Raw genomic sequence first — 113,574 nt, forward strand, 5'->3', positions numbered from 1 at the left:
ACCCACCGGATCGGTGGACACGAATACGTACTTGTAGCCGAGCTGGCTGGCCAGCCACTGCGCCTGGTTGCGCACGTTGCGGCGCTGGATCACCTCCTGCAGCGCGATGGCATCGGGCTGCAAGCGCTTGAGTTCGGCCAGGATGGTACGGCGGCGGCTTGGCCAGTCTTCGCGGTCATGATGGAGGTTGAAGGTGACCATGCTCATGCCTGGCGCGCTGGCGATGTCCACCGCTGGCGATGCGACCTGCGGCACCGCCGCCAGCGTCAGCCCTGGCAATGCCAATGCAATGGCCAGCCCCAGGGCGCGCACCGTCGCACGCGCTCCCTCCCCTTGGTGCTTCATCGTTACTGCCCCTTGCGCTCGGCGCGGCGCACCGCGCCCGGTACATCGATCTCGACCCGTGCCGGCAGCTGGTGCACGTGCAGTTCCTTGTTGATCCATTCGGCCGCTTCGCCGTTGATGGTCGCCTCGCCCGGATCACCGGCGTACGGCCACGGCAACACCACGCCACCGACCGGTGGCACCAGGCCCGGCTGCACCTCCAGCACCAGCTGCTTGTCGCTGCGCTGCAGGCGGTAATTGAGCTGGCCCTGCGGCGTGCGAAGGCCCTGCACGGCGATGCCCTCGCCCTGCAGCCAGGCCGTCGGGATGCCGGCGGCCAACACCAGCGCATCGTCCATGTCACGACTGTAGGCGAACATGTCCAGGGCCGAGCGCACGAAGTCCGAGGCGACCCAGGCATGCGGCAGGTCACCGACGAAGAACGGCTTGCGCGGCGTGCGCGAGACCACTTCGGCCCACTGGTTCCAGGCCTGCGGCGCACGGTCCTTGAAGAAGAACTCGGTCGCCTGCCAGGCGCGATCGCGCCAGCCCAGGCGAACGAAGGCGGCGACGTTGCGCCATTCGTACGGCGTGTAGTCCTTCCACTCGCGCTTGCCATCGCGGCGGGCCACGAATTCCTTCCAGTAGCGCTCGAAGGTCGCCTCCAACGCCTGCTGCGGCAGCCGGCCCTGCTCGCCGCCCGGCGCCAGCGCGATGGTGGTCGAGGTCGCGTCGAAATCGCCCAGCTCGGCCGAGCCCGGCAGGTAGTCGATGTTGTGCTGCTGCATCGCCGACAGCAGTGACGCCTGCAGGTCATCACGGAACTGGTCACGCGACTCGGCGATCTGCATCGCTTCGACCTTGCCCAGCTGGGCCGCCAGCGATGCTGCGTCCTTGTAGCCGCGCAACGCCCAGAAATTATCCCAGTACGAATGCATCGGCTTGGCCGAATAGCCTTCGTGGCTGATCGAGGCCGGCATCATCCCGTAGAACGCCGGATTGCGCGCACGGTTCTCTTCGGTACGCTCGCTGGCACGCAGCTGCTCCATGTAGCTGTAGGCGCCCTGCACGTGCGGCCACATCAGCTCGGCGAAGGTGCTGTCGCCGGTATAGCGCCCATATTCGGCGATGCTGTAGATCAGCTCACCGTGGCTGTCATTCTCCGGCACCGGGTCGCTGCCGCGCGCATCGACACAGCACGGCACCTTGCCGTTCTCGAACTGGTAAGGCGCATACCAGTTGATGTAGTCACGCACGGCATCGCTGCGCCCCATGCGCAGCAGGCCTTCGGAAATCATCGCGCCGTCGCGGATCCAGCTGCGCGCGTACGAGCGCGTGCCCGGCTGCAGGCGCGGGCCGACCCGCGAGATCAGCATGTGCGCCACGGCGGTGCGCAGGGTGTCGACCAGGGCCTGGCCTGCCGCCGGCACCTGCAGCGAGACCACGCCCAGCGCGTGCCGCCACTGTTCGGCCACCTGCGCCTGCGCCTTGGCCACGTCCAGCGCCTGCGGCGCCCAGCTCCCGGTCTGCGGCAGCACCACTGCCACTTCGCGGCTCTGCCCGGGTTCCAGCTTGATCGTATACAGCAGCGCACCGGACGCCATGCCGGTACTGTCCTTCACTGCCGTAGTGGCCGGATACTTCCCGGACGCAAGATGCATCGCATCGAGCTTGCCATCGAACGTGCTGGCGAAACGGGCATCGGGCACCTGCAGTGGATAGATGCGCGGCTCGCCGTTGATGCGTACCAGCTGTTCGCCCACGTCCAGCGCATCGATGCGGCTGAAGCCGCCGACGGTGTTGAGGAACTGGGTCGGCGGGTTGACCTGCCAAGGGCGGATCGCCAGCGCCAGGGTGTACTCGTGCGCCACCTTGTCCGGATTGCTCAGCCGATAGCGGCCGATCAACTGCGCGCGCTCCGGCGTGCCCTGCACGAAGCTGGTCACCGCCAGGCCGGCCTTCTCGTGCACCCAGTCGACGTTGGCGATCGGAAGATAGTGGTCCTGCAGCGACTGGGTAGTGGCCACCTTCGACCAGTCCAGCAGCTTGCCGTCGAGGCGGATGAACGGCTCGATGCTGAAGCTGCCCTTGGCCGGCTCCAGCGCACCGTCCTCGCTGATCAGCGCCTGTTCCTGGCCGCCATCGAGGCCGAGCAGGGTCCAGTACGGCTGTTCGCCCACATACGCACGCGGCAGCGAACCGCGCGGCAGGTCGGCCGCCACCGAGGACAGGAAGGCGTTCGGCGTGGCGGCGAACGCCAGCGGCTTGAGCGTGATGTCACGGATGCCATAGCGCCAGTTCGGGCCATCGAGCAGGTCGAAACGCACGTAGCGTGCGTCGGTGTCCGGCAGCGCCAGCCAGTCGCGGCCACCCGCACCGCCGGTCACCTCGCGCACAGTGCGCCAGTCCCGGCCATCTTCGGACGTCCGCACGGTGTAACGATTGGCTTCCAGGTTCGGCAGCCAGTCGATCACCGCACCGCCGATCTCGCGGCTCTTGTGCAGGTCCAGGCTGATGGTCTGCTGCTTGACCCCGCCGCTGATCCAGAACGTATCGCCCTTGCCATCGATCATGCGGTCCTGCAGCGCGGTGGCGGTATCGGCGATGACCGATGGCACCAGTGCCGAATCATCCTGCGGTGGCAGGCCCTGCAGGGTCAGCTTGTCGAAGCACACCGTGCCGCGGCCACCGACCTTGCTGTAGATCGTGAACTCGACCGCGGCGCTGCGCGCCATCTCCTTCTCGGGCGACGGCCCCCACGCCTTGTCGATCTGGCGACGCCGGTATTCGACCGGTGTCCACGCCTTGGGGAAGCTGTAGCCCGGGCGGTTGACCCACCAGACGTTGTCGCCGCTGGCATCGATCAGCTTGAACTGCAGGTCGTTGGCCGGCGAATCACCACGCAACTGGAAGCCGAAACGGTAGTTGACCGGGTAGTCGATGTTCAGCGCGCGGCGGATGCCGACGTAGCCGGAGACCTTGTGGAAATCATAGTCCAGGCACAGGGCACGGCCGCCGCCGGCGCCACTGACCGGCCGCAGCGAACCACTGACCTGGTCGGACAGCACCAGTTTCCAGGCGCCGATATCGTCGAAGTCGTCCAGCACCTTCGGCGCCGGCAGTGCCGGTGGTGCGGCGATCGCCAGGGAGGTCCACAACAGTCCCAGTCCAACGGCGATCGCTCGCTTCATCCCTTGACGCTCCCCAGCAACAGACCTTGGATGTAGTACCGCTGCAGCACCAGGAACAGCGCCAGCACCGGAACCACGGTGACCACCGCGCCAGCCATCATCATTTCCACGTCCATGATGTGTTCGCGCGAGAGGGTGGCCAGCGCCACCGGCAAAGTGTAGTGCTCCTGGTCGGTCAACACGATCAGCGGCCACATGAAATCGTTCCATGCGCCCATGAAGGTGAAGATCGCCAGGGTCACCAGTACCGGCTTGAGCATCGGCAGCACGATCTGGAAGAAGATGCGCAGCTCCCCTGCCCCGTCGATGCGCGCCGCTTCCAGCAGTTCGTCCGGGATCGAACGTGCGTACTGGCGTACCAGGAAGATGCCGAACACGCTGGCCAGCGCCGGCACGATCACGCCGCCGAAGCTGTTGACCAGCCCCAGCTGCTTCATCAGCAGGAACAGTGGCAGCATCGCCACCTGCGCCGGAATCACCAGCGCCGCCATCAGTACCTGGAACAGGCGCTCGCGGCCGACGAAGTTGAGCTTGGCGAAAGCGTAACCGGCCATGGTGTTGAGCAGCAGCGAGCCGATCGTGATGCCCAGCGACACCAGCAGGCTGTTGGCAAAGTTGCCGCCCATGCCGGTGCGCGCGAACAGTTCATGGTAGTTGTGCGTGGTGATGCTCGAAGGCAGCAGCGGCGGCGGGAAATGGCTGGCCTCGCCCTGCGGCATGAACGAGACCGAGACCATCCACAGCAGCGGTGCCAGGCTGACCAGGGCCAGCACCAGCAACGCACCATTGATCATCCACGGGTACCAGCGCGACTGGCCGATTTCACGACTCATACCAACTGCCTCTTGCGGCCGAAACGCAGCATCACGGTGGTCACCGCCAGGATGATCAGGAACAGCAGGAACGCCACGGCGGAGGCACGTCCCAGGTTCCACCACTTGAAGCCTTCCTCGAACATGAAATACAGCACGCTGACGGTGCTCTGCAGTGGGTCGCCGCGGGTCATCACGTAGGGTTCGGCGAACAGCTGGAAGTAGCCGGACACGGTAATCACCCCGACCACCAGCAGCACCGGGCCGAGCATCGGCAGGGTGATGTGCAGGAACTGCTTCCAGCGCGAGGCACCATCGATGCGCGCCGCTTCGTACAGGTCATGCGGGATCGCCTGCAGGCCGGCCAGGAAGATCACCATGTTGTAGCCGAAGTTCTTCCACACCGCGAACAGCATGATGGTCGGCATCGCCCAGTTGGGATCACCCAGCCAGTCGATCGGGCTGATGCCCAGATGGCCCAGGCCGTAGTTCACCAGGCCATAGCTGGTATGGAACAGGTAGCGCCAGATCACCGCCACCGCCACCAGCGTGGTCACCACCGGCGCGAACAGGGCCGTGCGGAACAGGGCCTTGAAGCGCGCGGCCGGTGCATTGAGCAGCATCGCCGCGCCCAGCGACACGCCGATCGACAACGGCACGCCGATCAGCACGAAGTAGGTGGTGTTCCACAGCGACTTCCAGAACATCGGCGTCTGCAGCAGGTCGATGTAGTTGCCCAGGCCTACGAAGCGCAGGTTGCTGCTGTCGGCCAGTGCATAGAGGTCGAAGTCGGTCACGCTCAGTGCAAGCGCCGAGGCGACCGGCAGGCCGAAGAACACGCCCAGTACGATCAGCGAGGGGCCGGCGAAGATCCAGCCGGCCAGCGAAGTACGTTTCATTGCGCGCTCCCGGCGGCCACGGCGCTGCTCGATTGCGGCGACGGCGCGCGCTCCTGCAGGCGTTGTTGTTCATGCATCCAGCGGCGCTTGGCCAGCACCTTGTCCACGCGCTGGTCCAGCTCTTCCACGGCCTTGTCCTGCGGCAGGCCACCGCGCACCACCTTCTCGGTGACGATGCGCATTTCCTGCACGATGCGCTCCCATTCGAGCACCTTCGGCGTCGGCCTGACCCGCTCCAGCTGATCGCGGAACGCGGCCGCCAGCGGGTCATTGGCCAGCGACGGCGTGTTCCACGCACTGCGGCGCGGCGGCAGGTCGCCAATGATCGAATGGAAGCGTGCCTGGATTTCCGGCCGCGACAGGAATTCGATCAGCTTCCAGGACGCCTCCTTCTGCTGCGACTTGCGGAAGATCACCAGGCTGGTACCACCGGCGATGCCCGCGCCCGGACCGTCCGGCCCCGGCAGCGCGGCGGTGCCCCACTGCCCTTCCAGTTCCTTCGGCTGCAGCTTCTTGAACTCGCGGATGTTCCAGGGGCCGGAGATGTAGAACACGTTGAAGCCGCGGAAGAATTCGTCCCAGACATTGGAGATCTGCGTCTCGGACATCTTCGGCGCCCAGCCCTGCTCGAACATGTTGGCGTAGAAGCCCAGCGTGCGGCGGAACCCCGGGCTGGAGAAATTGCCCCGGGTGTCGTCGTCACGCAGCAGCGGGTCGGGCTGCTGCAAGGCCAGCGACAGCTGCTGCTCGAACTCGTTGATCGGCATCAGCACCGCGTAGCGGCTCGGGCCCTGCATGCGCTTGATCGCCGCCATCTGCTCTTCCCATTCCTGCCACGTACGCGGCGGGTGGTCGTAGCCGGCCTTGGCCAGCAGGTCCTTGCGGTAGTAGATCAGGCGCGTATCGACGTACCACGGCACGCCGACCAGCCCGCCGTGGATCACGTTGGTATCCCAGATGCCCTGGAAGTAGTCCTTCGGGTCGACCACGGTGGAGCGCTGCACGAACGGCTGCAGCGGGGTCAGCGCGTCGAGTTCGGCGAACTCCGGCACCCAGGTGTTGCCAAGCTGGCACACGTCCGGCAGGCCGTCGGCGGCGAACGCGGTCAGCAGCTTCTCATGTGCAGCGGTCCACGGGATGTTCTGCACATCCACCTTGATGCCGGGGTTTTCGGCCTCGAATTCGTGGATCAGCTCGCTGACCACCTCGGCTTCGCGGCCCATCGCCCAGAAGCGCACGGTGGTGGTGCCCGGTTCGGTACGGGCGCAGCCGGCCACGGCCAACGCGGCCAGGGCAGGCAGCGCCCAGCGGCGCAGGCGGTCGATCCAGTTCGGCATCGGGCTACTTGCCCTGGCCTGTGGTGCGGTTGGCATTGTTCTTCTGTTCCTGCGCGGCAGCCGCGCGTGATTCGGCGATACCCACCGCGCGTGCTGCCGCGGCCTTTTCGTCTTTCTGCAGTTCCAGCGGCTGGAACGAGCCTTCCGGCGCCAGCCAGCCACCGCTGAACCCGGCCCGCTCCAGGCCCTTGCGGATGTACGGGTTCTTCTTCATCACTTCCCAGACGAAGTCATCGCGGTAGTTGGCGATCATGGTCAGGATCGGGCCCTGGTCGATGGCGATGTAGTCGCTGGCGACCCAGCCGCGATCGGGAACCAGACGACCGGTCTTGATCGGGATGTCGTAGTTGAAGCTGGGGTTGAACGAATCCAGGAAGCCGTAGCTGGAATAGATGTAGTCGCCAAAGCGCTTGTGCATCTCCAGCGTGGCCGGGATCACCTGCTCGGGGGCGAACACCACCGAGGCGATCGCAGCGGTCGGGGCGATGGTGCCGTCATCAAAGTTCTCGCGCAGGCCGGCGCCGCGCGAGGAGTAGTGGCGGAACTGGCGCTGCTCGCCGCGGTACTCCTGCGTGGTGTTCTGCGGACCATCGCTGGCGGTCAGGCCCCACACGTTCTCGCCATACTCCTTCCACTGCATCGGGTTGGCGATGGCATATTCGCGCTGGGCCAGCGCGGCCGACCGGCTGTTGAGGAAATAGGTGCTGCCGCGCTCGCGCATGTAAGCGTCCTGGATGTCGCGGAAGTCGATCCAGACGTGGCTGTACTGGTGGCCGAACAGCGGGCCGAAGGACAGGTATTCCTGGCCCTGGTAGACGCCCCAGTCGTTGTCGTAGGTACGCGTCCACACCGTCCACGCGTCCGGGCTGACCGGGTGCGTCGGCGAGCCCAGGGCGAGGATGTACACCATCATCGCCTCGTTGTAGCCCATCCAGTCGTGGTCGATGAAACCGCTCTCCGGGAACCAGCCCATCGAGATCAGCGGTGCACGCTGCTGCAGCCACGGCCAGTCGACCTTCTTGTACAACGTATCGGCGATCTGGCGGATTTCCTTCTCGCGCGGATCATCACCGTCGTAGTACGACTGCGCGAACAGCACGCCCATCATCAGCAGCGCGGTATCCACCGATGACAGCTCGACCCAGCTGTCGTAGCGACGGCCTTCCTGCATGTCCAGGAAGTGGTAGTAGAAGCCCTTGTAACCGGCCTTGCCGGTGCGCTGCGGGCCCATCGGCACGTCGCGGAAGAACTTCAGCGTGGTCAGCGTGCGGTCGATCGCCTGGTTGCGGCTGACCCAGCCGTTCTCGATGCCGATCGGATAGGCGGTCAGCGCGAAGCCGACCGAGGCGATGCTGGCGAACGGCCGCGACGGGTAGCGGTCCGGGGTCAGCCCGTTGACCTCGTTGGTGGTATCCCAGAAGAACTGGAAGGTGCGGCGCTCGATGTCATCGAACAGCGGCGGCAGCTCAGGCTTCATGGGCCGAGGCGGTGCATCGGCCTCGATCAGGATCACCGGCGGGCGCGGTTTGGCAGGTTCCTGCTGGGCCGGCTGGCAGGCGGCCACGGCCAGGCTCAGCGCTGCGGCGGACAACAGATGGCGTGCCTGCATGGCGCGGTTCCTCCGGTGGTCTGATCGATGGGAAAGCATACCGTCCAATGATCTGAAATCGTTTACAAGGTGTGTGCTTAAAAAACCACGAAAAACGTGGCCTGACACCGCGATCATTGCCCACGCCGCTGCCCCCTGGCCGGCAGCGGCGTGGGCAATGGACCGGCACGGGGCCGGCCATTGCCGTCTTCACCGATGCCGCCAGCGAGCCGGCGGCATCGGGTCATGCATCACCGCCCGGGCTTAGAAGCGGAAGCCCACTTCGGCCTTGACCTGGCGCGGCGTACCGACGATGTCGCCGGTCTCGTTGTAGCTCACCAGCAGCTTGCCGTCGCTCTTCACGTAGTTCAGGTTGGAGAAGTTGTCGAAGTTGAGCACGTTGATGATGTCGATACGCGCATACAACTCGGTATCGCCGGCCAGCTTGAAGGTCTTGGTCGCCTGCAGGTCAAGCGACCGGTAGCCGAAGATCTTGCCGCCGAGCAGGAAGCGGCCGTTGCCCCCCGGGTAGCCGGCGGCCGGGGTCGGCAGGCAGTTCGGGTTGCCGGCCTGTGCCACGCAGGACCAGTCGTTGCCCGCCACCGGGGTGGCCAAGGTCAGCTTGCCACCGAAGGTGATGCCCCAGAAGCCATCGTAGGAGCCCGTGACCACCAGACGGTGGCGCGGCGCGCCGTTGGACTTGATGTATGGGTATTCGCCGATGGTGCCGCGATCGAACGAGTAGTGCTCATCGATGTTGCGGTTGTGGCGCGCAGTGGTCCAGGTATAGGCGATCGAGGTACCCCAGCCACTTTCCTTGGTGTACGGCTTCTGCGCCGACAGGAGGATCTGGGTAGCGCGGGTCTTGATGCCCTGCTGGCCAATGATCAGGCTGCCGAAGCCGGGGATGTTGCAACCCCACGGTTGGCCGTAGGTTGGCTTTTCGGCACCACACAGCATCTGGTTGTCGAAGAAGTTGCCGTTGCGGAAGCGATTGCCCAAGGTGTAGGCGAAGCCATCATAGGTCAGCGTGCGCGAGATGGTGGCGTCGGTCAGCCACTCCCCGATCTGGTTGCTCATGCCCAGGCTGAACTGGTCCGCGTAGGGCACCTTCAAGTTGTTGTTGAGCAGGTCCACTTCCAGGCCTTCGTTGCTGGTACTGCCCAGCAGGGCCTGCACGTTGCCGATGCCATTGAGCAGGTTCGGGTTCCAATCGAAGCACGGGTTCTGCCCGTACAGGCAGGCTCCGCTGCGCGGGTCGCGGAAGTACACGGTCGGCTGCGGCAGGGCCAGCTTGGTGGTTTCCAACGCCAGGTAGTCGAAGAGATCACGGTCGTAGGAACGACCGGCGCCACCATGGATCACATGCTGCTCGTCGGCATTGATGTCATACGAGAAGCCCAGCCGCGGCTGCCAGGCATCCTTGAATGCCTTGCGGTTGTGGCCGTTGCTGATGTAGTCGTTGATGTTCAGGCCGCTCAACGCGAGCGTCTGCGCGTAGCTCTGCCCGGCCGGGCCATGCGGATCCTGCGCATTGAGCGCGCTGACCACTTCCGGCGGGGTCACGAAGTCCAGGTAGGTCGGGTTCTTCTCGTAGTCCCAACGCAGGCCAAGGTTCAACTGCAGGTGGTCGTTGACCTGCCAATCGTCCTGAATGAACAAGCCAATCTGCGTGGTCTTCGAGCGTACTTCCGGCAACACGCCACTGACACCAGTAATCGGCTTGGTGAACTGCGCCTTGTACGGCGTATCAATGCCAAATTCCGGGTTGCCCACGGTGTAGTAGAACTGCGGGTTGATCTGCTGCGCGTCGGAGGCGTACAGATTGATCTTCTTGTACTTGGCGCCCATCTTGATGGTGTGGTCGCCAGCCCACTCCAAGCCGTCCAGGGTCAGGTTGTCTTCGATCGACCAGCCCTTCTGGCCCTTCACCTGCGAGGCGAAGGCGCTGGCACCACCGATTTCCACAATGGTGCGTTCCTGCGGGGTGTTGCCGTCGATGTCACGGCCGTCCGGCGCGGTGTACACGTAGCCGTTGCCCAGGGTCAGCGGCAGCGGGTTGTTGAACGACTTCTCGTGGGTGACCATCAGCTCGTTGTAGAAGCGCTCACCGCTGTGATTCCAGCGCAGCGCGAAACGACGGTCTGTGTTGTCAGTGACCTTGCCATGCTCCTTGGAGGTCTGGTCACTGAACTGCTGCTGATTCTCGTCACGATCCTGGACTGTGAACTCGATGCGGTCGTTGTCGGTCGGCTCGACGTCGATCTTGGCGAAGATCAGGTCCTGCTTGAACGGCTGGCTGGCCGGGCCCAGGCCGGCGGCGGCCGCCGCCGGCAGCTGCGAGGCAGCACTGGTGACCGCGCCATTCGGGGCAATGGTCACTGGCAGATCGAAACGCTTGGCTTCGTAGGTCACGAAGAAGTGGGCCTTGTCCTTGATGATCGGGCCGCCCAGCGCGAAGCCGTATTCCTTCTCCGCCGATTCTTCCTTGCTCTTTCCCGGCTGGCGTTCGGCCGGGGTCATCGCACGCATACTGTCGTTGGTGTAACGATAGAAGGTCTCGCCCTTGAACTCGTTTGTACCCGACTTGGTCGCAGCGGTGATCGCGGCGCTGGACACCTGGCCGTACTCGGCCTTGTAGTTGCCGCTGATGACCTTGTATTCGCCGATGGCCAGCTGCGGGAACGGGTTGCCTGCGCTGCCGGACTGGCCGGCCACGCCGCCGCCCTTGACGTAGCTCTTCTGGCCCACACCGTCAATGTACACGTTGGTGCCGTCGGCGTTGGTCGCACCGCCGCGCAGCGAGGTGTTGCCCTTGGCGTCACGGGTGAAGATCATGCCCGGCACCGCGTCGGCGAACTCCAGGAAGTTGCGCGACACCTGCGGGGTGGTCTGGATCTGCTGCAGGCTGACGGTCTTGCCGACTTCGGAGGTGCGCACTTCCTGCAGCAGGGTCGGCGCGACGACGTTGACGGTGTCCAGGTTGGTGGCCGCGGTCGAACCGGGGGTGCTGCTGGCGGCACCGGCAAAGTTCAGCGTCGCGGTCGAGGCCACGGTGACGGTGACCTTCTGGGTCTGGCCGTTGGCGACCACGTCATAGGTACCCGGGTCCAGGCCCATCAGCGAGTAGCTGCCGTCGGCGCGGATGGTGCCACGGCGGACGGTACCGGTAGCCACGTTGGTGGCGGTCACTTCGGTACCTGCCTGGGCGCCGGCAACCTGGCCGCGCAGGCTGGCGTTGGCCGACTGCGCCATGACGTTGGGGGCGGCAGCCAGCATCAGGCAGCTGACCAGTGCGGTGCTCAGCAGCCGGCGCGCCGGCATGCGGAAGGTGGTATGCATCATCAACTCAATCTCCGGGTGGCGGTAACCGCTTGCGCGGTCCCTGCGATCAGTCAAAAAAAAGAAGGAACGCCTCTGGCTTCAATGGCCGGATGGCGGAGTGGTGGAATCGCGAACTATCAAGCGGGGAACCAGGGTCTGCTTGTCCCCTGTCCCATCCGTGGAGGTGCCGTCCATCAACTGCATCAGACGCGTCATGGCCCGGTCGCCGAGCTCGGCGATGCTGACCTGCATGGTGGTCAGCGACGGGTGGACGAAACGCGCCAGTGGAATGTCATCGAAACCTGCCAGGGCAACATCGGCCGGCACACGGACACCAGCCTGCGTGAACGCATACAGGCAGCCCAGGGCCATCATGTCGTTGGCGGCGAACACGGCATCGGGCAGCGCTCCGGCTGCCAGCAACTCCTGACCGGCGCGATGGCCGGAAGCTTCGTCGAAATCACCGGGCAGCTCGATGCCTTCGGCGCCACTGCCAAACGCCACCAGCGCGTCACGGAAGCCGCGCAGGCGCTCGCGCGCGTCGAAGTTGAGGTCCGGGCCAGAAATGAAGGCAATGCGGCGGTGGCCGGCGTCCAGCAGGTGGCGGGTCATCGCCATCGCACCGGCGTGGTCGTCGATGCTCAGCACCGGATGGTCCTGCCCGGGCAGATAGGTGTTGATCAACACCGTCGGCAGCGACTGCGGCAGGTTGTCGGTCAGGAAGCCCGGGCTCTCGGCATAGGGCGAGAGCACCAGCAGGCCGTCGACGCGGCCGCGCATGGCACGCAGGGCGGCGCCCTGCTGTTCCTGGTCGCCGTGGTAGCTGGACACCAGCAGGTGCTGGCGGCGGTTGCGGGCCACGCCGTCGATGCCGCGCATCAGTTCGGAGAAGAATTCGCCGTACAGGTCAGGCAGCACCACGCCCACCGTATTGGTGCGGCGGCTGCTAAGGCTGCGGGCGGCGGCATGCGGGGTGTAACGCAGCCGTGCGGCCACCTCCAGCACAAGCTGGCGGACCGGTTCGGCGACATTTTCATGCCCGTTGAGCGCGCGGGAAACCGTGGCCACGGAGACCCGGGCTTCGCGTGCGACGTCTTTGATTGTGATAGCTGCCTTGTTCACGAAGCCGCCCTCCACGGCTTGGACCTACCAGCATTGGCGCGGAATGTAAGCGTTTCCATCTGGGCTTGTAAACAGTCCGTTAGGCGAATGTCCCGAAATGGACATGAAAACCTGTCCGTGGCCAGGCCCTTGCGGACCCGCCAGGACAGTGCGGGACAAGGGCTCAGCCCTGTTCTGACGGGGTATGTGCGCGGATGGACAGCGCGTGGATATCGGTGTCCATCATCGACCCCAGCGCGGCATAGACCGCGCGATGCCGGGCCAACGGAGCCAGTCCGGCGAAGCGTTCACTCACCACATGGACGTTGAAATGGCCGCGCCCGTCGCGCGCGCCGGCATGGCCGGCATGGCGATGGCTGTCATCCTCGATCTCGAGCACGCTGGGTGCCAGCGCCTGCTGCAGCGCATCACGGATCCGCTCGATCCGTTCCGCGTTCACGGCAGGACCTTGCGGAACGGGCGTACCTGCACGCGGGTGTAGACGCCGGCAGCCACGTACGGGTCGGCATCGGCCCAGGCCTGGGCCTGCGGCAACGACTCGAACTGCGCGATCACCACCGAGCCGCTGAAACCGGCCGGGCCCGGGTCTTCACTGTCCACCGCCGGGCACGGGCCGGCCAGCAGCAGGCGTCCCTCGTCGCGCAGCGCGTGCAGCCGCGCCAGGTGTTCCGGCCGCGCCTGCAGCCGCTGCGCCAGCACATCCTGGCCGTCATACCCTTCGATCACATACCACACCGGCATTTCCTCGCTTGCGTTGTCGGGTCCGCAGATTCTAGCCAATGCAGCCCCCGCCCCGGTCCGGCTGGACACTGGCGCGGCAAAGGCTTACCCTAGACTCCATTGCACGTGGCTGGATGCAGCGGCCCGTCGGTTTTTGCGGCCAACGCAGCCCCCGACGACCGTCCCGCTGCTTCAAACCGGACCACCCGGCCGGGCCACGTAGACGACCTCCCCGTAGTTCTGTCGCTGCCGTTTACCGCGGCGCGTCCCGCTGTTTGATATGTGTGGAATCGCGCCGATCCCGGCGTGTCTGGCGCCTTGGGGCTCCGTGGCGTTGGCCCGGCGAACCCGGTGCCGCGACTGGTCCGTTGCAATCCTGATCTCCATTAGATGACTTCCGAACTCGCGCTCGACGCGAACCCGCCAACCCGGCCGCCCGCCCCCCAGCAGCAGGAAATGCCGCTGGCCGTGGTGCATGGGCAACCGGTCCTGCAGATTCCGCAGGACCTGTACATCCCGCCGGACGCGCTGGAAGTCATCCTGGATGCCTTTGAAGGCCCGCTGGACCTGCTGCTGTACCTGATCCGCCGCCAGAACCTGGATGTACTGGACATTCCCGTTGCCGAGATCACCCGGCAGTACGTGGAGTACATCACCGTGATGCGCGAGCTACGCTTCGAGCTGGCGGCCGAATACCTGGTGATGGCCGCGATCCTGGCCGAGGTGAAGTCGCGGATGCTGCTGCCGCGCCCGGTCAGCGAGGAAGGCGATGAAGCCGACCCGCGCGCCGAACTGGTGCGCCGGCTGCAGGAGTACGAACGCTTCAAGCAGGCCGCCGAGAACATCGACGCCCTGCCCCGCCAGGACCGCGATACCACCGTGGCACATGCCTTCATGCCCGAACGTGCCACGGTGAAGCTGCCGCCGCCGGTGGACCTGAAGGAAATGCTGCTGGCCCTGCACGACGTGCTCAAGCGCGCCGAGCTGTTCAGCGGCCACGCCATCAAGCGTGAGGCACTGAGCGTGCGGCAACGCATGGGCGAAGTGCTGGGACGCCTGGAAGATGGCAAGTTCTATCGTTTTGAAGGGCTGTTCACCGCCGAAGAAGGCAAGCTGGGCGTGCTGGTCACGTTCCTGGCGGTGCTGGAGCTGGCCAAGGAACAGCTGCTGGACATCGTCCAGGAAGAACCGCTGGCGCCGATCTACGTGAAGTCGCTGGCGGCCGGCAACACCAATGCCCCGCTGCAGTTCAGCAGCGAGTTCGACGACAACGACGACGACGCCAATGCAGACGAGTGAGCGCTGACTGCCGATGGATCAATCGCTGATCAACCGCATTGTCGAGGGTGCCCTGCTGGCTTCCAGCCAGCCGCTCACCCTGGCCCAGCTGAAGGACCTGTTCCCGGAAGAGGAACCGGCACCGCCGGGCAGCATCGAACGTGCGCTGGAACGCCTGCGCGAGGCCTGCGAAGGCCGCGGCGTGGAACTGGTCGAGGTCGCCTCCGGCTTCCGCTACCAGGTCACCGGCGAAGTGCATGGCTGGATCAGCCGGCTGTGGACCGAACGCAAGACCCGCTACACCCGTGCCACCCTGGAAACCCTGGCGCTGATCGCCTACCGGCAACCGATCACCCGCGGCGAGATCGAACAGGTGCGCGGCGTGGCGGTCAGCAGCAACATCATCCAGGCGCTGGAAGAACGCGAGTGGATCCGCGTGGTCGGCCACCGCGACGTGCCCGGCAAACCGGCGCTGTTCGGCACCACCAAGGGCTTCCTGGACTACTTCGGGCTGAAGCGGCTGGACGAACTGCCGCCGCTGTCGGAGCTGAAGGACCTGGGCGAGCTGGAACCGCAGCTTGCCCTGGACCGCGATGCGCCGGCCGTCGCCGGTGCCGAGGGTCCGGACATCTCGGCCGGCGCCGATGGCGCTGCCGCGAACGATGATGCCAGCCTAGCCGGCAGTGACACCCCCGATTCCGCCGATGCAGCCCCTGCGTCGGCCACCGATGAGCAAGCACCTTCGCCCCTCGATGATGGGCACCCCGATTCCGCGCCGGGCGAGCGCGCGGTGCCCCTGAACGAACGCGAAGACAACGCCGTCGCGATGACGACCGTGGCTGTTGACCAAGCCGATTCCGAACCAGAGGCCGACCTCGAAACCGTCGGCCGGAGCAAAACTGATGAGTGACACCCCCCGTAACAAGCTCTCGCTGAAGCGCGAAGCCACCTCCGAACAGTTCAAGCTGGAAGAACGCCTGCACAAGGTGCTCGCACAGGCCGGCCTCGGCTCGCGCCGCGCGCTGGAACAGCGCATCGCCGAAGGCCTGGTCAAGGTCAACGGTGAAGTCGCGCAGACCGGCATGTCGGTCAAGAGCGGCGACAAGATCGAACTGGATGGCCGCGGCTTCGTCGCCACCGCCCTGGCCGAGCCGTCGCGCGTGCTGGTCTACAACAAGCCGGAAGGCGAAGTGACCACCCGCGATGATCCGGAAGGCCGCCCGACCGTGTTCGAGTCGCTGCCGCCGCTGAAGGGCGCGCGCTGGATCGCCATCGGCCGCCTGGACATCAACACCACCGGCCTGCTGCTGGCCACCACCGACGGTGAGCTGGCCAACGCCATGATGCACCCGTCGTTCGAGGTCGAGCGCGAGTACGTGGTGCGCGTGCGTGCGCCGGAAGGCGAGGAAAAGGTCTCTGACGCCATCGTCGACCGCCTCACCCGTGGCGTCGCGCTGGAAGACGGCCCAGCCAAGTTCGATGAGATCGAACGCATTGGCGGCACCGATTCGCACGACTGGTTCCGCGTCGTGGTGAAGGAAGGCCGCAACCGCGAAGTGCGCCGGCTGTGGGAGTCGCAGGGCTGCCAGGTCAGCCGCCTGAAGCGCACCCGCTATGGCAAGGTGAGCCTGCCGCGCGAACTGGCCCGTGGCCATTCGGTGGAACTGGGCACCACGCAGGTTGAAGCCCTGCGCGCCCAGCTGAAGCTGGAAGAAGGCGCACCGTCGGCACTGACGCTGCAGCCGGTGATCGGCCAGCGCCGCGCGGCCAAGACCACCGTGCGCGTGCGCGAAGGTGGCCGTGGCAACGCCTACGTCAACGGCCACAACACCGCCGACGAAGGCCGCGAGCTGCGTCGTTTCGACAACGTCCGCGAAGACCGCGGCCGTGGTCGCGGCGGCAAGGGTGGCGGCTTCAAGGGCGGCCTGACGGTCAGCGGTGAAGCGGCAGCCAAGCAGTCGCAGAAGCCGTTCAAGCAGCGCGCCCAGAAGAATGATCGTTCGCTGCCGGAAGGCAATCCGGCCGCGTTCCGCACCTGGTACGTGCCGGATGGCGTGAGCACCGGCCCGAGCGGCCATCGCAACGCCGGCCCGGGCGCACGCGGCCCCGGTGCCCGTGGTCCGGGTGCAGGCGGCCAGGGCCGTCCGTACGGCAAGCCGAAGGGCCCGGGCGCAGGCGCCGGTGGCGGCCAGGGCCGTGGCGGTTTCGGCGGCGAAGGCCGTGGCGGCGCAGGCGGCCAGGGTCGTCCGGCCGGTGGCGGCAACCGCTCGCAGGGCCAGGGCAACAAGCACCCGTACGGCCATCCGGGCAACGCCCCGAGCTTCCCGTCCGACCACGCCACCCCGGGCTTCAACCCGTATGGCAGCCCGAAGCCGGCACACGGCGCCCGTCCGGGCGGTCGCGGTCCGGGCGGTGGCAACCACCGTGGCCCGGGTGGTAACCGTGGTCCCGGTGGTCCGGGTGGCAACCGAGGCCCGGGCGGCCCCGGTGGCAACCGCGGTCCCGGCGGCCCGCGCCGCAGCGGCCCGCGCGGCGGCTGATCGGCAGCCACGTTGAAATGCAGAACCCCGGCTCCGGCCGGGGTTTTTCTTTGAAAAGGGGACGGAGGGGATTAAGTCGTTTTCGCCACGCTGTGCGTCGAAGGGCGAAAGCGACTTAATCCCCTCCGTCCCCTTTTGCGTGGCGCTGGAAAGCGGCGGGCGTGGTGCCGGTCATGCTGCGGAAAAAGGCGATGAACGGACTCTCGGCGGAAAAACCAGTGTCCTGCGCAACGTGCCCGATGCGATGGCCAAGCAGCAGCAGCTCCATGGCACGCATCAGGCGCCATTGCTGGCGCCAGGCCTGGTAGCCCATGCCGGTGTCGCGTTGCATCAACCGGCCGACCGTGCGCACGCTCAGGCCCGCACGCGCAGCGAGCTCACCCAGTTCAGGCGGCAACTGCTCGGCCAGCGGCAGGCAGCGCGCGATGCGTGGATCGCGTGGCAGCGGCAGGTCCATCGGCGCCACCGGTGCGGCGGCGATCTCCAGCACGCACAACGCCAATTGATGGTGCGCGCGTGGCGCCCGCCAGTCATGGTCGAACGGCGCCTGCGCGATCGGTTCCAGCAATGCCTGCAGCAGGGGACCGACGCCGATGATCGCCGGCTGCTGCGGCAGCCGTGCCGACAACGTGGCATCGAAATACAGCGAGCGGTAGTCCACGGCCTGGCGCATCTGTGCGCGATGGCGCAGGCCGCCGGGAATCCATGCCGCGCGCGAGGGCGGCAGCAGGCTGATGCGGTCGCCGAAGGTCAGCCGCGTGCAGCCCCGCCGGGTGTACAGCAACTGCGCGCGCGCGTGCTGGTGCCAACCCGAATCATGATCGGCCAGCGACGACGCGATGCCCAGCACCGGTGCGCTCCAGGCATCCGCATCGAAGTGCGCATCCGGTTGCAGCCACGCCATGTCCGATTTCATCCATTTCCTGGCCGGACCGACAGAGTGCGCCACTCCGCCGGCCACCACAATACGCGGCCCTGTTTGCGGAGCACCCGCATGTCGCGTCGCCTGTTGTTGCTCACCATCGCGCTGCTGATGTTCCCCCAGTTGGCGCAGACCCTGTACAGCCCGGCCCTGGCCGACCTCGCCGGGCGCTTCGCACTGCCCCCCGGCGCCGCCAGCCAGGCCATGAGCCTGTACCTGTTCGGTTTTGCCGCCGGCGTCCTGCTATGGGGACGGCTGGCCGACCATGTCGGTCGTCGCCCTGCCCTGCTCTGCGGCCTGGCCGTGTTCGTACTGGCCGCCTGCGGCGGCCTGCTGGCCAGCACGTTCGGCCAGGTCCTGCTGGCGCAGGCACTGGCCGCACTGGGTGCGGCGGCGGCCTCGGTGGTAACCCAGACCGTACTGCGCGATCACCTGAAGGGTCCGGCGTTGGCGCAGGCGTTCTCGTGGATCGGCATGGCGCTGGCCTTGAGCCCGGCGATCGGGCTGGCACTGGGTGTGCTGCTGGTGGACAGCCATGGCTATGCCGGCGTGCAGGCCGGCCTGCTGCTGATGGTCAGCCTGCTGATGCTCGGATGCGCAACGGGCCTGCGCGAGAGCCGCCCTGCGGAAGTCGCGCACACCCCCATGCTGCCACTGTTGTGGCAACTGCTGCGTGATCGCTGGATGTGGTCACAGGCGCTGCTGGTGATGGCGTTCAACGTGGCGATGTACAGCTGGTACGCGCTGGGCCCGTTCGTATTCGAACGCCTGCACTGGCCGCTGGCCTGGTTCGGTGCCAGCGGCGCGCTGCTGGCGCTCGGCTCGGCGCTGGGTGCATGGGGCAATGCTCGCCTGCTGCGCGCAGGCGTTGCCTCCGCCACGCGCATCCGGCTCGCCGCAGGGCTGGTGCTGGCCGGTGGCCTGTTGGCTGCCTTGCTGCACAATCAGCCGGCACTGGTCGCGGCGATGGTACCGGTGGTGGCCGGGTTCGGCCTGGCCATTCCCAATGTGCTGGGCCAGGCCCTCCGCGGATACCCGCACTGCCTGGGCAGCGCGGGCGCCCTGTTCGGCCTGCTCTACTACCTGTTGATCGGCGTGGCGATGGCCGTGGTCGGTGCACTGCAACTGCTGGCACCGACACTCATCGTGTGCGGCCTGCTTGCATTGTGGCTGCAGCGGCCGGCACGGCTCAGCGCCGGCTGATGGTGAAGGCGGCGCCGTCCACGCCCAGATCCCAGCCCTTGCCGGTGCCGGACAGGGCCAGCGAGATGTCGCCCTTGGTCATCACCTGCGCGTTGCTGGACTTCACGGCACCCGCATGCGCGCCAACCGAGGCGTAGGTGCCCAGCAGCTCGTTGACGCTGACGGCGCCGGTGAAGCTGCCACGGCCATTGGTGATCTTCGACTTGCCCACGGTCAGGCCGCCGCCCTTCACTTCGATACGCACCGGCAGGCTGGTGCCGTTGCTGCAGCTGACCGTGCCGTTGCCGGAAGCGGTCTTGTAGATCAGTGACCAGCCGGACAGGTTGTAGCGCAGCTGGCAATCGAGGTTGCCGGCGGCGTGCGCGGCCGGGGCCAGCGTAGCAGCGGACAGGGCCAGCAGCAGGGCGAAGGGCTTGTTCATGGCAGGACTTCCAGTTCGGTCGGACTGCCGGCGAATCTAGCAGCGCGCGCGTGCACGCTGGATGCAGGCGCGCGCGCTGCGTGGCAGGCATTCAGCCGCCGTCGTGCTGTTTCAGGCCTGCTCGTCCAGGTGGAAGGCATCAGCATCGAGCATCGCCGGGAAACGCGCGCGATGTGCAGCCAGTGCTTCGGCCGAAATGGTGGTGGTCACCACCTGTTCGCGTTCGCGGATCTCCAGCTGCGGCTGGCCGAGGAAGTCGATCACCGCGCTGTCGCCGGCGTAGTGCAGCTGGTTGCCGTCCACGCCGACGCGGTTCACCGCCGCCACGAAGCACAGGTTCTCGATCGCCCGCGCACGCAGCAGGGTCTTCCATGCATAGGCGCGCGCCGACGGCCAGTTGGCGACGAAGATCTGCAGGTCGAAATCCAGCTGCTGCGGGCGTTCGACGTTGTAGCGGTTGCGGCAGAACACCGGGAAGCGCAGGTCGTAGCAGACCTGCGGATTGATCCGCCAGCCCTTCCATTCCACGCTCAGGCGCTCACGGCCAGCGGCATAGCGCTCATGCTCGCCGCCGTAGCGGAACAGGTGCCGCTTGTCGTAGTACTGCAGCCCGCCATCAGGCGTAGCGAACAGCAGGCGGTTGTAGACGCCGTCGCCCGCGCGCAGCTGCACGCTGCCGATCACCGCCGCGTTCAAGACCTTGGCCTGTTCGCGCACCCAGGCCACGGTCGGCCCGTCCATGCCTTCGGCCTGGGCGATGGCGTCGTTGGAGAAGCCACTGGTGAAGGTCTCCGGCAGGATCACCAGGTCGGTGCTGCCCGCCAGTGGTGCCAGCAACGCACCGTAGTAGGCGCGGTTGCCGGCCGGGTCATGCCAGCGGGTGTCGCCCTGGACGAGGGAAATGCGCAGGTCCTGCATGTCCGTGTCTCCGCTCACAGCAGGCGCAGGCGTTCGATCGCCGCGTCCATGGTCGCTTCGTTCTTGGCAAAGCACAGGCGCACCAGGCGCTGGCCGGCCGGCGGAGTCTCATAGAACGGCGACAGCGGAATGGCGGTGACGCCCTTCTCGATGGTCAGCCACTTCACGAACTCATGGTCCGGCAGGTCGCTGATCGCCGAATAGTCGACCAGCTGGAAGTAGCCGCCCGGCACCGGCAGCGCCTTCAGGCGGGTACCGGCCAGCTGCTCGCGGAAGCGGTCGCGCTTGGCCTGGTAGAACGCGCCCAGTTCCAGGTGGTGTTCGGGTTCGTCGCGGATCATCGCGGCGAAGCCATGCTGCGCCGGGCCGAAGCTGGTGAAGGTGTTGTACTGGTGCACCTTGCGGAACTCGGCGGTCAGCGCCGGCGGGGCGATCGCATAGCCGATCTTCCAGCCGGTGCAGTGGTAGGTTTTGCCGAAGCTGGAGATGACGAACGCGCGCTCGCGCAGTTCCGGGTAGCGCAGCGCCGATTCATGGCGACGGCCGTCGTAGATGATGTGTTCGTACACCTCATCGGAGATCAGGTAGATCTGCGTGCCGCGCAGCAGTTCGGCCAGCGCCTGCATGTCCTGCGCCGACAGCATCGCGCCGGACGGATTGTGCGGGGTGTTGACGATCAGCATGCGGGTGCGCGGGGTGATCGCTGCGCGCACGCGGTCCCAATCGACCGCGAACGTCTGCGGATCCAGCGACACATGTACGGCCCTGGCACCGGCCAGGTCGATCGCCGGTTCGTAGCAGTCATACGCCGGGTCCAGCACGATCACTTCCTCGCCGGCACGCACCACGGCGTGGATGGCGTTGAAGATGGCCTCGGTGCCACCGCTGGTGACGGTGATCTCGCTGTCCGCATCGACCTGCGCGCCGTAGCAGTCCAGCACCTTCTGTGCGATGGCCTGGCGCAGCGGCGCCACGCCGGTCATCGGCGGGTACTGGTTCAGCCCGGCGGCCATCGCCCTGGCGGTCTCGTCGATCAGGCGCTGCGGCGCCGAAAAGTCCGGGAAACCCTGGCCCAGGTTGACCGCGCCGTGTTCGGCGGCGAGCTGGGACATCACGGTGAAGATCGTGGTACCGACCTTGGGCAGCTTGGTGGTGGGTTGCATCGGCCTGGGCTGTGGGGGAACAGACCTGCGAGTTTACGCAATCCGCGCGTCGGTAGTGCCGGCCGCCGGCCGGCAACCTCGGCTGGCAGATAGCGAAATTGCCGGCCAGCGGCCGGCACTGCCATCGGCATTCACCGCTACAATTGCCGCCGCACTCCGGCATGAAGACCTTTGCCCCTTGAACACCCCTGCATTGCTGGCTGCCAGCGGCCTGAGCTTCTCCCGCAATGACGAGCCGGTGTTCGGCCCGCTGGACTTCCATGTGGACGCCGGCGAAGCCCTGCTGGTGCAGGGCGGCAATGGCGCCGGCAAGACCACCCTGCTGCGCGTGCTGGCCGGCCTGGCCCGGCCCGGTGCCGGCCAGGTGCGGATCGACGGCAAGCCGGCCAGCAATGCCGAGCGCGCGCGCTATGTCGCCTACCTCAGCCACCTGCCAGCGCTGAAACCGGACCTCGGCACGCTGGAAAACCTGCATTTCCTGTGCGGCCTGCACGGACGGCGTGCGCGGCAGATGCCCGGCAACGCGCTGGCCATCGTCGGCCTGGCCGGTTATGAGGACACCCTGGTACGGCATCTGTCGGCCGGACAGAAGCGGCGGCTGGCACTGGCGCGCATCTGGCTGTCGCCGGCGCCGTTGTGGCTGCTGGACGAACCCTATGCCAACCTCGACCTGGAGGGCATCACCCTGGTCAACCGGATGATCTCGGCGCACCTGCGCGCCGGCGGCGCTGCGCTGGTCACCACCCATGGCGCCTATGCCGCACCGCCGGTGCGTACCCGCCAGCTCGACCTCGGCGGTGCCGCATGATCGCGCCGGGTACCGAACCGGGCCTGTGGCAGACCGCGGGCGCCCTGCTCAAGCGCGACCTGCGCCTGCTCTGGCGCCGCCGCGGCGACGCGCTGCAGCCGCTGCTGTTCGCGGTGCTGGTAGTAGTGCTGTTCGCCCTGGCCCAGGGCCGCGAACCACAGCTGTTGGCCGCCACCGCCGGTGCAGTGCTGTGGCTGGCCGTGCTGCTGGCCGGACAGCTGTCGCTGGATTCGCTGTTCCGTTCCGACGCCGAGGATGGCTCGCTGGAACAATGGCTGCTGGCGCCGGTGCCGCTGGCCTGGCTGGTGCTGGTGCGCGTGCTGCTGCATTGGGCCACCACTGCGCTGCCGCTGATCGTGGTCAGCCCGCTGCTGGCCGAAATGCTGCATCTGCCGCATGACCAGCTGCCGATGTTGCTGGCATCGTTGCTGCTGGGCACGCCGTTGCTGAGCCTGATCGGTGGCGTGGTCGCTGCACTGACCGTTGGCATCCGACGCTCTGGTATTCTCGTGGCGCTGCTGTCGTTGCCGCTGTACGTGCCGGTGCTGGTATTCGGCGCAGGCAGCCTGGCGGCAGCCGGACGCGGACAGGATCCGGTCGGTGCGCTGCTGATGCTGGGCGCCGGCCTGCTGGTCGCGCTGGTGCTGGCGCCGCTGGCCACTGCCGCTGCAATACGTATTTCTCTGAGTTGACCGAGCTGAGAGCCAATCCACCCCTGCTGGATAGCCGCCACGCATGAATCCGATTGTCCGCTGGTTCCACCAACTCGGTTCGCCCCCCACGTTCGACCGTTTCGCTGCCCGCTGGTCGCGGGTGTTCTACCTCGCGGCGGTGCCGGTGCTGCTGGTCGGCATGTGGCAGGCGCTGCTGGTGGTGCCACCGGAAGCCAAGCAGCTGGACAGCTTCCGCATCCTCTACATCCACGTACCCAGTGCCTGGATGAGCCTGTTCGTCTTCGCGCTGATGGCGCTGTATGCGGCCATCGCACTGGTCTGGCGGATCAAGGTCTGCGAGATCCTGGCCATGGCCTGCGCGCCGATGGGCGCCGGCTTCACCCTGATCACCCTGTTGACCGGCAGCATCTGGGGCAAGGGCACCTGGGGCACCTGGTGGGACTGGGACCCGCGCATGACCAGCGAACTGGTACTGCTGTTCCTGTACCTGGGCGTGATCGGCCTGTACCACGCCATCGAGGACCGCCGCAGCGCCGCGCGCGCCGCTGGCCTGCTGGCCATTGTCGGTGTCAGCCTGCTGCCGGTGATCCGCTACTCGGTGGACTGGTGGGGCGGCCTGCACCAGCGCCAGTCGATCAACGTATTCGGTGAATCGGCGATCAGCAGCGCGATGATCGCGCCGCTGTGGTGGATGGTGATCGGCACCAAGTTCTGGTTCGCCGGTTCGGTGCTGGCCAAGGCCCGCGCCGACAATCTCGACCGCGAGGCCGGCAAGGCCTGGGTCGGCGGCCGCGTCGATGCCGGACGCCCGGCCCGGGAGGCCCAGCCATGACCCACCTGCCGTATGTGATCGGTGCCTACGCGGTGTTCGTGCTGGTGCTCGGCGCCGATGCCATCGGTTCGTGGCTGCGCCTGCGCGTGGCGCGCCGGCTGGCACTGGCCCGCCAGCAGCGCCAGCAGACCCGCGCCGGCAGGCAGGACGCAGCGACGCCGTTGTCGACGGAGCTGGAACGATGACCCCGGTACAGCGCCGCCGCCTGGTGTGGGTGCTGCTGGCCCTGCTCGCCTCCGGCCTGGCCACCGCACTGGTGGCGATGGCACTGGAGCGCAACATCGCCTACCTGTACACGCCGTCGGAAGTGCTGCGCGGCGATGTCGATGCACAGTCGCGCTTCCGCCTCGGTGGCATGGTGGTGAAAGGTTCCTTCAACCGACCGGTCGGCTCGCTGGAGGCGCGCTTCGAGGTGACCGACGGCGACGCGCAGCTGGCGGTGACCACGTCGCGGATCCTGCCGGACATGTTCGCCGAAGGCACGGCGGTGGTCGCCAGCGGCCGCCTGCAGGACGGCACCTTCGTCGCCGACGAGGTGCTGGCCAAGCACGATGAGAAGTACGTGCCGAAGGAAGTGGCCGACAAGATGGGCGACGCCCATCGCAAGCACGACGTGCCGGTGACGGCACCCGAGGTGCGCTGAGTGCTGCCCGAACTGGGTCAGATCCTGCTGCTGTGCGCGTTGCTGGCCTCGCTGCTGCAGGCCGGCCTGCCGCTGGTCGGCGCGCAGCGCAACAATACGGCGTGGATGGCGGTGGCACGACCGGCCGCGTTCGCGCAGCTGCTGCTGGTCGCCGGCGCGTTCGTGGTACTGACCGCCGCGTTCGTGCAGCAGGACTTCTCGGTGCGCTACGTGGCCGAGAACTCCAATACGCTGCTGCCGATGGTCTACCGCTACTCGGCGGTCTGGGGCGCGCACGAGGGCTCGCTGCTGATGTGGGCGCTGGTGCTGGCGCTGTGGACCGGCGCGGTGGCGCTGTTCTCGCGGCACTTGCCGGCACCGGTGCAGGCGCGCGTGCTGGCGGTGATGGGCGTGGTCAGCGTCGGCTTCCTCGCCTTCCTGATCTTCACCTCCAACCCGTTCCTGCGCCTGAACCCGGCACCGCTGGAAGGCCGCGACCTCAATCCGCTTCTGCAGGACCCGGGGCTGATCATCCATCCGCCCATGCTGTACCTGGGCTATGTCGGCTTCGCGGTGCCGTTCGCCTTCGCGGTTGCCGCACTGCTGGAAGGCCGCGTGGACGCACGCTGGCTGCGCTGGACGCGGCCATGGACCAACGTCGCCTGGGGCTTTTTGACCCTGGGCATCGCGCTGGGCAGCTGGTGGGCCTATTACGAGCTGGGCTGGGGCGGCTGGTGGTTCTGGGACCCGGTGGAGAACGCCAGCTTCATGCCGTGGCTGGTCGGTGCGGCATTGATCCATTCGCAGGCCGTCACTGAAAAGCGCGGCACCTTCGGCAGCTGGACCCTGCTGCTGGCGATCGCCGCCTTCGCGCTGTCGCTGCTGGGCACGTTCCTGGTGCGCTCCGGCGTGCTGACCAGCGTGCATTCGTTCGCCGCCGATCCCTCGCGCGGCTTGTTCATCCTGGTGTTCCTGTCGGTGCTGGTCGGTGGCAGCCTGCTGCTGTACGCGCTGCGTGCCAGCCAGCTGAGCGTGGACGCCGAGGACCCACGCCGTGGCTTCACCGCCACCTCGCGCGAGACCCTGCTGCTGGCCAACAACCTGCTGCTGGCCACCGCCTGCGCGATGGTACTGCTCGGCACGCTGTACCCGCTGCTGGCCGATGCGCTGTCGCTGGGCAAGATCTCGGTCGGCCCGCCCTACTTCGGCAGCCTGTTCCTGCTGCTGATGGCACCGATGATCCTGCTGCTGCCGTTTGGCCCGCTGGTGAAATGGCAGCGTGACCAGCCCTCGCGCGCCTTCGCGCTGCTGGCACCGTGGCTGGGCCTGGCGCTGCTGCTGGGCGCGCTGGCCTGGTGGCAGGCGCCGCAGAACGGCTGGAAGGCCGGCATCGGCGTGGCCGCTGCGGCCTGGGTCGCGCTCGGCACCGCACGCTTCGTCTGGCAGCGCCTGCGCGGCAATGGCCGCTTAACCGCCGAAATGCTCGGCATGATCGTCGCCCACGCCGGCATTGCCGTGTTCGTGGCCGGCGCGCTGCTGGTGGAGGCGCTGAACGTGCAGCGCGAAGTGGCGCTGGCACCGGGCCAGCAGCTGGTGGTCGGTCGCCACGAAGTGCGCTTCGAAGGCGTGGACCATCGCGAAGGCCCCAACTTCATCGCCGACCGCGGCCACCTGCGCGTGTTCCGCAACGGCCGCGAGCTGGCCCTGCTGCACCCGGAGAAGCGCCAGTACGCCAGCGGCGGCCAGGTGATGACCGAGGCCGGCATCGATGCACGCTTCAATGGTGACGTCTACGTGGCATTGGGCGAGCCGCTGGGCAACAATGCATGGGCGGTCCGGGTGCACATCAAGCCGTACGTGCGCTGGATCTGGCTGGGCGCGCTGTTGATGGCCCTGGGCGGATTCATCACCGCCGCCGATCGCCGTTTCCGTCGTCCGTAGGAGTTCCCATGTCCGAGTCCCCCACCCCGCGTCCCTCCCGCCCGCTGCCGCCGGTAGCCATCGTGATCGGCGTGCTGTTCTTCTTCGGCCTGCTCGGGCTGATGATCTACGGGGTGATGAAATCAGGCGATCCGCAGCGCGACGTACTGCCGTCGGCACTGATCGACAAACCGGCGCCGGCATTCGCGCTGCCGGTGCTGCACGACCCGGAAATGATCGTGCACAGCGACGACCTGCGCGGCGCGCCCTACCTGCTGAACGTGTGGGGCAGCTGGTGCGCGGCCTGCCGCGAAGAACACCCGGTGCTGACCCGGTTCGCGGAAAGCAAGCGTGTGCGCGTGATCGGCTACAACTGGAAGGACGACCCGACCGACGCGCTGCACTGGCTGGAACAGCTGGGCAACCCGTTCATGGTCGTGCTCAGCGATGTCGAGGGCCGCACCGCGATCGACTGGGGCGTGACCGCCGCACCGGAAACCTTCCTGGTCGATGGCAGCGGCATCGTGCGCTGGAAGTACAGCGGTGCGATGACCCAGCGCGTGGTCGACGAGAAGCTGATCCCGGCGCTGCAGAAGATCGAGAAGGCCCAGGGCAGTGCCGGCAACACCCTGCATACGGCGCCCTGAGCCCATGCGCTGGCTGCTGGCGTTGCTGCTCCTGATGCTGCCGCTGGCCGCGCTGGCCCAGCAGCCGCTGCACGATCCGCAGCCGCTGCAGTTCCGCGATGACGCCGAGGAACGCCGCTTCCATGACCTGGCCGCGCAGCTGCGCTGCGTGCAGTGCCAGAACCAGTCGCTGGCCGATTCGAACGCGCAGATCGCCCAGGACCTGCGCCGCGAGGTGCTGCAGCTGATGCAGCAGGGGCACGACGACGCACAGATCAAGCAGTTCCTGGTCGCGCGCTACGGTGAGTTCGTGCTCTATCAACCACCGTTGCAGCCGGGCACCTGGCTGCTGTGGGGTGGCCCCCTGCTGGTGCTCGGCGCCGGTGCACTGGTAGTGCTGGGCATCGTCCGCCGACGTGGACGCACCGTCGGCGCGGCGCCGGCCGGCAAGGCCGATGAAGGAGACGAATGGTGAACCATTGGCTGCCGATGCTGGCCGGGCTGGTCGCCGCGCTGATGGCAGCGCTGGTGCTGTGGCCACTGCGCCAGCGCGGTCGGCGCGGTTTCGTGGTCGGCGTGCTCGCGCTGGGCGTGGCCGGTGCCTGCCTGTATCTGCTGGTCGGTGACCCAAGGGCGGCACAGGTACAACCGACCCCGTCGGCAGCCACCCTGCGCGATGGCGTGCAGGCACTGCAGGACGCACTGGAGCGAGACCCGCAGCGGGCTGATGGCTGGGCGCTGCTGGGCCGGTCGCAGGCCGAACTGGGCAACGCCGCAGCCGCGGCGGATGCCTTCGCGAGGGCCGCCGCATTGGCACCGGATGATCCGGGCGTGCTGGTGGAAGCCGCGCAGGCGCGCGCGCAGGCTGATGCCGGCAAGCAGTTCGATGACACCGCAATGGCCTGGTTGCAGCAGGCGCGCGCACAGGCTCCCGATGCCGAGCGCGCCAGCTGGCTGCTGGGCATCGCCCTGCGCCAGCGCGGAAAGAACGCCGAGGCCGCGGATGTGTGGAGCGGCCTGCTGCCACGACTGGAGCCGGGTGCCGCGCAGGCGCTGCAGGCACAGATCGCCCTCGCGCGCGAGGCCGCTGGCCAGGCGCCCGATGCTGGCGCTGCGGCGCCACCGGCGCTGCTGCAGGTGCGCGTGCAGCTGCCGGCACTGAAGAACGCCGAGTGGCCAGCCAGCACCCAGGTGTTCGTGCTGGCCCGTGCCGTCGGCGGCCCGCCGATGCCGGTGGCCGCTCGCAAGCTGCCGCTGAGCGGATTCCCGGACACGGTCGGGCTGGGCGACGGTGACAGCCCGATGCCGACCGCACCGCTGTCGGCCCATCGCGAAGTGGAAGTGGTGGCACGCATCTCGCGCAGCGGCAGCGCCAACCGCAGCGAGGACGACCTGCAGAGCGTTCCGGTGAAGGTAAGCCTGCCCCACGACGGTGTTGTGGAGCTGCGCTTCCCTTGACCTGTAGAGCCGAGCCGATGCTCGGCTGCCCGGCGCCGGCAACTCAACCGCAGCCGAGCATGGGCTCGGCTCTACAGTAGATCCACGCCATGCGTGGATGCGACGGTCCGGTCCGCGTCCATCCATCCATGGAAACCAGCGTGTCGCCAGCTCCACATGCGGCCCCGCTAGAATGACTGCATGACCGAATTCATCCCGCCCGGCACCCGCTTCCACGCCCTGCCCTCGCCGTTCCCGTTCAAGCGCGGTGGCACCCTGCACGGCGCACGCGTGGCCTACGAGACCTGGGGCACGCTGGCCGCTGACGCCAGCAATGCGATCCTGATCGTGACCGGCCTGTCGCCGGATGCGCATGCGGCGGCCAACGAGGCCAATCCGGCGCCGGGCTGGTGGGAAGCGATGGTTGGCCCCGGCAAACCCATCGATACCCGCCGCTGGTTCGTGGTCTGCGTGAATTCGCTGGGCAGCTGCAAGGGATCGACCGGCCCCGCCTCGATCAACCCGGCCAGCGCTGAGCCCTACCGCCTGGACTTCCCCGAGCTGTCGATCGAAGACGGCGCTCGCGCCGCGATCGAAGTCGTGCGTGCGCTGGGCATCGCGCAGCTGGCCTGCGTGGTCGGCAATTCCATGGGCGGGATGACCGCGCTGGCCGTGCTGATGCTGCACCCGGGCATCGCGCGCAGCCACGTCAACATTTCCGGCAGTGCGCAGGCGCTGCCGTTCTCGATCGCGATCCGCTCGCTGCAGCGCGAGGCGATCCGTCTCGACCCGCGCTGGAATGGCGGCCACTACGACGATGCCGAGTACCCCGAGTCCGGCATGCGCATGGCGCGCAAGCTGGGCGTGATCACCTACCGCTCGGCACTGGAATGGGATGGCCGCTTCGGCCGCGTGCGGCTGGATTCGGACCAGGCCGACGACGATCCGTTCGGGCTGGAATTCCAGGTGGAAAGCTATCTGGAAGGCCACGCACGGCGCTTCGTGCGTTTCTTCGATCCCAACTGCTATCTGTACCTGAGCCGTTCGATGGACTGGTTCGACCTGGCCGAGTACGCCGACGGCGACGTGCTGGCCGGGCTGGCGAAGATCCGGGTGGAGAAGGCACTGGCCATCGGCGCCAACACCGACATCCTGTTCCCGGTGCAGCAGCAGCAACAGGTCGCCGACGGCCTGCGTGCCGGCGGTGCCGATGCGCGCTTCATCGGCCTGGAATCGCCACAGGGCCATGATGCCTTCCTCGTCGATTTCGAGCGTTTCGGTCCGGCCGTGCGCGGCTTCCTCGACGCGCTGTAAGTGGCGTGGCGGCGTAACCTCGCGCTGGCCGCCTTCGGCGCGCTGACCGCCTTGATGATCAGCGGTGTGCTGCCGTTGTGGCTGGGTGGCTGGTGCCTGCTGGCCAGTGCGGTGTCGTTCGGCCTCTATGGCCATGACAAGCGCTCGGCGCAGCGAAAGCGATGGCGCATTCCCGAGCGCACCCTGCAGCTGCTGGCCTTCGCCGGAGGCTGGCCCGGCGCGCTGCTGGGCCAGGCGCTGTTCCGCCACAAGCATCGCAAAGCCGCATTCCAGTGGGTGTTCTGGCTGTGCGTGCTGGCCAACGTGGCCTCGATCGCGGTGATGCTGCGCGAGTTCTCCCATTGACCGGCCTGTAGAGCCGAGCCCATGCTCGGCTGGCTTGCTTCCGGAGCCGAGCATGGGCTCGGCTCTACAGTAGATCCACGCCATGCGTGGATGTGCCGACCAAGGTCGGCATCTACCGAAGCACTTCGCGCTCCAACACCCCATCGCGCAACCGGTACTGCGCATCGACCACGCCTTCGGGCAGGTCGTCGTGGGTGATCATCAGCAGGCTGCGCCCGTCCAGCAACCCGGAAAGGTCCTGCAACAGCGCACGTGCGGTATCCACGTCCAGGCCTTCGGTGGGTTCGTCCAGCAGCAGGATCGGCGCATTGCGCAGCAGCGCGCGCGCCAGTGCCAACCGCCGCGCCTGGCCGGCCGACATCGTCGCGCCGTTCTCGCCCACCCAGGCCTGCAGGCCACCGTTGCGCTCGGCCCAGTCCCCCAGGCGCACGCGACGCAGGACCGCCCACAACGCGGCATCACGGGCGTCGGGATCCCCCAGCCTCAGGTTCTCGGCCACGGTACCGGCAAACACCGGTGCGTTCTGCGGAAGCCAGGCCAGCTGGCGGTGCCACTCGGCCTGGGCGACGTCGCGCAGGTCGCGTCCGCCATAGGTGATTCGCCCCTGTTGCGGATCCCACAACCGCAGCAGCAGGCTGGACAGCGTGGTCTTGCCGCTGCCGCTGTCGCCACGGATCGCGATGCGTTCTCCCGGCGCCAGGGTCAGCTGCAGGCCGGACAACACCGGCCGCGCGGCACCTGGCCACTGGAAGTGCACGTCATCCCAATGCACGCGCGCCGCCTGGGGTACCGGCTGCGGCGTCTGCGGATCCTCCACCGTCGGCGGTTGTTCGACGATGGCCTGCAGGCGGTCGGCAGCAATGCGCCCGGACTGCAGCGACTGCCAGGCCAGGCCCATGCCGGCCCAAAGTTCGATCAGCGCCACGGTCAGGAAGACGAGGCCCGCGGCCATTTCCGGCGCGATGTGCTGCTGTTCGGTGGCGTGCAGGGCCAACGCCAGCATCGCCACCAGGCCCAGCCCCGCCACCAGGCCGTGCAGGGTCGAGGCCGCGATCAGGCGCCAACGCCGACGACGATCACGCGAGGCCAGCTGCTTGGCGGCCACGCGTACCTTCAGCTGCCAAGCCGCATCGGCATGCAGCGCAGCCAGGTCACCGGCCCCCTCCAGCCCTTCGAATGCAGCGGTGCGCAACGCCGCGCGGTGCGCGGCACGATCGGCCTCTTCGTCGTCATGGCCACGCACGCCCAGCCACGGCACGCCGAAGGCGATCAGCAGCGCCAGCACCGCCAGCAGTACCGCCGCCGAGGGCAGGATCAGCGCTGCCGAGGCAACCGCCACCAGCGACAGCGCGCCCAGCGCCACCAGCGGCCCGATCGCACGCACCAGCAGCCCATCCACTTCGCCGATGTCCCCCAGCAGCCGCGCCAGCAGCTCGCCGGTGCGCGTGGCGCCCAATCGTGCCGGCGCCAGTGGCAGCGCGCGGCGGAAGAACCACACGCGCAGGTCGCGGGCGATGCGCAGCGTGGCATCGTGGCCGACCAGCTTTTCGAAGTAGCGCGACACGATGCGCGCCATGGTCAGGCCACGGATGCCGGCCGAGGGTGAGAAGAAGTTGAAGCCCTGGCCGAGGCCGGCCGCACCGGCCAGCGCGGCCGCCGTGAGGAAACCACCGGACAGGCCCAGCAGCGCCGTGCCGGCCAGCATCGTGGTCCACAGCAGCAGCAGGGTCAGCAACAGGCGCGGCCGGTGCCGCAGGAATATCGCGCGCAGCGAATCAGGCGAACGGCTCATGCGCGCACCGCCTGTGCCGGCTCGACCAGGCGGCCTTCCGGCAACAGCAGGCAACGATCGGCCCAGGCGATCACCGCCGGGCTGTGGGTGGCGACCACTACGCTGCGCCCGCGTGCATACGCGGCCAGGCTGCGCAGCAGCGCCGCCTCGGTATCGGCATCGAGGAACGCGGTGGGTTCGTCCAGCAGCAGCACCTGCGGGTCGCGCAGCAGCAGGCGGGCCAGGCCGATGCGGCGCGCTTCGCCACCGGACAGGCCGAAACCACGCTCGCCGATCACCGTATCCAGCCCCTGCGGCAGGCGCTGTGCGAACTGCAGTACCTGCGAGGCCTCGGCCACCGCGCGCAGGCGCGCATCGCTGGCGCCGGGATCGGCCAGGCGCAGGTTGTCGGCGATGCTGCCGTGGAACAGGTACGGTCGCTGGCTGGCATAGGCCACCTGCACGCCGGGGCGCAGCTGCAGCTTGCCGGCACGCGGCGGCAACCAACCGGCCAGCGCCTCCAGCAGCGTGCTTTTGCCGGACCCGCTGGGACCGACCAGGGCCAGGCGCTGGCCCGGCTCCAGCAGCAGGTCCAGATCCCGCAGCACATCCTGCGGCGCCCCCAACGGGCGCAGTACCAGTCCTTGCGCCTGCAGTGGCGGCAAGGCGGCCTCGGCCGGCTCCACCGCCAGCGGCGCAACCTCGTTCTCGATCAGGCCCTGCTCGTCCGGCAGCGACTGCAGCAGGCGTTCCACTTCGGCGGCGGCGGCCAGTGCATTGGCGCGATCGTGGTAGTGCGCAGCCAGCCGTCGCAGCGGCGCATAGAACTCCGGCGCCAGCAGCAGGCAGAACAGGCCCGCACCCAGCGTCGGCACCGCTGCATGCAGCGACATCATGCCCAGATAGCTCAGGCCCAGGTACAGCGCCACCATCGCCACGCTCACCGAGGCGAAGAATTCCAGCACGGTGGACGACAGGAAGGCGATGCGCAGCACCTTCAGGGTGCGCACGCGCACGCCTTCGGCGGCGGCCTCGATGCCGGCCAGTTCGGCTTCGCCGCGGCCATACAGGCGCAGCAGGCCCAGGCCCTTGATGCGGTCGGCGAAATGGCCGCTCATGCGCGCCAGTTCGCCCAGCTGCGCGCGCCCGGCGGCTTCAGCGCCCCAGCCCACCAGCATCATGAAGAACGGCACCAGCGGCGCGGTGAACAGCAGGATCAGCGCCACCACCCAGTCCACCCAGGCGACAGCGGCCAGGATCAGCAGCGGCACCACCACCACTTCGGTGCGCACCGGCAGGAAGCCGCTGTAATAGCTCTCGATCGCATCACCGTGATGCAGCATCAGTTCGCCCAGTTCACCGGTGCGGCGCTGCCGCAGCCAGAGCGGGCCCTGGCCCAGCAGGCGCGCGAACACGCGTTCGCGCATTGCCAGCCGGGCGGCGTCGGCCACGTCACCGGCGGCGGCCTGGGTGGCGCTGCCCAGCAGGGTGCGCAGCACCAGGATCACCGCCAATCCCGCCAGCACCGGCAGGCCAGAGGCCAGCGGCACGCGCTCCACCAGCACCTGCTGCACCAGCCAGGCGATGGCGGCAGCCTGGCCGATCAACAGCGCGCCGGACAGGCTGATGCACAGCGCGGCCAAGCGCTGGCGGCCCCGGGCGGAGCGTGCCAGGTCGGCCAGCCAGGCCGTGCGCACACGCCGCTGGCGGGCGGTTTCAGCTTCCGGGGACAGGCCGTCAGGGGTCGTTTCGGCAGCGCTCAAGAGGTCTTCACGGGCAGCGGGGGAGACACGGCATTGTAGGCGCAGGCAATAGCCCGCCCCTGCGGCCGGCGGTCGCAGTCTTCATCAGGTTGGCATACGATCAACCGGGGCACCTGTTCATACATTGATCTGGATCAAGGCTGTTTGAAGTAGTCGGTCACATCATTCACGTCGTAGACCACCCTTCCCGCCACCTGCAACGGCACTATCCAACGAGGTAGCCAGGCCATGATTGATCAGACAGTCGTAGAACTGTCGCGGCTGCAATTCGCGCTGACCGCGATGTACCACTTCCTATTCGTACCGCTCACCCTCGGCCTGTCCTTCATGGTGGCCATCATGGAGAGCGTGTACGTGATGACCGGCAAGGAGATCTGGCGCAGGATGACCCTGTTCTGGGGCGTCCTGTTCGGCATCAACTTCGCCATGGGCGTTGCCACCGGCATCGTCATGGAATTCCAGTTCGGCATGAACTGGTCCTACTACAGCCACTACGTGGGTGACATCTTCGGTGCGCCACTGGCGATCGAAGGCCTGATGGCGTTCTTCCTGGAAGCGACCTTCGTCGGCCTGTTCTTCTTCGGCTGGAACCGCCTGAGCAAGGTCAAGCACCTGATGGTGACCTGGCTGATGGCGCTGGGGACCAACCTGTCGGCGATCTGGATCCTGGTGGCCAATGGCTGGATGCAGAACCCGACCGGTGCGGTGTTCAACCCGGAAACCATGCGCATGGAAGTGGTCGACTTCATGGCGGTGGTGTTCAACCCGGTGGCGCAGGCCAAGTTCGTGCACACCGTCAGCGCCGGCTACGTGACCGGTGCGGTGTTCGTGATGGCGATCAGCGCCCTGTTCCTGCTGCGCAACAAGCACAAGGACCTGGCCCGTCGTTCGTTTGCGGTGGCCGCGGCGTTCGGCCTGCTGTCATCGCTGTCGGTGGTCGTGCTGGGTGACGAGAGCGGTTACGCCGCCAGCGAACACCAGAAGATGAAGCTGGCCGCGATCGAGGCGATGTGGGAGACCGAGCGTGCGCCGGCCGACTTCACCGCCTTCGGCATCCCCAACCAGGAGACTCACCAGAACGACTACGCGGTGAAGATCCCCTACCTGATGGGCCTGATCGCCACCCGCTCGTTGAACCAGCCGATTCCCGGCATCCTGGAACTGGTCGAGCGCGCCGAACACCGCGTGCGTGGCGGCCAGCTGGCCTACGGTGCATTGGAACGCCTGCGCGCCAACAAGAACGACGTTGAAGCGCGCGAGATGTTCGACCGCCACTGGCAGGACCTGGGCCACGGCCTGCTGCTCAAGCGCTATCGCGATGACATCCTCAACGCCACCCCGCAGGAGATCTCGCAGGCGGCGATGGACACGGTGCCGCGCGTGATGCCGTTGTTCTGGACCTTCCGCGTGATGGCCGGCCTGGGCTTCTACCTGATCGCCTTCTTCGCACTGGCCTTCTACTACTCGTGCCGCAACAACTTCCAGGACAAGCGCTGGTTCCTCAAGCTGGCCCTGTGGACGCTGCCGGCACCGTGGATCGCGATCGAGTGCGGCTGGTTCGTGGCCGAGTATGGTCGCCAGCCGTGGGCGGTCGATGGCGTGCTGCCGACCTTCTATGCGGCGTCGGGCCTGGCCCTGCATGAAATCGTGCTGACCCTGGCCGGCTTCACTGCCATCTACACCGCGCTGATCGTGGTCGAGATCAAGCTGATGCTCAAGGCGATCCGCAAGGGTCCGGACGAGGTGCTGCCGTCGCTGCAGTCGCCCCAGCCGCATGCTTCCCACAATGCCTCGGCGCCGGCCGCCGGCCAGGCCTGAGGCAGGAGAACCAAGATGGATTTCATTCTTCTGGACTACACCACGCTGCGCGTGATCTGGTGGCTGCTGCTCGGCATCCTGCTGATCGGTTTCGCCGTGATGGATGGTTTCGACCTGGGCGTGGGCACCCTGCTGCCCTTCGTCGCCCGCAACGACGCTGAGCGCCGGCTGGTGATCAATACCATTGGTCCGGTCTGGGAAGGCAACCAGGTGTGGCTGATCCTGGGCGGCGGCGCGATCTTCGCCGCCTGGCCGCCGCTCTACGCGGTCAGCTTCTCCGGGTTCTACCTGGCGATGTTCGTGATCCTGTTCGCCCTGATCCTGCGTCCGGTCGGCTTCAAGTTCCGCAGCAAGATGCCCAGCGAGCGCTGGCGCAACACCTGGGACTGGGCGCTGTTCATCGGTGGCTTCATCCCGGCGCTGATCATGGGCGTGGCGGTGGGCAACGTGGTGCTGGGCGTGCCGTTCCACTTCGATGACAGCATGCGCATCTTCTACACCGGCTCGTTCTTCGGCCTGCTGATGCCCTTCGCACTGCTGGCCGGCCTGCTCAGCGTGTCGATGCTGGTCGCCCACGGTGCCGCCATGCTGGTGCTGAAGACCGACGGCCCGGTGGCCGAGCGTGCGGCCCGCTTCGGCAGCATCGCCGCGATCATCGCTTTCGTGCTCTTTGCGGTCGGCGGCGCCTGGGTGGCCTTCGGCCTGCCGGGTTACCAGATCACCTCGCAGGTGGTCACCGACGGCGCCACCAATCCGCTGCTGAAGACCGCCGAACTCGGCGCCGCCGGTGGCTGGATGCGCAACTACAGCACGATGCCGGCCACGATCCTGGCCCCGCTGCTCGGCCTGGCCGGCCTGCTCGCCAGTGCGGTGCTGCTGCGTGCCCGCCGCGGCGGCCTGGCCTTCATTGCCTCCGGTGCGGCCATCGCCGGCATCATCCTGACCGTCGGCTTCGCCATCTTCCCGTTCCTGCTGCCGTCCTCGAGCCAGCCCACCTCCAGCCTGACCGTGTGGGATGCCTCGTCCAGCCACCTGACCCTGTGGATCATGCTGCTGGCCACGGCGGTGTTCCTGCCGATCATCCTCGCCTACACCACCTGGGTGTACCGCGTGCTGAAGGGCAAGACCACCACCGAAGAGATGGGCAACAACCCGAACGCGTATTGATTGCTTGCACGTGTGCCGACCAACGGTCGGCACCTACCCGGAATGAAGGAGACTGATCATGTGGTATTTCGCCTGGATTCTCGGTGCCGGCCTCGCCTCGACGGTGGCCATCCTCAACGGCATGTGGTTCGAAGCCCGCGAGCAGAACCGCATCGAGAAAGAAAATCGTCGCTGAGCTGTAAAAAAACCTTGCCGCCTTGGCCTTCACACGGTATCTTAGGCGGCTCCTTCGGGGTGTAGCTCAGTCTGGTAGAGCGCTACGTTCGGGACGTAGAGGTCGCAGGTTCGAATCCTGTCTCCCCGACCACTTCGGTGGTCGCATTGAAGCCTGGTGAAGTCGTCCAGGCTTTTTTGTTCCCTGAAGTGGCACTGCTTCGGCAGTGTGAAGAAAACAGCATTCACCCCTTGCCGCCATCGGGGTGAATCGCTAGAATAGGCGGCTCCCTTCGGGGTGTAGCTCAGTCTGGTAGAGCGCTACGTTCGGGACGTAGAGGTCGCAGGTTCGAATCCTGTCTCCCCGACCACTTCGGTGGTCACCAAGAAGCCTGGAAGACATCACTGTCCTCCGGGTTTTTTTGTATCAGGCACCTGGCCGCCCGCATGACGGGACCTTGCCGGAGCCCGCACGTACAATGGCCGCGCTGCCGGCCCGCCAGCAGCCCCTCCCCCACCTGCCGCTTCGGCGTAGACCGATGCCGGCGCTGCATGCCATTGCCCCGGCGTGCGACACCTGCAAGGACCACCGATGAGTTCCTCCCCTTCCGATTCGCCGTCGCTGCTGCACGGCCGCGTCCTCGCATTCGCCGCGATCCTGCTGGCAGCGATCAACCTGCGCACCGCGGTCACCTCGATCACTCCGCTGCTGGACGTGCTCGGCCAGCAGTTCGGTTTCGGTACCACCATGACCGGCGTGCTGGGCATGCTGCCGACCGCGTCGTTCGCACTGTTCGGCGTGGCCACGCCGGCACTGGCGCGGCGCCTCGGGCTGGAGCGCACCACGCTGCTGGCGATGGTGATGGCGATGGCCGGCCTGCTGCTGCGTTCCAGCGCCGGCAACGTCGGCACGCTGCTGTTGGGTTCGGTGGTGGCACTGGCCGGCATGGGCATCGGCAACGTGGTGGTGCCGCCGCTGGTGAAGCGCTATTTCGCCAACAAGGTCGGCACCATGAGCACGCTCTACATCAGCGTGCTGCAGCTGGGCACGATGCTGCCGGCACTGCTGGCGGTGCCGGTGGCCAACGCCGCAGGCTGGCGCGTGTCGCTGGGCATGTGGGCGCTGCTGGCGCTGGCTGCCGCACTGCCGTGGCTGGTGCTGGCCACGCGCGCGCCGAAGCCGCAGTCCAACGTGTCCGATCCGACCGCGCAGCCGCATGGCAAGGTCTGGCGCACGTCACTGGGCTGGAGCATGACGCTGATGTTCGGCATGACCTCGCTGATGACCTACTCGATGTTCACCTGGCTGCCGCGCATCGTGGTCGAGGCCGGTGGCACGCCCGCGTTCGGTGGCGTGATGGTCGCCGTGTTCTCGGCGCTGGGCCTGCTGCCATCGCTGGTCATTCCGTCGATGGCGGTGCGCATGCAGAACCCGTTCCCGCTGGTGCTGATCGGCTTTTTCTCGTTCGTGATCGCCTTCACCGGCCTGCTGCTGGCACCGATGAAGGCCCCACTGCTGTGGGCCTGCCTGCTCGGCGTCGGCCCATCCACCTTCCCGCTGGCACTGACCCTGATCAACCTGCGCACCCGCACCCCGACCGGCTCGGCGGCGCTGTCCGGCTTCATGCAGGGCGTGGGCTACAGCTTCAGCTGCCTGGGCCCGTTCCTGGTCGGCTGGCTGCACACGGTCAGCGACGGCTGGACCCTCCCGTTCAGCTTCCTGTTCGGCTGCGCCGCCCTGATGCTGTGCGCCTCGTGGGTGGCCTGCAAGCCGCGCAAGCTGGAAGATCTCTGGTAAGCCACGTGGGGCCCGCAACCGGGCCCACCTACCATTCGTCAGCCCGTCTGCGCATTTTGACGCCGGGCTGACAATTCCGGGCGGATAGTGCCCACGAATGCCCATCCTTGCCGCGTGCCGGCATCGGGCATGGGGGCGGCAGCGCCGCCCGGGCCACCACTCGGTGTGCGGGGGACTTTCGTTTCAGACAAGACATCGCAGGTCGCTGTCCGGGTTGTATCCGTCTTCGCTGGGCGGGAATGCACGAAGGGAGTGACGCGGGCCACGGCCACGCCAAAAGCTGGCATGTGATGTGCGTCACATTTTTCAGGTTGTCTGGTTCGGAAGCCAAGGGGGTCCCCAATGGTTGTCCACCGCCGGCTGGCGCTCTGCGTCGGCCTCGCCTGCACCGCCCTGGCCTGGGCCAGCAGCGCTGCCCCGCCCGACCGCGAAGCAGCGTTGGCCGAGATCGGCCGCTATCGAGACCAGGCGCGTTGGCTGGACGCCCTGGGCGCGATCGAGCGCGCCAGCCAGCAGCAACCCAACGACGACCTGCTGTTCAAGCTGCGCGTATTGACGCTGGGCGACATCGGCAACGCCTGGCGTGCGTGGGAGCTGTACCAGCAGCGCCCGCAACTGTTCGACGCTGCGCAGAAACAGCGCCTGGAAGGCGACTACCTGGCCAAGCTGGTGGTCTGGAGCCTGGCCTACAGCAGCAGCGAGGACAGCCGCCTGGAAGAAGCCGAATCGACCCTGGCCCGCATGCAGCGCTACCTCGGCGGCGAAGGCACCCCGCCCTCGCAGGCACCACTGCGGATCCGCATGGACCGGCTGATCCTGCTCAACCGGCTGGGCCGCCATGCACAGGTCCGCGAGGAAGCGCGGGCACTGCAGGCCGAAGGCCACACCCTGCCCGACTACGTGCTGCCCGCAGTGGGCGATTCGTTGATGGGCACCCTGCACCCTGAAGAAGCCATCCCGGTGCTGCAGGCGGCCGTCGCTGGCGACCCGACGCGCGACGCCTCGCATTCGGAACTGGCTTACGCCTACCTGGAAAGCGAGCAGCAGGAAAAAGCCATCGACCTGCTGCAGGCATGGCGCGACAAGGAGCCGGCGTGGCGCTGGAGCAACGGCAAGTCGCCGTACGCGAACTGGTCGCGCTACGAGGCCGATCTCAACCTGGCGATGGTGCGCGCCTACAGCGGCGACCTGCACACCGCGCAGCACGACCTGGAGTCGATGGTCGAGATCGCACCCGGCAACGGCGGGCTGCAGAGTGCGCTGGGCAGCGTCTACATGATGCGCGGCTGGCCACGCCGGGCGCTGCAGCGCCAGCAGATGGCACACGCGCTCGATCCGCGGGACATCGAACCGCGGCTGGGCATGGAAGAGGCCTATGTCGCCCTGCAGCGCGACGACCTGGCGCGGCCGCTGCACGATGACCTGGTCGCACGCTACCCCACCCAGCCGGCCGTCGAACGCATGGACCAGGCCTGGCGCGCGCATCGCGGCTGGCAGCTGAAGGCATGGACCGACATCGGCCGCAGCTCCGGGGGCGGCGGTACTTCGCCCCTGGGCAACAACGACCGCCACTACGGCGTGGACGTGGAGACGCCGATCCTTGATGACCGCTGGCGGTTGTTCGCCCTCGCCGACCGTCGCGTGACCGACTTCCAGGACCAGCGCATCGATCCCCTGTGGCTGGGTGCGGGCGTGCGTTACCGCTTCGGGCAGCTGGATGCGGAAGCGGCGGTCCTGCGCGCCAACGATCACATCGGCGACACCGGCCTGCGCGTCGGCGTCGGCTGGCAGTTCAACGATTCCTGGCACGCCGGCGTGGTGGTCGCACGCAATGACCCGGAGGCCTCGATGCAGGCGCGCGCGGCCGGCATCACCGCCGACAGCGTGAGCGCACAGGTGGACTACCGGCGCAGCGAGCTCACCCACTGGACGTTCGGCGCGAGCCGCTTCCGCTATGACGACGGCAACCACCGCGAGCTGTTCGGCACCAGCGTCCAACAGCGCCTGCTGACCCGCCCACGCTGGCTGGTCGATGGCCTGGCCAGTGCCTACACCAGTCGCGGCAGCCGCGATGATGCGCCCTACTTCAACCCGAAGCGCGACCGCATGGTCGAGATCGGCCTGCGCATCGACCAGCAGCTGTGGCGGCACTACGAGCGCCACTTCCGGCACCGGCTGACCGTCTCGCTGGGCGACTACTGGCAGGACGGCTTCGGCAGCGCGTTGGTGCCGTCGGTGTCCTACATGCACGAGTGGCAGCTGGGCCCTGGCCGCGTGTTCGAGTATGGCGTGCGGTGGTCACGACCGGTCTACGACGGCCATCGCGAGCGCCATATCGGCTTCGAAGCCGCATTGCGCTGGGGAGACTGACATGGCCCGCTTCCTGCGACTGATCGTGCTCCTGCTGCTGGCCTGCGTGCCACCGGCGTTCGCGCAGCAGCCCCTGCATCTTGATGCGATCGACAACGGCCTGCTGATCCTCAGCTACCACGACATCCGCGACAAGGTGGCCGCCAAGGGTGATGCCGATTCCTATGCGGTGAGCACGCAGAACTTCGCCGCGCACCTGGACTGGCTGGGCGCGCACGGCTACCACCCGGTTTCGCTGTCGCAGCTGATCGAGGCCTCGCAGGGCCGCGCCACGCTGCCTCCCAAGCCGGTGCTGCTGACCTTCGACGATGGCCTGCGCAGCGTCTACGACAAGGCGTTCCCGCTGCTGCAGGCCTACCACTACCCGGCCCTGGTGGCGGTGATCACCGATTACGTGGACATGGCACCGGGCCGCACCATCGACTACGGCTACCGCCCGTTCGGCCATGATGACTTCGTGACCTGGGCGCAGCTGAAGCAGATGCACGACAGTGGCCTGATCGAAGTGGCCAGCCATACCGACGACCTGCACCACGGCGTGCTTGCCAATCCGCAGGGAAACTCCACGCCCGCCGTGGTCACCCGCATCTACACCCCGGCCACGCGCAGCTACGAGAGCGGGACACAGTATGAGCAGCGCCTGCGCACTGATCTTTCGCGCAGCGTGCAGCGCATCCAGCAGCACCTGGGCGTGCGCCCGCGCGCCATCGTCTGGCCATATGCCGCGTACAACCAGTTGAGCAACGACATCGCCGAGCAGCTGGGCATGCCGGTTTCGTTCGACCTGGAAGGCCGTAGCACGCCAGTGGCCAGCGACCTGCACGGGCTGGCACGATTGCTGGTGAGCAACAACCCGACCGTGGAAGGCCTGGCCTACGAACTGCGCCGAGACGTGGCGCTCGATGGCATCCGCGCCCTGCAGATCGATCTGGATGACATGTATGACCCGGATCCAGCGCAGCAGGCACGCAATCTCGATGCATTGATCGAGCGGGTCAAGCGCATCGCGCCGACCCATGTCTATCTGCAGGCCTTTGCCGACCCGGACGGCAACAACACCGCCGATGCGCTGTATTTCCCGAACCGGCACATGCCGATGCGGGCGGACCTGTTCAGCCGCGTCGCCTGGCAGCTGAAATCCCGCGCGGGCGTGAAGGTCTACGCGTGGTTGCCAGTGCTCGGCTTCGAACTGCCCGACCCGGAGCAGCGCAAGGTGCTGGCGATCCGCAATGGGGATGCCGACGGCATGTACCGGTTGGATTTCACCAACCCGAAGGCCAGGCAGATCATGCTCGACATCTACGAGGACCTGGCGGTCAATTCGTACTTCGAAGGCCTGCTGTTCCATGACGACGGCTACCTGCGCGACACCGAGCTGCCCGCCCTGGCGGCCGGCGAAGATGGCAGCGCACGTACCCAGGCACTGATCGACTTCACCCTGGCCCTGCGCAACAGCGCGCAGCGCTGGCGGCCGAAACTGGCAACGGTGCGCAACCTGTATGCCGAGCCGGTACTCCGCCCGCAGAGCGAAGCCTGGTTCGCGCAGCGCCTGGACCTGTTCAACAAGGCCTACGACCAGACGGCGCTGATGGCGATGCCGTGGATGGAAGGCAGCAGGCACCCCGAGCGCTGGCTCGACCAGTTGCTGGCCGCGGTACGCGCGCACGACCCGCAGCTTCAGCACACGCTGTTCGAGCTGCAGACCGTCGATTGGCGCAGCGGGCAGCCGATTCCCGCCGGGCGCCTGCGTGCGCAGATCCGCCAGTTGCAGGCGCAGGGTGTGCACCACTTCGCCTGGTACCCCGATGACTTCATCGCCGACCAGCCCTCCACCCGCGATGCCCGCGCGGCAATGTCCGCCGGCAACTTCCCGTACCCGGAGAAGTGACGTGGACATGCATCCGCTGCTGCAGGTCCTGTTCCAGTTCGCCTTCTACTACCCGATGGTGATGGCGTTCTTCTGGATGTCCGGTGGCCTGTACTACTACTTCCGGCGCGAGCGTCACTCACGTCCGCGCAACGATCCGCCCTTGATGATCGCCCCTCCCTTCGCGACCTTGCTGGTGCCCTGCCACAACGAAGCAGAAAACCTGGACGACACGCTCACTGCGGCGCTGGCCCAGCGCTACCCCGCCGATTACGAAGTGATCGCCATCGACGATGGCAGCAGCGATGACACCGGCGCACGGCTGGATGCGCTGGCGGCAAGGCATCCACGGCTTCGCGTGCTGCACCTGGACCGCAACCTGGGCAAGGCCAATGCGCTGCGCATGGGCGCACTGGCCGCACGCTCGGAGTACCTGGTGTGCATCGATGGCGATGCGATGCTGGAAGAGCATGCACTGCACTGGATGGTCTGGCACCTGGTCAGTGGCAACCGGGTCGGTGCGGTCACCGGCAACCCGCGCATCCGCAACCGCTCCACCCTGCTCGGACGCCTGCAGGTGGCGGAATTCTCCTCGATCATCGGCATGATCAAGCGGGCACAGCGCGTGTATGGCCGCATCTTCACCATCTCCGGCGTGATCGCCGGCTTCCGCCGCACTGCCCTGCACCAGGTCGGCTGGTGGTCGGATGACATGGTGACCGAGGACATCGACATCAGCTGGCGCCTGCAGCGCGCGCACTGGGACATCCGCTACGAACCCAATGCGCTGTGCTTCATCCTGATGCCGGAGACGCTCAAGGGCCTCTGGCGGCAGCGCCTGCGCTGGGCCCAGGGCGGCGTGGAAGTGATGCTGCGCCACGCGCGCTCGCTGCTGCACTGGAAAGAGCGGCGCATGTGGGGCGTGCTGCTGGAGTACGTGTTGAGCGTGGTCTGGGCCTACACGATGCTGTTCATCGTGCTGCTGTGGGCACTGGGCAAGTTCATCGAGCTGCCGCCGCAGCTGCATATCGCCAGCCTGCTGCCGGAGTGGCATGGCGTGATCCTGGCGCTGGTCTGCCTGCTGCAGTTCGCCAGCAGCCTGATCATCGACCGGCGTTACGAAACACAGATTGGACGCAATTACTTCTGGGTCATCTGGTACCCGATGGCGTACTGGCTGATCAGCCTTTCCACCACCCTGGTGGCGCTGCCCAAGACGCTGCTGCGCCGTCGCAGCAAGCGCGCCACCTGGACCAGCCCTGACCGGGGGATCCGATGAACGCGCAACGCCCGTCCAACCGCTTCGACTCGCGGATGATCCGCAAGCCGCATCGCCAGCCACACTTCCAGCGCACGGCCTGGGGCTTCGTCACCCTGGCGTTCTGGGGCTTCTACTTCTATCTGTGGGCCCCCCTGGTGACCCTGCTCTCGTGGTTGATCGGTGGCCAGCTGGCCTGGCGGCAGCTCTACGAACGGCAGAACCAGTTCGACCCGTACGTGCTGGTCGCGCTGCCATTGATGCTGCTGTGCGCCAGCGTGCTGCTGATCGCCTGGGCCGAGTACAACCGCGCCCGCTTCCGTGGCCGCGAACGCCGCCTGCCGCGGCCCCTGGCCAGCCTCAACGAAGTGGCCGCCGATCTGGGCGCCAGCACCGGGCTGGCCGAACGCCTGATGGGCTGCAAGGCCGCCACGCTGCACATGGATGATCACGCACGGCCGGTCGGAATCCGCCGCGAGGTGGTGTAACCCGACGACCTGGTAGCTGCCGACCTTCGCGCGGCGTGGATCCACTTATGTACGCGTCTGCCCTTCGCCGCGCACGACAAATCGTTCAACGGTGAGGGCTTCCAAGCCCATCGGGCCGTAGGCGTGCAGGCGCGTGGTGGAAATACCGATCTCACTGCCCAGGCCCAGCTGGCCACCATCGGAGAAGCGCGACGAAGCGTTGACCATCACCACCGCCGAGCGCAGCGCGTTGACGAAGCGCTCGGCGTGGCCGGTGTCCTCGGTGGCGATCACTTCGGTGTGGTCGGAGGTATAGGTGCGGATGTGCGCGATGGCTGCATCAAGATCATCGACCACGCGCACCGCCAGCACCAGATCGAGGAACTCGGCGGCGTAATCCTCCTCGGTCGCCGCCGTGCTGCCCGGCAGCAACGGCTGCGCCTGCGCATCGGCGCGCAGCTGCACCCCACGCTCACCCAGCGCCTGCGCCACGCGCGGCAGGAACGCGTCAGCCACGGCGCGGTGCACCAGCAGCGTCTCCAGCGAATTGCACGCCGCCGGCCGGCTGCACTTGCCGTCCACCAGCAGGTCGATGGCCTTGCCGAGGTCGGCGCTGGCGTCCACGAACAGGTGGCACACCCCCTTGTAATGCTTGATCACCGGCACGCGCGCGTGCTCGGCCACGAAACGGATCAGGCCTTCGCCGCCACGCGGAATGGCCAGGTCGATCAGCTCATGCAGCTGCAGCAGTTCCAGCATCGCCTCGCGGCGCAGGTCGGTGAGCACGGTCACCGCCGCCGGCGGTACGCCGTTGGCCTTCAATGCACCGGCCAGCGCCTGGGCGATGGCGGTATTGGAGTGGATCGCTTCGGAACCACCGCGCAGGATCACGCCATTGCCGGCCTTCAGGCACAGCGCGGCGGCTTCGGCCGTCACGTTCGGGCGCGCCTCATAGATCATCGCGATCACGCCCAGCGGCACGCGCACCTTCTGCACGCGGATGCCGTTGGGACGTACGTCGTCGCGCGTCACCTGGCCGACCGGGTCAGGCAGCGCGGCCACCTCGCGCACCGCCTCGGCCATCGCGAACAGCCGCGGCGGGTCCAGTGCGAGGCGGTCGAGCATGGCACTGCCAACGCCCTTGTCGCGCGCGGCGGCGAGGTCGCGTGCGTTGCCGGCCAGGATCAGTCCGGCATTTACTTCCAGGGCCTGCGCCATCGCCAGCAGCAGCGTGCGTCGCGCCGCACTGTCCAGGCCGGCAACGATCTGCGCTGCATCACGGCAGGCGCGCGCCTGGGCTTCGATTTCGCTCATCGGGGTGTCCTTCAAACCGGTCATGGCAGCACCAGGTCGTCACGATGGACGACGCTACCACCGTAGTTGTAGCCCAGCACGGCCTGGATGTCGCGCGAATGATGGCCGGCGATCCGGCGCACGTCGTCGGCCGCGTACTGGCTGACGCCGCGGGCGACACAGACACGCCCCTGCGGTGCGATCCAGCACACCTGCACCATGTCGCCGCGGCGGAATGCCCCCTCGGCAGCGGTGATGCCGCCGGGCAGCAGCGAGGCGCCCTTCTCCCGCATCGCCTGTGCCGCACCGGCATCGACGACGATCGCGCCCTCGGCCAGCGGCGCGTGCCGCAGCCAGTGCTTGCGGGCAGCCTCGCGGCTGCGTGCGGCGTGGATGCGGGTGCCGAACAGGCGGTCCTGCGCCAGCGCGCGCACCACATCGCTGCTGCGGCCGTTGAACAGGTAGGTCTCGATGCCGAGGCGGCCCGCCTTGGCCGCCGCCTCCAGCTTGGTACGCATGCCGCCGGTGCCGGCGCGCGAGCCGGCGCCGCCGGCCATCGCCAGCACATCGTCACTCAGTTCCGGCACGTCGTGCAGTGGCCGCGCGTCGGCCACGGTGCGCGGATCTGCGCTGTACAGGCCGTCGATGTCGGTGGCGATGAACAGTGCATCGGCATCGACCAGCGCGGCCACGGTCGCGGCCAGGTTGTCGTTGTCACCGAGCTTGAGCTCGTCCACCGATACGGTGTCGTTCTCGTTGACCACCGGCAGCGCACCCAGCCGCAGCAGTTCGCTCAGCGTGGCGCGTGCATTGAGGTAGCGGCGGCGGTTGCGCAGGTCGTCGTGGGTCAGCAGCACCTGCGCCACCGGGCGCTCGAAGAAGCGCTGCCAGAGCCCGATCAGCTGCGCCTGGCCGAGCGCGGCCAGGGCCTGCCGCGCCGCCATCGCCGCACCGGGTTCATCGGCCCGCGGCAGGATCGCGCGCCCCGCCGCAACCGCGCCGGAGGAGACGATCACCACCTCGCGCCCAGCCAGTACGTTGGCGGATACAAACTGGGCCAGGCCCAGCGCGTGGCGTGGCGACAGGCCGCCACCATCGGCCGCCAGCAGGCTGCTGCCAACCTTCAGCACCGCACGCCGCCATGGCGGCAGCGCCTGTTGCGGGAACGGCGAAGCGACGGTGGCGGCGTGCAGGGTCATCGGTCAGGGCCTCAGCGGGTATTCCATTCGTGCACGGTCAGCTCGGAAGCGTGCATCGTCACCAGCGGATCGGTGGCGACGATGGCCCGCGCCTGTTCCAGGCTCTCGACATTGCACAGCACATAGGCGCCACCGCTGCCATCGGCGAAACCACCGGTCAGCTGCAGCTTTCCCTGTGCCTGCAACGCCTCGAGGAAATCGCGGTGCGGCTGCACCGCCGCATCGTTGAAGTCCGGCCGGCGCATCGCCATCACCAGATAGACAGTGCCCGCCATCAGGACAGCGCCTGCCAGCGTGCGCGCAGTTCGTCCAGGCGCAGATCGGCAGCCGAGCCCGGCGATACACGCGCAGCCAGGCTGCCTTCCGGGGTACGTCCCTGCCCTGCGCTGTCGGCACCGGCTGCAGCGGCCTTGTAGGCCTCGCGGAACGGCACACCGGCCACCGCCGCTTCCACGGCGACGTCGGTGGCATACATGCCCGAATCGATCGCTGCGCGCAGCCTGTCGTCACGCCACTCCAGATTGGCCAGCAGCGCCGGCAGCAGTTCCAGCGCGGCCAGGCCACGGCCGAAGCCGTGGAAGATGGCGCCCTTGGACGACTGCAGGTCACGGTGATAACCCGAAGGCAGCGACAGCAGCTGCTCGATCTCGGTGCGCGCGGCGGCGACGCTGGCGTGGGTCGCACGCATCAGCTCGATCACGTCCGGGTTGCGCTTGTTGGGCATGATCGAACTGCCGGTGGTGTACTGCGCCGGCAGCGCGACGAAGCCGAACTCGGCGCTGGTGAACAGCGACAGGTCCCAGGCGATGCGGCGCAGGTCCAGCGTAGCGCCACCGAGCGCTTCCAGCGCGGCCAGCTCGAACTTGCCGCGCGACAGCTGTGCGTAGATCGGCGAGATCTGCATGCGCGCGAAACCGAGCGCGGCCGTGGTGTGCTCGCGGTCCAGCGGCAGGTTCACCCCGTAGCCGGCGGCGGTGCCGAGCGGATTGGCGTCGACCAGCGCATGGGTGTCACGGGCGCGGATGGCGTTGTCGATGAAGGCCTCGGCCCATCCGGCCCACCACATGCCGGCCGAAGAGACCACGGCGCGCTGGATATGGGTATAGCCGGGAATCGGCAGGTCCTTCTCGGCCTGCGCACGGTCCAGCGCGATCTTGGCCACGTCGGTGCTGAGCCCGGCCACGCGCAGCAGCTTCTCCTTCAGCCACAGGCGGGTGGCGACCAGGATCTGGTCATTGCGGCTGCGGCCGGTGTGGATCTTGCGGCCAGCGTCGCCGAGGCGTTCGGTCAAACGCGCTTCGATTGCTGAGTGACCGTCTTCGTACTGCGTATCCAGCACGAAGCGGCCTTCACGGAAATCCTGCGCCAGCACGTCGAGCTCGCGCAGCAGGCCTGCCAGCTCGTCGGCGCTGAGGATGCCGATGTGCTGCAGGCCCTGCGCATGCGCGGCGCTGGCAGCGATGTCATGCAGGAAGAACTCGCGGTCGAGGATCACGTCGTCGCCGGCGAGGAAGGTCTGGATCTGGGCGTCGACAGCGACGCCGGGCTTCTGCCAAAGAAGGTCTGCCATGGGGGCTCCGGAAGGCGTGTTCAGTGCGGGATCGACGTCAGTTCGTCGATGCCCAGCGCAAGGTTGAGGTTCTGCATGGCCTGGGTGGCCGCGCCCTTGAGCAGGTTGTCCAGGGTCGCCACCACCACCACCCGCTTGCCGCCCGGGGCCAGGGTGAAGCCACCGACCTGGGCACCGTGGCGGCCGGCGATGCGGCTGACCCACGGCGCTTCATCCACCACTTCGATCAGGGGTTCGCCGGCATAGGCCTGCTGGAAGCGCTCGACGATCTGTTCGCGGGTCTGCACGCGGTTCAGCCACAGGTTGGCGGTCAGCGTGATGCCGCGGAAATGCGGCGCGACGTGCGGCATGAACTCGACGGCCACGCCCAGCTGCACCGACACCTCGCGCTCGTGCACGTGGTTGGTCAGCGCATACGGCATCAGGTTGTCGGCCAGCAGTTCGACGTTGTTCTTGTCCGACGGCGTGGTACCGGCACCGGAGTAGCCGGAGACACCGAAGCACTGCGGCGGGCCGGCCAGCAGGTCCAGCAGCGGATGCACCGCCAGCTGCATCGCCGTGGCATAGCAGCCCGGGTTGCTGATGTGCTTCTGGCCGTTGTAGCGGCCGCGGGTCAGCTCCGGCAGGCCGTAATACCAGCTGTTGTCGAAGCGGTAGTCGGCCGAGAGATCGACGATGACGGTGTCCGGCTTGGCGGCTTCAAGCGCGGCCACGAACGGTGCGGCCAGGCCGTTGGGCAGGGCCAGGATCACCGCGTCCACGGCTTTGGCGGCCACCGCGTCGGCATCCAGGTTCTCGTACTGCAGCTCGCCCTGGAACTCCGGGTGGTGGTCGGACAGGCGCTGCCCGGCGCGCTCGCGCGAGGAGACGAAGGCCAGTTCCAGGCGCGGATGGGCGGCCACCAGCTTGATCAGCTCGGCGCCGGTATGGCCGCGGGCCCCGACGATGCCCAGGGTGAAAGTCGAATCGTTCATGCGTGGCTGTCCAGGCGGTACTGCAGGTGGCGCTTCACGCCCTGCCATTCCGCATCGATGATGGAGAAGATGACGGTGTCGCGCGGCGTGCCGTCGGCGTGCCGCTTGTGGTTGCGCAGCACGCCATCCTGCTTGGCGCCGAGGCGTGCGATGGCGGTGCGCGAAGTGAAGTTGAACCAGCTGGTCTCGAACACGACGCTCAGGCACTGCAACCGCTCGAACGCGTGGCTGAGCAGCATCAGCTTGGTCTCGGTGTTGACCCCGGTGCGTTGCGCAGACTCGCCATACCAGGTGTAACCGATACTCAGGCGCGGCACGTCCGCTTGCAGATCGTAGTAGCGGGTGGTGCCGACAATCTGGTCGTTGGCATCGAACACCACGAACGGCAGCACCCTGCCTTCGGCCTGCGCCTGCAGCGCTGCCTGCACGTAGCCGGCCATGGTCTTCGCATCGGGCACCTGGGTGTACCAGAGCCTGGACAACGCGCCATCGCCAAGCGCGCCGCGCAGGCCATCGATATGCCCCATCTGCAGCGGCTCCAGCCGCGCATGGGTGCCCGCCAGCGTAGGGACCTTGGTCCAGTCAGCATGGTTCATGTGTTCAGCCCTGCAGGCTCGGCGCGCGCCGGGCGCAATGGTCGACATAGGTCTTGATCCGGTCGATGCCGTCGGCGCCGAACCAGAACACCTTCCAGTGGTCCTGCTTGTAGCAGCCGTCGGATTCAGCGTAATAGAAGTGGTTGATCGGATTGCCATGGCGCGAACGCCAGAACAGCTGCGGGGTTTCCTCCAGCATCACGTTCCAGACCGCGCGGCCCAGGCCCTCGCCCTGCGCATCGTCGAGCACGGCGAACTTGTCCAGGTACACGCCCTCGGCCTCGTCGGTGAGGATCACCGCGGTGCGGTAGTTCTCGCTGACGTAGGCGCGCAGCAGCTTCGTCTTTTCGAAGTACTCCGGCACCAGGGTGCGGCCGAAGCTGGATTCGATCAGGCCCTTCAGGCGCGGCAGGTCCAGCTCGTTCCAGGCGGTGGCGCGCAGCACCTTCTCGCCCTTGCGCACCAGCGTGCCCGACCCCTTGTGGGTGAACAGTTCCTTGGCCAGATCGGCCGGGCGCGTGATCGACACCGACGATTCCAGCGGCAGGCGATCGAGCAGATCCTTGATCTGTTCGATCTTCACCTTCATGCCGCCGTGGATCCACGGCTGCGCGATCAGGTGGTCGTACTCGGTGGACAGGTTGATCGAATCGATCACGTTGCCCTGCTCGTCCAGCAGGCCGCCAGTGCCGGTCAGGAAGATGATCTTGTATGGCTGCAGTTCCTGCACCAGCTCGTTGGCGGCGAAGTCGGCGTTGACGTTGAGGATCTGGCCGCCAGCGGTCTCGCCCAGGCTGGTGATGACCGGGATCGACCCGGCACGCAGGCTGGCCTCGATCGGTGCCAGGTTGACCTTCTTCACCTCGCCGACCAGGCCGTAGGTGTCCACGTCCAGGTACTCGGCCTCGAACACGCCGCCGGTGATCGAGGTGGCGCGCGCTCCGTTCTGCTGCAGCGCCTCGACCAGGCGCAGGTTGGACTGCTGGAACACCCGGCGCACGATCGCCAGCGCTTCCGGCGACGTCACGCGCAGGCCGTTGACGGTCTGCTTCTCGATGCCGGCGGCCGACAGTTCGGCATCCAGCTGCGGGCCGGCACCGTGCAGCACGATCGGGGTCAGCCCGACTTCCTGCAGGAACGACAGCGAAGAGGTCAGCGCGTCGAGGTCGTCGCGCAGCACCGCGCCGCCGACCTTGACCACGGCGAAGCGCTTGGCGTCCAGCTGCGAGAAGCGCTTGAGGTACTGGCTGATCTCCTTCGCGCTGGCCATGCTGGAAAGCAGGCGCACGATGGTCTGGCGGGTCTGGCGGTGGGGCTGGAGGGCAGGAGACATTTCGGTTTCGTCACAGGCGGCGGTCGCCGCGTTGCAGTTCCACCCGGCCAGGGCCGGGCGGCGTTGTAGGGTCGATCAGGCGTCGGCGGCGATGATGCGATGCACGGCGTCGGTGTAGCGCTGCAGCTGCTCCAGCGTCACGAACTCATCAGCGGTGTGGGCCTGGGCGATGTCGCCCGGGCCGAACACCAGCGTGGTGTAGCCACCGGCGGAGAACAGCGAGGCCTCGGTCCAGAAGTCCACCGCGTTGCCGATCGGCAGCTCCAGCGCATCGGCCACATCGCGCGCCAGCAGGCGGCGGTTCTCGGCCTCGGCGATGTCACCGGCCGGCAGGCTGGGGCCGCGGAACGTTTCGGTGAAAACGGCGGCTTCCGGTTCGGCGAAACCGGCGAAGGTCGCCAGCAGGCCATCGATGTCCATCGACGGCAGCGGGCGGAACCCGAAGCGCACCTCAGCAGCCGGTGCGATCATGTTGGCCTTGATCCCGCCTTCGACGCGACCGATGTTGAAGCGCAGCCCGGTCAGCCCGCCGAAGCGGGCCGAGGCCAGCGATTCCACATGGTCCAGTGCACGGTTGCCCCAGCGCATGGCCTGGTGCAGCGCGCTGGCGGCCGCGTCCTGCTTGCCGGACGCATGGCCGGCGCGGCCGGCGAACTGCATCAGCACCGAGCTGATGCCACGATGCGCCAGCACCGCTTCGCTCATGGTCGGCTCGGCCACCAGCACCGCTTCATACGGCAGGCCACGGGCCAGGAACGCGGCGATACAGCGCGGATCGTTGGCTTCCTCGTCACTGGAGAACAGGAAGGCGGCATCGCCATCGCTGGCATTGGCCGCCGCCACCAGCGCAGCGGCGGCGCCCTTGATGTCACACACGCCCAGGCCGACCACGCGGTCGTCCAGGCGGCGCATCACATGCGGGTCGGCACTCCAGTGCGGCGAGTCCGGCACGGTGTCCAGGTGCACGTTGAACAGGTACTTCGGCGTCCCGCGCACGGCGTACAGGCTGACTGCGCCCGCGCCATGGTCGATCACCTCGACGTTGAAGCCGGGCAGGTTGTCGCGCAGGTAATCGAAGATGCCACCGGTGGTGATCGCACGCGGCGGGTTGCGGGTGTCGAAGGACACCAGGGCCTGCAGGTGATCGAGCGTCTGTTCAAGCATGTGTCTGAATATCCGTAGGGTTCGAAATCGGTAGTGCCGGCCGCTGGCCGGCTCCGCAATGATCCAGCCGTGCCACGAGCCGGCCAGCGGCCGGCACTACCCTCCATCGACGTTGCGAGGCGCCGGCCAGCGGCCGGCACCCCGTCACAGGTCAACCGCGATTGACCTGCGCATAGACAGTGGAGCTCATCCCGAACAGCTTGATGAAGCCTTCAGCCTCCTCCACGCCCCAGTCGGCCGACTGCGCGTAGGTGGCGCCCTTGGTGTTGAGCAGGTGCGGCGACTTCACGGCCACCGCATCGACGCGGCCACCACGGGTTTCCAGCACCACTTCGCCGTTGACCTTGGCCTGCGAGGACTTCAGGAAGGCTTCGATGTCGGTCTTCAGCGGGTCGTGGTAGAAGCCTTCGTACACCAGCTCCACCCACTTGCGTGCCACGTCCGGCTTGAAGCGGTTCTGCTGCTTGGTCAGCACCGCATCTTCCAGCGCACGGTGTGCGGCCAGCAGCGAAACCAGGCCCGGGGCCTCGAACACGATGCGGCCCTTCAGGCCGATCACGGTGTCGCCGGTGTAGACGCCGCGGCCCACGCCGTACGGGGCGAACAGCTTGTTGAGCTGGGCCAGGATCTGGTCGCCCGGCAGCGCCTTGCCGTCCAGTTCGACGGCTTCGCCTTCAACGAACTTCAGGGTCACGGTCAGGGCCTGCTCCGGCCACTCGCTGCGCGGTGCGCACCAGCCACGCGCGCCCTCGCCCGGGGCTTCCCACCGGTCGATCTCGCCGCCGGACATGGTCAGGCCCAGCAGGTTCTCGTTGATGGTGTAGGCCTGCTGCTTGGCGCGCACGCCGAAGCCACGCTCTTCCAGGTACTTCTGCTCGTAGGCGCGGGTCTGGGTGTGTTCCTTCTGGATCTCGCGGATCGGCGCGATGATCTGGTAGTCGCCCAGCGCCTTCACGGCCAGGTCGAAGCGGACCTGGTCGTTGCCCATGCCGGTGCAACCGTGGGCGATGATGTTGGTGCCCAGCTCGGCAGCACGCTTCAGCGCGGCATCGACGATCAGGTAGCGGTCCGAGACCAGCAGCGGGTACTGGCCCTGGTAGCCTTCGCCGGCCCACACGAACGGCTTGACGAAGCCTTCCCAGATGGCCGGGCCACCGTTGACGGTGAGGTGGCTCGCCACGCCCAGTTCGGCGGCGCGCTTCTCGATGAAGTCACGCTCTTCATCATCGACGCCGCCGGTGTCGGCGAACACGGTGTGCACGTTGTAACCGCGCTCCTGCAGGTACGGCACGCAGAAGCTGGTATCCAGGCCGCCGGAGAAGGCGAGAACGACGTCTTTGTTGCTCATGGGGGTCAGGTCCACTTGGGGGATGGGAATTCGGTAGAGCCGACCGTTGGTCGGCTGGAATATTGGATGCGCCGCTGCGGGAGCAGCCGACCAACGGTCGGCTCTACCCCTTGTTCGATCTAGCGCCCGGCAACCGCCGCCATGATCGCCTTCTGCACGTGCAGGCGGTTCTCGGCTTCGTTGATGGCGATGCACTGCGGCGAATCCATCACCGCGTCGGTGGCCTTCACGTTGCGGCGCAGCGGCAGGCAGTGGCTGAACACACCATTGTTGGTCAGCGCCATCTTCCGCTCGTCCACGATGAAGTGCTTGAACTGGTCGCGGATCGGCTTCTCCGGTTCCCAGTTGCCGAAGAACGGCAGCGCGCCCCAGCTCTTGGCGTAGACCACGTCGGCGCCGGCGTAGGCGCTGTCGATGTCATGGCTGATCTTCAGCGAGCCGCCGCTCTCGGCCACGTTCTGCTCGGCCCAGCCCATGTAACGCTCGTCGAGGATGTAGTCGGCGGTCGGGCACAGCAGGGTCACGTCCATGCCCATGCGGGTGGCGATGGTCAGCGCCGAATTGGCAACGGCGGTGTTCAGCGGCTTGGGGTGGTAGGTCCAGGTCAGCACGTACTTCTTGCCACGCAGGTCCTGGGTGCCGAAGTGCTCCTGCAGGGCCATGATGTGGGCCAGCTCCTGGCACGGGTGGGTGATGGTCTCCATGTTGATGACCGGCACCGGCGAGTACCTGGCGAAGCTGTTGAGGACGATGTCCTGGCGGTCGTAGGCCCAGTCGATGAACTTGGGGAACGCACGCACGGCGATGATGTCGCAGTAGCGACCCAGCACCTTGGCCACTTCAGCGATGTGCTCTTCGGTATCGCCGTCCATCACCGTGCCGAGGTTGAACTCGATCGGCCACGCATCCTTGCCCGGCTGCAGCACCACCGCGTGGGCACCGAGCTGGAACGCGCCCAGTTCGAAGCTGGTGCGGGTGCGCATGGACGGGTTGAAGAACACCAGCGCGATCGACTTGCCCTTGAGCTGGTCGCCGAGCTTGTTGCGCTTGAACAGCGCCGCCTGGGTCAACAGCGCGTCGAGATCGCTGCGGCTCCAGTCCTGGGTGTTCAGGAAGTGCTTGGGGGACATCATCTTTCCTTGCGTGGCGGCGCCGGTTTCGACGCGGTGGAAGGGAAAACAGGAATCAAAGGTGGAGCGGGAAGATTGCAGTTGCAGCTTTCAGAAGATGCATTTTCGAAGCGCGGAAACGAAAAAACCCAGCCGGCGGGCTGGGTTTTTTCGGACGAACAGCAAAAAGCTCCGGTTACCCAGCGAGGATGTGGGGTTCCGGTCGACGCGCACGCGAGGTCATGCCCGACGCCTGTCGGGCTGCGCTGCTGTCGTGCTGGAAGTCGGTGAGCTTCATGGTCAACCATCTTTGCATGCGGCCGAGGCCGGCGCAAGGGCCGGGGTCCCAGAATCAGGGATTGCTGGCCGTGCCCTGCTCCGGGCCGACCCAGGGCGTGATCGACACCCGGATCTTGAGCCGGTTGCCGGGGTCTTCCGGCAGCCGCGAACGGTACTTGGTGCCCTTGTAGACGTAATCCACGTCGTAGGCGATGGGCCGGCGGAATTCACGCCCCACCGGCACGATGCGGCAGTCGCGGGTCAGCATCGGGCCAGTGTTGGCCGGTGCCGGGGCCGGCGTCTCGGCTCCGGGCTCCTCAACGGCCTCTTCGTCGCTGCGCTTGAACATCGAGCGCACCGAGTCCCAGAAGCGGCTGATCCGGCCCTTGTCCTCGACCGGTTCCTCGCCGGTCACGTTCACCGGGGCCAGGGTCCGGGTCGACACCGGCTCGCAGTGCTCCTCGGTGCGGGTCGCGCGCAGGGTCTGGAACACCGGCTCCACGTTCAGCACCTGGGCGTAGTCGAACTTCACGTTCTCAACGATCACCACCCGGTTGCGGGGCTCGGCCTCCTGCGCCAGCACCACGGCGGGCAGCGCCGACAGGCAGGCCAGGGTCAGCAACGCGGTGGATTTCATTGGCGACGGGAGCAAGGACACGGCAATAGTGTAGGCAGTGGCGAGCGCAAGGGGCTGAACATTACCCGTCCACGCCGCTCCTGCCCACCCCACCCCGGGTGGCCCCGGCGTCCACCGGTGGCAACGGGTGCCCCCAAAGGGGGCCGACACGTTCTAAAATCACAGGCTTGTCCCCCAGCCACAGCCCCATGACCCTGCGCCTGCACAACAACCTGACTCGCCAGCTCGAACCGTTCACCCCGCTCGATCCGGCCTGTCCGACCCTGTATGTGTGCGGCCCGACGGTCTACAACTACGTGCACATCGGCAACGCCCGTGGCCCGGTGGTGTTCGGGGTGCTGGCCGACCTGCTGCGGCGCCGTTTCGGTGGCCTGCGCTACGCGCGCAACATCACCGACGTGGACGACAAGATCAACACCGCCGCGCGCGAGCAGGGCGTACCGATCAGCACCATCACCGACAGGTTCGCCGCCGCCTACCGTGAGGACATGGCCGCGCTGGGCGTGGTGCCGCCGGACATCGAGCCGGAGGTGACCGCGCACATTCCGCAGATCATCACCATGATCGAGCAGCTGATCGCCAACGGGCATGCCTACGCTGCCGAAGGCCACGTGCTGTTCGCGGTGGCCAGCTTCGATGGCTACGGCAAGCTCTCGCGCCGCGATCCGGACGAAATGCTGGCCGGCGCCCGTGTCGACGTGGCCCCGTACAAGCGTGATCCGGGTGATTTCGTGCTGTGGAAGCCGTCCAGCGACGACCTGCCCGGCTGGGCGTCGCCCTGGGGCCGTGGCCGCCCGGGCTGGCACATCGAGTGCTCGGCAATGGCCGCCGCCCACCTGGGCGAGACCATCGACATCCATGCCGGCGGCGTCGACCTGCAGTTCCCGCACCACGAGAACGAGCTTGCGCAGAGCGAGTGCGCCCACGGCGGCAAGATCTTCGCCCGCTTCTGGCTGCACAACGGCATGCTCAACTTCGGCGGCGCCAAGATGAGCAAGTCGCTGGGTAACATCGAGCGCGTGCACGACCTGGTGCGCCAGCACCCGCCGGAAGCACTGCGCCTGGCCCTGCTGTCGGCCCACTACCGGCAACCGCTGGACTGGTCCGATGGCCTGATCGAACAGTCGGTGCGCACCCTGGACCGCCTGTACGGCACCTTGCGCGAACTGGCGTCAGTCGAGGCGGTCGTTGCGATCCCGGCCACGGTCGAAGCGACTCTGGATGACGATCTGAACACCCCGCAGGCACTGGCCGAAGTGGCCCGCATCGCCGCCGATGCGCGTCGTGCCACCGATCCGGCCGAGCAGGCGCGCCTGAAGGGTGAACTGCTCGGCGCCGGACTGGCACTGGGCCTGCTGCAGGCCGATCCAGCGCAGTGGTTCGGCACTGCGGCCAGCGACGGCGGCGACGATGCCCGCATCCAGGGCCTGATCGATGAGCGTGCCGCTGCCAAGAAGGCGCGCGACTTCGCCCGTTCCGACGCCATCCGCGACCAGCTGGCCGCCGAAGGCATCGTGCTGGAAGACACCCCGCAGGGCGTACGCTGGTCGCGCAAGCGCGGCTGACCCGCCCTGCCCCGTGGCCGGTACGCCGGCCACGCCCCCACCGTAGAGACTGTTGTGACCGACTCCCCGTTCCCGCTTGAACCCACCGCCGCCGAGGCACAGGCCGCCATCGCCGAGGAATTCGGCTTCTTCGGCGACTGGTCCGAGCGCTACCAGTACCTGATCGACCTCGGCCGCAAGCTGCCGGCCTTCCCGGAAGAATGGAAGACCGAAGAGCATCGCCTGCTCGGCTGCCAGTCGATGGTCTGGATCGTGCCCGAAGGCAACGCGCAGTCGCTGCGCTTCCATGCCATCAGTGATTCGGCGATTGTCTCCGGCCTGATCTTCCTGGCCCTGCGTGTGTACTCCGGGCGCTCGGCGCAGGAGATCCTGGCTACCGAGCCGAGCTACATCCAGGACATCGGCCTGGCCCGCCACCTCTCGCCGACCCGCAGCAACGGCGTGGCGGCGATGCTGGCCTTCATCCGCGAGACCGCGCAGGCCCAGCTGCAGCGCGACCCGTCGTGAGCGAGCCTGCCACAGCCGAAGACAGCGCGCTGGGCCTGCTGTCCCGGCCCGGTTTCGCCAGGCTGCTGGCGTACCGCATCTTCGCGATGCTGTCCTACCAGGTGGTCGCGGTCACCGTCGGCTGGCACATCTACGAAGTCACCCGCAATCCGTTCTCGCTGGGCCTGATCGGCTTGGCCGAGGTGCTGCCGTTCTTCTGCGTGGCGCCGTTCGCCGGTTACCTGGTGGATCACCTGCCGCGCCGCCGCCTGGGCATGGTCGCCTGTTGCGGACTGATCGCCACCGCACTGGTATTGACCAGCGTGGCCATGGGCTGGCTGCCGATCGACGGCGTGTGGCCGATCTACGCAGCCATTGCGCTGACCGGCATGGTCCGCGCCTTCCTGTCGCCGATCTACAACGCCCTGTTCGCCCGCGTACTGGCCCGTGACCAGTTCGCGCGTGGCGCCGGCCTGGGCGCGGTGGTATTCCAGGCCGGCATGATCGCCGGCCCGGCACTGGGCGGCGTGCTGGTCGGCTTCGGTGGCAAGGGCCTGTCCTACGCGGTGGCCACCGCCTTCGCGCTGGTGGCGATGGCCTGTCTGGCCACGCTGAAAGTGGAGGAGCCGGTGCACACCGGCCCTGCCGCGCCGATCTTCAAGAGCATCGCCGAAGGCGCGCGCTTCGTGGTCGGCAACCGGATCATGGTCGGCGCGATGGCGCTGGACATGTTCTCGGTGCTGCTGGGCGGCGTGGTGGCGATGCTGCCGGCGTTCCTGCACGAAATCCTGCACCACGGCCCGGAAGGCCTGGGCATCCTGCGCGCGATGCCGGCGCTGGGCTCGGTGTGCGTGGGCCTGTGGCTGGCCCGCCACCCGCTGCACCGCAATGCCGGCCGCGTGCTGCTGTTCGCGGTGGCCGGCTTCGGCCTGTGCGTGATCAGCTTCGGGCTGTCGCAGCACTTCTGGCTGTCGGCGCTGATCCTGCTGTTCTACGGCGCCTTCGATGGCGTCTCGGTGGTGATCCGCTCGACCATCCTGCAGCTGGCCACGCCGGAAGAAATGCGCGGTCGCGTATCGTCGATCAACGGCATCTTCATCAGTTCGTCCAACGAGCTGGGCGCGTTCTATGCCGGCACGATGGCGAAGCTGCTCGGCCTGGTACCGGCCGTGGTGCTGGGCGGGTTCGCGGTGCTGAGCGTGGCCGGGATCACCGCGTGGAAGAACCCGACGCTGCGGAAGTTGAATCTTCGCGACCTGCAGTGAGCCTGTAGAGCCGAGCCCATGCTCGGCTGCGTATTTCCGTGCGCCCACGCGCCGGGCCATGCCCGGCGGGCTCTTTCCGCGACCGCGGTGGGGTGTCACGTTTCTTTTCGCGCGAAAAGAAAAGTAACCAAAGAAACACGCCGCCATCCGCGAGCCGGCGCTGCGCGCCGGTGCCCTGTGCTCCTCGGTGAATCAGGGGACGGCGCGGAGAGCCAGCCGACCAGCAGTCGGCTCTACAGGATAGAGCCGCCTCTTCGCCCCTGATTCCCCTGCGGTGCTCGGCTCGCTACAAGGCGGACCCAACAGCCGCGAGCGCACGCATGACCGCTCCTGATAGAGCCAAGCCATGCTTGGCTGCCTTTGCTTTTGCTTTTGCTCTTCCTTGCCCTCCGGCTTCGGCCTGAGCCGAGCGTGGGCTCGGCTCTACATCGGACCCACCCGCAGGCTCCACCCGATACCCGGAAGGCGCTCTACACAGCCAACTCGAACCCAACAAAAAACCCGGCCGAAGCCGGGTTTTCTGCATGACCAGACAACGATCAGGAATCAGTCGCCCTGCTGCTTCTGCAGATGCTCCCAACGCTCCTGGGCATCGATGGTGCGCTCGGCGGTCAGGCGCGCCTCCAGGCGCTCCAGGCCGATTTCTTCGCCGGTGTCGACGCAGTAACCGTAGTCGCCCGCTTCCAGGCGCTTCAGGGTGCTGTCGATCTTGCCGATCAGCTTGCGGTAGCGGTCGCGGGTACGCAGTTCCAGCGAGTTCTCGGTTTCGCGGGTCGCGCGCTCGGCTTCGTCGCCGATGTCACGCACTTCCTCGCGCAGGTTCTCGATGGTCTGCTTGGACTCTTCCACCAGGTCCGCGCGCCAGTTCTGCAGGCGCTGGCGGAAATACTCCTGCTGCAGCGGGCTCATGTATTCCTCTTCCGAGGACGGCTTGTAGCCAGCCGGCAGGATCGGGCGGCCGGTGGCCTCGTCGGTCTTGTATTCGACCACCTTGTACTTGCTGCGCGGGGCCGGTGCTGCCGAGCGGGCGGCGACGGCCACGGCAACCTTGCCGACAGGGCGCGACACGGTCTTCGGGGCGGAATCGGATTTCACGGCGGTTTTGGCAGGCGATTTCGAAACGGGCACGGGATTCTTGGATTGCGGGGCCTTCGAAGCGGCAGGAGCGGCGGCCGGGGCCGGCTTGGGGGCCGGTTGGGCTGCTGCCACTGCCACGGTCTTGGCCGGGACAGGCTTGGCCGGAGCCGGCTTGGCAGCAGGCTTCGGTGCGGACTTCACTACTGGGGCCGGGGCCGGCTTTACGGCCGGTGCGGCAACATTCTTGGCAACCTTCTTTGCAGCGGCAGGCGTGGCGACCGGCTTGGCCGCAGCGACCTTCTTTGCCGCCGGCTTGGCGACCGGCTTGGCTGCAGCCTTCTTCACCACCGCCTTCGGCGCCGGCTTGGCTGCTGCCTTCTTGACCACCGGCTTGGCGACGGTCTTCTTCACCGGCGCAGCCTTGCTGACGGCCTTTTTCACCGGCGCCTTCTTGCTGGCAGCGGCTGGCTTGGCCTTGGCGGGCGCAGCGGCCTTCTTCGCCACCGGCTTGGTTGCCTTGACCGGCGTTTTCTTTGCGGTGGCCTTCCTGGCCGCCGGTTGCGAGGACGCTGCCTTGGTCGCCGGCTTGCTCGCCGGCTTCTTGGCAACGGGCTTTGCCGCCAACTTCTTCACAACAGGCTTGGCGGTTTTCTTGGCGGCCGTTGCGGCCTTCTTTGCAGTTTTTTTAGCAGCCACGAAACGCTCTTCCTTGGATTCCCCGGGGCCCGGGAAAGCGGGCCTTTATAGCCTACCCGACCCGCAGCAGCAACCTCGGCACCCTGCTCCATTCAGTCCTGGAGCCAAGGCGCCCAATGGGCAGTCCGACGAACACGGACCGCCTTGCGCGGTACGGAACCTGGCCAGCACCCGACGGTGCTGGTACCGGTCGCAGGCCATCGGCGACATGCGACCAACGGCCCATCCTGCACAAATGCGGCCTTCATGCCAACTGGCATAAGATGACTGGGTGATCTCGCGCCTGCTCATCGCCCTGCTGCGCTTCTACAAGCGCTTCATCAGCCCCTTGCTGGGGCCCCGCTGCCGTTTCGTGCCGAGCTGTTCTGAATACGCGATGGACGCGATCTCGCGGCACGGCCCGCTGCGCGGCAGCTGGCTGGCTGCGCGCAGACTGGGCCGCTGCCACCCGTTCCATCCCGGCGGCTTCGACCCCGTGCCCGAGTCCCCCAACGCCCCCTCTTGCCGTTGCACAGGAAAACATTGACATGTCCTCCACCCTCATCACCAATGCCCGCATGGTCAACGAAGGCCGCACCTTCGACGGCGACCTGCGCATCGAGAACGGCCGCATCGCGCAGATCGGCAACGGGCTGGCGCCGCGCGACGGCGAGCAGGTGGTGGACGCGGCCGGGCGCTGGCTGCTCCCGGGCATGATCGATGACCAGGTGCACTTCCGCGAACCGGGCCTGACCCACAAGGGCGACATCGCCAGCGAATCGGCGGCGGCCGTGGCCGGTGGCCTGACCAGCTTCATGGACATGCCCAACACCAACCCGCCGACGCTGGATTCGACCATCCTGGAAGCCAAGTACGAGCTCGCGCGCGGCCGCGCCTGGGCCAACTACGGCTTCTACCACGGCGCCAGCAATGACAACCTGGACGCCATCCGTGCGCTGGACCCGAAGAAGGCGCCGGGCGTGAAGGTGTTCATGGGTGCTTCGACCGGCAACATGCTGGTCGACAACCCCGAAACGCTGGACGCGATCTTCCGCGAATGCCCGACCCCGATCATCACGCACTGCGAAGACACGCCGATGATCGATGCCAACCTGAAGGCCTTCCAGGAAAAGTACGGCGATGCGCTGACCCCGGACATGCACCCGGACATCCGCTCGCGCGAAGCCTGCATCAAGTCGACCCGCCTGGCGATGTCGCTGGCGCGCAAACACGGCACCCGCCTGCACGTGCTGCACATCTCCACCGCCGATGAACTGGCGCTGTTCGAGAAGGGCCCGCTGATCCGCGCCGATGGCAGCCGCAAGCAGATCACCGCTGAAACCTGCGTGCACTTCCTGCACTTCGCGCGCCCGGACTATGCGACCAAGGGCAACCTGATCAAGTGCAACCCGGCCATCAAGGAAGTGTCCGACCGCGAGGCGATCACCGCTGCGCTGGCCGACGACGTGCTGGACGTGCTGGCTACCGACCACGCGCCGCACACCTGGGAAGAGAAGCAGAAGCCCTACGCGCAGGCCCCCTCCGGCCTGCCACTGGTGCAGTACGCGCTGGTGGCCGCGCTGGAGCGCGTGCACGAAGGCAAGCTGACCCGCGAGCAGGTGGTGCAGAAGTTCGCCCACGCCCCGGCGCAGCTGTTCGACGTGGAAAAACGTGGTTTCCTGCGCGAAGGCTACTTCGCCGATCTGGTCCTGGTCGAAGACGTGCCGTTCACGGTCAAGCGCGAGGACGTGCTGTCCAAGTGCGGCTGGTCGCCGTTTGAGGGCACCACCTTCCGTTCGCGCGTCGCCTCCACCTGGGTCAACGGCCAGCTGGTGTGGGACGGCAGCAACCTGGTGGGCGAACCCGCCGGCCAGCGCATGACCTACGACCGCTGATGCGCTCGGCACTTCTGATCGGGGCGCTGCTGGCCGCGCCCCTGTTTTCCGTACCCGCGGCGCAGGCGCAGGATGGCATTGGCAGCCTGATCGACAGCCGCGTGGTGTTCCCGACCAGTGCGTCGCAGGGCGCACTGGTGATCGGCAAGGTTCCCGCCGGCAGCCGCGTGCAGTACGCCGGTCGCCAGCTGCGGGTGAGCGGCTACGGCAGCGTGGTGTTCGGCATCGGCCGTGACGAGAAGGGCCCGCTGCGCGTGCAGGTGCAGCGCCCCGATGGTGGCAGCGAGACCGCGACCATTGCGGTGACGCCGCGCGACTGGCCCACAGAGCGGGTCAATGGCGTGCCGCCGAAGACGGTCAACCCGCCGCCGGCGATTGCCGAGCGGATCAAGCGCGAACAGGCGCAGGTGACCGCCGCACGCGCCCGCGATGACGACCGCACCGACTTCACCCAGACCTTCATCTGGCCGGTGCAGGGCCGCATCAGCGGCCGCTTCGGCAATGCCCGCGTGTACAACGGCCAGCCCGGTGCCGGTCATTCCGGCATGGACATCGCGGTGCCGACCGGCACGCCGGTGAAAGCACCGGCCGCCGGCATCGTCACCTTCGCCGGCCCGGACCTGTACCTGACCGGCGGCACGTTGCTGCTCGACCACGGCTTCGGGGTCAGCTCCAACTTCCTGCACCTCTCGCGCATCGACGTAAAGGTCGGCGACCGGGTTGAACAGGGCCAGGTGATCGCTGCGGTCGGCGCCACCGGCCGTGCCACCGGCCCGCACCTGCACTGGGGCATGAACTGGTTCGAGACCCGTATCGACCCGCTGCTGGTGCTGGAGCGCAAGTAACGGTAGTGCCGGCCGCTGGCCGGCAACCTCATCCTCTTCCGCGCCCTGCTGGATGCCGGCCAGCGGCCGGCACTACCAGGTACGTTGGATCAACCGCGCGCGGCCCACCACACGCGCAGCAGGGTGCGCACCGGGGTGGCCTCGATCGGCTTGCCTGCGGCCTGTGCCGCCACCCGCGCACGCGCCAGGCTGGACCACACACGGCGCGGGCGCGGGCCGGGCACGCGGGTGCCCCACCCCTTCAACAGATGCTGCGCCCAGCGCTGTGCGGCATTGCTGGCGTCCTCGTCCAGCAGGCTGCGCGGCACACCGGCCACGCCAGCGTCCTGCAGGCGCTGCGCCAGGGTCTGCAGCTGCACCGCACGACCGGCGCCGGTGCGCGGCTTGTCAGCGAACAAGGCCGCCTCCACCGCGGCTACGGCCTCGGCGTAGTTCGCCAGCGCGCGCTCGGCGCCGGCCGCATCCAGCGCGACCGTGCGCGCTTCAACCAGATCCGGAAGTGCTTCGGCCAACTGGGCCCACGGTGCACGCACCGGCTCCAGCAGCCTGCCCAGCGGATGGCGCGAGCGATGTCCCGACCAGCTGCGCAGCTCCTCGCCCCACCACGCCAGCTTGGCGTCGGCCGGCAGCGGATCGCCGCTGGTGTTGAGCATGTCGTCGAACTCCTGCAGCAGCGCGAACCACGCCACTGCAAGCTCGCGTTGCGATTCGGCCACGAACGGGGCGGCCACCGACCATTCCGGCCAACGGCTGCGCCACTTGTCGAGGAAACTGTCCAGCGCGGTACTGCTCACTACACCATTCCTTACGGCTGGGCCGGGGCTGCCGGCCGGGTCGGCCAGAGACTGGCCAGTTGCAGAAGTTCAGCGTTCTCGACCAGCACGTCGGCCTGCCAGGCCAGCGGATCGTCGCTGTGCAGGCGGTAGCCCCACAGGGCTGCCACCGACGGCATGGCCGCGGCCCGCGCGGCGATGATGTCGCGCTCGTCGTCACCCACGTACACGCAGTCTTCGGCGGCAACGCCAATGGCCTGCGCAGCGTGCAGCAGCGGCAGCGGGTGAGGTTTGCGCTCGGCCAGGCTGTCACCGCCGACCAGCACTGCGCAGCGCTGCTGCCAGCCGTGCTGCGGCAGGATCAGCCGCGCCAGGTACTCGGGCTTGTTGGTGACGATGCCCCATACGGTGCCGGCGTCATCCAGCGCGGCAAGCATGCCGGCCACGCCATCGAACAGCACCGCGTGTTGGCCGATCAGCGCTTCGTAGCGCTGCAGGAATTCCGGAATCAGTGCATCTCGCGCAGCGGCATCCAGGTCCGGGAAAGCGGCCCCGACCATCGCGCGCGAGCCCTTGGATACCACCGGGCGCAGCACCGCCGGATCGATCGGCGCACGACCACGCTCGGCCAGCATCGCGTTGCAGGTGGCGATGAAGTCCGGCGCGCTGTCCAGCAGGGTGCCGTCCAGGTCGAACAGCACCGCACGCGGGAAGCGGGCGGCGGTCATGCCGGCTTGACCGCGTAGGCCAGGTAGTTGATGTCGGTGCGGCTGCTCAGGCGGGCATGGTTGCGCCACGGCTCGTAGGCCATGCCGCTGACATCCACCAGCTGCAGGTCGGCCTCGCGCAGCCAGCGCGCCAGCTCGGCCGGCTTGATGAATTCCTGGTAGTGGTGCGTGCCCTTGGGCAGCAGGCGCGCCACGTACTCGGCGCCGACGATCGCCACCGCGAACGCGGCGGCGGTGCGGTTGATGGTCGACAGGAACAGGTGGCCGCCCGGCTTCAGCAGGCGCTTGCAGGCCTCGATGATCGCGCCCGGGTCCGGCACGTGCTCCAGCATTTCCATGCAGGTGACCACGTCGAAGCTGGCTGGCTGCTCGGCGGCCAGATCCTCGGCCGCCTGCACCCGGTAATCGACCTGGGCGCCGCTTTCCAGCGCATGCAGGCGCGCGACCTTGACCAGCTCCGGGGCCAGGTCGATGGCGGTGACGTCAGCACCGGCCTGGGCCAGCGCTTCGCTCAACAGGCCGCCACCGCAGCCGATGTCGAGCACGCGGGCGCCGCGCAGCGGCACGCGGTCAGCCACGTACTGCAGGCGCACCGGATTCAGCGCATGCAGCGGCTTCTGCGGGCCGTCAGCGTCCCACCAGCGGTTGGCCAGCGCAGCGAACTTGTCCAGCTCGGCCTGATCGAAATTTGAGGAAGCGTGGGGGGCAGTCATGGGGGATGTCCTTGCGGCGCCAGGGTTCAGGCGCGGATATGGCGGATGCGCTCGCGCCACTGGCGCGCGTTGGCGATGATGCCCGGCAGGTCCATGCCGACCAGCTCGCGCTGCACCAGCTTCGGCTTGCCGGCGATCCAGACATCGCTGACCTGCTGGCGGCCGGTGGCGTACACCAGCTGCGACAGCACGTTGTGCAGCGGCTGTGTTTCCAGCGCGGACAGATCAACGCAGACCAGGTCGGCCTGCTTGCCGACTTCGATCGAGCCGATGCGGTCGCCGAAGCCCAGCGCGCGTGCGCCACCCAGCGTGGACGCGCGCAGCGTGGTTGCCGCGTCCAGTGCAGTGGCGTCGTCGGCCACGGCCTTGGCCAGGATCGCCGCGGTGCGGTTCTCGCTGAACATGTCCAGGTCGTTGTTGCTGGCGCAGCCATCGGTACCGATCGCCAGGTTCACGCCTGCGCGCTGCAGGGCGCAGGCCGGGCAGAAACCGGAGGCCAGCTTCAGGTTGGATTCCGGGCAATGCACCACGCTGACGCCACGTTCGGCGCACAGGTGGATTTCCGCATCGGTCAGCTGGGTCATGTGCACCGCGATCAGGCGGTCGTTGACCAGGCCGAGCCGATCCAGCCGCGCCAGCGGGCGCTGGCCGTGCAGCCTGATCGAATCGTTGATTTCCTGCGCGGTCTCGTGGGTGTGCAGGTGCACCTGCATGTCGAGCTGGTCGGACAGCATCCGTACCCGCTCGAAGTTGGCATCATTGACCGTGTAAGGCGCATGCGGCGCGAACGCGGTGCCGATCAGCGGATCGGTGCGCCACTGGTCGTGCAGTTCACCGGCCTTGGCGAAGTACTCGTCGTCGGTCTTGGCCCAGGCGGTGGGGAAATCGATGATGACCGCGCCCACCAGCGCGCGGAAACCGTGTTTCTTGTAGACCGCGGCCTGCACGTCGCCGAAGAAGTAGTTCTCGTTGGCGCAGGTGGTGCCGCCGCGCAGCATCTCGGCGATGGCCAGGGTGGTACCGTCGGCAACGAATTCGGGGCCGATCACCGCCGCTTCCACCGGCCAGATGTGCTGCTGCAGCCAGGTCATCAGCGGCAGGTCGTCGGCAACGCCGCGCAGCAGGGTCATCGGGTTGTGCGTGTGCGCGTTGACCAGGCCCGGCATCAGCGCAGCCTCGGGTCGGCTCACCACCTGGGTGGCGCGGAAGCGTGCGCGCGCCTCGGCACGCGGCAGGATGGCCACGATCTCGCTGCCACGCACGGCAACGGCATGGTCTTCCAGCACCACCGCATGCGGCTCGATCGGAACGACGTAACCGGCTTCTATGAGCAGGTCGCAGGCTTCGGGGAGGTGCGGGCTATCGCTCATGCGGGCTCACTGGCTGTGGGGGCGGCGAGATACTTCTGGGGACACGCCCCTGAGTAAGGGGCTGCCGCGAAGCGGCGGGGTCTGGAGACCCGTGAAGCGGGGCCCATGATCTGCCGAAGCAGATCATGGGAGCGCCAGCGCGAATGTGCTGGCGCGTACCCGGCCAGCGGCCGGCACTACCGCAAGGTCGGCCTATGGCCGGAACCTTACTTGACGCGTGCGGAGTATTCGCCCGAACGGGTGTCGACGCGGATCACTTCGTCCTGGTTGACGAACAGCGGCACGCGGACCACGGCGCCGGTTTCCAGGGTGGCCGGCTTGCCGCCGCCGCCCGAGGTGTCGCCACGGACGCCCGGATCGGTTTCGGTGATCTTCAGTTCGACGAAGTTCGGCGGCTGCACGAAGATCGGCTCACCGTTCCACAGGGTGACCACGCAGGACTCTTCGCCCTTCAGCCACTTTTCGGCGCCGCCCATGCCGGCCTTGGTGGCCTGGACCTGCTCGAAGGATTCCGGGTCCATGAAGTGCCAGTACTCACCGTCGCTGTACATGAAGTTCATGTCGGTATCGACGACGTCGGCTGCATCCAGCGAGTCGGTCGACTTCATGGTCACTTCCTGGGTACGGCCGTCCTTGATCAGGCGGTACTTCACGCGGGTGAAGGCCTGGCCCTTGCCCGGCTTGACGTATTCGGTGTCGATGATGACGGCCGGTTGGTTGTTGACCAGGATCTTCATCCCGTTCTTGACGTCGTTCATGCCGTAGCTGGCCATGCGTAAACTCCTGAGTGGCAAAAACGCCGCGGGTGCGGCGAGCCGTTAGAATGGAAAGCCCACCGGGTGCCGGTGGGCGACTGTTTTTCTGCCCCCATGATAACCGCAGGCCCCCTCTCCATGCAGCTTTCCGCCGTCCCCCGGCCCCAGTCGCCAGGCGCGCCCGCGCGCTGGCAGCAGCTCTGGCGCCAGGCGCTGCGCGACCCGCACGCCCTGCTGGCCCGGCTGCAGCTGGACCCGGCCGCGCTGGGTGTCTCGGAGGCGGCCATTGCCCAGTTCGCGCTGCGCGTGCCGGAGGGCTTCGTGGCGCGCATGCGCGTGGGCGACGCGGCCGACCCGCTGCTGCGCCAGGTGCTGCCCGTCGACGAGGAAATGCGCCCGGCACCCGGGTTCAGTTTCGATGCGGTGGGTGATGGTGCCGCCAGGAAGGCCACCGGCGTCATCCAGAAGTACCGTGGACGCGCCCTGCTGGTCGCCACCGGCAGTTGCGCGATCAACTGCCGCTACTGCTTCCGCCGCCACTTCGACTATGCCGCGGAAAACGCCGCCAAGGGCGGCTGGCAGGAGGCCGTGGCGGCCATCGCGGCCGACCCGGACATCGACGAGGTCATCCTGTCCGGCGGCGACCCGCTGTCACTGGCCACGCACAAGCTGGCCGAGCTGACCGATGCGCTGCGCGCGCTCCCGCACATCCGCCGCCTGCGCATCCACACCCGGCTGCCGATCGTGCTGCCGGAGCGCGTGGACGAGGAGCTGCTGGCCTGGCTGGGCAGCCTGCCGTGGCCGCTGGCGATCGTGGTCCACGCCAACCATGCCAATGAGTTCGACGCCAGCGTGGACGCTGCGATGAGCCGCCTGCGCGGCGTCGGCGCCCAGCTGCTGAACCAGGCCGTCCTGCTGCGCGGGGTCAACGACAGCGTGCAGGCCCTGCAGGACCTGAGCGAGCGCAGCTTCGCCGCCGGCGTGCTGCCCTATTACCTGCACCAGCTGGACCGGGTCGAGGGCGTGGCCCACTTCGAAGTGGACGACAGCCAGGCCAAGGCGCTGATTGCCGGCCTGACCGCACGCCTGTCCGGCTACCTGATTCCCAAGCTGGTGCGCGAACTGCCCGGCGACCCGAGCAAGCGCCCGGTGTAATTCCGCAGGGGGTCAGATCCCTTTTCCTGCGGAAAAGGGATCTGACCCCGACACAACAACCGTCGGTCAGAGGCCCGATTCGATCATCCGCACCACTTCGGTGGCGGTCACCGGGTGGCTCAGCCAGTAGCCCTGGCCAAGATCGCAGCCGCGCTGCACCAGCAGTTCGAACTGCGCCTGCTGCTCGATGCCTTCGGCCACCACCGTGATGCCCAGCGCGTGGGCCATGGCGATGATGGCCGTGGTCAGTGCCAGATCGTCGGGATCGCGCTGCATGTCGGCCACGAAACTCTTGTCGATCTTCACGCCGTCCACCGGCACCTGGCGCAGGTGGCTGAGACCGGAGAAGCCCGTTCCGAAATCATCCAGCCAGACCTTCACGCCGGTGCGGTGCAGCTTGTCCAGCAGCTGCGCGGCAACCATCTCGTCGCCGATCACTGCGGTTTCGGTCAGCTCCAGGTGCAGGCGCGAGGCCGGTAGCCCGGACTCATGCAGGCACTGTGCAACCAGCGCCGGCAGCTCGCCGCCGCGCAGCTGCCGCGGTGATACGTTCACCGACACGAACAGATCGTCGCCGCCGGCACCCCGTGGCCACTGCGAGGCTTCCATGCAGGCCGCACGCAGCACCTTCGGGCCGATGATCTCGATCAGCCCGCTCTGCTCGGCCACTTCGATGAACACCGACGGCGGAATCGTACCCAGGGTCGGATGCTGCCAGCGCAGCAGCACTTCGACGCCGACCATGCGGCGGTCGCGCATGCGGAAGATCGGCTGGTAGGCCAGGCGCAGCTCGCCGCGCTCCCAGGCCCCGCGCAGTTCCTGCTCCATGTGCACGCGGCGCTCGACCGCATGGTCCATCGCCCGGCTGTAATGGCGGTAGCAGTTCTTGCCGGCCATCTTCGCCTGGTACATGGCGATGTCGCCGTTCTTCAGCAGCGTGGTCGCATCGGCGGCATCGTCCGGGAACAGGGTCACGCCGATCGAGGTCCCCAGGAACAGCTCCCTGCCCTGTACCACCAGCGGCTTGCCCAGTTCGCGCACCAGCACCTCGGCCAGCAGCCGGGCGTTCGCGGCCACGTCGCCATCGCCGACCAGGATCACGAACTCGTCGCCGCCGAAGCGGGCCAGCAGCGCCTCATCGCCTCCCGCTTCGGCAACCGCGCGCCCGATGCGCTGTGCGAACTGCAACAGCGCTTCGTCACCGGCCTCATGGCCAAGGGTATCGTTGACGCGCTTGAAGTCGTCGATATCGGCGAACAGCAGGCCCAGCCGATGATTGGATGCGCGCGCCGCCATCAGGCGATGGTCCAGTGCTTCCCGGAACGCCAGCCGGTTGGTCAACCCGGTCAGCGCATCGGTATAGGCCATGCGCCGCACCTCGCGGTCATGGCGGGCGATGGAATCGCGCATCCGGGCAAAGCCGCGCACCAGCTCGCCGACCTCGTCATTGCGGGTGTTCTCGGCCAGCGGCGCCTGGTAGTCGCCAGCCTCGATGCGGCGTGCCGCAGCGGCCAGGTCCCGGATCGGCGCCACCAGGGTGCGCTGCACGTACAGGATCACCGCCACGCCGATCACCACCAGCAGGCCCAGCATCAGCAGCAGCCAGCCCAGGTGGCGGCTGCCGACCTGCTGCAGGCGCTCGCCGAGCGTGGCATTGGCTGCCTGTTCGCGCTGCTGCACCTCGTCCAGCGCCATGCCGACGCGGACGCCGCCGATGCGCTGGTTGCCGACCATGATCGGCATGGTGTTGTCGAGCACCTTGGGCGATTCCTGCACCACCAGCGCCTGCGCCACCGCGGCCTTGGGAGCGAGCGGGTCGGCCATCGGCTGGCCGAAGCCGGACACCTCGATCGAGCCGTCATGCACCAGCCGGCCACGGTCGTCGAACACCAGCACATAGCGCACGACCGGCTGCCGTGCGGTGCTGCGCACCAGCGCACCGACCTGGTCCAGGTCGCGGTAGTACAACGGGTTGGCCAGCGCGTCGGACAGCTCGCGCGCCATCGCTTCGCCGCGGCTGCGCACGCTGCGGTCGAACAGTTCATGGATGACGCCACCACTGAGGTTGCGCACCTCGCCCTGCATCGCCGCCTGCCGCCCCAGCAACACTGCCAGGATCGCCACCACCACGACCATCGCCCCGCCCATCGCGAGCAGGAACCGGGCCTGCATTCCCGAGCCGAGCCACTTCATTCCACTTCCATCCGCACGCGCGTCAATCCTTGTTTCAATTCATCCAGCCGCTGCTGCGCATGCGCATCGACGCGGTGGAAACCGGAAGTACCGAAAAACCGATGCAACGCCCCCTGCGCCTGCGGGTCACTGGCCGCCTGCAGCAGGACGTCCTGCAGCCGGTCACGCACCCGCGGGTCGAGGTCGGCGCGCACCATCTCCACCGCCCGCGGGTAGGGCCTGGTGCGCAGCAGCTCGCGGAAGTCGCGCCGGAATGCCGCCGGCATCCGTCGCTCGTCGTTCCAGTCCACGCTGCTCACCGCCCCCACGTCAACCACGCCCTTGTGCACGAACGTAGCGATGTTCAACTCGCTGCGCGCGAACACATACCCCACACTGTCCCGGCCCGGCATGTCCCATACGCCGGCCAGGATCTGCGGCGCCAGCCCCTCCTGCAGCAGCGTCATCACCGGCACCAGGTAGGCACTGGTGGACGCCGTGTTCTGCAACGCCAGGCGATGCCCACGCATATCCTGGATGCGCTGGACCGGACTGTCGCGGCGCACGAAGAACACGGTCTGGTACTCACGCACACCATTGCGCTCGGTCAGCAACAACGGCCGCGCGCCACTGCGCTGGCCGAGTGCCACTGCCGTACCCGACGTTTCCGTGACCCAGTCGACCCGCCCCCGCCGCAGATAGCTGGCCATCTGCTGCGGGTCGCGCGCCATCAGGATCCGCCCCTCCTTGATGCCGACGTCATGCATGCGTGCCACCACATAGTCCAGCAACGGCTGCAGCTGCTCGTAATGGGCCTTGGGATCATCGCTGATCCGGCCCAGCACCAGCACCGGGTCCGGTGCTGCATGCACCGTCCCGGCCAGCAGGATCATGACCAGGCTCAGCAGTCCCCTCTGCACTGCCCTTCGCAGACCCGACACAGGCTTCATCCCCCCCTGGGTATCCGGACAGACTACCCGAAAAAATGAGAACGTCGTCAGCTGTCCTTGTTGCCCGCTTGTGCCAGTCGCGCCATGCGCTGGGTGTCGGCCAGGATGCCGCGCAACAGGCGCACTTCCTGCTCGCTCGGCTCGCTGCGCAGGAACAGGCGGCGCAGCTTGCGCATCGCTGATTCCGGTGCGCGGCCCTTGTGGAAATCGATCTCGTCCAAGGTGTCGCCGAGCTGGGCGAAGAAGCTCTCCATCTGCTCATGGCTGGCGGCCTGTTCGCGGAAACCCGGCTCGGCGTCGGCGGCCGGCTGCGCGCCCAGCAGCTGCATGCGCGTTTCATAGGCCAGCACCTGTACCGCAGCTGCCAGGTTGAGCGAGCTGAACGCCGGGTCGGATGGAATATGCACCGCCGCATGGCAGAGCTGCAGTTCCTCGTTGGTCAGCCCGGTGCGCTCGCGACCGAACACCAGCGCCACCTCGGCGCCCTCGCCCGCCTTGGCCACCGCACGGGCGGCGGCATCGGCCGGCAGGTACTCCTCCAGCTGGACGCGGCGGGCACGGGCGGTGCAGCCCAGCACCAGTCGGCAATCGGCCACGGCCTCGGCCAGGGTGGCCACCACCGGGGCGTCCCCCAGCACGTCTTCGGCACCGGCCGAGCGGCGGAAAGCCTCCTCGTCCAGCGGTTTTTCGGGGGCGACCAGCACCAGGCGGGCCAGGCCCATGGTCTTCAGGGCACGGGCGGCAGCGCCCATGTTGCCGGGGTGCTGGGTACCGACCAGGACGAATCGGAGGCGGGTGGCGGCGGGAAACTGGGACATGAACAGGGAAAAGGTCGAGCTGGACGATGACCAATGGTAAACTGTGCGGCCGGCCACTGCGCCGGACCCGCTCTTTTCCCCCGCCAGTCCATCTCTTCTGCCTTTCCGGGAGCCCACGCCATGCAGAAACCCGCCGTCACCGTCATGGTCAAGGCCGCCCGCCTCGCCGGCAACGTCCTGTTGCGCAACATCAACAAGCTCGAGGCACTGAACGTGGTGCAGAAGGGCCGGATGGACTACGCCAGCGAAGTGGATGCGGACGCGGAAAAGGTCATCGTCAAGGAACTCAAGCGCGCTTACCCGGACTACGGCATCTTCGGCGAAGAAGGTGGCGTGCAGGGCGAGCGCCGCCAGATGTGGGTCATCGACCCGCTGGACGGCACCAGCAATTACCTGCGCGGCGTGCCGCACTACTGCGTGTCGATCGCTCTGGTCGAGAATGGCGAACCGACCGATGCGGTCATCTTCGACCCGCTGCGCAATGAACTGTTCACCGCAAGCCGTGGCGCTGGCGCCGTGCTGAACGACCGCCGCATCCGCGTGGCCGATCGCAAGGACCTGGAAGGCACGATGATCCACACCGGCTTCGCACCGCGCGAGCGCAGCCGTGCCAGCGCCCAGCTGAAGGCGGTTGACGCCCTGCTGGTGCACGGCGAGGACATCCGCCGCACCGGCTCGGCCGCACTGGACCTGGCCTACGTGGCCTGCGGCCGCGCCGACGCCTACTTCGAAGCCGGCGTGAAGGCGTGGGACATCGCCGCCGGCCTGCTGCTGGTCCGCGAGGCGGGTGGCAAGGTCTGCGACTTCAAGGGCGCGACCCTGGGCCGCATGGACAACCGTGGCCCGGAGACCCACCAGATCGTGGCCGGCAACCTGAAGGTGGCCGAGTCGCTGCAGAAGGTGCTGGTCAACACCGGTTATGCGGCGGAGTTCGACGCGAAGTTCTGAGGTTTCGCGTAATGCGGTTCATGGAGACGGCACCTGCGAGGGTGCCGTTTTCGTTTGTGCGCACGGAGAGTCGTTTCCGCGACCGCGGAGGGGTGTCACTTTCTTTGCTCGTGCAAAGAAAGTGACACCTCCCCGCAGGCGCGGAAACGATCCGCCGGGCACGATCCGGCATCAGCAATGCATCGCGCAAACAAAAACGCCCGGCGCGAAGCCAGGCGTTCCTGCACTACCGTGGAGCGGTGGCTTACGCCGCCGTCGACGCCCGCAGCGCGGCGATGCGCTCTTCCAGCGGCGGGTGGCTCATGAACAGCTTCTTGGCCGTCGAACCGGAAATGCCGAAGGCGGCAATCTGGGTCGGCAGCGTGCTCTGGCCGTGGTTGAGCTGCAGGCGCTCCAGCGCGGCGATCATCTTCTGGCGGCCCGCCAGCGAGGCACCACCCGCATCGGCACGGAACTCGCGATGGCGCGAGAACCACATCGAGATCATCGTGGCGAACAGGCCGAACACCATCTCCAGCACGAACACGATGATGTAGTAGGCGAAGCCGCGGCCGCCGCCTTCGCGGTTGCCCGACAGCGCGCTGTCGATGATGCCGCCGACCACGCGGGCCAGCACGATCACGAAGGTGTTCAACACGCCCTGCAGCAGTGCCATGGTGATCATGTCACCGTTGGCGACGTGGGCGATCTCGTGGCCCAGCACCGCTTCGGCCTCGTCTTCACTCATGTTGTGCAGCAGGCCGGTGGACACCGCCACCAGCGCGTTGTTGCGGTTGGCACCGGTGGCGAAGGCATTGATCTCCGGGCCGTCATAGACCGCCACTTCGGGCATGCCGATGCCGGCCGCCTTGGCCTGCCGCTCGACGGTGGCCAGCAGCCAGCGCTCGGTCTGGTTGCGCGGCTCGGTGATCACCACCGCACCGGTGGAGCGCTTGGCCATCCACTTGGACAGCAGCAGCGAGATGAAGGAGCCACCGAAGCCGAAGATCGCGGCCATGACCAGCAGGCCACTCATCTGGCTCGGATTGACCCCCAGCAACGACATCACGATGCTGGCGAGGATCAGGACCGCGAAGTTGGTCGCCAGGAACAGGGCAATGCGGGTAAACATGGGAAAATCCGGCTCGGAAGGGGTCGATACCAGTCAATTTGCGGTGTGGTCAGCTTGAATTCAAGCGCCAACCTGACCGACGATTCAGCCAGCATGACCTCCCCCATTTCCTGCGGCCGCTTCGCGCCCTCGCCGACCGGCCTGCTCCACCCCGGATCCCTGCTTGCCGCCTTCGGCAGCTGGCTGCTCGCCCGCCATCACGGCGGCCTGTGGCGGCTGCGCATTGAAGACGTCGATCCGCCGCGCACGGTGCCTGGCGCCGCGGAGGCACAACTGCAGGCGCTGGCCGCCTTCGGCCTCACCCATGACGGCCCGGTCCTGTGGCAGAGCGCGCGCGGGGAGGCCTACCAGGCCGCGCTCGACGTGCTGCTGGCCAGCGATCTGGCCTTTGTCTGCCACTGCAGCCGCAGCGAACTGGCCGCCAGCGGCGGCATCCACCACCGCTGCGTTGCGCGACAGCCACGACCGGACCCTGCCGTCCGCTTCCGCGTGCCACGCGGCAGCATCGTGCACTTCAATGATGGCCTGCGCGGGCCGCAGCACCAGGACGTGCATGCCGAGGTTGGCGACTTCGTGCTGCGCCGTGCAGATGGCTGCTGGGCCTACCAGTTGGCCGTGGTGGTCGATGACGCCGAACAGGGCGTGACCGAAGTGGTGCGCGGCGCCGACCTGCTCGATTCCACCGCGCGGCAGATCCTGCTGCAGCAGGCGCTGGGCCTGGCCGTGCCACGCTACTGGCACCTGCCGCTGCTGCTCGATGCACCGGGGCACAAACTGTCCAAGTCGCTGGCGTCGCTGCCGGTGGACAGCACGCGGCCGGTGCCGGTATTGCGCGCGCTCTGGCAGCTGCTGGGCCAGGCGCCTGCCGCACTGGACGGCGCCGATGAGCGGGATGCGCTGCTGGAGGCTGCGCAACGGGCGTTCGACCCGGCGCGGCTGCCGCGGACCGACATCCTGTTGCCGGCCGGCGCACTTTCCGCGCCGATGTTGCAGAATCCCCCTTCCCCCACCTGATACCCGGACAGCACTCCATGACATCTCGCGTCGCACTGGTCACCGGCGGAACCGGCGGCATCGGTACCGCCATCTGCCAACGCCTGGCCGACCAGGGCCACCGGGTCGCCACCAACTACCGCGACGAGGCCAAGGCCCGCGCCTGGCAGCAGGCGATGACCGAGCGCGGCTACCACGTGGCGATCTTCCCGGGCGATGTCTCCGATCCGGACAGCGCCGAAGCACTCGTGCGCGCCGTCGAGGCCGAGCTGGGCCCGGTCGAGATCCTGGTCAACAACGCCGGCATCACCCGTGACACCACCTTCCACCGCATGCGCGCGGACCAGTGGCACGATGTGATCAACACCAATCTCAACTCGGTGTTCAACGTCACCCGGCCGGTCATCGAGGGCATGCGCCGCCGCGGCTGGGGCCGGGTCATCCAGATCAGCTCGATCAACGGCCTGAAGGGCCAGTACGGCCAGGCCAACTACGCTGCGGCCAAGGCCGGCATGCACGGCTTCACCATCTCGCTGGCCCGCGAGAACGCCGGCTTCGGCATCACTGTCAACACCATTTCGCCCGGCTACGTCGCCACCGACATGGTGATGGCGGTTCCGGAGGACGTGCGCGCCAAGATCATCGCCGACATCCCGACCGGACGCCTCGGCAAGCCGGAAGAAATCGCCTATGGCGTGTCCTTCCTGGTGGCCGAGGAAGCCTCGTGGATCACCGGCAGCAACCTGGACATCAACGGCGGACACCACATGGGCTGGTGAGCCGCGCAGGGGGCGCCGCGGCATGCACCGGCGGCCCCTGCCGATGGTCATGCTGCGCAGCACGCAAACCCTTGTTGCGCAACATGATCGCCCCTGAAAGCCAAGCCTGGCGGGGGCTGGGGCGGTTGCAACCGCTGCTGCACTGCGCCATGCTGCGCGTCTACTGTGACGAGTACCGCTTCATGGCTGCGACCCGCATCATCAAGAAGTATCCGAACCGCCGTCTCTACGACACCGAGATCTCCAGCTACATCACCATCGAGGACGTGCGCCAGCTGATCCTGGATGGTGAAGACTTCGAAGTCCGCGACGCCAAGAGCGGCGACGACCTCACTCGATCGGTCCTGCTGCAGATCATCGCCGACCAGGAACAGGACGGCGAGCCGATGCTGTCCACCCAGCTGCTGAGCCAGCTGATCCGCTTCTACGGCGATTCCCTGCAGGGCTTCATGGGCAACTATCTGGAGCGCAGCATGCAGGTCTTCCTCGACCAGCAGCAGCAGTTCCGCCAGCAGATGGGCAACCTGCTGGGCCAGACCCCGTGGGCGATGATGAACCAGCTGACCGAGCGCAACCTGGAGTTGTGGCAGGAATTCCAGCGCAGCATGGGCAGCGGTTTCGGTGGCCCGCGCCCCGGCGGTACCGGAACGGGAACCGGCACCGGTAACAAGCCCGGCGAACCGGGCACCGGCACCGGCGGCAAGACCCGCCGCTGAACGGCAGCTACGGCTGATACGAAAACGGCGCGCCCCTGGCGCGCCGTTCTGTTTGGCATCGCGCCAACGATGCGTCAGCGTTTCGCCTTGCACCCCGTGCACACGCGCTCGACCTTGTAGCCCTTGGCCTTCAGCTTCTCGACCACGCCATCACTGCCCAGCAGGTGCAGCGTGCCGACCACCACCAGCGTACCGCCCTGCCCGGCCTGCAGGTACGGCTGCAGCTTCGGCACCCAGGCATCGTTGCGCCCGGTGTTGATGCGCTGGTACAGCTGCGGATACTGCTGGCGCATCTCCGCCGCCATCTTGGTCCACAGCAGGCGCTCGTCGCCGCGACGCCATGCATCATGCAGCAGCCGCGCCTGCTCATCGGCCTTGCCGGCCTGGTCCAGCGCTTCGGCCAGCATCTGCCGCTGCTCCTGCACCGTCATCCCGTCAAGCATGCCGATCTGGGTATCGATGTCCTCCAGGCCCGCCGTCTTGCGGCCGGTCTTCTGCGCACGCTCCATGAAGTGGCGGTCCAGGCCCAGCGCCGGGTCCAGGCCAAGTTTCTGCATCTGCCCGACCGAAATGCTCAGGCCGACAAACCAGGCCTTCATGCCCTGCATCTGCGCCAGCGGCAGCTGGTTCTGGGCAGCAAAGGCCTGCAGCTTCTGCCAGGTCGGCGCATCCAGATCACGCTTCAGCTCGCTGCCATCGGTGCGGGTCGCGGCCTGCACCATGCGGCTGGCCAGCTGCGGCGACTGCATGTCTTCCGGCGACAGCTCGAACACCACCCGCTGCGAGGCCTCGAACGCCTGCTCAACATCGGGCGACAGCGGGTAGTCCTGCGGCTTCAGCAGGTGGAACGACCCCAGCAGGTAGACGCGTGCATCGCCCGGGCCGGTGACTTTCCACAACAGCGGTACGGGCGGCTTGGCCGCCGCGGCGGTCGCGGCCGCAGCCGTGGTGCCCGGCGCATCGCGGGCAGTGGCCAAGGGTGCCATCGCGCACGCCGCCATCAGCAGCGCGGCACGGAACAGGTGTTTGATCGGCATGGTCAGCCTTCTCCTTCAGGCAGGTGGTACGCCTTCTCGCCCGCTTCCACGCGCAGATCCAGCCGGTTTTCCGGTGGCGCCAGCGGACAGGTGGCGTAGGCGGTGAACGCGCACGGCGGGTTGTAGGCATGGTTGAAATCGATGCGCACGGTGCCGTCTGCGGCGGGCGCATCGGTATCCAGGTAGCGCCCGGCCGGATAGCTGCCGCGGCCGCTGGTGCGGTCGGCGAAGATCAGGAACAGCGGCTGCCCGGGCGCACCGATCGCTTCCAGCCGCCAGCTGCGACCATCGCGTTCGAACTCGACCGCGCCGGCATTGGGCATCTCGGTGGTCAGGCCGGTGATGTCGACGATCGGCAGGGTCTTGCCCGGCGGGTGCGCGATGAAGCGCGCCTGCACCTGCCAGTCCACGCCGCCCGGCCAGTACTGCAGGCCGGCAAAGTCACGCCGCGCAGGCGCATCGGCATGCTTGACCCGCAGCGCGTCCCGCGCCCCCCGGCGGATGATGCTGAGCTGGCCCTTGCCGCCATCGAAGGCCACCAGCGTCGGTTGCGCGTCCTTGTCGGTGTCAACTCGGATGCGGCCGCGCACCGGCAGGCCATCATGACTGACATCGACACCGGCTTCAGGCGTGAACCACCACTGCGTCCCTTCGCGACGCAGCAGGCCCAGCTTGTCCGGGCCAACCGTCAGGCGGATGCCGTTGGTAGCGCCGCTGCCAACGAAATGCGATTTGTTCTGCAGCCAGTGCAGGCCCACCAGCGCCGTCCAGCCATCGGGCCGGGTCAGGTCCTGGTAGCGCGCTACACGCCATTGTTGCTGCGCGGCCGCGTAGGCCGGATCTTCAGCGGCCGTCGGCACCGGCGGTGTTGCCGGGCTGCAGGCGGCCAACACCACGGCGGCCAGCAGGCCCGCCATTCCCCGATAACGCATCGATGCTCCCCTCAACGTCCGCGCAGGAACCAGCGGTCGATCTCCGCCAGCGAAAAACGGGCCCAGGTCGGTCGGCCGTGGTTGCACTGGCCGGACCGTTCGGTGATTTCCATGTCGCGCAGCAGCGCGTTCATTTCCGGCAGGGTCAAGCGCCGGTTGGCACGCACCGCGCCGTGGCAGGCCATGGTCGACAGCAGTTCGTCGCGTGCACTGGCCACGCGGCGGCTCTGGCCATGCTCGCGCAGGTCGGTCAGCACGTCGCGCAGCAGCCCTTCCGGTTCGGCATGCGCCAACAATGCCGGAATACTGCGCACGTGCAGCGAACCGGGGCCGGCACGGGTCACCTCGAAGCCGAGCGCCGCCAGGGTTTCAGCTTCGCTCTCGGCGGTGTCGGCCTCGCGCTCGCCCACTGCCAGCGTGATCGGCACCAGCAACGGCTGCGACTGCAGGCCGATGCCATCGTGCGCGTTCTTCAGGCGCTCGTAGCCGATGCGTTCGTGGGCCGCATGCATGTCGACCACGATCAGGCCTTCGGCGTTCTCGGCCAGGATGTAGATGCCATGCAGCTGCGCGATCGCATAGCCCAGCGGCGGCACGCCTGCGTCGGCACTGGTGACCGGCAGTCCGTTCTCGGTCGGCATCGGCGGCAGCGCAGCACCGCGCTCGGCGCCGGCCGGTGCGGCATACAGCGCGGCATAGGCAGCCGGTGCATCGGCCACCTGCAGGCCCAGCGGCTGCTGCGGGCGCCATCCGGAGAATCCGCCACCACCACCTCCCGAGCCGGCACCCGGCGCGGGCCCACGCACCAGCCCGAATCCCGACGCGCCTGCGCTCGATGCCATCGGCATGGCCGTGGCATCCACCGGCTGCGCAGCACCGGCACCGATCTCCTGCGCCGACATGCCGGCGCGGGTATCGGCCAGCGCATCCTTCAGCGTGCGGTAGACGAAATCATGGACCAGCCGCGAATCACGGAAGCGCACTTCGTGCTTGGCAGGGTGCACGTTGACGTCGACGCGGGTCGGATCCAGCTCCAGGAACAGCACATAGGCCGGCTGGCGGCCGTGGTACAGCACATCGCCGTAGGCCATCTTCACTGCGTGGGCGACGCTGCGGTCACGCACCGAGCGACCGTTGACGTACAGGTACTGCTGGTCGGCGCTCGCGCGCGAATAATGCGGCTGCGCGATCCAGCCATGCAGGCGCAGTCCGGCACCGCTGTGGTCCACGCGCACGGCCTGGTTGGCGAAATCCTCGCCCAGCGTTTCGGCAAGGCGTGTATCGGAATACAGATCGCCCGGCTTGTAACGACGCGAGGCCTTGCCGTTGTGCGACACGCGCAGCTCGACATCCGGCCGTGCCAGCGCCAGCGAACGCAGCCACTCTTCGATATGGCCCAGTTCGGTGCGCTCGGCGCGCAGGAACTTGCGCCGCGCCGGCACGTTGTAGAACAGCTCGCGCACTTCCACCGTGGTGCCCGGCGCGTGCGCGCGCGGGGTCACCTCGCCGATCTTGCCGCCTTCGATCTGCAACGCCGAACCGTGCTCGTCATGCGCGCGGCGCGAGGCCAGGGTGAAGCGGCTGACCGAGGCGATCGAAGGCAGCGCTTCACCGCGGAACCCCAGCGTTGCCACCGATTCCAGATCGTCCAGGTCGGCGATCTTGCTGGTGGCGTGGCGCGATACCGCCAGCGGCAGCTGCTCCGGTGCGATGCCGCTGCCATTGTCACGGATGCGGATCAGGCGCACACCGCCCTCTTCCAGATCGATGTCGACGCGGCTGGCGCCGGCATCGATCGCGTTCTCGACCAGTTCCTTGACCACCGACGCGGGCCGTTCGACCACTTCGCCAGCGGCGATCTGGTTGATGAGGATCTCCGGCAACGGCCGGATCGGGCGCGGACCGGGCGCGCTCATGGGAGGTGATGGGCAGCAGACTTCATGGGTCGATGATAGCGGAGCTGGCGAGGATAGAGTCGAGCCATGCTCGACTGCGGGCTACCGACAAGGCCCAGTCGAGCGCGGCTCGACTCTACGGAAAGCAGCAACCCGCCTTCGGCGGCTTACTTGCTGCCGCCGGCCATGGTGCCGGCCGCGTCGATCTCGGCCTGGGCGCGGGCCGCATACAACGTCCCCGGCGGCGGCTGGCGGCTGAAGAAGGTGTGCACGCCGTCCAGCACGGCGCCAGCGATCTTGCGCTGGTACGCCGGGTCCATCAGGCGGCGTTCTTCATCCGGATTGGAGATGAACGCGGTTTCCACCAGCATCGCCGGCATGTCCGAGGTGCGCAGCACCGCGAAGTTGGCGCGCTCGATGTTCGGCTTGTGGTTGTTGCCGATCCGCTTCAGGCCGCCCAGCACGTGGCCGGCCGCGTCTTCGGACGCCTTCATGTAGCCGCTCTGCGCCAGGTCCAGCAGCACGTTGGCCAGGGTGCCTTCGGTCTGCTGCAGGCGCACGCCACCGACCAGGTCGGCCGCGTTTTCCTTGTCCGCCAGCCAGCGGGCGCGCTGCGAAGAGGCGCCCTTGGTCGACAGCACGTAGACCGATGAGCCCGTGGCCGAGCGGTTTTCGGCCGCGTCGGCATGGATCGAGATGAAGATGTCCGCCTTGTTCGCACGCGCCTTCTGCGCACGCATCGGCAGCGGAATGAACACGTCGCTGTCGCGCGTCAGGTAGGCCTTCAGGCCTGGCGTGGCGTTGACCTGGCGGGCCAGCTCGCGCGCCACTGCCAGAGTGACATCCTTCTCGCGCTTGCCGGTCGGGCCGATCGCACCCGGGTCCTGGCCGCCGTGTCCGGGATCGATCGCCACCACCAGGTGGCGCATGCCGGCCTGCATGCGGATACGCGACGCATCGCTGGGCATGACAGGACGCGGCGGTTCCACCGGCGTCGGTGCCGGTGTAGGCACGGTGGCCGGCGGCGTGGTCACCACCGCTGCGGTGCGCTGGCCGGCGAGGATCGCGGCCGGCGAGGACGACGGCGTGCTGCTGGCGGTGACACCGGCCGCAGCAACCTGGGCCGGCGCGGTGGTCGGTGCCGGGGTCGGCGTGGCCGGTGCGGCGGCAGTGGCGCTGGCCTGCTGCTGTACCTGTGCGGTCAGCAGGGCCGTGGCACGCGCGGCATCGGTGCGCGACTGCGCGCTCTCGGCCGGAGTCGGTACAGGTGCAGCTCCCGCCGCGGGCGCCTGCGGCTGCACGGCTGGCGTCGCCGCCGGGCGGCTGCTGGCCAAGGCCGGGCCATCGCCCGGCCATTCGATCACCAGCTTGGATTCATTGCCCTCGCGCTGCATCTGCGGGCGGAACGGCGCCACCGATTCGGCGAGGTCGAAAACGACGCGGAACGTGCCCGGGACCGGCTGTCCGGTACGCACCGCCGTGACCACGCCCTGCGCGGCCGGCATCTTCAGGTTGCGTATGGCGCTGGAGTCGGGGAAATCGACCACCAGGCGGTTCGGGCCGGCCAGCGACAGGGTCTTGTAGCCGCCACTGCCGACCAGCGAGATCTCGGCACGGGTGCCGGTAGCGCCGGTGTTCAGCAGGACCTGTCGGACTTCACCCGCCCACGTACTGACGCTCGCCAGACCCAGTCCGACGGCGGCACAGATGGCGATGAGACGGTTCCCCGGGCGCATGGCTCAGGATTCAATCACCGCGCTGAACGGAATGCAACACTTTTTTCCTTAATAATCCGTAACCTGCCGGTCTTTGTTCTCGTCAGCCGACAGAAATGGCCTGCAAGTCGCCCCCTTGCGGCAACCGTTCCAGCCATTCATGTCCTACGTCGCTGGCCCCAGTGAGACGGACGCGTCGTCCCTGCCCGTCGATCTCCAGCGCCACCACCAGGTCGGTCGGCGGCAGCGCGCCGGCGCCCCGTTCCGGCCATTCGACCAGCCACAGCACCGCGCTGCCCTCGTCCAGGCCGAGGAAATCCAGCTCACCGGCCTGGCCGATGCGATACAGGTCCAGGTGCCACGCCTCGCCGCCACTGGCCAGCGGATAGCGCTCGACCAGGGTGTAGGTGGGGCTGCGGATCGCGCCCTGCACGCCCAGCGCGCGCAGCAGCGCGCGGGCCGTGGTGGACTTGCCGGCACCCAGGTCGCCGCGCAGTTCGATCAGCGCCTGCGGCGGCCGGGTGGCCGCCAGCCACTGCCCGAGCAGTTCGGTGGCGTCGCTGTCGGCAAGGAAGAATTCGGTCATGGGGAGAGGTCCGGGTTGGCCAGTCGCCGCAGCGGCGCCAGCAGATCAGTAGGAAGCAGGCCGCGCGCGCCATCGGCGGCAGCTGCATCGCCCGCCAGCGCATGCAGCAGCGCGCCCGCGGCCGCGGCATCGAAGGCCGCAAGGCCCTGCGCGCGCAGGCTGGCGATGATGCCGGTGAGCAGGTCGCCCATGCCTCCCACGGCCATCCCTGGGTTACCGGCAGCGATCAACCGGGGCGTTTTCCCAGGCGCTGCCACGATGCTGCCAGCGCCCTTCAGCACCACCACGGCATGGAAGCGCTCGGCCAGCATGTGCGCACAGGTGTAGCGGTCGGCCTGGATTTCAGCCGTGCTGCAGCCGAGCAGGCGCGCGGCCTCGCCCGGGTGCGGTGTGAGAATGGCATCGGGCAACGCGCGCGGATCCTGCGCCAGCAGGTTCAGGGCGTCAGCATCGACCACCAATGGCTTGTTGCTGGCCAGCACCCGCGCAAACAAGGCGCGTGCCCATTCGTCCTGGCCCAGACCGGGCCCGATCGCCACCACCTTCGCCTTGTCCAGCAGCGCCGGCAGCACATCGCCATCTTCCAGTGCATGGGTCATGGCCTCGGGCAACCGGGCCAGCAGTGGACCGACGTGGTCGCGGCGGGTGCCCAGGCTCAACAGCCCCGCACCCGCGCGCAAGGCGGCTTCGGCCGCCATCGCGATGGCACCGCCGCTGCCATGGTTGCCGCCGACGCACAGCACGTGCCCGGATTCGCCCTTGTGGGTATTGGCGCGGCGCGGTGGCAACAGGGCCCGCAACCTCACCTGCGTCCAGTGCTCCGCAGCGGGTACCACGCCTTGCCAGGCCGCCGCGGGCAACAGCAGGGGCGCCAGGACCTTGTGCCCGCAATGATCCAGCGCATCGCCGGAATACAGCCCGCGGTGCGCCACGATGAACTGCAGGGTCAGTGCAGCGCGCACTGCTACGCCCGGCACCGCCCCACGGTCGGCATCGACGCCACTGGGAACATCCAGCGCCAGCACCGGCGCAGTCTGCGCGTTGAGCGCGGTAATCAACGCCTGCGCCGTACCCTCCGGCGCGCGATCAAAGCCCAGCCCGAACAGGGCATCGACCCAGACGTCGGCCTCGGGCAGCATGCCGTCGAAATCGGTGATGGTGCCGCCGCCGGACCTGAATTCAGATGCTGCACGCTGTGCCAGCGCGGTCGAGGGCGGCCTGCCCGGCAGGGCGATCACTGTCACCTCGCGCCCGGCCTGCAGCGCGTGACGGGCCAGCACATGGCCATCGCCCCCATTGTTGCCAGCGCCGACCACCACGCCGATCCGCCGCGCCTGGGGCCAATGCTGCAGCAGGCACTGCCAGGCGGCCTGGCCGGCCTGCGCCATCAGGCCCCAGCCGCCGTCGGCGGCCAACGCCGAGGCCTGCGCATCAAGCGCACGCGCGGCAGCGGAATCGAACAGATCGGCAAGGTTGGCCATGCAGGGATTTTATACTGGTGCACATGTCCCCCGCCCCCACCCCTGTCGATCCGGTCCAGGCCGTGCAGCGCATCCGCGAACTGGCGCGTGCGCATGGCTTCCAGCGCTGCGGCATCGCTGGTATCGAACTGGGCGAGGATGAAGCGCACCTGGCCGACTGGCTGGGCCAGGGCCTGTACGGCACGATGGACTGGATGGCGCGCCACGGCACCTTGCGCGCGCGACCGGCCGAGCTGCTGCCCGGCACCGTGCGCGTGATTTCAGTGGGCATGGACTACAGCCACAAGGACGACACCGAAGCCTGGGCGACCCTGGCCGACCCGGGCCGCGCCTACGTGGCGCGCTACGCGCTGGGCCGCGACTATCACAAGCTGATGCGCAACCGCCTGCAGAAGCTGGCGACGCAGATCAACGATGAAGTAGCGCCACTGGGCTACCGCGTGTTCGTCGATTCCGCCCCCGTGCTGGAACGCGCACTGGCGCGCAACGCCGGCCTCGGCTGGATCGGCAAGCACACCTGCCTGATCGACCGCCATGGCGGTTCATGGTTCTTCATCGGCGAGATCTACATCGACATCCCGTTGCCGATCGACACGCCGGCCACGGCGCACTGCGGCACCTGCACGCGTTGCATCGATGTCTGCCCGACCCAGGCCATCACCGGCCCGCAGCGGCTGGACGCGCGGCGCTGCATTTCCTACCTCACCATCGAGCACGACGGCGCCATTCCCGAAGACATGCGTCCGTTGATCGGCAACCGCATCTACGGCTGCGACGACTGCCAGCTGGTCTGCCCCTGGAACAAGTTCGCCAAGCGCACCGACGAAGCCGATTTCCGCGCGCGCAACAACCTCGATACCGCGCGCCTGGACCAGCTGTTCGCTTGGGACGAGGCCGAGTTCCTGCGCCGCACCGAGGGCAGCTCGATCCGCCGCAGCGGGCACGAGCGCTGGCTGCGCAACATCGCCGTGGCACTGGGCAACGCACCGTCCTCGGCCGAAGCATTGGCCGCGTTGCAGACCCGCGTCGATGATCCCTCGCCGCTGGTGCGTGAACACGTGCAGTGGGCGCTGGGTCAGCACACGGCGCGCTGACGTGCGATCCTGAGCCCCCGCTCCACCCGCAGCACGCCGTTCCCATGCAGCCACGCAACAACGACATTTTCACCCCCAGCCAGCTCAACACCCTGGCCCGCGACCTGCTGGAAGGCAGTTTCCCGGCGATCTGGGTCGAGGCCGAACTGGGCAGCGTGGCGCGTCCTGCCTCCGGTCACCTGTATTTCACCCTGAAGGACGCGCGTGCGCAGCTGCGTGCCGCAATGTTCCGGATGAAGGCGCAGTACCTGAAGTTCGTGCCGCGCGAAGGCATGCGCGTGCTGGTGCGCGGCAAGGTGACCCTGTACGACGCCCGTGGCGAGTACCAGATGGTGCTGGACCACATGGAGGAGGCGGGCGAAGGCGCACTGCGCCGCGCCTTCGAGGAACTGAAGGCACGGCTGGAGGCCGAGGGCCTGTTCGACCCGGCGCGCAAACGGCCACTGCCGGCGCATGTACAACGTCTGGCAGTGATCACCTCGCCGACCGGCGCCGCCGTGCGCGATGTGCTGAGCGTGCTCGGCCGCCGTTTCCCGCTGCTGGAAGTCGACCTGCTGCCGACCCTGGTGCAGGGCAGCAGCGCCGCCGCGCAGATCACCCGCCTGCTGCAGGCGGCCGATGCCAGTGGTCGCTACGACGTGATCCTGCTGACCCGCGGCGGCGGTTCGCTGGAAGACCTGTGGGCCTTCAATGACGAAGCCCTGGCCCGTGCGATCGCCGCCAGCCACACCCCAGTGGTTTCGGCGGTCGGCCACGAAACCGACTTCAGCCTCAGCGACTTCGCCGCCGACCTGCGTGCGCCGACGCCTTCGGTGGCAGCTGAACTGCTGGTACCCGACCAGCGCGAACTGGCCCTGCGCCTGCGCCGCACGGCCGCGCGCATGGTGCAGCTGCAACGGCATGCGATGCAGCAGGCGATGCAGCGCGCCGACCGCGCCCTGCTGCGCCTGAACGCCCAGAGCCCGCAGGCGCGGCTGGACTTGTTGCGCCGACGCCAGCTGGATCTGGGCCGGCGCCTGCATGCTGCGTTCAACCAGCAGCAGGAGCGTCGCGCCGCGCGCCTGCGTCATGCGGCGGCAGTGCTGCGCGGGCACCATCCGCAGCGCCAGCTCGATGCGATGCAGCGCCGTCTGGCTGCCCTGCGCGGGCGGCCGCAGGCCGCGATGCAGCGCCTGCTGGAGCGCGATGCACTGCGACTGCGCGGACTGGCGCGTTCACTTGAAGCAGTCAGCCCGCTGGCGACCGTGGCGCGTGGCTACAGCATCCTGACCCGCAGCGATGACGGTACGCTGGTGCGAAAGCTTGATCAGGTACAGTCCGGTGACGCCCTGCAGGCCCGCGTCGGCGACGGCGTGATCGACGTACAGGTCAAGTAAGGGGCGTTCGGCAGGGCTGCGCCCTGCACCTGCGGTAGTGCCGGCCGCTGGCCGGCAACCTCAACAGCAACAGCAACAGCAAAAGCGGCTCTGGATTGCTGATGGTTTGGTGGGGCGGTGTGGCTGTGCAGGACACGCCGTAAACCCCGCTGCGCGGTCCGGCCCAGCCGCCGGCGGCTGTGCGTTCGGGCGCTTGCGAAGCAGTGCTTCGCAAGCAAAGCGCCCTCACCCTTGGGGGCTCGATGGCGCCAACGGTCCTGCACAGCCACACCGCCCCACCTCTGACAGATTCCGATGACTGTTGGTAGGTGTCGAGCTTGGTCGACACGGTAGATCCACGCCATGCGTGAATGCATCTCTGCCAGATGGCGAATCAATTCGGGGTCAGATCCGATTTCCTACGGAAAACGGATCTAACCCCAAGAGCATTTCCGACAGACCGCAGCAAACTGTCGAAGGCGGGGTGGGTACCGTTGCGGGAGTGTCCGCGGCATGGATGCCGCGGCCAAGCCCCCATGGAAGGGTTTACGGCGTCTCCCGCAACCGGACCCACCCCGCCATCCCTCAGGAAACCCGCTTCCGCTGTTGCTGCTGCCGGCCAGCGGCCGGCACTACCTACCGCGGGTGCAGGGCTGCAAGCCCTGCCGCCCCTCCCCCTACTTTGCCTGCTCGCAGAACTTCTGCCGGTACTCGAGCGCCTTCGGCATCAGCGCCTGCAGGTTCTGGATGCGGGTACCCGGGTTCGGGTGGGTGGAGGCGAACTCCGGCGGCGCCTGGCCGCCACCGGCCTGGCCCATGCGCTGCCACAGCGGCACCGCCTCGCGGGGATCGAAGCAGGCCGCTGCGGCCAGCATCAGCCCCACTTCATCGGCCTGCGTCTCGTGGCTGCGCGCATAGGGCAGCAGGTAGCCGTAGCCCATCGCCGACATCATCATCTGTTGCTGCTGCGCATCCATGCCGCTGGCGGCACCAGCCATCTGCCCGATCTGGGTCAGCTTCTGCTGCGCCATCCGCTGTGCACCATGGCGTAGAAGCGCATGGGCGATCTCATGGCCCATCACCACCGCCATCGCGTCACGCGTACGCGCCACCGGCACCAGGCCGGTGTAGACCGCCATCTTGCCACCCGGCAGGCAGAACGCATTGGCCTGCTCGGACGGGATCACATTCACTTCCCACTGGAAATCCCGCGCGAAATGCGCCGGCTGCACGCCGTGCTCCTGTGCCAGCGCGGTCTCCACCACGTCCACCTTGGCGATCAGGCGCTGGGCGATGTCGCGCACATCACGCGCGATCGGCGCATTCGGATCCATCGGCCGTTCCTGCGACAGGATCTGCTGGTAGGCCTGCAGCCCGAGCGCGGTCTCCTGGCGCGCATCCAGGCTGCTGTCGATCATCACCTTCTCGCCAGTGTAGGGATCGACCGTGCGATTGGAGAACCAGTAGAACACCGCATAGCCCGCTGCCAGCAGCAGCACCCACCAGCGGATGTTGCCGAACAGGCCGCGCCGCTGCGGGCCTTGCGGCGAGCGGGAAAAGGGATCGTTGCGCATCGGTGTCTTCCAGCAGGCCCCGCCGGCCGGCGGGCACGGCGCAATCTTAGTGCGCGGACGCCAGCAGCGGGTGAAGCCCGATGCTCAGATGCCCCGCACCAGACGGAAGCCGATGCGCGCGTTGGTGGTGTCCGAGTCCTGCGATTGCCGCCAGGCCGCACGGGTCTGCTCGGGCGCATTGGCCCAGTTGCCGCCCCGGATCACCCGCGACCGGCAGCCGGGGTTGAACCAGGCGACACCATCGGACGGCGCACGCCGGTAGCTGGCATGCCAGCAGTCGGCCACCCACTCGCTGAGATTGCCAGCCATGTCGTGCAGGCCGAAGGCATTGGCCTGGAAACTGGCCACCGGCGCGGGCCCCCACCAGCCATCGCCATAGCCGACGAAGGCGTTGTGCCAGTGCCGTCCCGAGGGCGAGACATCCTTGCTGCCGGTGAAGTTGCCAGCGCCGGGCGGCGGCGTGCCGGCGTCGCCCCACGGATAACGGCCACTGCTGCCGGCACGCAGCGCGTACTCGAATTCGGCCTCGCTCGGCAGCCGGTAGCTGCGTCCTGTCTGCTCGGACAGCCACGCCGCGTAGTTTTCGGCATCACGCACGCTCACATGCATCACCGGCGAATTGCCCAGTGCGCGCGCGCCATCGTAATCGGAACGCCAGTCCACACCGCTGCGGCGGATGAAATTGCCGCTGCGCTCGTCATAGACCACCGAGTGGCCGCGCCGGGTCGCACGCGGCCGCGCATTGGTCGACTTCACATAGCGCTCGAAATCACTGACCGTGATCTCGGTGATCGCCATCGCAAACCCGCGGTCGAAGCGCACATAATGCGAGGGCCGCTCGGCATCGCTGGCACCGGGCTCGGCATCACCCGCGCCCATCTGGAAGCCACCATGCGGCACCACGATCATTTGCGGGCCGCGCCCGCCATCGCGCATGGCGTCGCTGAACACCTGCCCGGGACGGAAGCTGCCGTAATGGGTGGCCAGGTCGATGCGTTCGCGCAACTGGGCCACCACCGCATCCCCTGGCAAGGCGATGCGCAGGGCCTCGGCCAGCTTCTCGCGCGCCGGCTTCAGGCCCTGTGGCGTCGCCAGTTCGCGAAGGCCATCATCGCGCAGCTGCAGCAGTGCCGCCGCGCGGATCTGTTCGATACGTTCGAAGGCATCGGCAATGGCCGGTGACGAATCACGGACCTTGCTGGCTTCGGCCAGCCAGGTGCCGGCGCTGGCAAAGTCACGCACCCGCGCCGCGTCCTCGGCACGGCGGATCAGGCCACTCTCGGCCGCCGCCAGGCCCTGCCGTGCCCGGCTGTTGTGTTCATCCAGGGCCAGCGCTTCACGGAAGTTGCCGATCGCTCCGTCACCGTCCTCACCGATCCGCCCCGAACGCAGGTCTTCCTCGCCGGCACGGTTGTAGGCCACCACGCGCTGGGCGAGCTCCACCCGTCCCTGCAGCGCGCGAACCTTCTCATCCTTCGGCGCCAGGGTCAGCAGCACCAGTGCCTGGCGGCTGGCCTCGGCCAGCGCCTCGCGCTGCTGCAGCGGCCGGACCAGCAGGGCATCGGCCTGCTGCTGAAGGCGCTGGCGGGCGCGCTGCAGGCCGTTGCGGGCCTGGCGGTCATCCGGGTCTTCCTCCTGCACCGCCAGCCACAGCGGAACCGCCGCGTCGGCGTCCTCGTACAGGCGCCCTTCGGCGAACGCCTTCTCGGCCGCGCGACGCAGCTGGGCCAGGCTGCGCCCCTGCCGATCGACCCGCGGTGGCGTCCACCGCTGCACATCCTCGGCGGCATCCTCACCGGCGATGGTGACGCTGCCCTGCGCCGCCTCCGGCGTCGCGTCCGCCTGCATGCCTTGCTGCGGCCGTGCGTCTTCGCCAGCAGCCGGTCCCGGCTCCGGCGTCGCCGAGGGCGACGGCGTGCAGCCGGCCAGGGCCAGGGCGGTGCACAGCACGGACGACAGCGGAAAACGCAAGCAGGATCTCCTTCGGCACGGATGCGGACCGACGTTAGGCTATTCTCCCCTGCCTGAGCAAACCCGAGTAGTAGGCCCTGACCCGTGGCAATCTGGATCACCACCCCCGCCGAGCTGGATCCGTACTTCCAGCAGCGTCCGGCCCGCATCGGCCTGGACACCGAATTCATCCGTGAACGCACCTTCTGGCCGCAGTTGGCCTTGGTGCAGATGGCGGTCGGGCAGGACATCCTGCTGATCGACCCCCTGATTCCCGGCATGACCGAGGCGCTGGCGCCGTGGCTGGCCGATGAATCGATCGTCAAGGTGATGCACAGCGCCAGCGAAGACCTGGTCGCCTTCAAGTGGGCCTGCGGCGTGTTGCCACGTCCGCTGTTCGACACCCAGATCGGCGCCTCGCTGGCCGGCATCGGTGGCGGTATGGGCTACCAGAAGCTGGTCGCGGAAATCACCGGCGTGGCGCTGGCCAAGGGCGAAACCCGTTCGGACTGGATGCGCCGCCCGTTGTCCGAGTCGCAGCTGCAGTACGCCGCCGACGATGTCGAGCACCTGTTCGCGCTGCATGACGCCATCGATGCCAGGTTGCAGGCGCTGGGCCGCCAGCAGTGGCTGCACGACGACGGCGAGCGCCTGCTGGCCAGCGTCGCCAATGACGAAGACCGTTGGCCGCACCTGGCGATGCGCTCGGCGCAGTTCCTCGACACGGCCGCACAGCATCGGCTGCTGCGTCTGCTGCGCTGGCGCGATGTGCAGGCACGCAGCAGCGACCGCCCGCGCAGCTGGATCCTGGACAACGAACTGGCCGCCACGCTGGCACGCACGCCACCGGCCGATGCCGCCGCACTGGGCAAGCTGTTCGAACAGTTCCCGAAGGCACCGCGCAAGCTCGCGGGCGCTGTGTGGCAGGCGCTGGATACGCCGCTGGCCGATGAGGCCGAAGCACCGCTGGCGCTGCCGGCCAACGACAGCAACAAGCAGGCACTGAAGAAGCTGCAGGACGCGGTCGCCGAGCGCAGCCGCGAACTGGGCCTGCCGGATGGCGTATTGGCCTCACGCAAGCACCTGGAAAGCTATCTGGAACGCCGCCAGTGGCCGGCCGCACTGGCCGGCTGGCGCCAGCAGGAACTGGAAGCGCGGCTGCAGGCGCTGCTGCCGGCACGCTGAAGCACCGGGCGCCGGACCACGCCGGCGCCATGCACCTCGAGCCTGCAGGGGCCGTGCTAGGGTTTACCGGTACTGACAAGGAGACGTCGATGCAGACCCTCAAGATCGCGACCGCCTGCGCACTGCTGCTAACCACGTTGGGCCTGGCATGCTCTGGGCAGGCCGCACCGCTTTCCTATGCACAGGAAAAGGAGAACACAGCCAAGCTGGTGGACATCATTGACGGTGCCACCCGCGACGGTCTGGTTGCCGTGCTGGTGCCGGCCCCGTATGTCGTGCACAACGGCGGGCCAGGCGTCGGCTCTCCGGTCCCCGGCTTTCATCTGGGCAAGCGCTCGACCGACCTGCCCGGGTTCTCGACGCGGGTGTCCTTCCAGCACAAGGACATTCCCTCCCAGGGCTATGTGCAGCTGTTCAACACCAACGAACTGGAAACCGGCCCGCAGCGGACGGTGTTGATGGACGTGTTCGAGGTGCATCTGATTCCGCCGGGCACCTATCTGCTGAACGGTGCGGAGAACTACCGCCTGAACACCCGCGTGGCCAAGCTGAAGCCGCTGGGGACTACGGACGAAGTATCGAAGGACATCGGCGCCACCCGCCTGGCCGACGTCGATTACCGTTTCTATTCCTGGAAGAAGGTCTGGGTACCACCCGGCGTCCTGACCGATCAGCACTCCCAGCAGGTCTGCATCTCGGTGCATGTGGCCTCCGGCAACTGCGTGGCATGGGGCACCCAGAACTACGAAACCTCGCGCCCGACCGAAGGCTACTGGGATGACAGGATCGTCCCTGAAGACATCCCTGCCGTACGCATCCAGGCGGTCATTGCCAAGGCCCACGCGCCACTGGCCTTCACTGCCCGCGAAGGGCAGATCCTGCTCAGCCCCTTCATTGTTGCCGCCGACGGTGATATCGATTTCAACGCGAACGACTGCGCACCGGTCGACAAGCTGACGGGATGCGCCCTGCGCCGCTTCACGGTGCACTACCAACCCGCGCCGCTGGACGCTGCACGCAAGCACATCGCAATCACCTCGCGCGGCCTCAACGGCAAGCAGCGCAAGGTACTGGAGCGGATGGAGGCGATGCAGCTGCAGGTGCTGGGCCCCAGTGCGCCGTCCGATGCAGCGCTGGGCAAGGGCGTCAGCGCCACGCCGTGAGCACGGATGATGCCGAGCAACGAAAAACGGCGCTCGATGAGCGCCGTTTCCGTTACACGACGGGGTAAGCCTTACCAGTTCATGTTCAACGAGACACCGACGGTGCGCGGTTCGTTGTAGACCGCGGCCATGTAGTTCTCGATCACACCCTTGAGGTTCTTCTCGTTGGTGATGTTGCGCGCGAACAGCGCCACTTCATAGGCACCGTAGTTGCCCGAGTAGCCGATCTTCAGGCCGCCCTCGAAATCACCCTTGGAGTTGAACTCCTTGCTGTCGTACAGCACGAAGCTGGTGTAGCCCTGCTTGTTCCAGTCGGTGGACACGAACATGGTGCCCGCGTCGCTGACCGGGAAGTCGTAGCGGGCGGCCAGGTTGACGTTGTACTTCGGCGCGTTCGGCAGCGGGTTGCCGTCGATCTGCGCGAAGGTGTTGGCACCGACCTTGATGGTCGGGTCATTCACCGTGCACACCACCTTGCCGTTGAGGCCGCAGACCTGCGCGTAGACGCGCTTGTCCTTGATCTCGCTGTGCAGCAGGCTGACGCCGGCGCTCAGGGTCAGGTTCGGGATCGGGCGCAGCTCCATGTCCGCTTCGAAACCGTAGGCCTCGGCCTTGTCGGCATTGAACAGTACGCCGTTGCCGTCCGAATCGTTGCCGTTGAGCTGGATGTCATTGACGGTGTAGGTGAATGCAGTCGCGTTCAGGCGCAGGCGGTTGTCCCACAGGCTGCTCTTCACGCCGGCTTCCCAGGACAGGATGGTCTCGGAATCAGCGGTGGTGAAGTCGGCATTGAACACCGCCGAACGGCCCTGGATGGTCGGGCCGCGGAAGCCGCGTGCGACCTTCGCATAGACGCTCACGTCCGGCGTGATCTGGTACATCGCGCTCAGATCCCAGCTCGGGGTGGTGTCGGACATCTTGACGTCGGTGCGGCCCTTGTAGGTCACCACGCCGGCGGCGGTGTCAGCGGTCTTCAGCAGGCGGGTGTGCTTCTCGTCCTTGGTCTGGCGCAGGCCGGCCGTGACGGTGAACTTGTCGGTGAAGGCGTAGCTCAGCTGGCCGAAACCGGCCCACGAGGTGTTCTTGTTGCGCAGGCGCACCCAGTTGTTCGGGTTGCGGGCCGCGCCCTGCAGGAACCATGCACGCTGGTAGAAGTCGGTGGTGTCGCTGCCGTTGAAATAGAACGCACCGGCCTGCCACTGCAGGGCGCTGTCGTCATGGCTGGCCAGGCGGAATTCCTGGGTCCACTGGTCCAGGTCGCGGATGCGGCCCATCGACTGGCCGTAGCCGTTCGGCACACCGTTCACCGGGAAGTTCACCGCCGCGCCGCCGTCGGTGTCGCCACGGCTGTAGCCGGAGGTGGTTTCGTAGGCGGTGATCGAGGTGAAGTCGATCGCGCCGAAGTCGTAACGCGCCTTCACCGAGCCACCGTAGGTCTTGTAGGCCTGCGGGTTGTTGTCGGCTTCGTCGTAGGCGACCTGGTCGCGCGGCACGTCGGTCTTGTTCGAGCCCTTGGTCAGCGCACCACGCAGGAACAGGGTCGAGGTGCCTTCGTAATCACGGGCGTGGGCCGAGGCCAGGATCGAGAACTGGTCGCTCGGGGTCAGCAGCAGCTGCGCGCGCACGTTGCGGTCATCGAAGCCGCCCATGGCGTTCTTCTTCGGGCTGACCGTGCCGTCAGCGCTCGGGCCCCTGTAGGTGTTGTCGACGTAGTCGTCGCGGTGCTGGTACAGCGCCGACACGCGGAACGAGGCGATGTCGTTGATCGGGCCGCCAAAGCCGCCGTCGATCGACACGCTGTTGTAGGTCGCATAGCTGGCGCTGACGCGGCCGGTGTAGTCCTGGGTCGGCTTCAGCGTGTCGAACTTGATGATGCCGGCGGTGGTGTTGCGGCCGAACAGCGAGCCCTGCGGGCCGCGCAGCACTTCCACCTGGTCCACGTCATAGACCGGGTTGGACTTCAGCACCACATGTTCCAGCACCACGTCGTCCTGGATGATCGACACCGGCTGCGAGGCACCCAGGTAGAAGTCGATGTTGCCCAGGCCGCGGATATAGAAGCGCGGGAAGATGCGGCCGGTGGTGGTTTCCGCATACAGGCTCGGCACGCGGCCGGACAGCGCCAGCAGGGTGTCGTCGCCGCCGGCGGTGAAGTCGCGCATGCGCTCGCCCTGCACCACGCCCACCGAGACCGGCACTTCCTGCAGGTTCTGCTCGCGGTGCTCGGCGGTCACGGTGATCGTGTCCAGGCCCGTCGGGGTCGGCGCGCTGTCCTGCGCGGCGGCACCAAAGCTGCCGACCAGGGCCAGGCCGGCACAGGCCAGGGCCAGCGGATGGCGGCGGAAGGAAACGAAGGAAGACGACATACCCGACAGGCGGCGGGAATCGGAATGGGAGGGCATGGAATGCTCTGAGGAGGCGTCCGTGCGGCCTGCGCGAGCCGGGCGGCAAAAAGGAGGAGAACTGCGCAAGCCGCCATTATCCCCCAAATTGTTACGATTTCGTTGCGCGGCATCCGGCCCCGACAAACCGGACGGTTTCGGCACAGTGCACGCCTTCATGCCACGCCGTCCGGCACATCCCGGATCGGCTTGGCAAGGCGCAGCCAGTTGGCTACACTGAAGCCCTGCCGTGGGGCCATAGCTCAGCTGGGAGAGCGCGTCGTTCGCAATGACGAGGTCAGGAGTTCGATCCTCCTTGGCTCCACCACTCATTAAGAAGACCCGCCGATCGTCGCGATCTGCGGGTTTTTTCTTGCATCGATCACGGGTCAGGCAGGTTCCTGATCCCCGTCCTTGCGGCGTGGACCACGCGAATGCGTATCACGCACCTGCTGATCGCGCTGCCCCGGCCGCTGCTTTGCCACGTCCTCCTGCGCCCTGTCCTGACGGCTTTCCTGTACGCCCTGTTTCGGATCGCCAGGGTCTTTGTCGCGCTCGCTCATCGAAGTCTCCTGTGCCGGCGAAGGCCGATCAGGACTTCACGCTAGAGGCTGCGCAGTGATCCGCAGGTCAGGCCCGCGCGAACAGCGTGTGCAGTTCCGCTTGCCGCCGCAGCTCACGGCTCTGCAGAATCCGGACCAACATGCCCAGCCAGTCCGCGATGTCACCTCCTGCCCAGCACGCCGCGCGTACGCTGCCAATGCGCCTCGATCCAGCGGACGGCAGCATCCAGCTCGGCCACCTGACGACGTTGATCTGCCCCACCCTGTCACTGGAGGAGGCGCGCATCGCCTTCGCCATGCTGATGCATGGCGAGCGCGATGCCGGCACCGGCTATCACTGGCTCAGCCTGCACCGGCTCAGTCTGGGCGGTGCGCCCGCCGGCATCAGCCTGTGCTTCCACGGGCAACAGCTGGACATGGTGAAGATCAGCGTCGACCTGCCGGGTGCGACACTGGAAGACGGCTGGCCGACCCAGGTCGCGATCGATGCCGAAGTCGCTTTCATGCGTCGCACCTTGGCCACGGCTCTGGGGCGCAAACTGGCAGGTGGCCGCGCCCGGTTCGAGTGGGGCGAGGCATGGGCCCGGTTCGACCCGAAAGGCTTCATGGCCAGCAGCGGTATCCGCTACACGCCGCGCTCATGACGCCGCTCAGGTACGGGTGATCGACACTCCACCTTCAACACGCATCGCGGTACCGGTAACGAAACTGCTTTCATCGCTGGCCAGGAACAGCGCCGCGTTGGCGATCTCCTCCGGCTCGGCCATGCGCTTGAGTGCGTGCAGCGAGCGCACGAAGTCGCGGGCATCGCCGGTGGGTGCGGCCTGCCGGCCCATCTCGGTATCGGTACCGCCAGGCAGCAGCACGTTGCTGCGTACGCCACGCGCGCCGTACTCGGCGGCGATCACCTGGCTCAGGCCGATCAGTCCGGCCTTGCTCGACGCGTAGGCGGCCATACCCGGGAAGCCCACGGTATGGCCGACAAAGGTACCGACAAACACCAGCGAGCCACGCCCGCGTGCCAGCAATGCCGGCAACTGCGCGCGTGCGGCATGGAAGGCGGCGTCGAGATTGGTGGCCATCACCTCGCGCCACGCATCCGCCGGGAACTCTGCTGCCGGCACGCCGGGGCCGAGCATCCCGGCATTGTTGAGCGCGATGTCCAGGCCTCCGAATGACTGCTGCGCCAGATCGACCAACGCCTGCGCCGTGCCCGGCTCGGCCACGTCGGCGGCATGCACCACCACCTCGCCGCCGCCGGCACGGATCTGCTCGGCCAGTGCGTGCAGCGGTTGCGGCCGACGCGCATTGAGCACCAGCTTTGCCCCTTCGGCGGCGAAGCGCAGCGCACTGGCGCGGCCAATGCCGGCGCTGGCACCGGTGATGAGGGCGATCTTGTTGTTCAGGCGCATGAGGGTGGTACCGGTTGTGGAGTGGCCGCCACGATGCCGCGCCTCCGGCCCACCAACACTCCGTTTCCGGGCCTCGCGGCCAGGTGCAGGAAACGGAGTTTCCGCAGAACCGGCACGTGCCAGAATCCGCCCATGGACAGCACCGCCACCACCGCCCTCGACGCCCGCGTCGAACGGGTCTGCCGCCATCTGCAGGCCAGCCTCGACGAGCCCTCGCTGCAGGAGCTGGCCGACATCGCCGGCTGCAGCCCGACGCGCCTGCATCGCCTGTTCAAACAGGCCACCGGGCTGACCCCCAAGCAGTACGCTGCCGCGCTGCGCGCCGACCGCCTGCGCACCGGGCTCGAACAGCAGGAGCGCATCACCGATGCCTTCCACGATGCCGGCTTCGGCTCCAGCGGGCGCTTCTACGAGAACGCACCGAAGTTGCTGGGCATGACTCCCAAGCAATGGCGCGCAGGTGGTCGCGGCGAAGTCATCCACTTCGCGCTTGCCGAAAGCTCACTGGGCAGCGTGCTGGTGGCCAGCAGCGCCACCGGCGTGGTCGCGATCCTGCTCGGCGACGATCCGGAGGCGCTGCTGCAGTCACTGCAGCAACGCTTCCGCCAGGCCGAACTGGTCGGTGCCGACCACGGCTATGAGCAACTGGTGGCACAGGTGGTGGGCCTGGTCGAGGATCCCTCGCGAGGCGCCACACTGCCGCTGGATATCCGCGGCACCGCCTTCCAGCAGCGGGTATGGCAGGCACTGCAGCAGATTCCGCGCGGCCAGACCGCGTCGTATGCGGATATTGCCGCGCATATCGGTGCACCACGCTCGAGTCGTGCGGTGGCACGTGCCTGCGCGAGCAATCCATTGGCGGTAGCCGTGCCCTGCCACCGCGTGGTGCGCCGCGACGGTGACCTGTCCGGCTATGCCTGGGGCGTTGCGCGCAAGCGCGAACTGCTGCGCCGGGAAAAGGTCGCCAACGGCTGACGCCACCCGATAGCCGCCGACCTTGGTCGGCACACCCAGCTTCCGGTAGTGGCCGACCTTGGTCGGCACACCCACCAAGCACTCAATCCAGCTTCACCACCAGCTTGCCGAAGTTACGCCCCTGCAACAGCCCGAAGAACGCCTCCGGCGCCTTCTCCAGACCTTCCACCACATCCTCGCGGTACTGGATGCGACCCTCGCGCAGCCACTGCAGCATCTCGCGTTCGAAGTCCGGCCACAGGTGGTTGAAGTCGTGCACTATGAAACCACGCACGGTCAGGCGCTGGCGCAGGATCTGGCTGAACAGTGACGGCAGCCGATCCGGGCCAGGCTGCTCGACGCCCCGCTCGTTGTAGGTAGCGATGGTGCCGCAGACCGGAATGCGGGCGAAGTCGTTGAGCAGCGGCAGCACCGCATCCAGCACATGGCCGCCGACATTCTCGAAGTACACGTCGATGCCCGCAGGCACTGCCGCGCGCAGCTGGTCCGCAAAATCAGCCACGCGATGATCCAGCGCCACGTCCACGCCCAGCGTCTGCAGATAGGCACGCTTGGCCTCGCCACCGGCGATGGCGACCACGCGCGCGCCCTGCAGCTTGGCCAGCTGCGCCACGGTCGCGCCCACCGGCCCGGTCGCGGCGGCTACCACCAACGTCTCGCCCGGCTTCAGACGGGCGATTTCATGCAGGCTGGAATAGGCGGTGAAGCCGGGCATGCCATATACCCCAAGCGCCGTACTGAGCGGCAGCCCGGCCGGATCCAGACGACGCCCCAGCGCCTTGGCCGGCAGCACCGCGTGGGTCTGCCAGCCACCCGGCGCCAGCACCAGCTCGCCTGCGGTTACGCCCTCGGCCTTGGATTGCAGCACCTCGGCCACGGTCTGGCCTTCCATCACCGCCCCTACCGCCACCGGCGCGGCATACGACGGGCCCTCGTCCATGCGTCCTCGCATGTACGGGTCCAACGAGAGGTAGCGGTTGCGCAGCAGCACTTCGCCATCGGCCAGGGCCGGCAGCGCAACCTGTTCCAGGCGGAAATTGGCTGCACTTGGCGCCCCCTGCGGACGCGAGGCAAGCACGATGCGGGACGCGGTGGAGGAATCGGACATGGCCAGGTCTCTGCTGTTGCCAGCATCGGGAAAGGACTGCCGACACTACGCTGCGGCGATCCCCGATGGCGGCCACGAAAACAGCGTTCCATTGCCCGGACCCGCGCGGGTCCGGCGCACCCCTTGCCCTTGCAGCTTTGGCGAACGCGGCGACCTGCTGATTTCCACCGCAGACGACAATCGATGGGGCACGCCCCGCCCCACAACGGAGGATCAAGCACTTGCGAGCGCGCAGAGGGCAATGTGAAGAAATCTTGGCAAAACGCTTGCCGAAGGCAGCCGACCTCCGTAATATACGCGTCCTTGGCAGCGACCTCGCTGCAACGAAACATGTGGCCGAGTAGCTCAGTTGGTAGAGCAGGGGATTGAAAATCCCCGTGTCGGCGGTTCGATTCCGTCTTCGGCCACCACTTTCGAAGGCCTGCAGAAATGCGGGTCTTTTTTTTCCGGAAACCGCACTCACCGCGGTAGCCACACAATTTGGCCGAGTAGCTCAGTTGGTAGAGCAGGGGATTGAAAATCCCCGTGTCGGCGGTTCGATTCCGTCTTCGGCCACCATCTTCAGAGACCTGCAGAAATGCAGGTCTTTTTTTTATTCGCGCTTCGCGCAAGCGGCGACCACCGTGGCTCGGTTGACGAAACATTTACACCGGCACGGGCCGCGGCACCTACGCTCCAGACTCCTGCCTGGAGCCTGCCGATGCATCTGCGCCCCGCCCTGCTCGCCTGCCTGCTGCTGGCCGCCTTCCCGGTGATCGCCACTGAACCGGTGCGCGCGGTCGAGCACCTGGACATTGATCGCTACGCGGGCCAATGGCACGAGATCGCGCATCTTCCAGTCTCGTTCCAGAAGCAGTGCGTGGGCGACATCACCGCCAACTATGGCCTGCGCCGCGACGGCCGCATCAGCGTCACCAATGCCTGCCGCAAGGGTGACGGCGAGCGCGTGGTCGCCGAAGGCGTGGCACGCCCGGTGGCCGGCCATCCCGGGCAACTGCAGGTGCGCTTCGTCCCCGACTGGCTGAGCTGGGCGCCCCTGGTCTGGGCCGACTACTGGGTGCTGGCGCTGGACCCGGACTATCAATGGGCCCTGGTCGGCGAACCCGGCCGCAAGTATCTGTGGATCCTCTCGCGCCTGCCGGAGATGGAGCGCGATCGGTTCGAACAGTTGAAAGCCAAGGCCGAGTCGATGGGGTACGACCTCGGGCCACTGCGCCTGATGGCCCCGCTGCGCGATCCCGCGGCCGACTGAACCGCTTCGCATCCGGCGCATCGTGCGCGCGCCATCCGGCGTTGTGCATGCCCGACCGCCATCTTCACGCGCTACCCTCTGCGGACGGGTCGCTCCGGGCGATCCATAAAACCATACGCCGTAGTATGCTTACCCCAACGCACCCCCTCCAGAGGACTTGCGCCCATGCTCCACCGCTTCCGTACCGCCTTGATCGTCCTGTGCACCCTCGCCCTTGTTGCCTGCAGCAACGGCATCGTCAAGCGTGTTTCGGAACCGGCGGCCAGCCTGCAGCAGCTGACCGTGCGTGCCGACGGCAACTGGACCGTGGCCCTGCGCCTGCAGAACTTCAGCTCGATGCCGATGACCTTCGATGATGTCTCACTGGCGCTGACCGTCGGCGACAGCGATGCCGGCACCCTGCAGGTCAAGCCCGGCATCTCCATCGGCGGCACCTCCGCCGACGTCATCAATGTCGACCTCGTGCCCAGCTCGACCGCGCGCCTGGTGGTGGCCGACGCGCTGGCCAGCAACCGCACCCTGGCCTACGCCCTGAAGGGAACGGTGGCGGCCACGCCGCAGGAAAAGAAGCAGCGCAGCTTCGACATCAGCAGCCGCAGCACCCTCAACCAGGCCCCCGGCCTGCCCGGCGTGCTGCGCTGAACCCGCCTTTCGTCGCGGCGCCCGGCGCCGCTCCCCTCTGCCCTGATCAAATCGAGACGTACCGATGAGCAGCTACACCGCCCCGCTTTCCGACCTCCGTTTCGCCCTGCACGACGTGCTCAAGGTCGAACCCCTGTTCGCCCGCCTGGGCTTCACCGACGCCACCGCCGACGTGGTCGATGCCGTGCTGGAGGAAGCCGGCCGCTTCAGCGCCACCGTGCTGGCCCCGCTCAACAGCGTCGGCGACGAGATCGGCTGCGTACTCGACCAGGCCACCGGTGAAGTGACCACCCCGCCCGGCTTCAAGCAGGCCTACGACCAGTTCGTCGATGGCGGCTGGACCGGCCTGACCGCCTCGCCGGAGCTGGGCGGCCAGGGCCTGCCGCACACCCTGGGGGTGCCGCTCAACGAAATGATCAACGCCGCCAACCTGGCGTGGGGCAACTTCCCGCTGCTCTCGCACGGCGCCATTGAAGCGCTGAAGCAGCACGGCGAGGCGTGGCAGCACGACGCCTTCCTCAAGCCGCTGATCGAAGGCCGCTGGACCGGCACGATGTGCCTGACCGAGCCGCACTGCGGCACCGACCTGGGCCTGCTCAAGACCAAGGCCGAGCCGAACGCCGACGGCAGCTACTCGATCACCGGCACCAAGATCTTCATCACCGCCGGGGAGCACGACCTGACCGGGAACATCGTGCACCTGGTGCTGGCCAAGCTGCCCGACGCCCCTCCGGGCGCCAAGGGCATCTCGCTGTTCGTCACCCCGAAGTTCAAGGTCGACCGCGATGGCAACGTCGGCGAGCGCAATGCACTGCGCTGTGGCTCGATCGAACACAAGATGGGCATCAAGGGGTCGGTCACCTGCGTGATGAACTTCGATGGTGCGCAGGGTTACCTGGTCGGCCAGCCGCACAAGGGGCTGCAGGCCATGTTCACCATGATGAACACCGCGCGCCTGGGCGTCGGCCTGCAGGGCATCGGCCTGTCCGAGCGCGCCTACCAGAACGCACTGAAGTACAGCCGTGAGCGCCTGCAGTCGCGCGCCCTGAGCGGCGCCAGGTTCCCGGACAAGCCGGCCGACCCGATCCTGGTCCACCCGGACGTGCGTCGCATGCTGCTGACCGTGAAGTCGCTGGTCGAAGGCAGCCGCCTGCTGGCGCTGCACGCCGCCACCCTGATCGACATCGCCCACCACGCCCAGGATGCCGCCGAGCGCGAGCGCGCCGACACCCTGGTGAGCTTCCTGACCCCGATCTCCAAGGCCTGCCAGACCGAATGGGGCATCGAGAACACCTACAACGCCCTGCAGTGCTTCGGTGGCCACGGCTACATCCGCGAGCACGGCATGGAGCAGCTGGCCCGCGATGCACGCATCACCACGCTGTATGAAGGCACCACCGGCATCCAGGCGCTGGACCTGATCGGCCGCAAGACCGCATCAAGCCAGGGCGCCGGCCTGAAGCTGATGCTGGCCGAGATCGAAGCCTTCGCCAAGGAACACGAGGGCAACGAAGCGCTGGCCGAGTTCATCGGCCCGCTGCGCGCCAAGGCCGCCGAATGGGGCAAGCTGACGATGGACGTGCTGCAGCGCGCGGCCGCCAATCCCGACGAACTGGGCGCGGCCAGCTACGACTACCTGTTCTATTCGGGTTACGTCGTGCTGGCCTACTGGTGGGCCCGCAGCGTGGCCGCCGCCGATGCCAGCGCGCACGGCGCCGCCTTCGCCCAGGGCAAGCGCGAGACCGCACGGTTCTACTTCGCCCGCGTGCTGCCGCGCACCCTCAGCCACGCCGCCGCGATCCAGGCCGGCGCCGCGCCGCTGATGGCCATGGACGACGAGCGCTTCGGCGCCTGAGCCGGGCTTCGCCCGGCACCCGCGGTAGTGCCGGCCGCTGGCCGGCAACCGCAATAGCAACAGCTGGATCCCGGTGGATGGCGGGGCGGTGTGGGCTGGCAGGACACGCCGTAAACCCCGCTCCGCGGTCCGGCCCAGCCGCTGGCGACTGTGCCTTCGGGCGCTTGCGAAGCAGTGCTTCGCAAGCAAAGCGCCCTCACCCCTGGGGGCTCGATGGCGCCCTCCATGGCGCCAACGGTCCTGCCAACCCACACCGCCCCGCCTCTGACAGTTCCCCGCGATCTGCGTAGATCCACGCCACGCGTGGATGGAAACCACCGAAATCCATCTGGGGAAAAGCCCCCCTTTGTTAAGGGGGGCGCACCGACAGGTGCGGGGGATAGGAGGAATGCGCGGACCTGAATCATTGCGATTTGGGTTTCGCCCTCCGGGCGATACCCAAATCGCAATGATTCAGGTATAAGCTGTTCTCCCGATGGAGACAGACACTACACGCTTGGGTCTGATCGAAGCCGGAGCTCCGTTTTCTGCTCCGGGCGCCGAAGCATCGCCCAACGCCACGACGCTGCATCGCCCCGGTTCGGTCCGGCTGCTCTCGCTTGATGCCCACGGACGCGTACTGGACTGGATCACCTGGCAGGATGCGGCCTGCCTCTACGCCCGCGAGGCGGTGGCCTGGACGCTCGGCGACCCCTGCCTGCACATCCACGGCGGCACCAACCGCTTCAGCGGCCTGCAGAGCGGCATGGACCTGCACCCGATCATCGCCGCCCGCGGCCACGCCCGCTCCCGTGCGATCGACCCGACGCCGAACCTGACCAACCAGGCCCTTTTCGCCCGCGACGCCCATCTGTGCATGTACTGCGGCCAGCAGTTCAGCCGCCCCACGCTCACCCGCGACCACGTCATGCCGCTGTCCAAGGGCGGCCTGGACTGCTGGGAAAACGTGGTCACCGCCTGCTTCCACTGCAATTCGCGCAAGAGCGACCGCACCCCGCAGCAGGCCGGCATGCCCCTGCTGGCAGTGCCCTACCGGCCCAGCTGGATCGAGCACCTGATCCTGTCCAACCGCAACATCCTGGCCGACCAGATGGCCTTCCTGAAGGCGCAATTGCCCAAGCGCTCGAAACTGAGCACCTGAACGCCTGAAAATGCAACCCTCACCGTCCTGTCACGGACGGCGGCGTTTGCTTGCCCCACCCCCGTTTGAGGGCGAAAATGGGCGTTCAGAAAAAGTGCGAACATGATGATCGACTCTGCCCGCTATCCCCGCCTCGCGCGCATCCAGACGCCGGATGACCTGCGCACGTTCGACGAATCCGAATTGAGGGCGGTTGCCGACGAACTGCGCGCCTACCTCATTGAATCGGTGGGCAAGAGTGGCGGCCACTTCGCCGCCGGCCTGGGCGTGATCGAGCTCACCGTGGCCCTGCACTACCTGTACCAGACACCGCACGACCAGCTGGTCTGGGACGTCGGCCATCAGACTTACCCGCACAAGATCCTGACCGGCCGCCGCGACGAGATCCACACCGTCAAGCAGAAGGACGGCATCGCGCCGTTCCCGAAGCGCGAGGAAAGCGAGTACGACACTTTTGGTGTCGGCCACTCCTCGACCTCGATCTCGGCCGCACTGGGCATGGCCATCGCCCGCCAGTCCGAAGGCGACGACCGCAAGATCGTGGCGGTGATCGGTGACGGCGCGATGACCGCCGGCATGGCGTTCGAAGCGCTGATGCACGCTGGCGGCATGGAGCCGGAGCCGAACCTGCTGGTGATCCTCAACGACAACAACATGTCGATCTCCGAGGCCGTGGGCGGCCTGACCAAGATGCTGGGCCGCGCCACCGGCAGCCGCACGCTCAACGCGCTGCGCGAAGGCGGCAAGAAGATTCTCGGTGACAAGAAGAACAATCCGGCACGCTTCGTGAAGCGCTGGGAAGAACACTGGAAGGGCATGTTCGTGCCTTCCACGATGTTCGAGGAAATGGGCTTCCACTACACCGGCCCGATCGACGGCCACGACATGCCCGCCCTGCTGTCCACGCTGAAGACGCTGCGCGCCTCCAAGGGCCCGAAGCTGCTGCATGTGATGACCACCAAGGGCAAGGGTTACGAGCCGGCCGAAGGCGACCAGATCGGTTACCACGCCGTGGGCCCGTTCGATCCGGACAAGGGCCTGGTGGCCAAGGCCGGGGCCAAGAAGCCGACCTACACCGATGTATTCAGCGACTGGCTGTGCGATGCCGCCGCCGCCGAGCCGCGCCTGTACGGCATCACCCCGGCGATGCGCGAAGGCTCCGGCCTGGTGCGTTTCAGCAAGGAATACCCGCAGCGCTATTTCGACGTTGCGATTGCCGAGCAGCATGCGGTCACCCTCGCCGCCGGCATGGCTACCCAGGGTGGCAAGCCGGTGGTGGCGATCTACTCGACCTTCCTGCAGCGCGCGTACGACCAGCTGGTACATGACGTGGCCATCCAGGACCTGGACGTGCTGTTCGCGATTGACCGCGCCGGCGTGGTCGGCCCGGACGGTGCGACCCATGCCGGCAACCTCGACCTGAGCTTCCTGCGCTGCGTGCCGAACCTGGTGGTGATGGCACCGTCCAACGAAGCCGAGTGCCGGCAGATGCTCAGCACCGGCCTGCAGCACCCGGGCCCGGCCGCCGTGCGCTACCCGCGCGGCACCGGCACCGGCGTTGCAGCCGGCACCGACCTGTCGACCCTGCCGATCGGCAAGGGCGAACTGCGCCTGCAGGGCAGCCGCATTGCCCTGCTCGCCTTCGGCAGCACCGTGGCCGCCGCCGAGCAGGTCGGCCGCGAACTGGGCCTGAGCGTGGTCAACATGCGTTTCATCAAGCCGCTGGACCGCGAGCTGGTGCTGGCTGTCGCCGCCCAGCACGAGGGCCTGGTGACGATCGAAGACAACGTGGTGGCCGGTGGCGCCGGCTCCGGTGTTGGTGAACTGCTCAATGCCGAAGGCGTGCTGCGTCCGATCCTGCACCTGGGGCTGCCCGACAGCTACCAGCACCATGCCAGCCGCGAAGACCTGCTGGCCGAAGCCGGCATCGACGCCGCCGGCATCCGCGCTGCTGTGCTCAAGCGCTGGCCGCAGCTCGCCGCAGGTACCCCGCCGCTCAGCGCGGCAGGCTGAGGCCGATCACCACCCGGTAGATCCACACAGGGCGCAATGGGCGCGGACAGCGTCCGCACCCTCCAGGCTCGAAACCCGTAGATCCACGCCATGCGTGGATGATGGAATTCCGGGTGCCTGCCTTGGCAGGCACCCGCGCTCAGCCGTAACTGACCGCTTCGACGAATGCGCCGCTGGCTTCCACGCGCACGGCCGCACGCTGACCGGTGTCGACAAAGTGCAGGCGGGCCAGGGTCTCGGCGAAGTCGTAGGCGCGGGCGCCATCGCGGAACTCGATCGGCTCCGGCCGGTCCGGATGCAGCACGCGCCACTGGCGCTGTTCGCATTGCAGGCGGATCAACATGCAGCTCACTCCTTGAGACAGCGTATCGACGGCGGCGGGATGCCCATGCCGGTTATGGCACACGGCACCGCTGGAATTCAGGGCACGCAACGTGCCCTGATCGCAGACAATACGGCGTTCAAAATGTGAGCTGTATCAGATTATTCTGATTTTCATGGGCTGAACCCGTAAAGGTCAGTTCACCTGGAACTGCGCCCGGCAGCCATCACTCACCCAGATGCCGCGGCGATCCCAGCCCCAGCTCTGGCCTTCGATGCAGGCGCTGCGTGAGTCCTGGCGGATCAGCCGCACACCCCGGCGGATGCGCGCATCGCAGTACTCCTGCCGATGTCCATTGGAATGGCAGGTGACCACATCGCCGCCGCCCCATCCGTTGCCATTGCCATTGCCCCAGCCGCCACCATTGCCACCCCAGCCGCCACCGCGGCGGTATTCACCGACGAATTCGGCACGGCACCCCTGTGTGACCCAGACGCCGTTGCGCGACTGGCCCCAGGTCTCACCTTCCACACAGGGCGAACCGGACAACTGGCGGATCAACCGCGCGCGGCCGTCCAGGCGGCACTCATTGCTGCGGTTCTTGACCGACTCGCAGCGCACGATGCCGCTGCCATCGCGGCCACCATAGCGGTCGTCGTCATAGCCGTAGCCATAGCTCTGCGCCTGGGCGCCGCCGGCCGCCGCCAGCATCGGCAACAGGGTGCAGGCCAGGGTGCGCCAAGTGAGTGCCTTGCCCATCGAGATCTCCAGATGAATACGATGGCGCAAGCATCCGGGATTCACGGCCCGACGCACAGAGGGGAGCGCAACGGCAGTTTTTCCCCATTCAAACAACGCAACCGGACCTGACTGGACCTCCGTGAGCTCATGGCCCCCCGTTTGCTGCCCCACTGGCCATGCCACCGGCATTGCCCAGGCGTTCCTCGAACGCATAGGCGAACAGCTCGGCATCATTGCTGATGCCCAGTTTCCTCATCGCCGAAATGCGTTGCCGGCTGATGGTACTGACGGTGCGCCGCAGCTGCCCGGCGATCTCTGTGATCGAAGGCCCCGACACATACAGCCGCAGAACTTCCAGCTCCTTGGGCGACAGTACTGAAAGCGATCGCTCACGCCCGGAGTCCTGCAGGCAGGGCGCCAGCTCGGGGTCCAGGTAGATCCCGCCACTCAGCACGGCATCGACCGCCTTGCGAACGCCATCCACGCCACTGCTTTTGCACACCAGTCCCCGCACACCCGTGCGCATGGCCATGTTCAAGGTCGTGGCATTGGTGACCATCGTGACCAGGATCACCGGCACCTTGGGGTAATTGCGACTCAACGCCTGCAGCATCGACTGGCCATCCGAGCGCCCCCCAGTGGGCATCGAGAAATCAGTCACCACCAGATCAACGACTTCTTCGGCCAGGATCGACATAAGGCTTTCTGCACACCGCGCCTCTGCCACCACGCGATGGCGCCCACCAGCCTCGATCACGATGCGCGTACCAAGCAGGATCAGAGGATGGTCGTCCGCGATGGCAATTCGAGTGAGCATGCTGATTACCCGTAAATAGTCACGCCGCAATGCGCAGCAAAAACCCTAGTAATCATTCCGGGCAACGTCAACTTAACAATGATCCACTGCAATTGATTTCATTCAAGCAGAATCGCCAGCCCGTTTCCATTATTTGCATTCGCGATCATAAACAAACGCCGCGCGTGAAATTTCCCAATAGTTTCATTCCAGAAATCCGGAAAGGCCGCTTACATATCCATCTCCGATTACTCGCTGCGCTGGACACCCCATGGTCCGATTCCGTCGTCAATCGTTTGAGGATCTGCAAGGACCACTTGAACCAACGCCGCTGGCACCGGCAACACTGCCGACGGCAGCATTGCCGTTCGTACAGCAGTTGCGCCTGCACCTAGCAAGCGACAGCACGCCGTCACGGCGGCCGGCCCATGCCGCGATCATCCACGGCGAGGCCACGGTGTGCTGGCTGGATGCCAGGAACGACCGGATGATGACCACTGCGCCAGCGCCGATCACCCTGACGCTGCTGCAGAGGCTGTTGCGCGATGAGGATCCCCCGCTGAGTCTGGTGCCGGTGACCCAGGATGTGTTCATGCAGCGCGCGACAGTGTCCAGCAACATCCCGCTACGCCCGACCCTGTGGAACGTCGGCCTGTCCACGGCTGATCACAACGCGCCGATGCCTACCCTGCACGAGAGCGCGAAGCTGCGCCTTCGTCGCTGGCCGGATTTCCGCATCCTGGCCCATCGGCCGGATCATTTCCGGCTGTGCGCGCTGCTGATCAAGCAAGGCGCATCCGTGCAGGCGTGCTGCGACCTCCTCGACCTGCCGCGCCGTACCGTGCAGTCGTTCTTCAATGCGGCGTTTCTCACCGCCTATGCCTTTCCCGTCGTAGGCGAGGACGCACCCGTGCGCCCCTCGCCCACCGATGGCCTCGTCAACCTGTGGCGACAACTTCGCATCCGCTGGAGTGCATGACCGTGCGTGAGCACAAGATCGTAGTGATGGGCCCACTTGGCGCGGGCAAGTCCACCCTCGTGCAGACCCTGACCCGGGGCAAGGCCGTAGTGACCGAGGCCCGCAATACCGACCCTGCCGTGGGCAAGCAGTACACCACCGTAGCCATGGACTATGGCGACATCGACCTGCCGGGTGGCGACCGCCTGCGCCTGTATGGATCGCCCGGACAGGAGCGCTTCTCGTACATCTGGCCGATCCTGCTGGCCGGTGCCGAAGGCGCCATCGTCCTGATCGATGGCAGCGCCAGCAAGGACAGTACGCTGGCGGGGCAGCACCTGAAGGCCATCGCAGACAACGCGCCGGGCCTGCCCGTGGTCATCGGTTTCACCCGGTGCGGCAGCACCGATGACCCGGTACAGCCGCACTGGCAGGACTGGTTGCAGGACCACGCACCGCACCTGCCGGCGTTGCCGCTGGACCCACGCGACATGGCGCAGGCCATCACCACGATGGATCTGCTGATGAGCCAGATCGAATGCAATGCCATGGCGGCCGCCCATGAATGACATCGGCCACGCTTCGGCACTGAATGCCCTGGCACGCGACGTCACCGGCATCCAGGCCCTCGTCGTTGCCAGCACCGATGGTTTTGCACTGGCCCAGGCCGGCCCGCAAGGCCATGTCGCCGATCGTCTGGCCGCGATGACCAGCTCGATGCTCGGCCTGGCCAGTGCGCTGGGTCGCGAACTGCACTTTGGTGAACTCGACACACTCATCCTCGATGCCGCCAACGGCAAGGTTCTGATGCTTGCCATTCCCGGAGCACAGCCCCGCCTATTGATGACCGCATGCGACCACAGCTGTGTCATCGGCAACGTGCTGTGGCATGCCAAGCAGTGCGTACGTGCCCTGACCGACAACCCGAACTGATGCATGCCCCTCTCGCTGATCAGACGGCTCTTCAACTCTTCACACCCGCAACGGACCACTGAAATGAATATCGCCATCAACAAATGCCTGGACACACTCATGCAGATCAACGGCGCACAAGCCGTTGCCCTGGTCGACTACGAAAGCGGCATGCTGCTCGGTGAAGCCGGCTCAGGCGTGGACATGGAACTGGCGGCCGCTGGAAACACCGAGGTGCTGCGCGCCAAGATGAAAGCGGCTGAAGCGCTGAAGCTCAACGACAGCATCGAGGACGTGCTGATCACCCTGGGTCGTGCGTACCACGTGCTGCGCCCGGTGTCGGCCAAGAAGGGCCTGTTCTTCTATGTGGTACTGGATCGGCAGAAGGCCAATCTTGCTCTCGCCCGGCGCATGGTGCTGGACGTGGAAACCTCGCTGGCGCTGTAGCGCACGACAACGATAGCCAGGGGATGCGAATGCCGGGGCTGCTCTGGGGAGAGCGGCCCCGGCCTGTGGTTGCACCGCGCGCCCTTCTCGACAACGGGAGCCGCCCTCCATGCGCCCTCGATCAACCACACAGGCGGCACGTCGCCCCCGCCACTACCGGCCCTGGGTGTCGGTCTGCATCGTCGCCGGACTGACAGCCGTCTACGCGCTACTGTTGTGCGCGCCCTCGGCAGATGACGCTACCGGCCGCACCCGGCCGCGCGACGCGGCCAGCGTGCTGGGCGGCGCCATCGCCGCCGTGGAAAGCAGTTACGCCAAAGGTGATCTCACCGTGACCGACCAGCATCTGGGTCTGCCTGCCAGCGCCGCGCATTGCGCGCACCTGCGCGCCGCGCTCCCCGACACCGGCCGCGCAGTGCTGACCTGTGATCTGCGCCAGGACGGCCGCCTGCAATGGTGGCGAACCCCTGCCGGAGAATGGCGATGCAATGCGGGCATGGCCGATGTGCAGGCAGCGCCTGTGCCATGCCCAACGCAATTGCGGCGCACTTTCTGATTATTCGCAAAACAGTCGCGCTGCCATTCAACACGTTCAACTTTACCAGTTCTTGAATATACCCACTGCCGTGCACGTGATTTCCTATGACTGCGCCACGAATGCTTGTTTCGGGGCCAGACCAACGAAACCACCACGCCACAGAGGATTGTCATGAATACCGAAATCGGCCGTACACGCCACGCAGGCAAAAGCGCATCCCGGCAGAAGGGCTTTTCCCTTATTGAACTCATGGTGGTGGTGGCGATCATCGGTATTCTGGGGATGATTGCCCTGCCGCAGTATCAGCGGTTCTCGGCCAAGGCAAAGCTGGCCGCTGCCCTCGCAGAAGTCGCCGGTGGAAAAGTCGGCGTTGAATCACTCCTCGCCGAAGGCAGCACGATCACCTCGCCGGAATCGATTGGCTTGCCCGAGTCAAGCTCCCGCTGTACCTGGATTACGGTGACAAGCGATGTCACGAATGGAGCTACGAGCATCAACTGCGAGCTCAAGAGCGACGCTGCAATCGGCAGTGGCAGCCTGACCCTGGATCGCGACTGGCAGGGAGCCTGGCTCTGCAAGGGCGACATTCCGGACCGGAGCCTCCTTCCCCAGGCCTGCATGAACTGATCGCACGCGTAAGCCCCTACATAGATCGCCGGGCCTGTATCCAGTTGCGCGCGTCTCTCCCATTGTGTGCGCCGGCCGCGATTCAAAGTTGATTTCCTCATGGAGGATCCTATGAAAAAGAAAATCTCAAGGGCCGGCCACGCGGTGAGGCGTACACATCGGCAACGAGGGTTTTCTCTGGTCGAACTCATGGTGGTCGTAGCCATCATTGCAGTTCTTTCCCTGATCGCAGTTTCGCAATACAAGAAGTTCTCTACCAAAGCCAAGCTGGCGGCGGCGTTGGCCGAACTGGCCGGTGGGAAGGCGGGAGTGGAGGCGTGGTTGGCCGAAGGAGGTGATCTCCTTGGATCAGACAACCGCAAGCTGGGCCTGCCGGAGAGCAGCGAGCGCTGTGAAACCATCACGACGAGAATTGGTCCAGATGGCGACCTGGAAATCGATTGCCTGCTGCGGTTCGATACCGGCTACAACGTGGGGACATGGCGAAACAACCTGATGCTGATCAGGGATTCGGGCAGCCATGAATGGCGCTGCTGGACTGCCATCCCCTATTACGACCTCCTGCCCAAAGGCTGTGGCCCCGGCAATCCATAGCCTGCCATGCAGATACTTCAAGCTGTTCACGCTTTGCCGCTCCAGTCAGGCAGTGGCGCCTGCGAAAGCCGGCCGTCCCCCCTCCCCTCCCTCGTCATCGCCGATGCAAACCCCTGGATCCGACGCGAACTGATACGCAGACTCCGGCCCCATCTGGACGGCAGAACCCTCGGCGAAGCGCGCTCGCCCGCAGAGGCTCTGACCCAGATCGCCAGCCCGCGCTGCAACGTACTGATCATCGATCCCTGCATGCCGACTGTGGGCCAG

At 67.3% G+C, this 113,574-nt stretch carries 105 protein-coding genes and 5 tRNA genes (2 of these 110 cut by a window edge); 57 read left to right on the forward strand and 53 right to left on the reverse strand.

What is annotated here, in order from left to right; translation table 11 throughout:
- From VG561_RS09815 to VG561_RS09860, 10 genes are all read right to left on the reverse strand, one after another.
- On the reverse strand, positions 1-345 hold the beginning of the coding sequence (locus tag VG561_RS09815; protein WP_423179551.1) for an endonuclease/exonuclease/phosphatase family protein. Its footprint begins 543 nt before the window's first position; 345 of the gene's 888 nt are visible here — the first part of the coding sequence; it begins with the start codon at positions 343-345; its stop codon lies beyond the left edge, outside the window.
- Between the two features lie 2 nt (positions 346-347).
- Entirely contained in the window at positions 348-3,515 is a 3,168-nt protein-coding gene (locus VG561_RS09820) for a discoidin domain-containing protein (RefSeq protein ID WP_053496314.1), read from the reverse strand.
- Positions 3,512-4,348 carry a carbohydrate ABC transporter permease gene (locus VG561_RS09825; RefSeq protein ID WP_006456347.1) on the reverse strand — a complete coding sequence of 279 codons (837 nt, stop codon included), beginning with the start codon at positions 4,346-4,348 and terminating at the stop codon, positions 3,512-3,514. The genes VG561_RS09820 and VG561_RS09825 overlap by 4 nt, the downstream gene beginning before the upstream one ends.
- Positions 4,345-5,226: a carbohydrate ABC transporter permease gene (locus tag VG561_RS09830; protein WP_005410323.1), complete on the reverse strand. Its 882-nt coding sequence runs from the start codon at positions 5,224-5,226 to the stop codon at positions 4,345-4,347. Before VG561_RS09830 ends, VG561_RS09825 begins: the two co-directional genes overlap by 4 nt.
- On the reverse strand, positions 5,223-6,563 hold the full coding sequence (locus VG561_RS09835; RefSeq protein ID WP_014647749.1) for a sugar ABC transporter substrate-binding protein: 1,341 nt from the start codon (positions 6,561-6,563) through the stop codon (positions 5,223-5,225). Before VG561_RS09835 ends, VG561_RS09830 begins: the two co-directional genes overlap by 4 nt.
- Before the next feature lie 4 nt (positions 6,564-6,567).
- Positions 6,568-8,172: a glucoamylase family protein gene (locus VG561_RS09840; RefSeq protein WP_014647750.1), complete on the reverse strand. Its 1,605-nt coding sequence runs from the start codon at positions 8,170-8,172 to the stop codon at positions 6,568-6,570.
- A 243-nt stretch (positions 8,173-8,415) separates the two neighbouring features.
- A complete protein-coding gene (locus VG561_RS09845) occupies positions 8,416-11,496 on the reverse strand; it encodes a TonB-dependent receptor (RefSeq protein ID WP_046431674.1) in 3,081 nt (1,026 codons plus the stop codon).
- Between the two features lie 78 nt (positions 11,497-11,574).
- Positions 11,575-12,612: a LacI family DNA-binding transcriptional regulator gene (locus tag VG561_RS09850; RefSeq protein ID WP_014647752.1), complete on the reverse strand. Its 1,038-nt coding sequence runs from the start codon at positions 12,610-12,612 to the stop codon at positions 11,575-11,577.
- 148 nt (positions 12,613-12,760) lie between these two features.
- Positions 12,761-13,036 carry a BolA family protein gene (locus VG561_RS09855; RefSeq protein ID WP_014647753.1) on the reverse strand — a complete coding sequence of 92 codons (276 nt, stop codon included), beginning with the start codon at positions 13,034-13,036 and terminating at the stop codon, positions 12,761-12,763.
- Complete coding sequence (locus VG561_RS09860) at positions 13,033-13,332, reverse strand: YciI family protein (protein ID WP_014037825.1); 300 nt, start codon at positions 13,330-13,332, stop codon at positions 13,033-13,035. Before VG561_RS09860 ends, VG561_RS09855 begins: the two co-directional genes overlap by 4 nt.
- 375 nt (positions 13,333-13,707) lie before the next feature.
- On the opposite strand from VG561_RS09860, the gene VG561_RS09865 reads away from it, so the two are divergent.
- The 3 genes from VG561_RS09865 to VG561_RS09875 are packed head-to-tail and all read left to right on the forward strand — an operon-like array spanning position 13,708 to position 17,135.
- Positions 13,708-14,616, forward strand: coding sequence for a segregation and condensation protein A (locus VG561_RS09865; protein ID WP_014647754.1), 909 nt, complete (start codon positions 13,708-13,710; stop codon positions 14,614-14,616).
- 13 nt (positions 14,617-14,629) lie between these two features.
- Positions 14,630-15,505: an SMC-Scp complex subunit ScpB gene (gene scpB / locus VG561_RS09870; RefSeq protein ID WP_014647755.1), complete on the forward strand. Its 876-nt coding sequence runs from the start codon at positions 14,630-14,632 to the stop codon at positions 15,503-15,505.
- Entirely contained in the window at positions 15,498-17,135 is a 1,638-nt protein-coding gene (locus VG561_RS09875) for a pseudouridine synthase (RefSeq protein WP_014647756.1), read from the forward strand. The genes scpB and VG561_RS09875 overlap by 8 nt, the downstream gene beginning before the upstream one ends.
- 115 nt (positions 17,136-17,250) lie before the next feature.
- Here the strand turns inward: VG561_RS09875 and VG561_RS09880 are convergent, their stop codons facing one another.
- Positions 17,251-18,039, reverse strand: a complete 789-nt coding sequence (locus VG561_RS09880) for an AraC family transcriptional regulator (protein WP_069116916.1) — start codon at positions 18,037-18,039, stop codon at positions 17,251-17,253.
- A 90-nt stretch (positions 18,040-18,129) separates the two neighbouring features.
- On the opposite strand from VG561_RS09880, the gene VG561_RS09885 reads away from it, so the two are divergent.
- The gene (locus tag VG561_RS09885; protein WP_100450333.1) at positions 18,130-19,260 is read left to right on the forward strand and encodes an MFS transporter; all 1,131 of its coding nucleotides are present in this window, start codon (positions 18,130-18,132) and stop codon (positions 19,258-19,260) included.
- Here the strand turns inward: VG561_RS09885 and VG561_RS09890 are convergent.
- The 3 genes from VG561_RS09890 to VG561_RS09900 form a co-directional block, all read right to left on the reverse strand.
- On the reverse strand, positions 19,247-19,681 hold the full coding sequence (locus VG561_RS09890; protein WP_014037831.1) for a hypothetical protein: 435 nt from the start codon (positions 19,679-19,681) through the stop codon (positions 19,247-19,249). The two genes, VG561_RS09885 and VG561_RS09890, sit on opposite strands and share 14 nt — an antisense overlap.
- A 111-nt stretch (positions 19,682-19,792) precedes the next feature.
- Positions 19,793-20,599: an amidohydrolase gene (locus VG561_RS09895; RefSeq protein ID WP_423179552.1), complete on the reverse strand. Its 807-nt coding sequence runs from the start codon at positions 20,597-20,599 to the stop codon at positions 19,793-19,795.
- Positions 20,600-20,613: 14 nt separating this feature from the next.
- On the reverse strand, positions 20,614-21,762 hold the full coding sequence (locus VG561_RS09900) for a pyridoxal phosphate-dependent aminotransferase (RefSeq protein ID WP_032960092.1): 1,149 nt from the start codon (positions 21,760-21,762) through the stop codon (positions 20,614-20,616).
- Between the two features lie 238 nt (positions 21,763-22,000).
- Between VG561_RS09900 and ccmA the strand changes: the two genes are divergently transcribed.
- From ccmA to VG561_RS09955, 11 genes are all read left to right on the forward strand, one after another.
- Entirely contained in the window at positions 22,001-22,570 is a 570-nt protein-coding gene (gene ccmA, locus VG561_RS09905) for a heme ABC exporter ATP-binding protein CcmA (protein WP_414616775.1), read from the forward strand.
- Positions 22,567-23,262 (forward strand): heme exporter protein CcmB, encoded by a 696-nt coding sequence (gene ccmB, locus VG561_RS09910; protein ID WP_006456616.1) that lies wholly within the window; start codon positions 22,567-22,569, stop codon positions 23,260-23,262. The genes ccmA and ccmB overlap by 4 nt, the downstream gene beginning before the upstream one ends.
- A 43-nt stretch (positions 23,263-23,305) precedes the next feature.
- Positions 23,306-24,076: a heme ABC transporter permease CcmC gene (gene ccmC, locus VG561_RS09915; RefSeq protein WP_032960090.1), complete on the forward strand. Its 771-nt coding sequence runs from the start codon at positions 23,306-23,308 to the stop codon at positions 24,074-24,076.
- Positions 24,073-24,261, forward strand: a complete 189-nt coding sequence (gene ccmD / locus VG561_RS09920; protein ID WP_019660476.1) for a heme exporter protein CcmD — start codon at positions 24,073-24,075, stop codon at positions 24,259-24,261. The genes ccmC and ccmD overlap by 4 nt, the downstream gene beginning before the upstream one ends.
- Positions 24,258-24,719, forward strand: coding sequence for a cytochrome c maturation protein CcmE (gene ccmE / locus VG561_RS09925; RefSeq protein WP_014647764.1), 462 nt, complete (start codon positions 24,258-24,260; stop codon positions 24,717-24,719). Before ccmD ends, ccmE begins: the two co-directional genes overlap by 4 nt.
- Positions 24,720-26,639, forward strand: coding sequence for a heme lyase CcmF/NrfE family subunit (locus tag VG561_RS09930; RefSeq protein WP_423179553.1), 1,920 nt, complete (start codon positions 24,720-24,722; stop codon positions 26,637-26,639). It begins immediately after the preceding gene.
- An 8-nt stretch (positions 26,640-26,647) separates the two neighbouring features.
- Positions 26,648-27,265: a DsbE family thiol:disulfide interchange protein gene (locus VG561_RS09935; RefSeq protein WP_014647766.1), complete on the forward strand. Its 618-nt coding sequence runs from the start codon at positions 26,648-26,650 to the stop codon at positions 27,263-27,265.
- 4 nt (positions 27,266-27,269) lie between these two features.
- Complete coding sequence (locus VG561_RS09940) at positions 27,270-27,719, forward strand: cytochrome c-type biogenesis protein (protein ID WP_005417657.1); 450 nt, start codon at positions 27,270-27,272, stop codon at positions 27,717-27,719.
- Entirely contained in the window at positions 27,713-28,702 is a 990-nt protein-coding gene (locus tag VG561_RS09945) for a tetratricopeptide repeat protein (protein ID WP_046431705.1), read from the forward strand. Before VG561_RS09940 ends, VG561_RS09945 begins: the two co-directional genes overlap by 7 nt.
- Positions 28,703-28,882: 180 nt before the next feature.
- Positions 28,883-29,995: a homoserine O-acetyltransferase MetX gene (metX, locus tag VG561_RS09950; protein ID WP_049405995.1), complete on the forward strand. Its 1,113-nt coding sequence runs from the start codon at positions 28,883-28,885 to the stop codon at positions 29,993-29,995.
- A complete protein-coding gene (locus VG561_RS09955) occupies positions 29,996-30,340 on the forward strand; it encodes a DUF1294 domain-containing protein (protein ID WP_423179554.1) in 345 nt (114 codons plus the stop codon).
- A 112-nt stretch (positions 30,341-30,452) separates the two neighbouring features.
- Here VG561_RS09955 and cydC read toward each other — a convergent pair whose 3' ends face one another.
- Positions 30,453-32,132, reverse strand: a complete 1,680-nt coding sequence (gene cydC, locus VG561_RS09960) for a thiol reductant ABC exporter subunit CydC (protein ID WP_423179555.1) — start codon at positions 32,130-32,132, stop codon at positions 30,453-30,455.
- Positions 32,129-33,874 (reverse strand): thiol reductant ABC exporter subunit CydD, encoded by a 1,746-nt coding sequence (gene cydD / locus VG561_RS09965; protein WP_423179556.1) that lies wholly within the window; start codon positions 33,872-33,874, stop codon positions 32,129-32,131. Before cydD ends, cydC begins: the two co-directional genes overlap by 4 nt.
- 228 nt (positions 33,875-34,102) lie before the next feature.
- Here cydD and VG561_RS09970 point away from each other — a divergent pair, with 228 nt between their 5' ends.
- From VG561_RS09970 to pgaD, 10 genes are all read left to right on the forward strand, one after another.
- Positions 34,103-35,692, forward strand: coding sequence for a cytochrome ubiquinol oxidase subunit I (locus VG561_RS09970; RefSeq protein WP_005410352.1), 1,590 nt, complete (start codon positions 34,103-34,105; stop codon positions 35,690-35,692).
- Positions 35,693-35,707: 15 nt separating this feature from the next.
- A complete protein-coding gene (gene cydB, locus VG561_RS09975; RefSeq protein WP_014647773.1) occupies positions 35,708-36,859 on the forward strand; it encodes a cytochrome d ubiquinol oxidase subunit II in 1,152 nt (383 codons plus the stop codon).
- A gap of 58 nt (positions 36,860-36,917) precedes the next feature.
- Complete coding sequence (gene cydX, locus VG561_RS09980; protein WP_005410354.1) at positions 36,918-37,034, forward strand: cytochrome bd-I oxidase subunit CydX; 117 nt, start codon at positions 36,918-36,920, stop codon at positions 37,032-37,034.
- 55 nt (positions 37,035-37,089) lie between these two features.
- Positions 37,090-37,166, forward strand: a tRNA-Pro gene (locus VG561_RS09985).
- 140 nt (positions 37,167-37,306) lie between these two features.
- Positions 37,307-37,383: transfer RNA gene (locus tag VG561_RS09990), tRNA-Pro, on the forward strand.
- A gap of 221 nt (positions 37,384-37,604) precedes the next feature.
- Positions 37,605-38,810 carry a CynX/NimT family MFS transporter gene (locus VG561_RS09995; RefSeq protein WP_014647774.1) on the forward strand — a complete coding sequence of 402 codons (1,206 nt, stop codon included), beginning with the start codon at positions 37,605-37,607 and terminating at the stop codon, positions 38,808-38,810.
- 342 nt (positions 38,811-39,152) lie between these two features.
- Positions 39,153-41,180, forward strand: a complete 2,028-nt coding sequence (pgaA, locus tag VG561_RS10000) for a poly-beta-1,6 N-acetyl-D-glucosamine export porin PgaA (protein ID WP_046431720.1) — start codon at positions 39,153-39,155, stop codon at positions 41,178-41,180.
- 1 nt (position 41,181) lies between these two features.
- Complete coding sequence (gene pgaB / locus VG561_RS10005; RefSeq protein WP_075076327.1) at positions 41,182-43,068, forward strand: poly-beta-1,6-N-acetyl-D-glucosamine N-deacetylase PgaB; 1,887 nt, start codon at positions 41,182-41,184, stop codon at positions 43,066-43,068.
- A 7-nt stretch (positions 43,069-43,075) separates the two neighbouring features.
- A complete protein-coding gene (gene pgaC / locus VG561_RS10010; RefSeq protein WP_172412062.1) occupies positions 43,076-44,326 on the forward strand; it encodes a poly-beta-1,6-N-acetyl-D-glucosamine synthase in 1,251 nt (416 codons plus the stop codon).
- Positions 44,323-44,793: a poly-beta-1,6-N-acetyl-D-glucosamine biosynthesis protein PgaD gene (pgaD, locus tag VG561_RS10015; RefSeq protein ID WP_014647778.1), complete on the forward strand. Its 471-nt coding sequence runs from the start codon at positions 44,323-44,325 to the stop codon at positions 44,791-44,793. The genes pgaC and pgaD overlap by 4 nt, the downstream gene beginning before the upstream one ends.
- 45 nt (positions 44,794-44,838) lie before the next feature.
- Here pgaD and VG561_RS10020 read toward each other — a convergent pair whose 3' ends face one another.
- The 11 genes from VG561_RS10020 to VG561_RS10070 all read right to left on the reverse strand — a co-directional run bounded on the left by VG561_RS10020 (position 44,839) and on the right by VG561_RS10070 (position 56,274).
- The gene (locus VG561_RS10020) at positions 44,839-46,110 is read right to left on the reverse strand and encodes a glutamate-5-semialdehyde dehydrogenase (RefSeq protein ID WP_014647779.1); all 1,272 of its coding nucleotides are present in this window, start codon (positions 46,108-46,110) and stop codon (positions 44,839-44,841) included.
- Positions 46,107-47,264, reverse strand: a complete 1,158-nt coding sequence (proB, locus tag VG561_RS10025) for a glutamate 5-kinase (protein ID WP_014647780.1) — start codon at positions 47,262-47,264, stop codon at positions 46,107-46,109. Before proB ends, VG561_RS10020 begins: the two co-directional genes overlap by 4 nt.
- A gap of 11 nt (positions 47,265-47,275) precedes the next feature.
- Positions 47,276-47,539, reverse strand: a complete 264-nt coding sequence (locus tag VG561_RS10030; protein WP_014647781.1) for a YciI family protein — start codon at positions 47,537-47,539, stop codon at positions 47,276-47,278.
- Entirely contained in the window at positions 47,539-48,834 is a 1,296-nt protein-coding gene (argH, locus tag VG561_RS10035) for an argininosuccinate lyase (RefSeq protein ID WP_014647782.1), read from the reverse strand. The genes VG561_RS10030 and argH overlap by 1 nt, the downstream gene beginning before the upstream one ends.
- A 20-nt stretch (positions 48,835-48,854) precedes the next feature.
- Positions 48,855-49,808 (reverse strand): N-acetyl-gamma-glutamyl-phosphate reductase, encoded by a 954-nt coding sequence (gene argC / locus VG561_RS10040; protein WP_046431732.1) that lies wholly within the window; start codon positions 49,806-49,808, stop codon positions 48,855-48,857.
- Positions 49,805-50,404, reverse strand: a complete 600-nt coding sequence (locus VG561_RS10045; protein ID WP_014647784.1) for a GNAT family N-acetyltransferase — start codon at positions 50,402-50,404, stop codon at positions 49,805-49,807. Before VG561_RS10045 ends, argC begins: the two co-directional genes overlap by 4 nt.
- Positions 50,405-50,408: 4 nt before the next feature.
- A complete protein-coding gene (locus VG561_RS10050) occupies positions 50,409-51,737 on the reverse strand; it encodes an acetylglutamate kinase (protein ID WP_014037858.1) in 1,329 nt (442 codons plus the stop codon).
- A 75-nt stretch (positions 51,738-51,812) separates the two neighbouring features.
- Positions 51,813-52,901 carry an acetylornithine deacetylase gene (locus VG561_RS10055; RefSeq protein WP_423179557.1) on the reverse strand — a complete coding sequence of 363 codons (1,089 nt, stop codon included), beginning with the start codon at positions 52,899-52,901 and terminating at the stop codon, positions 51,813-51,815.
- Positions 52,902-53,052: 151 nt separating this feature from the next.
- Positions 53,053-54,249, reverse strand: coding sequence for an argininosuccinate synthase (locus VG561_RS10060; protein WP_014647787.1), 1,197 nt, complete (start codon positions 54,247-54,249; stop codon positions 53,053-53,055).
- Between the two features lie 119 nt (positions 54,250-54,368).
- On the reverse strand, positions 54,369-55,379 hold the full coding sequence (locus tag VG561_RS10065) for an N-acetylornithine carbamoyltransferase (RefSeq protein ID WP_014647788.1): 1,011 nt from the start codon (positions 55,377-55,379) through the stop codon (positions 54,369-54,371).
- 331 nt (positions 55,380-55,710) lie between these two features.
- The gene (locus VG561_RS10070) at positions 55,711-56,274 is read right to left on the reverse strand and encodes a hypothetical protein (RefSeq protein WP_014647790.1); all 564 of its coding nucleotides are present in this window, start codon (positions 56,272-56,274) and stop codon (positions 55,711-55,713) included.
- Between the two features lie 188 nt (positions 56,275-56,462).
- On the opposite strand from VG561_RS10070, the gene cysS reads away from it, so the two are divergent.
- Genes cysS through VG561_RS10085 form a run of 3 tightly spaced genes read left to right on the forward strand, consistent with a single transcriptional unit; the run spans position 56,463 to position 59,590 of the window.
- Complete coding sequence (gene cysS / locus VG561_RS10075; protein WP_014647791.1) at positions 56,463-57,839, forward strand: cysteine--tRNA ligase; 1,377 nt, start codon at positions 56,463-56,465, stop codon at positions 57,837-57,839.
- A gap of 54 nt (positions 57,840-57,893) precedes the next feature.
- Positions 57,894-58,346: a SufE family protein gene (locus VG561_RS10080; protein WP_014647792.1), complete on the forward strand. Its 453-nt coding sequence runs from the start codon at positions 57,894-57,896 to the stop codon at positions 58,344-58,346.
- Positions 58,343-59,590 (forward strand): MFS transporter, encoded by a 1,248-nt coding sequence (locus tag VG561_RS10085; protein WP_032956128.1) that lies wholly within the window; start codon positions 58,343-58,345, stop codon positions 59,588-59,590. Before VG561_RS10080 ends, VG561_RS10085 begins: the two co-directional genes overlap by 4 nt.
- A gap of 546 nt (positions 59,591-60,136) precedes the next feature.
- Here the strand turns inward: VG561_RS10085 and dksA are convergent.
- Positions 60,137-61,363 carry an RNA polymerase-binding protein DksA gene (gene dksA, locus VG561_RS10090; protein WP_014647794.1) on the reverse strand — a complete coding sequence of 409 codons (1,227 nt, stop codon included), beginning with the start codon at positions 61,361-61,363 and terminating at the stop codon, positions 60,137-60,139.
- 271 nt (positions 61,364-61,634) lie between these two features.
- Between dksA and yidD the strand changes: the two genes are divergently transcribed.
- From yidD to VG561_RS10105, 3 genes are read left to right on the forward strand one after another with little or no spacing between them, the layout of a single operon-like run.
- Positions 61,635-61,889 carry a membrane protein insertion efficiency factor YidD gene (gene yidD, locus VG561_RS10095; RefSeq protein WP_014037867.1) on the forward strand — a complete coding sequence of 85 codons (255 nt, stop codon included), beginning with the start codon at positions 61,635-61,637 and terminating at the stop codon, positions 61,887-61,889.
- Between the two features lies 1 nt (position 61,890).
- Positions 61,891-63,237 carry a dihydroorotase gene (locus VG561_RS10100; RefSeq protein WP_262093563.1) on the forward strand — a complete coding sequence of 449 codons (1,347 nt, stop codon included), beginning with the start codon at positions 61,891-61,893 and terminating at the stop codon, positions 63,235-63,237.
- Positions 63,237-64,082: a M23 family metallopeptidase gene (locus VG561_RS10105; protein WP_049442411.1), complete on the forward strand. Its 846-nt coding sequence runs from the start codon at positions 63,237-63,239 to the stop codon at positions 64,080-64,082. The genes VG561_RS10100 and VG561_RS10105 overlap by 1 nt, the downstream gene beginning before the upstream one ends.
- Before the next feature lie 89 nt (positions 64,083-64,171).
- On the opposite strand, the gene VG561_RS10110 is transcribed toward VG561_RS10105, so the two are convergent.
- The 5 genes from VG561_RS10110 to efp all read right to left on the reverse strand — a co-directional run bounded on the left by VG561_RS10110 (position 64,172) and on the right by efp (position 68,439).
- The gene (locus VG561_RS10110; protein WP_049442410.1) at positions 64,172-64,876 is read right to left on the reverse strand and encodes a squalene/phytoene synthase family protein; all 705 of its coding nucleotides are present in this window, start codon (positions 64,874-64,876) and stop codon (positions 64,172-64,174) included.
- Positions 64,877-64,887: 11 nt separating this feature from the next.
- Entirely contained in the window at positions 64,888-65,583 is a 696-nt protein-coding gene (locus VG561_RS10115) for a phosphoglycolate phosphatase (protein ID WP_049442409.1), read from the reverse strand.
- Complete coding sequence (gene ubiG, locus VG561_RS10120; RefSeq protein ID WP_032956138.1) at positions 65,580-66,296, reverse strand: bifunctional 2-polyprenyl-6-hydroxyphenol methylase/3-demethylubiquinol 3-O-methyltransferase UbiG; 717 nt, start codon at positions 66,294-66,296, stop codon at positions 65,580-65,582. The genes VG561_RS10115 and ubiG overlap by 4 nt, the downstream gene beginning before the upstream one ends.
- 26 nt (positions 66,297-66,322) lie before the next feature.
- Positions 66,323-67,666, reverse strand: a complete 1,344-nt coding sequence (locus VG561_RS10125) for a TRZ/ATZ family hydrolase (protein ID WP_014647801.1) — start codon at positions 67,664-67,666, stop codon at positions 66,323-66,325.
- Positions 67,667-67,872: 206 nt separating this feature from the next.
- Complete coding sequence (efp, locus tag VG561_RS10130; protein ID WP_005410381.1) at positions 67,873-68,439, reverse strand: elongation factor P; 567 nt, start codon at positions 68,437-68,439, stop codon at positions 67,873-67,875.
- A gap of 96 nt (positions 68,440-68,535) precedes the next feature.
- On the opposite strand from efp, the gene epmB reads away from it, so the two are divergent.
- A complete protein-coding gene (gene epmB / locus VG561_RS10135) occupies positions 68,536-69,576 on the forward strand; it encodes an EF-P beta-lysylation protein EpmB (protein ID WP_262093561.1) in 1,041 nt (346 codons plus the stop codon).
- A 66-nt stretch (positions 69,577-69,642) separates the two neighbouring features.
- Here epmB and VG561_RS10140 read toward each other — a convergent pair whose 3' ends face one another.
- The 3 genes from VG561_RS10140 to VG561_RS10150 form a co-directional block, all read right to left on the reverse strand.
- Complete coding sequence (locus VG561_RS10140; protein WP_014647803.1) at positions 69,643-71,769, reverse strand: putative bifunctional diguanylate cyclase/phosphodiesterase; 2,127 nt, start codon at positions 71,767-71,769, stop codon at positions 69,643-69,645.
- A complete protein-coding gene (locus VG561_RS10145; protein ID WP_227864238.1) occupies positions 71,766-72,641 on the reverse strand; it encodes a phosphate/phosphite/phosphonate ABC transporter substrate-binding protein in 876 nt (291 codons plus the stop codon). The genes VG561_RS10140 and VG561_RS10145 overlap by 4 nt, the downstream gene beginning before the upstream one ends.
- Positions 72,642-72,745: 104 nt before the next feature.
- Entirely contained in the window at positions 72,746-73,516 is a 771-nt protein-coding gene (locus tag VG561_RS10150; protein ID WP_032956141.1) for an RNA methyltransferase, read from the reverse strand.
- Between the two features lie 120 nt (positions 73,517-73,636).
- On the opposite strand from VG561_RS10150, the gene VG561_RS10155 reads away from it, so the two are divergent.
- Positions 73,637-74,464, forward strand: coding sequence for an inositol monophosphatase family protein (locus tag VG561_RS10155; RefSeq protein ID WP_005417749.1), 828 nt, complete (start codon positions 73,637-73,639; stop codon positions 74,462-74,464).
- A gap of 244 nt (positions 74,465-74,708) precedes the next feature.
- Here the strand turns inward: VG561_RS10155 and htpX are convergent, their stop codons facing one another.
- Positions 74,709-75,575 (reverse strand): protease HtpX, encoded by an 867-nt coding sequence (gene htpX, locus VG561_RS10160; protein ID WP_014647806.1) that lies wholly within the window; start codon positions 75,573-75,575, stop codon positions 74,709-74,711.
- A 93-nt stretch (positions 75,576-75,668) separates the two neighbouring features.
- Here htpX and gluQRS point away from each other — a divergent pair, with 93 nt between their 5' ends.
- The 3 genes from gluQRS to phaR all read left to right on the forward strand — a co-directional run bounded on the left by gluQRS (position 75,669) and on the right by phaR (position 78,063).
- Positions 75,669-76,589 (forward strand): tRNA glutamyl-Q(34) synthetase GluQRS, encoded by a 921-nt coding sequence (gluQRS, locus tag VG561_RS10165; RefSeq protein WP_111205989.1) that lies wholly within the window; start codon positions 75,669-75,671, stop codon positions 76,587-76,589.
- 17 nt (positions 76,590-76,606) lie between these two features.
- A complete protein-coding gene (locus tag VG561_RS10170; RefSeq protein ID WP_014647808.1) occupies positions 76,607-77,347 on the forward strand; it encodes a beta-ketoacyl-ACP reductase in 741 nt (246 codons plus the stop codon).
- A 182-nt stretch (positions 77,348-77,529) separates the two neighbouring features.
- A complete protein-coding gene (gene phaR, locus VG561_RS10175; RefSeq protein WP_041864232.1) occupies positions 77,530-78,063 on the forward strand; it encodes a polyhydroxyalkanoate synthesis repressor PhaR in 534 nt (177 codons plus the stop codon).
- 74 nt (positions 78,064-78,137) lie between these two features.
- Here the strand turns inward: phaR and VG561_RS10180 are convergent, their stop codons facing one another.
- From VG561_RS10180 to VG561_RS10205, 6 genes are all read right to left on the reverse strand, one after another.
- On the reverse strand, positions 78,138-79,100 hold the full coding sequence (locus VG561_RS10180) for a TraB/GumN family protein (protein WP_049405938.1): 963 nt from the start codon (positions 79,098-79,100) through the stop codon (positions 78,138-78,140).
- 2 nt (positions 79,101-79,102) lie between these two features.
- Entirely contained in the window at positions 79,103-80,032 is a 930-nt protein-coding gene (locus VG561_RS10185; protein WP_262093560.1) for a DUF1684 domain-containing protein, read from the reverse strand.
- Positions 80,033-80,043: 11 nt separating this feature from the next.
- Positions 80,044-81,948, reverse strand: coding sequence for a DNA mismatch repair endonuclease MutL (mutL, locus tag VG561_RS10190; protein ID WP_049442405.1), 1,905 nt, complete (start codon positions 81,946-81,948; stop codon positions 80,044-80,046).
- Between the two features lie 146 nt (positions 81,949-82,094).
- The gene (locus VG561_RS10195; protein ID WP_241887702.1) at positions 82,095-83,663 is read right to left on the reverse strand and encodes an N-acetylmuramoyl-L-alanine amidase; all 1,569 of its coding nucleotides are present in this window, start codon (positions 83,661-83,663) and stop codon (positions 82,095-82,097) included.
- A gap of 82 nt (positions 83,664-83,745) precedes the next feature.
- Positions 83,746-84,228 (reverse strand): tRNA (adenosine(37)-N6)-threonylcarbamoyltransferase complex ATPase subunit type 1 TsaE, encoded by a 483-nt coding sequence (gene tsaE / locus VG561_RS10200; protein ID WP_049442404.1) that lies wholly within the window; start codon positions 84,226-84,228, stop codon positions 83,746-83,748.
- Positions 84,225-85,709 carry an NAD(P)H-hydrate dehydratase gene (locus VG561_RS10205; protein ID WP_262093558.1) on the reverse strand — a complete coding sequence of 495 codons (1,485 nt, stop codon included), beginning with the start codon at positions 85,707-85,709 and terminating at the stop codon, positions 84,225-84,227. The genes tsaE and VG561_RS10205 overlap by 4 nt, the downstream gene beginning before the upstream one ends.
- A 23-nt stretch (positions 85,710-85,732) precedes the next feature.
- Here VG561_RS10205 and queG point away from each other — a divergent pair, with 23 nt between their 5' ends.
- Positions 85,733-86,803 carry a tRNA epoxyqueuosine(34) reductase QueG gene (gene queG / locus VG561_RS10210; protein WP_262093556.1) on the forward strand — a complete coding sequence of 357 codons (1,071 nt, stop codon included), beginning with the start codon at positions 85,733-85,735 and terminating at the stop codon, positions 86,801-86,803.
- A 44-nt stretch (positions 86,804-86,847) separates the two neighbouring features.
- A complete protein-coding gene (gene xseA, locus VG561_RS10215) occupies positions 86,848-88,179 on the forward strand; it encodes an exodeoxyribonuclease VII large subunit (protein ID WP_046431756.1) in 1,332 nt (443 codons plus the stop codon).
- A gap of 656 nt (positions 88,180-88,835) precedes the next feature.
- Here xseA and VG561_RS10220 read toward each other — a convergent pair.
- Complete coding sequence (locus tag VG561_RS10220) at positions 88,836-89,732, reverse strand: M48 family metallopeptidase (protein WP_423179558.1); 897 nt, start codon at positions 89,730-89,732, stop codon at positions 88,836-88,838.
- An 84-nt stretch (positions 89,733-89,816) separates the two neighbouring features.
- A complete protein-coding gene (locus VG561_RS10225; RefSeq protein ID WP_014647818.1) occupies positions 89,817-91,703 on the reverse strand; it encodes a formylglycine-generating enzyme family protein in 1,887 nt (628 codons plus the stop codon).
- A gap of 84 nt (positions 91,704-91,787) precedes the next feature.
- On the opposite strand from VG561_RS10225, the gene rnd reads away from it, so the two are divergent.
- Positions 91,788-92,867 (forward strand): ribonuclease D, encoded by a 1,080-nt coding sequence (gene rnd / locus VG561_RS10230; protein ID WP_014647819.1) that lies wholly within the window; start codon positions 91,788-91,790, stop codon positions 92,865-92,867.
- An 89-nt stretch (positions 92,868-92,956) separates the two neighbouring features.
- Entirely contained in the window at positions 92,957-94,030 is a 1,074-nt protein-coding gene (locus VG561_RS10235) for a hypothetical protein (RefSeq protein ID WP_049442402.1), read from the forward strand.
- A 71-nt stretch (positions 94,031-94,101) separates the two neighbouring features.
- Here the strand turns inward: VG561_RS10235 and VG561_RS10240 are convergent, their stop codons facing one another.
- Positions 94,102-96,432 carry a TonB-dependent receptor gene (locus tag VG561_RS10240; protein ID WP_423179559.1) on the reverse strand — a complete coding sequence of 777 codons (2,331 nt, stop codon included), beginning with the start codon at positions 96,430-96,432 and terminating at the stop codon, positions 94,102-94,104.
- 231 nt (positions 96,433-96,663) lie between these two features.
- Between VG561_RS10240 and VG561_RS10245 the strand changes: the two genes are divergently transcribed.
- Positions 96,664-96,739, forward strand: a tRNA-Ala gene (locus tag VG561_RS10245).
- Between the two features lie 61 nt (positions 96,740-96,800).
- Here the strand turns inward: VG561_RS10245 and VG561_RS10250 are convergent.
- Positions 96,801-96,974, reverse strand: a complete 174-nt coding sequence (locus tag VG561_RS10250) for a hypothetical protein (RefSeq protein ID WP_006457496.1) — start codon at positions 96,972-96,974, stop codon at positions 96,801-96,803.
- A gap of 158 nt (positions 96,975-97,132) precedes the next feature.
- Between VG561_RS10250 and VG561_RS10255 the strand changes: the two genes are divergently transcribed.
- Positions 97,133-97,618 (forward strand): hypothetical protein, encoded by a 486-nt coding sequence (locus VG561_RS10255; protein ID WP_126412540.1) that lies wholly within the window; start codon positions 97,133-97,135, stop codon positions 97,616-97,618.
- A 6-nt stretch (positions 97,619-97,624) separates the two neighbouring features.
- On the opposite strand, the gene VG561_RS10260 is transcribed toward VG561_RS10255, so the two are convergent.
- Positions 97,625-98,386: an SDR family oxidoreductase gene (locus VG561_RS10260; protein ID WP_423179560.1), complete on the reverse strand. Its 762-nt coding sequence runs from the start codon at positions 98,384-98,386 to the stop codon at positions 97,625-97,627.
- A 132-nt stretch (positions 98,387-98,518) separates the two neighbouring features.
- Between VG561_RS10260 and VG561_RS10265 the strand changes: the two genes are divergently transcribed.
- Positions 98,519-99,361: a bifunctional transcriptional activator/DNA repair enzyme AdaA gene (locus VG561_RS10265; protein ID WP_126411190.1), complete on the forward strand. Its 843-nt coding sequence runs from the start codon at positions 98,519-98,521 to the stop codon at positions 99,359-99,361.
- A gap of 82 nt (positions 99,362-99,443) precedes the next feature.
- Here VG561_RS10265 and VG561_RS10270 read toward each other — a convergent pair whose 3' ends face one another.
- Positions 99,444-100,469 carry an NADP-dependent oxidoreductase gene (locus VG561_RS10270; RefSeq protein ID WP_126411191.1) on the reverse strand — a complete coding sequence of 342 codons (1,026 nt, stop codon included), beginning with the start codon at positions 100,467-100,469 and terminating at the stop codon, positions 99,444-99,446.
- Positions 100,470-100,803: 334 nt separating this feature from the next.
- Between VG561_RS10270 and VG561_RS10275 the strand changes: the two genes are divergently transcribed.
- The 7 genes from VG561_RS10275 to dxs all read left to right on the forward strand — a co-directional run bounded on the left by VG561_RS10275 (position 100,804) and on the right by dxs (position 107,372).
- Positions 100,804-100,879, forward strand: a tRNA-Phe gene (locus VG561_RS10275).
- A 72-nt stretch (positions 100,880-100,951) separates the two neighbouring features.
- Positions 100,952-101,027 (forward strand) — tRNA-Phe (locus VG561_RS10280).
- A 142-nt stretch (positions 101,028-101,169) separates the two neighbouring features.
- Positions 101,170-101,721, forward strand: coding sequence for a lipocalin family protein (locus tag VG561_RS10285; protein ID WP_049405026.1), 552 nt, complete (start codon positions 101,170-101,172; stop codon positions 101,719-101,721).
- 165 nt (positions 101,722-101,886) lie between these two features.
- Positions 101,887-102,363: an LEA type 2 family protein gene (locus VG561_RS10290; protein ID WP_014647826.1), complete on the forward strand. Its 477-nt coding sequence runs from the start codon at positions 101,887-101,889 to the stop codon at positions 102,361-102,363.
- A gap of 64 nt (positions 102,364-102,427) precedes the next feature.
- Positions 102,428-104,218 carry an acyl-CoA dehydrogenase C-terminal domain-containing protein gene (locus VG561_RS10295; RefSeq protein ID WP_014647827.1) on the forward strand — a complete coding sequence of 597 codons (1,791 nt, stop codon included), beginning with the start codon at positions 102,428-102,430 and terminating at the stop codon, positions 104,216-104,218.
- A gap of 475 nt (positions 104,219-104,693) precedes the next feature.
- Positions 104,694-105,359, forward strand: a complete 666-nt coding sequence (locus tag VG561_RS10300) for an HNH endonuclease (RefSeq protein WP_032956174.1) — start codon at positions 104,694-104,696, stop codon at positions 105,357-105,359.
- A gap of 105 nt (positions 105,360-105,464) precedes the next feature.
- On the forward strand, positions 105,465-107,372 hold the full coding sequence (dxs, locus tag VG561_RS10305; protein WP_032956193.1) for a 1-deoxy-D-xylulose-5-phosphate synthase: 1,908 nt from the start codon (positions 105,465-105,467) through the stop codon (positions 107,370-107,372).
- 139 nt (positions 107,373-107,511) lie between these two features.
- Here the strand turns inward: dxs and VG561_RS10310 are convergent, their stop codons facing one another.
- The 3 genes from VG561_RS10310 to VG561_RS10320 all read right to left on the reverse strand — a co-directional run bounded on the left by VG561_RS10310 (position 107,512) and on the right by VG561_RS10320 (position 109,252).
- Complete coding sequence (locus tag VG561_RS10310; protein WP_005417823.1) at positions 107,512-107,715, reverse strand: hypothetical protein; 204 nt, start codon at positions 107,713-107,715, stop codon at positions 107,512-107,514.
- A 174-nt stretch (positions 107,716-107,889) separates the two neighbouring features.
- Positions 107,890-108,453, reverse strand: a complete 564-nt coding sequence (locus VG561_RS10315) for a DUF3011 domain-containing protein (RefSeq protein WP_032956176.1) — start codon at positions 108,451-108,453, stop codon at positions 107,890-107,892.
- A 127-nt stretch (positions 108,454-108,580) separates the two neighbouring features.
- Positions 108,581-109,252 carry a response regulator gene (locus VG561_RS10320; RefSeq protein ID WP_041863644.1) on the reverse strand — a complete coding sequence of 224 codons (672 nt, stop codon included), beginning with the start codon at positions 109,250-109,252 and terminating at the stop codon, positions 108,581-108,583.
- Positions 109,253-109,592: 340 nt separating this feature from the next.
- Between VG561_RS10320 and VG561_RS10325 the strand changes: the two genes are divergently transcribed.
- From VG561_RS10325 to VG561_RS10355, 7 genes are all read left to right on the forward strand, one after another.
- Positions 109,593-110,210, forward strand: coding sequence for a hypothetical protein (locus VG561_RS10325; protein ID WP_014647832.1), 618 nt, complete (start codon positions 109,593-109,595; stop codon positions 110,208-110,210).
- Positions 110,207-110,758 (forward strand): GTP-binding protein, encoded by a 552-nt coding sequence (locus VG561_RS10330; RefSeq protein WP_164077552.1) that lies wholly within the window; start codon positions 110,207-110,209, stop codon positions 110,756-110,758. Before VG561_RS10325 ends, VG561_RS10330 begins: the two co-directional genes overlap by 4 nt.
- Complete coding sequence (locus tag VG561_RS10335; RefSeq protein WP_262093548.1) at positions 110,751-111,122, forward strand: roadblock/LC7 domain-containing protein; 372 nt, start codon at positions 110,751-110,753, stop codon at positions 111,120-111,122. The genes VG561_RS10330 and VG561_RS10335 overlap by 8 nt, the downstream gene beginning before the upstream one ends.
- Positions 111,123-111,185: 63 nt before the next feature.
- Complete coding sequence (locus tag VG561_RS10340; protein WP_075076308.1) at positions 111,186-111,548, forward strand: hypothetical protein; 363 nt, start codon at positions 111,186-111,188, stop codon at positions 111,546-111,548.
- Positions 111,549-111,657: 109 nt separating this feature from the next.
- Complete coding sequence (locus VG561_RS10345) at positions 111,658-112,104, forward strand: pilin (protein ID WP_075076307.1); 447 nt, start codon at positions 111,658-111,660, stop codon at positions 112,102-112,104.
- 153 nt (positions 112,105-112,257) lie between these two features.
- On the forward strand, positions 112,258-112,713 hold the full coding sequence (locus tag VG561_RS10350; RefSeq protein ID WP_164077549.1) for a pilin: 456 nt from the start codon (positions 112,258-112,260) through the stop codon (positions 112,711-112,713).
- Between the two features lie 111 nt (positions 112,714-112,824).
- Positions 112,825-113,307, forward strand: a complete 483-nt coding sequence (locus VG561_RS10355; RefSeq protein ID WP_423179561.1) for a pilin — start codon at positions 112,825-112,827, stop codon at positions 113,305-113,307.
- A 45-nt stretch (positions 113,308-113,352) separates the two neighbouring features.
- Here the strand turns inward: VG561_RS10355 and VG561_RS10360 are convergent, their stop codons facing one another.
- A protein-coding gene (locus tag VG561_RS10360; RefSeq protein WP_262093546.1) for a hypothetical protein crosses the window boundary here: on the reverse strand, positions 113,353-113,574 show its 3' portion. Its footprint extends 162 nt past the window's final position; 222 of the gene's 384 nt are visible here — the last part of the coding sequence; its start codon lies off the right edge, out of view; the stop codon is at positions 113,353-113,355.

It is taken from the genome of Stenotrophomonas sp. CASM110 (genome assembly GCF_049384345.1).
Classification (GTDB): domain Bacteria; phylum Pseudomonadota; class Gammaproteobacteria; order Xanthomonadales; family Xanthomonadaceae; genus Stenotrophomonas; species Stenotrophomonas muris.

Coding starts and splice junctions, on each gene's coding strand:
- VG561_RS09840 (WP_014647750.1), bottom strand. CDS start 8,172: ATGCAGGCACGCCATCTGTTGTCCGCCGCAGCGCTGAGCCTGGCCGTG.
- VG561_RS10050 (WP_014037858.1), bottom strand. CDS start 51,737: ATGTCTCCTGCCCTCCAGCCCCACCGCCAGACCCGCCAGACCATCGTG.
- VG561_RS10260 (WP_423179560.1), bottom strand. CDS start 98,386: ATGCGCCTGAACAACAAGATCGCCCTCATCACCGGTGCCAGCGCCGGC.
- VG561_RS10285 (WP_049405026.1), top strand. CDS start 101,170: ATGCATCTGCGCCCCGCCCTGCTCGCCTGCCTGCTGCTGGCCGCCTTC.
- VG561_RS09935 (WP_014647766.1), top strand. CDS start 26,648: ATGTCCGAGTCCCCCACCCCGCGTCCCTCCCGCCCGCTGCCGCCGGTA.
- epmB (WP_262093561.1), top strand. CDS start 68,536: ATGATAACCGCAGGCCCCCTCTCCATGCAGCTTTCCGCCGTCCCCCGG.
- pgaB (WP_075076327.1), top strand. CDS start 41,182: ATGGCCCGCTTCCTGCGACTGATCGTGCTCCTGCTGCTGGCCTGCGTG.
- VG561_RS10115 (WP_049442409.1), bottom strand. CDS start 65,583: ATGACCGCCGCCCGCTTCCCGCGTGCGGTGCTGTTCGACCTGGACGGC.
- VG561_RS10290 (WP_014647826.1), top strand. CDS start 101,887: ATGCTCCACCGCTTCCGTACCGCCTTGATCGTCCTGTGCACCCTCGCC.
- VG561_RS10055 (WP_423179557.1), bottom strand. CDS start 52,901: ATGCTTGAACAGACGCTCGATCACCTGCAGGCCCTGGTGTCCTTCGAC.
- VG561_RS10235 (WP_049442402.1), top strand. CDS start 92,957: ATGCAGACCCTCAAGATCGCGACCGCCTGCGCACTGCTGCTAACCACG.
- VG561_RS09895 (WP_423179552.1), bottom strand. CDS start 20,599: ATGCAGGACCTGCGCATTTCCCTCGTCCAGGGCGACACCCGCTGGCAT.
- VG561_RS10155 (WP_005417749.1), top strand. CDS start 73,637: ATGCAGAAACCCGCCGTCACCGTCATGGTCAAGGCCGCCCGCCTCGCC.
- cydC (WP_423179555.1), bottom strand. CDS start 32,132: ATGAGCCGTTCGCCTGATTCGCTGCGCGCGATATTCCTGCGGCACCGG.
- VG561_RS10185 (WP_262093560.1), bottom strand. CDS start 80,032: ATGCGTTATCGGGGAATGGCGGGCCTGCTGGCCGCCGTGGTGTTGGCC.
- VG561_RS10125 (WP_014647801.1), bottom strand. CDS start 67,666: ATGAGCGATAGCCCGCACCTCCCCGAAGCCTGCGACCTGCTCATAGAA.
- VG561_RS10205 (WP_262093558.1), bottom strand. CDS start 85,709: ATGGCCAACCTTGCCGATCTGTTCGATTCCGCTGCCGCGCGTGCGCTT.
- VG561_RS10105 (WP_049442411.1), top strand. CDS start 63,237: ATGCGCTCGGCACTTCTGATCGGGGCGCTGCTGGCCGCGCCCCTGTTT.
- VG561_RS10340 (WP_075076308.1), top strand. CDS start 111,186: ATGAATATCGCCATCAACAAATGCCTGGACACACTCATGCAGATCAAC.
- VG561_RS10300 (WP_032956174.1), top strand. CDS start 104,694: ATGGAGACAGACACTACACGCTTGGGTCTGATCGAAGCCGGAGCTCCG.
- VG561_RS10335 (WP_262093548.1), top strand. CDS start 110,751: ATGAATGACATCGGCCACGCTTCGGCACTGAATGCCCTGGCACGCGAC.
- VG561_RS09830 (WP_005410323.1), bottom strand. CDS start 5,226: ATGAAACGTACTTCGCTGGCCGGCTGGATCTTCGCCGGCCCCTCGCTG.
- VG561_RS10065 (WP_014647788.1), bottom strand. CDS start 55,379: ATGTCCCCCAAGCACTTCCTGAACACCCAGGACTGGAGCCGCAGCGAT.
- gluQRS (WP_111205989.1), top strand. CDS start 75,669: ATGACCTCCCCCATTTCCTGCGGCCGCTTCGCGCCCTCGCCGACCGGC.
- VG561_RS10100 (WP_262093563.1), top strand. CDS start 61,891: ATGTCCTCCACCCTCATCACCAATGCCCGCATGGTCAACGAAGGCCGC.
- pgaA (WP_046431720.1), top strand. CDS start 39,153: ATGGTTGTCCACCGCCGGCTGGCGCTCTGCGTCGGCCTCGCCTGCACC.
- VG561_RS10265 (WP_126411190.1), top strand. CDS start 98,519: ATGGACAGCACCGCCACCACCGCCCTCGACGCCCGCGTCGAACGGGTC.
- VG561_RS10150 (WP_032956141.1), bottom strand. CDS start 73,516: ATGTCCCAGTTTCCCGCCGCCACCCGCCTCCGATTCGTCCTGGTCGGT.
- VG561_RS10030 (WP_014647781.1), bottom strand. CDS start 47,539: ATGGCGGGCACTGTCTATCTGGTGATGGCGATGCGCCGGCCGGACTTC.
- cydX (WP_005410354.1), top strand. CDS start 36,918: ATGTGGTATTTCGCCTGGATTCTCGGTGCCGGCCTCGCCTCGACGGTG.
- pgaD (WP_014647778.1), top strand. CDS start 44,323: ATGAACGCGCAACGCCCGTCCAACCGCTTCGACTCGCGGATGATCCGC.
- proB (WP_014647780.1), bottom strand. CDS start 47,264: ATGACCCTGCACGCCGCCACCGTCGCTTCGCCGTTCCCGCAACAGGCG.
- phaR (WP_041864232.1), top strand. CDS start 77,530: ATGGCTGCGACCCGCATCATCAAGAAGTATCCGAACCGCCGTCTCTAC.
- VG561_RS09970 (WP_005410352.1), top strand. CDS start 34,103: ATGATTGATCAGACAGTCGTAGAACTGTCGCGGCTGCAATTCGCGCTG.
- pgaC (WP_172412062.1), top strand. CDS start 43,076: ATGCATCCGCTGCTGCAGGTCCTGTTCCAGTTCGCCTTCTACTACCCG.
- VG561_RS10355 (WP_423179561.1), top strand. CDS start 112,825: ATGAAAAAGAAAATCTCAAGGGCCGGCCACGCGGTGAGGCGTACACAT.
- cysS (WP_014647791.1), top strand. CDS start 56,463: ATGACCCTGCGCCTGCACAACAACCTGACTCGCCAGCTCGAACCGTTC.
- VG561_RS10270 (WP_126411191.1), bottom strand. CDS start 100,469: ATGTCCGATTCCTCCACCGCGTCCCGCATCGTGCTTGCCTCGCGTCCG.
- VG561_RS10060 (WP_014647787.1), bottom strand. CDS start 54,249: ATGAGCAACAAAGACGTCGTTCTCGCCTTCTCCGGCGGCCTGGATACC.
- queG (WP_262093556.1), top strand. CDS start 85,733: ATGTCCCCCGCCCCCACCCCTGTCGATCCGGTCCAGGCCGTGCAGCGC.
- efp (WP_005410381.1), bottom strand. CDS start 68,439: ATGGCCAGCTACGGCATGAACGACGTCAAGAACGGGATGAAGATCCTG.
- VG561_RS10180 (WP_049405938.1), bottom strand. CDS start 79,100: ATGCCGATCAAACACCTGTTCCGTGCCGCGCTGCTGATGGCGGCGTGC.
- VG561_RS10045 (WP_014647784.1), bottom strand. CDS start 50,404: ATGAACCATGCTGACTGGACCAAGGTCCCTACGCTGGCGGGCACCCAT.
- VG561_RS10320 (WP_041863644.1), bottom strand. CDS start 109,252: ATGCTCACTCGAATTGCCATCGCGGACGACCATCCTCTGATCCTGCTT.
- VG561_RS09885 (WP_100450333.1), top strand. CDS start 18,130: ATGTCGCGTCGCCTGTTGTTGCTCACCATCGCGCTGCTGATGTTCCCC.
- mutL (WP_049442405.1), bottom strand. CDS start 81,948: ATGAGCGCGCCCGGTCCGCGCCCGATCCGGCCGTTGCCGGAGATCCTC.
- VG561_RS10315 (WP_032956176.1), bottom strand. CDS start 108,453: ATGGGCAAGGCACTCACTTGGCGCACCCTGGCCTGCACCCTGTTGCCG.
- VG561_RS10350 (WP_164077549.1), top strand. CDS start 112,258: ATGAATACCGAAATCGGCCGTACACGCCACGCAGGCAAAAGCGCATCC.
- ccmB (WP_006456616.1), top strand. CDS start 22,567: ATGATCGCGCCGGGTACCGAACCGGGCCTGTGGCAGACCGCGGGCGCC.
- scpB (WP_014647755.1), top strand. CDS start 14,630: ATGGATCAATCGCTGATCAACCGCATTGTCGAGGGTGCCCTGCTGGCT.
- argH (WP_014647782.1), bottom strand. CDS start 48,834: ATGGCAGACCTTCTTTGGCAGAAGCCCGGCGTCGCTGTCGACGCCCAG.
- VG561_RS09940 (WP_005417657.1), top strand. CDS start 27,270: ATGCGCTGGCTGCTGGCGTTGCTGCTCCTGATGCTGCCGCTGGCCGCG.
- VG561_RS10255 (WP_126412540.1), top strand. CDS start 97,133: ATGTCACCTCCTGCCCAGCACGCCGCGCGTACGCTGCCAATGCGCCTC.
- ccmD (WP_019660476.1), top strand. CDS start 24,073: ATGACCCACCTGCCGTATGTGATCGGTGCCTACGCGGTGTTCGTGCTG.
- VG561_RS09865 (WP_014647754.1), top strand. CDS start 13,708: ATGACTTCCGAACTCGCGCTCGACGCGAACCCGCCAACCCGGCCGCCC.
- VG561_RS10345 (WP_075076307.1), top strand. CDS start 111,658: ATGCGCCCTCGATCAACCACACAGGCGGCACGTCGCCCCCGCCACTAC.
- VG561_RS09845 (WP_046431674.1), bottom strand. CDS start 11,496: ATGATGCATACCACCTTCCGCATGCCGGCGCGCCGGCTGCTGAGCACC.
- VG561_RS10020 (WP_014647779.1), bottom strand. CDS start 46,110: ATGACCGGTTTGAAGGACACCCCGATGAGCGAAATCGAAGCCCAGGCG.
- VG561_RS10140 (WP_014647803.1), bottom strand. CDS start 71,769: ATGAAGTGGCTCGGCTCGGGAATGCAGGCCCGGTTCCTGCTCGCGATG.
- VG561_RS10145 (WP_227864238.1), bottom strand. CDS start 72,641: ATGATCCTGCTGGCCGGGACGGTGCATGCAGCACCGGACCCGGTGCTG.
- VG561_RS09820 (WP_053496314.1), bottom strand. CDS start 3,515: ATGAAGCGAGCGATCGCCGTTGGACTGGGACTGTTGTGGACCTCCCTG.
- dxs (WP_032956193.1), top strand. CDS start 105,465: ATGATCGACTCTGCCCGCTATCCCCGCCTCGCGCGCATCCAGACGCCG.
- argC (WP_046431732.1), bottom strand. CDS start 49,808: ATGAACGATTCGACTTTCACCCTGGGCATCGTCGGGGCCCGCGGCCAT.
- VG561_RS09900 (WP_032960092.1), bottom strand. CDS start 21,762: ATGCAACCCACCACCAAGCTGCCCAAGGTCGGTACCACGATCTTCACC.
- VG561_RS09890 (WP_014037831.1), bottom strand. CDS start 19,681: ATGAACAAGCCCTTCGCCCTGCTGCTGGCCCTGTCCGCTGCTACGCTG.
- VG561_RS09875 (WP_014647756.1), top strand. CDS start 15,498: ATGAGTGACACCCCCCGTAACAAGCTCTCGCTGAAGCGCGAAGCCACC.
- tsaE (WP_049442404.1), bottom strand. CDS start 84,228: ATGACCGAATTCTTCCTTGCCGACAGCGACGCCACCGAACTGCTCGGG.
- cydB (WP_014647773.1), top strand. CDS start 35,708: ATGGATTTCATTCTTCTGGACTACACCACGCTGCGCGTGATCTGGTGG.
- VG561_RS10195 (WP_241887702.1), bottom strand. CDS start 83,663: ATGCGCCCGGGGAACCGTCTCATCGCCATCTGTGCCGCCGTCGGACTG.
- ubiG (WP_032956138.1), bottom strand. CDS start 66,296: ATGACTGCCCCCCACGCTTCCTCAAATTTCGATCAGGCCGAGCTGGAC.
- VG561_RS10295 (WP_014647827.1), top strand. CDS start 102,428: ATGAGCAGCTACACCGCCCCGCTTTCCGACCTCCGTTTCGCCCTGCAC.
- VG561_RS10330 (WP_164077552.1), top strand. CDS start 110,207: ATGACCGTGCGTGAGCACAAGATCGTAGTGATGGGCCCACTTGGCGCG.
- ccmC (WP_032960090.1), top strand. CDS start 23,306: ATGAATCCGATTGTCCGCTGGTTCCACCAACTCGGTTCGCCCCCCACG.
- metX (WP_049405995.1), top strand. CDS start 28,883: ATGACCGAATTCATCCCGCCCGGCACCCGCTTCCACGCCCTGCCCTCG.
- VG561_RS09835 (WP_014647749.1), bottom strand. CDS start 6,563: ATGCCGAACTGGATCGACCGCCTGCGCCGCTGGGCGCTGCCTGCCCTG.
- VG561_RS10240 (WP_423179559.1), bottom strand. CDS start 96,432: ATGCCCTCCCATTCCGATTCCCGCCGCCTGTCGGGTATGTCGTCTTCC.
- VG561_RS10220 (WP_423179558.1), bottom strand. CDS start 89,732: ATGCGCAACGATCCCTTTTCCCGCTCGCCGCAAGGCCCGCAGCGGCGC.
- xseA (WP_046431756.1), top strand. CDS start 86,848: ATGCAGCCACGCAACAACGACATTTTCACCCCCAGCCAGCTCAACACC.
- VG561_RS09995 (WP_014647774.1), top strand. CDS start 37,605: ATGAGTTCCTCCCCTTCCGATTCGCCGTCGCTGCTGCACGGCCGCGTC.
- VG561_RS10070 (WP_014647790.1), bottom strand. CDS start 56,274: ATGAAATCCACCGCGTTGCTGACCCTGGCCTGCCTGTCGGCGCTGCCC.
- VG561_RS10310 (WP_005417823.1), bottom strand. CDS start 107,715: ATGTTGATCCGCCTGCAATGCGAACAGCGCCAGTGGCGCGTGCTGCAT.
- ccmE (WP_014647764.1), top strand. CDS start 24,258: ATGACCCCGGTACAGCGCCGCCGCCTGGTGTGGGTGCTGCTGGCCCTG.
- VG561_RS09880 (WP_069116916.1), bottom strand. CDS start 18,039: ATGGCGTGGCTGCAACCGGATGCGCACTTCGATGCGGATGCCTGGAGC.
- VG561_RS10170 (WP_014647808.1), top strand. CDS start 76,607: ATGACATCTCGCGTCGCACTGGTCACCGGCGGAACCGGCGGCATCGGT.
- htpX (WP_014647806.1), bottom strand. CDS start 75,575: ATGTTTACCCGCATTGCCCTGTTCCTGGCGACCAACTTCGCGGTCCTG.
- VG561_RS09945 (WP_046431705.1), top strand. CDS start 27,713: ATGGTGAACCATTGGCTGCCGATGCTGGCCGGGCTGGTCGCCGCGCTG.
- VG561_RS09825 (WP_006456347.1), bottom strand. CDS start 4,348: ATGAGTCGTGAAATCGGCCAGTCGCGCTGGTACCCGTGGATGATCAAT.
- VG561_RS10250 (WP_006457496.1), bottom strand. CDS start 96,974: ATGAGCGAGCGCGACAAAGACCCTGGCGATCCGAAACAGGGCGTACAG.